107 protein-coding genes, 1 tRNA gene, 2 rRNA genes and 1 riboswitch (1 of these 111 running past the window's edge) are annotated in these 111,943 nt (G+C 72.3%); of the genes, 73 read left to right on the forward strand and 37 right to left on the reverse strand.

Features of this window, described 5'->3' with window-relative positions; all coding sequences use genetic code 11:
- The first annotated feature begins 263 nt into the window (after positions 1 to 263).
- The 3 genes from BJ993_RS21450 to BJ993_RS21460 all read left to right on the forward strand — a co-directional run bounded on the left by BJ993_RS21450 (position 264) and on the right by BJ993_RS21460 (position 4,171).
- Positions 264 to 3,386, forward strand: a 23S ribosomal RNA gene (locus BJ993_RS21450).
- Positions 3,387 to 3,528: 142 nt separating this feature from the next.
- Positions 3,529 to 3,645: ribosomal RNA gene (gene rrf / locus BJ993_RS21455) — 5S ribosomal RNA — on the forward strand.
- Between the two features lie 184 nt (positions 3,646 to 3,829).
- Positions 3,830 to 4,171 carry a single-stranded DNA-binding protein gene (locus BJ993_RS21460; protein WP_179652563.1) on the forward strand — a complete coding sequence of 114 codons (342 nt, stop codon included), beginning with the start codon at positions 3,830 to 3,832 and terminating at the stop codon, positions 4,169 to 4,171.
- Here the strand turns inward: BJ993_RS21460 and BJ993_RS21465 are convergent.
- Positions 4,131 to 5,282 (reverse strand): DUF1015 family protein, encoded by a 1,152-nt coding sequence (locus BJ993_RS21465; protein WP_179651122.1) that lies wholly within the window; start codon positions 5,280 to 5,282, stop codon positions 4,131 to 4,133. The genes BJ993_RS21460 and BJ993_RS21465 overlap by 41 nt on opposite strands.
- 50 nt (positions 5,283 to 5,332) lie before the next feature.
- Here BJ993_RS21465 and BJ993_RS21470 point away from each other — a divergent pair, with 50 nt between their 5' ends.
- The 25 genes from BJ993_RS21470 (at position 5,333) to BJ993_RS21590 (ending at position 29,708) form a co-directional block, all read left to right on the forward strand.
- Positions 5,333 to 6,355, forward strand: coding sequence for an HAD-IIA family hydrolase (locus tag BJ993_RS21470; RefSeq protein WP_308645665.1), 1,023 nt, complete (start codon positions 5,333 to 5,335; stop codon positions 6,353 to 6,355).
- 9 nt (positions 6,356 to 6,364) lie between these two features.
- A complete protein-coding gene (locus tag BJ993_RS21475; RefSeq protein WP_179651124.1) occupies positions 6,365 to 6,538 on the forward strand; it encodes a hypothetical protein in 174 nt (57 codons plus the stop codon).
- Positions 6,538 to 7,371: a TlyA family RNA methyltransferase gene (locus BJ993_RS21480; RefSeq protein WP_179651126.1), complete on the forward strand. Its 834-nt coding sequence runs from the start codon at positions 6,538 to 6,540 to the stop codon at positions 7,369 to 7,371. The genes BJ993_RS21475 and BJ993_RS21480 overlap by 1 nt, the downstream gene beginning before the upstream one ends.
- Positions 7,368 to 8,336 carry an NAD kinase gene (locus tag BJ993_RS21485; RefSeq protein WP_179651128.1) on the forward strand — a complete coding sequence of 323 codons (969 nt, stop codon included), beginning with the start codon at positions 7,368 to 7,370 and terminating at the stop codon, positions 8,334 to 8,336. Before BJ993_RS21480 ends, BJ993_RS21485 begins: the two co-directional genes overlap by 4 nt.
- Positions 8,333 to 10,081: a DNA repair protein RecN gene (gene recN, locus BJ993_RS21490; protein ID WP_179651130.1), complete on the forward strand. Its 1,749-nt coding sequence runs from the start codon at positions 8,333 to 8,335 to the stop codon at positions 10,079 to 10,081. The genes BJ993_RS21485 and recN overlap by 4 nt, the downstream gene beginning before the upstream one ends.
- 34 nt (positions 10,082 to 10,115) lie before the next feature.
- Complete coding sequence (gene pyrG / locus BJ993_RS21495) at positions 10,116 to 11,828, forward strand: CTP synthase (protein WP_036546109.1); 1,713 nt, start codon at positions 10,116 to 10,118, stop codon at positions 11,826 to 11,828.
- A gap of 4 nt (positions 11,829 to 11,832) precedes the next feature.
- Positions 11,833 to 12,423 (forward strand): NUDIX domain-containing protein, encoded by a 591-nt coding sequence (locus tag BJ993_RS21500; protein WP_179651132.1) that lies wholly within the window; start codon positions 11,833 to 11,835, stop codon positions 12,421 to 12,423.
- Positions 12,420 to 12,908 carry an Lrp/AsnC family transcriptional regulator gene (locus tag BJ993_RS21505; RefSeq protein WP_179651134.1) on the forward strand — a complete coding sequence of 163 codons (489 nt, stop codon included), beginning with the start codon at positions 12,420 to 12,422 and terminating at the stop codon, positions 12,906 to 12,908. The genes BJ993_RS21500 and BJ993_RS21505 overlap by 4 nt, the downstream gene beginning before the upstream one ends.
- Positions 12,909 to 13,048: 140 nt before the next feature.
- A complete protein-coding gene (ald, locus tag BJ993_RS21510) occupies positions 13,049 to 14,173 on the forward strand; it encodes an alanine dehydrogenase (protein WP_179651136.1) in 1,125 nt (374 codons plus the stop codon).
- A 45-nt stretch (positions 14,174 to 14,218) separates the two neighbouring features.
- Positions 14,219 to 15,166 (forward strand): site-specific tyrosine recombinase XerD, encoded by a 948-nt coding sequence (locus tag BJ993_RS21515; protein ID WP_036545485.1) that lies wholly within the window; start codon positions 14,219 to 14,221, stop codon positions 15,164 to 15,166.
- Positions 15,159 to 17,711, forward strand: a complete 2,553-nt coding sequence (locus BJ993_RS21520; RefSeq protein WP_179651138.1) for a DEAD/DEAH box helicase — start codon at positions 15,159 to 15,161, stop codon at positions 17,709 to 17,711. Before BJ993_RS21515 ends, BJ993_RS21520 begins: the two co-directional genes overlap by 8 nt.
- A gap of 125 nt (positions 17,712 to 17,836) precedes the next feature.
- Positions 17,837 to 18,850, forward strand: coding sequence for a ParA family protein (locus BJ993_RS21525; RefSeq protein ID WP_179651140.1), 1,014 nt, complete (start codon positions 17,837 to 17,839; stop codon positions 18,848 to 18,850).
- On the forward strand, positions 18,835 to 19,161 hold the full coding sequence (locus BJ993_RS21530; RefSeq protein ID WP_036545494.1) for a hypothetical protein: 327 nt from the start codon (positions 18,835 to 18,837) through the stop codon (positions 19,159 to 19,161). The genes BJ993_RS21525 and BJ993_RS21530 overlap by 16 nt, the downstream gene beginning before the upstream one ends.
- Complete coding sequence (locus tag BJ993_RS21535) at positions 19,154 to 20,026, forward strand: segregation and condensation protein A (protein ID WP_036545496.1); 873 nt, start codon at positions 19,154 to 19,156, stop codon at positions 20,024 to 20,026. Before BJ993_RS21530 ends, BJ993_RS21535 begins: the two co-directional genes overlap by 8 nt.
- Positions 20,019 to 20,660, forward strand: coding sequence for an SMC-Scp complex subunit ScpB (gene scpB, locus BJ993_RS21540; protein WP_179651142.1), 642 nt, complete (start codon positions 20,019 to 20,021; stop codon positions 20,658 to 20,660). The genes BJ993_RS21535 and scpB overlap by 8 nt, the downstream gene beginning before the upstream one ends.
- Complete coding sequence (locus BJ993_RS21545) at positions 20,650 to 21,402, forward strand: pseudouridine synthase (RefSeq protein ID WP_036545499.1); 753 nt, start codon at positions 20,650 to 20,652, stop codon at positions 21,400 to 21,402. Before scpB ends, BJ993_RS21545 begins: the two co-directional genes overlap by 11 nt.
- A 25-nt stretch (positions 21,403 to 21,427) precedes the next feature.
- Positions 21,428 to 22,255, forward strand: a complete 828-nt coding sequence (locus tag BJ993_RS21550; RefSeq protein WP_308645666.1) for a helix-turn-helix domain-containing protein — start codon at positions 21,428 to 21,430, stop codon at positions 22,253 to 22,255.
- Positions 22,245 to 22,655, forward strand: a complete 411-nt coding sequence (locus BJ993_RS21555; RefSeq protein ID WP_036545501.1) for a VOC family protein — start codon at positions 22,245 to 22,247, stop codon at positions 22,653 to 22,655. Before BJ993_RS21550 ends, BJ993_RS21555 begins: the two co-directional genes overlap by 11 nt.
- A gap of 17 nt (positions 22,656 to 22,672) precedes the next feature.
- Entirely contained in the window at positions 22,673 to 23,758 is a 1,086-nt protein-coding gene (locus BJ993_RS21560) for a prephenate dehydrogenase (RefSeq protein ID WP_308645667.1), read from the forward strand.
- Positions 23,759 to 23,782: 24 nt separating this feature from the next.
- Positions 23,783 to 24,448 carry a (d)CMP kinase gene (gene cmk, locus BJ993_RS21565; RefSeq protein ID WP_207010705.1) on the forward strand — a complete coding sequence of 222 codons (666 nt, stop codon included), beginning with the start codon at positions 23,783 to 23,785 and terminating at the stop codon, positions 24,446 to 24,448.
- Entirely contained in the window at positions 24,445 to 25,164 is a 720-nt protein-coding gene (locus BJ993_RS21570; RefSeq protein WP_179651144.1) for a lysophospholipid acyltransferase family protein, read from the forward strand. Before cmk ends, BJ993_RS21570 begins: the two co-directional genes overlap by 4 nt.
- Complete coding sequence (gene der, locus BJ993_RS21575) at positions 25,157 to 26,497, forward strand: ribosome biogenesis GTPase Der (protein WP_179651146.1); 1,341 nt, start codon at positions 25,157 to 25,159, stop codon at positions 26,495 to 26,497. Before BJ993_RS21570 ends, der begins: the two co-directional genes overlap by 8 nt.
- Before the next feature lie 135 nt (positions 26,498 to 26,632).
- Positions 26,633 to 27,334: a DnaE2-dependent mutagenesis accessory factor ImuA' gene (gene imuA' / locus BJ993_RS21580; protein WP_179651148.1), complete on the forward strand. Its 702-nt coding sequence runs from the start codon at positions 26,633 to 26,635 to the stop codon at positions 27,332 to 27,334.
- 99 nt (positions 27,335 to 27,433) lie between these two features.
- A complete protein-coding gene (locus BJ993_RS21585; protein WP_257027652.1) occupies positions 27,434 to 29,044 on the forward strand; it encodes a DNA polymerase Y family protein in 1,611 nt (536 codons plus the stop codon).
- A 94-nt stretch (positions 29,045 to 29,138) separates the two neighbouring features.
- On the forward strand, positions 29,139 to 29,708 hold the full coding sequence (locus tag BJ993_RS21590; protein WP_179651150.1) for a hypothetical protein: 570 nt from the start codon (positions 29,139 to 29,141) through the stop codon (positions 29,706 to 29,708).
- Positions 29,709 to 29,764: 56 nt separating this feature from the next.
- Here BJ993_RS21590 and BJ993_RS21595 read toward each other — a convergent pair whose 3' ends face one another.
- From BJ993_RS21595 to serA, 5 genes are all read right to left on the reverse strand, one after another.
- Positions 29,765 to 29,971 (reverse strand): hypothetical protein, encoded by a 207-nt coding sequence (locus BJ993_RS21595; protein WP_179651151.1) that lies wholly within the window; start codon positions 29,969 to 29,971, stop codon positions 29,765 to 29,767.
- A gap of 81 nt (positions 29,972 to 30,052) precedes the next feature.
- On the reverse strand, positions 30,053 to 30,862 hold the full coding sequence (locus BJ993_RS21600; protein ID WP_308645668.1) for a 2-phosphosulfolactate phosphatase: 810 nt from the start codon (positions 30,860 to 30,862) through the stop codon (positions 30,053 to 30,055).
- A 10-nt stretch (positions 30,863 to 30,872) separates the two neighbouring features.
- Positions 30,873 to 32,165 carry an AAA family ATPase gene (locus tag BJ993_RS21605; RefSeq protein ID WP_179651152.1) on the reverse strand — a complete coding sequence of 431 codons (1,293 nt, stop codon included), beginning with the start codon at positions 32,163 to 32,165 and terminating at the stop codon, positions 30,873 to 30,875.
- 130 nt (positions 32,166 to 32,295) lie between these two features.
- Positions 32,296 to 32,481: a hypothetical protein gene (locus BJ993_RS21610; protein WP_179651153.1), complete on the reverse strand. Its 186-nt coding sequence runs from the start codon at positions 32,479 to 32,481 to the stop codon at positions 32,296 to 32,298.
- An 80-nt stretch (positions 32,482 to 32,561) separates the two neighbouring features.
- Complete coding sequence (gene serA, locus BJ993_RS21615) at positions 32,562 to 33,755, reverse strand: phosphoglycerate dehydrogenase (RefSeq protein ID WP_179651154.1); 1,194 nt, start codon at positions 33,753 to 33,755, stop codon at positions 32,562 to 32,564.
- Positions 33,756 to 33,891: 136 nt separating this feature from the next.
- Here serA and BJ993_RS21620 point away from each other — a divergent pair, with 136 nt between their 5' ends.
- The 3 genes from BJ993_RS21620 (at position 33,892) to BJ993_RS21630 (ending at position 37,968) form a co-directional block, all read left to right on the forward strand.
- On the forward strand, positions 33,892 to 34,458 hold the full coding sequence (locus BJ993_RS21620) for a VOC family protein (protein ID WP_179651155.1): 567 nt from the start codon (positions 33,892 to 33,894) through the stop codon (positions 34,456 to 34,458).
- 36 nt (positions 34,459 to 34,494) lie between these two features.
- Positions 34,495 to 37,800, forward strand: a complete 3,306-nt coding sequence (locus BJ993_RS21625; RefSeq protein ID WP_179651157.1) for an error-prone DNA polymerase — start codon at positions 34,495 to 34,497, stop codon at positions 37,798 to 37,800.
- Between the two features lie 94 nt (positions 37,801 to 37,894).
- A tRNA-Pro gene (locus tag BJ993_RS21630) sits at positions 37,895 to 37,968 on the forward strand.
- 40 nt (positions 37,969 to 38,008) lie between these two features.
- Here BJ993_RS21630 and BJ993_RS21635 read toward each other — a convergent pair.
- On the reverse strand, positions 38,009 to 38,452 hold the full coding sequence (locus tag BJ993_RS21635) for an Lrp/AsnC family transcriptional regulator (protein WP_036545574.1): 444 nt from the start codon (positions 38,450 to 38,452) through the stop codon (positions 38,009 to 38,011).
- A gap of 132 nt (positions 38,453 to 38,584) precedes the next feature.
- Here BJ993_RS21635 and ddaH point away from each other — a divergent pair, with 132 nt between their 5' ends.
- The 3 genes from ddaH to ctlX are packed head-to-tail and all read left to right on the forward strand — an operon-like array spanning position 38,585 to position 41,411.
- On the forward strand, positions 38,585 to 39,400 hold the full coding sequence (gene ddaH / locus BJ993_RS21640; protein WP_179651159.1) for a dimethylargininase: 816 nt from the start codon (positions 38,585 to 38,587) through the stop codon (positions 39,398 to 39,400).
- Positions 39,397 to 40,431 (forward strand): ornithine cyclodeaminase, encoded by a 1,035-nt coding sequence (ocd, locus tag BJ993_RS21645; protein ID WP_179651161.1) that lies wholly within the window; start codon positions 39,397 to 39,399, stop codon positions 40,429 to 40,431. Before ddaH ends, ocd begins: the two co-directional genes overlap by 4 nt.
- Complete coding sequence (ctlX, locus tag BJ993_RS21650) at positions 40,428 to 41,411, forward strand: citrulline utilization hydrolase CtlX (protein ID WP_179651163.1); 984 nt, start codon at positions 40,428 to 40,430, stop codon at positions 41,409 to 41,411. The genes ocd and ctlX overlap by 4 nt, the downstream gene beginning before the upstream one ends.
- Here ctlX and BJ993_RS21655 read toward each other — a convergent pair.
- Genes BJ993_RS21655 through tdh form a run of 3 tightly spaced genes read right to left on the reverse strand, consistent with a single transcriptional unit; the run spans position 41,399 to position 44,234 of the window.
- Positions 41,399 to 41,947, reverse strand: coding sequence for a HutD/Ves family protein (locus tag BJ993_RS21655; RefSeq protein WP_179651165.1), 549 nt, complete (start codon positions 41,945 to 41,947; stop codon positions 41,399 to 41,401). The genes ctlX and BJ993_RS21655 overlap by 13 nt on opposite strands.
- Positions 41,948 to 41,991: 44 nt before the next feature.
- Positions 41,992 to 43,200: a glycine C-acetyltransferase gene (locus BJ993_RS21660; protein WP_179651167.1), complete on the reverse strand. Its 1,209-nt coding sequence runs from the start codon at positions 43,198 to 43,200 to the stop codon at positions 41,992 to 41,994.
- A complete protein-coding gene (tdh, locus tag BJ993_RS21665) occupies positions 43,200 to 44,234 on the reverse strand; it encodes an L-threonine 3-dehydrogenase (RefSeq protein ID WP_179651169.1) in 1,035 nt (344 codons plus the stop codon). The genes BJ993_RS21660 and tdh overlap by 1 nt, the downstream gene beginning before the upstream one ends.
- Positions 44,235 to 44,391: 157 nt before the next feature.
- Here tdh and BJ993_RS21670 point away from each other — a divergent pair, with 157 nt between their 5' ends.
- The 7 genes from BJ993_RS21670 (at position 44,392) to BJ993_RS21700 (ending at position 55,691) form a co-directional block, all read left to right on the forward strand.
- Positions 44,392 to 45,768 carry a serine hydrolase domain-containing protein gene (locus BJ993_RS21670; RefSeq protein WP_179651171.1) on the forward strand — a complete coding sequence of 459 codons (1,377 nt, stop codon included), beginning with the start codon at positions 44,392 to 44,394 and terminating at the stop codon, positions 45,766 to 45,768.
- Positions 45,752 to 46,789 carry a dipeptidase gene (locus BJ993_RS21675; protein WP_179651172.1) on the forward strand — a complete coding sequence of 346 codons (1,038 nt, stop codon included), beginning with the start codon at positions 45,752 to 45,754 and terminating at the stop codon, positions 46,787 to 46,789. The genes BJ993_RS21670 and BJ993_RS21675 overlap by 17 nt, the downstream gene beginning before the upstream one ends.
- 88 nt (positions 46,790 to 46,877) lie before the next feature.
- Positions 46,878 to 48,926, forward strand: coding sequence for a dipeptide ABC transporter ATP-binding protein (locus BJ993_RS26400; protein ID WP_308645669.1), 2,049 nt, complete (start codon positions 46,878 to 46,880; stop codon positions 48,924 to 48,926).
- A 1-nt stretch (position 48,927) separates the two neighbouring features.
- A complete protein-coding gene (locus BJ993_RS21685; protein ID WP_179651173.1) occupies positions 48,928 to 49,878 on the forward strand; it encodes an ABC transporter permease in 951 nt (316 codons plus the stop codon).
- On the forward strand, positions 49,875 to 50,735 hold the full coding sequence (locus BJ993_RS21690; protein WP_179651174.1) for an ABC transporter permease: 861 nt from the start codon (positions 49,875 to 49,877) through the stop codon (positions 50,733 to 50,735). Before BJ993_RS21685 ends, BJ993_RS21690 begins: the two co-directional genes overlap by 4 nt.
- Before the next feature lie 121 nt (positions 50,736 to 50,856).
- Positions 50,857 to 52,719 carry an ABC transporter substrate-binding protein gene (locus BJ993_RS21695; RefSeq protein WP_179651175.1) on the forward strand — a complete coding sequence of 621 codons (1,863 nt, stop codon included), beginning with the start codon at positions 50,857 to 50,859 and terminating at the stop codon, positions 52,717 to 52,719.
- Positions 52,719 to 55,691 (forward strand): prolyl oligopeptidase family serine peptidase, encoded by a 2,973-nt coding sequence (locus BJ993_RS21700; protein ID WP_179651176.1) that lies wholly within the window; start codon positions 52,719 to 52,721, stop codon positions 55,689 to 55,691. The genes BJ993_RS21695 and BJ993_RS21700 overlap by 1 nt, the downstream gene beginning before the upstream one ends.
- Here BJ993_RS21700 and BJ993_RS21705 read toward each other — a convergent pair.
- The 5 genes from BJ993_RS21705 to BJ993_RS21725 all read right to left on the reverse strand — a co-directional run bounded on the left by BJ993_RS21705 (position 55,669) and on the right by BJ993_RS21725 (position 62,458).
- Positions 55,669 to 57,366 carry a PucR family transcriptional regulator gene (locus tag BJ993_RS21705; protein WP_179651177.1) on the reverse strand — a complete coding sequence of 566 codons (1,698 nt, stop codon included), beginning with the start codon at positions 57,364 to 57,366 and terminating at the stop codon, positions 55,669 to 55,671. The two genes, BJ993_RS21700 and BJ993_RS21705, sit on opposite strands and share 23 nt — an antisense overlap.
- Positions 57,367 to 57,470: 104 nt before the next feature.
- Positions 57,471 to 58,580 carry an o-succinylbenzoate synthase gene (gene menC, locus BJ993_RS21710; protein WP_179651178.1) on the reverse strand — a complete coding sequence of 370 codons (1,110 nt, stop codon included), beginning with the start codon at positions 58,578 to 58,580 and terminating at the stop codon, positions 57,471 to 57,473.
- A complete protein-coding gene (locus tag BJ993_RS21715) occupies positions 58,577 to 59,449 on the reverse strand; it encodes a GNAT family N-acetyltransferase (protein ID WP_179651179.1) in 873 nt (290 codons plus the stop codon). The genes menC and BJ993_RS21715 overlap by 4 nt, the downstream gene beginning before the upstream one ends.
- Positions 59,443 to 60,561, reverse strand: coding sequence for a M20 family metallopeptidase (locus tag BJ993_RS21720; protein WP_308645670.1), 1,119 nt, complete (start codon positions 60,559 to 60,561; stop codon positions 59,443 to 59,445). Before BJ993_RS21720 ends, BJ993_RS21715 begins: the two co-directional genes overlap by 7 nt.
- A gap of 94 nt (positions 60,562 to 60,655) precedes the next feature.
- Positions 60,656 to 62,458 (reverse strand): hypothetical protein, encoded by a 1,803-nt coding sequence (locus BJ993_RS21725; RefSeq protein WP_179651180.1) that lies wholly within the window; start codon positions 62,456 to 62,458, stop codon positions 60,656 to 60,658.
- A gap of 131 nt (positions 62,459 to 62,589) precedes the next feature.
- Between BJ993_RS21725 and BJ993_RS21730 the strand changes: the two genes are divergently transcribed.
- Positions 62,590 to 63,558: an AurF N-oxygenase family protein gene (locus BJ993_RS21730; protein ID WP_179651181.1), complete on the forward strand. Its 969-nt coding sequence runs from the start codon at positions 62,590 to 62,592 to the stop codon at positions 63,556 to 63,558.
- 10 nt (positions 63,559 to 63,568) lie between these two features.
- On the opposite strand, the gene BJ993_RS21735 is transcribed toward BJ993_RS21730, so the two are convergent.
- Both BJ993_RS21735 and BJ993_RS21740 read right to left on the reverse strand, forming a co-directional pair.
- A complete protein-coding gene (locus BJ993_RS21735) occupies positions 63,569 to 64,546 on the reverse strand; it encodes a cation diffusion facilitator family transporter (RefSeq protein ID WP_036545591.1) in 978 nt (325 codons plus the stop codon).
- A 9-nt stretch (positions 64,547 to 64,555) separates the two neighbouring features.
- The gene (locus tag BJ993_RS21740; protein WP_051932262.1) at positions 64,556 to 65,284 is read right to left on the reverse strand and encodes a PaaX family transcriptional regulator C-terminal domain-containing protein; all 729 of its coding nucleotides are present in this window, start codon (positions 65,282 to 65,284) and stop codon (positions 64,556 to 64,558) included.
- Positions 65,285 to 65,385: 101 nt separating this feature from the next.
- On the opposite strand from BJ993_RS21740, the gene BJ993_RS21745 reads away from it, so the two are divergent.
- Positions 65,386 to 66,231, forward strand: a complete 846-nt coding sequence (locus BJ993_RS21745) for an SDR family oxidoreductase (RefSeq protein WP_179651182.1) — start codon at positions 65,386 to 65,388, stop codon at positions 66,229 to 66,231.
- Entirely contained in the window at positions 66,228 to 66,611 is a 384-nt protein-coding gene (locus BJ993_RS21750; RefSeq protein WP_179651183.1) for a hotdog fold thioesterase, read from the forward strand. The genes BJ993_RS21745 and BJ993_RS21750 overlap by 4 nt, the downstream gene beginning before the upstream one ends.
- Here BJ993_RS21750 and BJ993_RS21755 read toward each other — a convergent pair.
- Entirely contained in the window at positions 66,608 to 67,810 is a 1,203-nt protein-coding gene (locus tag BJ993_RS21755) for a cytochrome P450 (protein ID WP_179651184.1), read from the reverse strand. The genes BJ993_RS21750 and BJ993_RS21755 overlap by 4 nt on opposite strands.
- 131 nt (positions 67,811 to 67,941) lie before the next feature.
- On the opposite strand from BJ993_RS21755, the gene BJ993_RS21760 reads away from it, so the two are divergent.
- Positions 67,942 to 68,487 carry a TetR/AcrR family transcriptional regulator gene (locus BJ993_RS21760; RefSeq protein WP_051932263.1) on the forward strand — a complete coding sequence of 182 codons (546 nt, stop codon included), beginning with the start codon at positions 67,942 to 67,944 and terminating at the stop codon, positions 68,485 to 68,487.
- Here BJ993_RS21760 and BJ993_RS21765 read toward each other — a convergent pair.
- Positions 68,477 to 69,814, reverse strand: coding sequence for a TIGR04338 family metallohydrolase (locus tag BJ993_RS21765; protein WP_179651185.1), 1,338 nt, complete (start codon positions 69,812 to 69,814; stop codon positions 68,477 to 68,479). The two genes, BJ993_RS21760 and BJ993_RS21765, sit on opposite strands and share 11 nt — an antisense overlap.
- A gap of 162 nt (positions 69,815 to 69,976) precedes the next feature.
- Between BJ993_RS21765 and BJ993_RS21770 the strand changes: the two genes are divergently transcribed.
- Positions 69,977 to 70,675 (forward strand): hypothetical protein, encoded by a 699-nt coding sequence (locus BJ993_RS21770; protein WP_179651187.1) that lies wholly within the window; start codon positions 69,977 to 69,979, stop codon positions 70,673 to 70,675.
- 25 nt (positions 70,676 to 70,700) lie between these two features.
- Here the strand turns inward: BJ993_RS21770 and BJ993_RS26160 are convergent, their stop codons facing one another.
- Positions 70,701 to 71,852, reverse strand: coding sequence for a CDP-glycerol glycerophosphotransferase family protein (locus BJ993_RS26160; protein ID WP_179651189.1), 1,152 nt, complete (start codon positions 71,850 to 71,852; stop codon positions 70,701 to 70,703).
- 80 nt (positions 71,853 to 71,932) lie between these two features.
- Between BJ993_RS26160 and BJ993_RS26405 the strand changes: the two genes are divergently transcribed.
- The 14 genes from BJ993_RS26405 (at position 71,933) to BJ993_RS21845 (ending at position 85,034) form a co-directional block, all read left to right on the forward strand.
- Positions 71,933 to 72,601, forward strand: a complete 669-nt coding sequence (locus tag BJ993_RS26405) for an acyltransferase (protein WP_277987703.1) — start codon at positions 71,933 to 71,935, stop codon at positions 72,599 to 72,601.
- A 63-nt stretch (positions 72,602 to 72,664) separates the two neighbouring features.
- The gene (locus BJ993_RS21785; RefSeq protein ID WP_179651190.1) at positions 72,665 to 74,011 is read left to right on the forward strand and encodes a hemolysin family protein; all 1,347 of its coding nucleotides are present in this window, start codon (positions 72,665 to 72,667) and stop codon (positions 74,009 to 74,011) included.
- A complete protein-coding gene (locus BJ993_RS21790; protein ID WP_179651191.1) occupies positions 74,004 to 75,071 on the forward strand; it encodes a hemolysin family protein in 1,068 nt (355 codons plus the stop codon). Before BJ993_RS21785 ends, BJ993_RS21790 begins: the two co-directional genes overlap by 8 nt.
- Before the next feature lie 19 nt (positions 75,072 to 75,090).
- Complete coding sequence (gene clsA / locus BJ993_RS21795; RefSeq protein WP_179651192.1) at positions 75,091 to 75,705, forward strand: cardiolipin synthase ClsA; 615 nt, start codon at positions 75,091 to 75,093, stop codon at positions 75,703 to 75,705.
- Positions 75,702 to 76,565 (forward strand): DUF881 domain-containing protein, encoded by an 864-nt coding sequence (locus BJ993_RS21800; RefSeq protein WP_036545612.1) that lies wholly within the window; start codon positions 75,702 to 75,704, stop codon positions 76,563 to 76,565. The genes clsA and BJ993_RS21800 overlap by 4 nt, the downstream gene beginning before the upstream one ends.
- Positions 76,562 to 76,894: a small basic family protein gene (locus tag BJ993_RS21805; protein WP_036545614.1), complete on the forward strand. Its 333-nt coding sequence runs from the start codon at positions 76,562 to 76,564 to the stop codon at positions 76,892 to 76,894. The genes BJ993_RS21800 and BJ993_RS21805 overlap by 4 nt, the downstream gene beginning before the upstream one ends.
- Positions 76,887 to 77,612, forward strand: coding sequence for a DUF881 domain-containing protein (locus BJ993_RS21810; RefSeq protein WP_036545617.1), 726 nt, complete (start codon positions 76,887 to 76,889; stop codon positions 77,610 to 77,612). Before BJ993_RS21805 ends, BJ993_RS21810 begins: the two co-directional genes overlap by 8 nt.
- A gap of 10 nt (positions 77,613 to 77,622) precedes the next feature.
- Complete coding sequence (gcvH, locus tag BJ993_RS21815) at positions 77,623 to 78,012, forward strand: glycine cleavage system protein GcvH (RefSeq protein ID WP_179651193.1); 390 nt, start codon at positions 77,623 to 77,625, stop codon at positions 78,010 to 78,012.
- 45 nt (positions 78,013 to 78,057) lie between these two features.
- Complete coding sequence (locus tag BJ993_RS21820; RefSeq protein ID WP_036545621.1) at positions 78,058 to 78,573, forward strand: FHA domain-containing protein; 516 nt, start codon at positions 78,058 to 78,060, stop codon at positions 78,571 to 78,573.
- A gap of 2 nt (positions 78,574 to 78,575) precedes the next feature.
- Positions 78,576 to 79,307 carry a transcriptional regulator FtsR gene (gene ftsR, locus BJ993_RS21825; RefSeq protein ID WP_051932266.1) on the forward strand — a complete coding sequence of 244 codons (732 nt, stop codon included), beginning with the start codon at positions 78,576 to 78,578 and terminating at the stop codon, positions 79,305 to 79,307.
- A 158-nt stretch (positions 79,308 to 79,465) separates the two neighbouring features.
- Positions 79,466 to 79,936: a bifunctional nuclease family protein gene (locus tag BJ993_RS21830; protein WP_036545624.1), complete on the forward strand. Its 471-nt coding sequence runs from the start codon at positions 79,466 to 79,468 to the stop codon at positions 79,934 to 79,936.
- 173 nt (positions 79,937 to 80,109) lie between these two features.
- Entirely contained in the window at positions 80,110 to 80,709 is a 600-nt protein-coding gene (locus BJ993_RS21835) for a MerR family transcriptional regulator (protein WP_036545626.1), read from the forward strand.
- Positions 80,710 to 80,732: 23 nt separating this feature from the next.
- Positions 80,733 to 80,834, forward strand: a riboswitch (glycine riboswitch).
- 79 nt (positions 80,835 to 80,913) lie between these two features.
- Positions 80,914 to 83,742, forward strand: a complete 2,829-nt coding sequence (gene gcvP / locus BJ993_RS21840) for an aminomethyl-transferring glycine dehydrogenase (protein WP_179651195.1) — start codon at positions 80,914 to 80,916, stop codon at positions 83,740 to 83,742.
- Complete coding sequence (locus BJ993_RS21845; protein WP_179651197.1) at positions 83,739 to 85,034, forward strand: serine hydrolase domain-containing protein; 1,296 nt, start codon at positions 83,739 to 83,741, stop codon at positions 85,032 to 85,034. Before gcvP ends, BJ993_RS21845 begins: the two co-directional genes overlap by 4 nt.
- On the opposite strand, the gene BJ993_RS21850 is transcribed toward BJ993_RS21845, so the two are convergent.
- On the reverse strand, positions 85,000 to 85,389 hold the full coding sequence (locus BJ993_RS21850) for a hypothetical protein (protein ID WP_179651199.1): 390 nt from the start codon (positions 85,387 to 85,389) through the stop codon (positions 85,000 to 85,002). The genes BJ993_RS21845 and BJ993_RS21850 overlap by 35 nt on opposite strands.
- Positions 85,359 to 85,787, reverse strand: a complete 429-nt coding sequence (locus BJ993_RS21855) for a hypothetical protein (RefSeq protein WP_179651201.1) — start codon at positions 85,785 to 85,787, stop codon at positions 85,359 to 85,361. Before BJ993_RS21855 ends, BJ993_RS21850 begins: the two co-directional genes overlap by 31 nt.
- A 62-nt stretch (positions 85,788 to 85,849) precedes the next feature.
- Here BJ993_RS21855 and BJ993_RS21860 point away from each other — a divergent pair, with 62 nt between their 5' ends.
- Entirely contained in the window at positions 85,850 to 86,770 is a 921-nt protein-coding gene (locus BJ993_RS21860) for an acyl-CoA thioesterase domain-containing protein (protein ID WP_179651203.1), read from the forward strand.
- A gap of 15 nt (positions 86,771 to 86,785) precedes the next feature.
- On the opposite strand, the gene BJ993_RS21865 is transcribed toward BJ993_RS21860, so the two are convergent.
- The 3 genes from BJ993_RS21865 to pepN form a co-directional block, all read right to left on the reverse strand.
- Positions 86,786 to 87,352 carry a hypothetical protein gene (locus tag BJ993_RS21865; RefSeq protein WP_179651205.1) on the reverse strand — a complete coding sequence of 189 codons (567 nt, stop codon included), beginning with the start codon at positions 87,350 to 87,352 and terminating at the stop codon, positions 86,786 to 86,788.
- 93 nt (positions 87,353 to 87,445) lie between these two features.
- The gene (locus tag BJ993_RS21870) at positions 87,446 to 88,897 is read right to left on the reverse strand and encodes a DNA recombination protein RmuC (RefSeq protein WP_179651207.1); all 1,452 of its coding nucleotides are present in this window, start codon (positions 88,895 to 88,897) and stop codon (positions 87,446 to 87,448) included.
- Positions 88,898 to 88,952: 55 nt separating this feature from the next.
- Complete coding sequence (gene pepN / locus BJ993_RS21875) at positions 88,953 to 91,406, reverse strand: aminopeptidase N (RefSeq protein ID WP_179651209.1); 2,454 nt, start codon at positions 91,404 to 91,406, stop codon at positions 88,953 to 88,955.
- A 28-nt stretch (positions 91,407 to 91,434) separates the two neighbouring features.
- Between pepN and BJ993_RS21880 the strand changes: the two genes are divergently transcribed.
- Positions 91,435 to 92,337, forward strand: a complete 903-nt coding sequence (locus BJ993_RS21880) for an oxidoreductase (RefSeq protein ID WP_179651211.1) — start codon at positions 91,435 to 91,437, stop codon at positions 92,335 to 92,337.
- Here BJ993_RS21880 and BJ993_RS21885 read toward each other — a convergent pair.
- Complete coding sequence (locus BJ993_RS21885; protein WP_179651213.1) at positions 92,324 to 93,058, reverse strand: peptidylprolyl isomerase; 735 nt, start codon at positions 93,056 to 93,058, stop codon at positions 92,324 to 92,326. The genes BJ993_RS21880 and BJ993_RS21885 overlap by 14 nt on opposite strands.
- A 51-nt stretch (positions 93,059 to 93,109) precedes the next feature.
- Here BJ993_RS21885 and BJ993_RS21890 point away from each other — a divergent pair, with 51 nt between their 5' ends.
- The gene (locus tag BJ993_RS21890; protein WP_179651215.1) at positions 93,110 to 93,979 is read left to right on the forward strand and encodes an LLM class F420-dependent oxidoreductase; all 870 of its coding nucleotides are present in this window, start codon (positions 93,110 to 93,112) and stop codon (positions 93,977 to 93,979) included.
- Positions 93,979 to 95,619, forward strand: coding sequence for an ABC-F family ATP-binding cassette domain-containing protein (locus tag BJ993_RS21895; RefSeq protein ID WP_179651217.1), 1,641 nt, complete (start codon positions 93,979 to 93,981; stop codon positions 95,617 to 95,619). Before BJ993_RS21890 ends, BJ993_RS21895 begins: the two co-directional genes overlap by 1 nt.
- Before the next feature lie 30 nt (positions 95,620 to 95,649).
- Here BJ993_RS21895 and BJ993_RS21900 read toward each other — a convergent pair whose 3' ends face one another.
- Positions 95,650 to 96,342, reverse strand: a complete 693-nt coding sequence (locus BJ993_RS21900; protein WP_179651219.1) for an alpha/beta hydrolase — start codon at positions 96,340 to 96,342, stop codon at positions 95,650 to 95,652.
- A 60-nt stretch (positions 96,343 to 96,402) separates the two neighbouring features.
- Between BJ993_RS21900 and BJ993_RS21905 the strand changes: the two genes are divergently transcribed.
- On the forward strand, positions 96,403 to 97,290 hold the full coding sequence (locus BJ993_RS21905) for an AraC family transcriptional regulator (protein ID WP_179651221.1): 888 nt from the start codon (positions 96,403 to 96,405) through the stop codon (positions 97,288 to 97,290).
- A 17-nt stretch (positions 97,291 to 97,307) separates the two neighbouring features.
- Here BJ993_RS21905 and BJ993_RS21910 read toward each other — a convergent pair whose 3' ends face one another.
- The 6 genes from BJ993_RS21910 to BJ993_RS21935 form a co-directional block, all read right to left on the reverse strand.
- On the reverse strand, positions 97,308 to 97,634 hold the full coding sequence (locus BJ993_RS21910; protein ID WP_257026954.1) for a VOC family protein: 327 nt from the start codon (positions 97,632 to 97,634) through the stop codon (positions 97,308 to 97,310).
- Between the two features lie 184 nt (positions 97,635 to 97,818).
- Positions 97,819 to 98,139 (reverse strand): hypothetical protein, encoded by a 321-nt coding sequence (locus tag BJ993_RS21915; RefSeq protein ID WP_179651223.1) that lies wholly within the window; start codon positions 98,137 to 98,139, stop codon positions 97,819 to 97,821.
- Positions 98,132 to 99,154, reverse strand: a complete 1,023-nt coding sequence (locus BJ993_RS21920) for a hypothetical protein (RefSeq protein ID WP_179651225.1) — start codon at positions 99,152 to 99,154, stop codon at positions 98,132 to 98,134. Before BJ993_RS21920 ends, BJ993_RS21915 begins: the two co-directional genes overlap by 8 nt.
- 40 nt (positions 99,155 to 99,194) lie before the next feature.
- Positions 99,195 to 99,662: a GNAT family N-acetyltransferase gene (locus BJ993_RS21925; protein WP_308645671.1), complete on the reverse strand. Its 468-nt coding sequence runs from the start codon at positions 99,660 to 99,662 to the stop codon at positions 99,195 to 99,197.
- A 39-nt stretch (positions 99,663 to 99,701) separates the two neighbouring features.
- Positions 99,702 to 100,190, reverse strand: coding sequence for a GNAT family N-acetyltransferase (locus tag BJ993_RS21930; protein WP_179651227.1), 489 nt, complete (start codon positions 100,188 to 100,190; stop codon positions 99,702 to 99,704).
- A 49-nt stretch (positions 100,191 to 100,239) separates the two neighbouring features.
- The gene (locus BJ993_RS21935) at positions 100,240 to 100,701 is read right to left on the reverse strand and encodes a pyridoxamine 5'-phosphate oxidase family protein (RefSeq protein WP_179651229.1); all 462 of its coding nucleotides are present in this window, start codon (positions 100,699 to 100,701) and stop codon (positions 100,240 to 100,242) included.
- A gap of 55 nt (positions 100,702 to 100,756) precedes the next feature.
- Here BJ993_RS21935 and BJ993_RS21940 point away from each other — a divergent pair, with 55 nt between their 5' ends.
- The 3 genes from BJ993_RS21940 to BJ993_RS21950 all read left to right on the forward strand — a co-directional run bounded on the left by BJ993_RS21940 (position 100,757) and on the right by BJ993_RS21950 (position 102,684).
- A complete protein-coding gene (locus tag BJ993_RS21940) occupies positions 100,757 to 101,572 on the forward strand; it encodes an HAD-IIB family hydrolase (RefSeq protein ID WP_308645672.1) in 816 nt (271 codons plus the stop codon).
- 96 nt (positions 101,573 to 101,668) lie between these two features.
- Complete coding sequence (locus BJ993_RS21945; RefSeq protein WP_036545659.1) at positions 101,669 to 102,013, forward strand: YciI family protein; 345 nt, start codon at positions 101,669 to 101,671, stop codon at positions 102,011 to 102,013.
- Between the two features lie 29 nt (positions 102,014 to 102,042).
- Positions 102,043 to 102,684 (forward strand): HD domain-containing protein, encoded by a 642-nt coding sequence (locus tag BJ993_RS21950; protein WP_207010793.1) that lies wholly within the window; start codon positions 102,043 to 102,045, stop codon positions 102,682 to 102,684.
- Positions 102,685 to 102,687: 3 nt separating this feature from the next.
- Here BJ993_RS21950 and BJ993_RS21955 read toward each other — a convergent pair whose 3' ends face one another.
- Both BJ993_RS21955 and BJ993_RS21960 read right to left on the reverse strand, forming a co-directional pair.
- Positions 102,688 to 102,960: a hypothetical protein gene (locus tag BJ993_RS21955; RefSeq protein ID WP_179651232.1), complete on the reverse strand. Its 273-nt coding sequence runs from the start codon at positions 102,958 to 102,960 to the stop codon at positions 102,688 to 102,690.
- A 38-nt stretch (positions 102,961 to 102,998) separates the two neighbouring features.
- Complete coding sequence (locus BJ993_RS21960) at positions 102,999 to 103,277, reverse strand: hypothetical protein (protein WP_218864770.1); 279 nt, start codon at positions 103,275 to 103,277, stop codon at positions 102,999 to 103,001.
- 89 nt (positions 103,278 to 103,366) lie between these two features.
- On the opposite strand from BJ993_RS21960, the gene helR reads away from it, so the two are divergent.
- Positions 103,367 to 105,541 carry an RNA polymerase recycling motor ATPase HelR gene (gene helR / locus BJ993_RS21965; RefSeq protein WP_179651233.1) on the forward strand — a complete coding sequence of 725 codons (2,175 nt, stop codon included), beginning with the start codon at positions 103,367 to 103,369 and terminating at the stop codon, positions 105,539 to 105,541.
- Positions 105,542 to 105,568: 27 nt separating this feature from the next.
- On the forward strand, positions 105,569 to 107,233 hold the full coding sequence (locus BJ993_RS21970) for an AMP-dependent synthetase/ligase (RefSeq protein WP_179651234.1): 1,665 nt from the start codon (positions 105,569 to 105,571) through the stop codon (positions 107,231 to 107,233).
- A gap of 130 nt (positions 107,234 to 107,363) precedes the next feature.
- Here BJ993_RS21970 and BJ993_RS21975 read toward each other — a convergent pair whose 3' ends face one another.
- Positions 107,364 to 107,825 carry a VOC family protein gene (locus BJ993_RS21975; protein WP_179651235.1) on the reverse strand — a complete coding sequence of 154 codons (462 nt, stop codon included), beginning with the start codon at positions 107,823 to 107,825 and terminating at the stop codon, positions 107,364 to 107,366.
- 177 nt (positions 107,826 to 108,002) lie between these two features.
- Here BJ993_RS21975 and BJ993_RS21980 point away from each other — a divergent pair, with 177 nt between their 5' ends.
- The 3 genes from BJ993_RS21980 to BJ993_RS21990 all read left to right on the forward strand — a co-directional run bounded on the left by BJ993_RS21980 (position 108,003) and on the right by BJ993_RS21990 (position 110,301).
- A complete protein-coding gene (locus tag BJ993_RS21980) occupies positions 108,003 to 108,383 on the forward strand; it encodes a VOC family protein (protein ID WP_179651236.1) in 381 nt (126 codons plus the stop codon).
- Positions 108,384 to 108,470: 87 nt separating this feature from the next.
- Positions 108,471 to 109,721 (forward strand): NADH:flavin oxidoreductase/NADH oxidase family protein, encoded by a 1,251-nt coding sequence (locus BJ993_RS21985; RefSeq protein ID WP_179651237.1) that lies wholly within the window; start codon positions 108,471 to 108,473, stop codon positions 109,719 to 109,721.
- Position 109,722: 1 nt separating this feature from the next.
- A complete protein-coding gene (locus BJ993_RS21990) occupies positions 109,723 to 110,301 on the forward strand; it encodes a TetR/AcrR family transcriptional regulator (RefSeq protein ID WP_179651238.1) in 579 nt (192 codons plus the stop codon).
- Here BJ993_RS21990 and BJ993_RS21995 read toward each other — a convergent pair.
- Positions 110,294 to 111,943 carry the 3' portion of an ATP-binding cassette domain-containing protein gene (locus BJ993_RS21995; protein ID WP_179651239.1) on the reverse strand. Its footprint extends 699 nt past the window's final position, so the window shows 1,650 of its 2,349 coding nt (coding positions 700-2,349); its start codon lies off the right edge, out of view; its stop codon occupies positions 110,294 to 110,296. The two genes, BJ993_RS21990 and BJ993_RS21995, sit on opposite strands and share 8 nt — an antisense overlap.

A 111,943-nucleotide genomic window follows, 5' to 3' on the forward strand; every position in this document is an offset into this window, starting at 1 on the left:
GGCGGGAGTGTTGGTGCTGGTTGGCTTCTGGTTGTTTGACTTCTTGATAGTGGACGCGAGCATTGCACCCGCGTGGATCTGGCCCCGTTGTGGGTTGGGTTTGGTGGGTGTTGTGTTGTTTCGTATCGAATTGATTGTTTTGTGTGTTCTCTTAATCGGTTTGTACTGCAAGAGGCCGCTGACAGAGCTCGAGCGATTGCCTGTTCTGGGGGTTTGTTCCTTTGGGGTGGGTGGTTTGTTTGTGTGTGTTGGTGGTTTGTTGTGGGCAAGTTGTTAAGGGCACATGGTGGATGCCTTGGCATCGAGAGCCGATGAAGGACGTGGGAGCCTGCGAAATGCCCTGGGGAGTTGGCAACCGAGCGTTGATCCGGGGATGTCCGAATGGGGAAACCCAGCACGAGTCATGTCGTGTTACCTGCACCTGAATGAAATAGGGTGTGTGGAGGGAACGCGGGGAAGTGAAACATCTCAGTACCCGCAGGAAGAGAAAACAAAAGTGATTCCGAGAGTAGTGGCGAGCGAAATCGGATGAGGCCAAACCTCGATTGTGTGATAGCCGGCAGGCGTTGCAGTCGGGGGGTTGTGGGAGTGTTGTTGCCGTCTCTGCCGGGGTGGCGCGCAGTCAGAAACCTGAGACGAGGTCGAAGACCGTTGGAAAGCGGTGCCGTAGCGGGTGATAGCCCCGTAGACGATAGTGTCAGGCTGTGTTCAGCATTTCCCAAGTAACACGCCACTCCTGGAATGGTGTGTGAATCTGGCGGGACCACCCGTTAAGCCTAAATACTTCTCGATGACCGATAGCGGACCAGTACCGTGAGGGAAAGGTGAAAAGTACCCCTGGCGGGGAGTGAAATAGTACCTGAAACCATGTGCCTACAATCCGTCAAAGCCTGTCATAGGGTGATGGCGTGCCTTTTGAAGAATGAGCCTGCGAGTTAGCGATACGTGGCGAGGTTAACCCGTGTGGGGAAGCCGTAGCGAAAGCGAGTCCGAATAGGGCGTTTGAGTCGCGTGTTCTAGACCCGAAGCGGAGTGATCTATCCATGGGCAGGTTGAAGCGCCGGTAAGACGGCGTGGAGGACCGAACCCACTTCAGTTGAAAATGGAGGGGATGACCTGTGGATAGGGGTGAAAGGCCAATCAAACTCCGTGATAGCTGGTTCTCCCCGAAATGCATTTAGGTGCAGCGTTGCGTGTTTCTTGCCGGAGGTAGAGCACTGGATAGCCGATGGGCCCTACCAGGTTACTGACGTTAGCCAAACTCCGAATGCCGGTAAGTGAGAGCGTGGCAGTGAGACTGCGGGGGATAAGCTTCGTAGTCGAGAGGGAAACAGCCCAGACCATCGGCTAAGGCCCCTAAGAGGCGGCTAAGTGGAAAAGGATGTGGAGTCGCAGTGACAACCAGGAGGTTGGCTTGGAAGCAGCCACCCTTGAAAGAGTGCGTAATAGCTCACTGGTCAAGTGATTCCGCGCCGACAATGTAGCGGGGCTCAAGCCGTCCGCCGAAGCCATGGCACTAGTACGTAACCCAAGCCGGACTTGATCTTGGTTCAGGGGTACTGGTGGGTAGGGGAGCGTCGTGTCACGGGTGAAGGTCCGGAGTGATCCAGGGCTGGATGTGACACGAGTGAGAATGCAGGCATGAGTAGCGAATCACGGGTGAGAAACCCGTGCGCCGATTGATCAAGGGTTCCAGGGTCAAGCTAATCTGCCCTGGGTAAGTCGGGACCTAAGGCGAGGCCGACAGGCGTAGTCGATGGACAACGGGTTGATATTCCCGTACCGGCGAAGTGGCGCCCATGCTGAACCCGGTGATGCTAACCACCCGAAGCACCTCGTATCGATCCCTTCGGGGTGAGAGCTTGGTGTGGAGCGTGGGATCCGACCCGGTAGTAGGCAAGCGATGGGGTGACGCAGGAAGGTAGCCCAACCGCCGCGATGGTAGACGGCGGGTAAGCATGTAGGGGACGTGGTAGGCAAATCCGCCACGTAGCCGTTTGGTCGGTGACCCTGAGATGTGATGCCGACCCCGTAGGGGGGAAGTGGGTGATCCTATGCTGCCGAGAAAAACCTCTAGCGAGCCACGAGCCGCCCGTACCCGAAACCGACTCAGGTGATCAGGTAGAGAATACCGAGGCGATCGAGACAACCATGGTTAAGGAACTCGGCAAAATGCCCCCGTAACTTCGGGAGAAGGGGGGCCCGGATCGTGACCCCACTTGCTGGGTGAGCGTGAAGGGCCGCAGAGACCAGGGGAAAGCGACTGTTTACTAAAAACACAGGTCCGTGCGAAGTTGTAAGACGATGTATACGGACTGACTCCTGCCCGGTGCTGGAAGGTTAAGAGGACGGGTTAGACGCAAGTCGAAGCTCAGAATTTAAGCCCCAGTAAACGGCGGTGGTAACTATAACCATCCTAAGGTAGCGAAATTCCTTGTCGGGTAAGTTCCGACCTGCACGAATGGAGTAACGACTTTCCTACTGTCTCAACCATGGACTCGGCGAAATTGCACTACGAGTAAAGATGCTCGTTACGCGCGGCAGGACGGAAAGACCCCGGGACCTTTACTATAGTTTGGCATTGGTGTTTGGTTCGGCTTGTGTAGGATAGGTGGGAGACTGTGAAGCCTCGACGCCAGTTGGGGTGGAGTCATCGTTGAAATACCACTCTGGTCGTACTAGATGTCTAACCTAGGGCCATGATCTGGTTCAGGGACAGTGCCTGATGGGTAGTTTAACTGGGGCGGTTGCCTCCCAAAATGTAACGGAGGCGCTCAAAGGTTCCCTCAGCCTGGTTGGCAATCAGGTTTCGAGTGTAAGTGCACAAGGGAGCTTGACTGTGAGACAGACATGTCGAGCAGGGACGAAAGTCGGAACTAGTGATCCGGCGACTCCGAGTGGAAGGGTCGTCGCTCAACGGATAAAAGGTACCCCGGGGATAACAGGCTGATCTTCCCCAAGAGTCCATATCGACGGGATGGTTTGGCACCTCGATGTCGGCTCGTCGCATCCTGGGGCTGGAGTAGGTCCCAAGGGTTGGGCTGTTCGCCCATTAAAGCGGCACGCGAGCTGGGTTTAGAACGTCGTGAGACAGTTCGGTCCCTATCCGCCGCGCGCGTAGGAAACTTGAGAAAGGCTGTCCCTAGTACGAGAGGACCGGGATGGACGAACCTCTGGTGTGCCAGTTGTACCGCCAGGTGCAGGGCTGGTTGGCTACGTTCGGAAGTGATAACCGCTGAACGCATCTAAGCGGGAAGCACGTTTCAAGATGAGGTTTCCCACCCCTTGTGGGTTAAGGCCCCCAGCAGAACACTGGGTTGATAGGCCGGAGGTGTACAGCAGCAATGCCCAGCCGACCGGTACTAATAGGCCGAAGACTTGCCACAACAAACCCCCAACACACATCAACAAATCAAGTGTTACGGGAACAACACCACCCCATCAATCGGGGTGCGCGCGTCCACTACAAGAGACCAACCCCAGGTCCGACCACCCCTTACACGGGGTACACCTGGCGGTTCATAGAGTTACGGCGGCCATAGCGGCAGGGAAACACCCGGTCCCATCCCGAACCCGGAAGTTAAGCCTGCCTGCGCCGATGGTACTGCAACCGAGAGGATGTGGGAGAGTAGGACGCCGCCGGACATTCTTTCGCCGAAGGGCCAGCAGAAATGCTGGCCCTTCGGTGTTTTTGCGTCCCTTTCCGGTCCGCTTTCCCTCCACAAGCGGCCGGTGGCGAGGCGTTCTCCACAGCCGCGCTCACGGCGGTCGTGCTGCGTCGGTGCGACGGCGCACGCTGGTCGCACCCAGTGATCAGGAGGAACGCAGGATGGAACACAACATCGTGAGGCTGGCCGGCCGACTGGCCGGCGAGCCGGAGCTGCGCACACTACCCAGCGGCGACGAGCTGTGCGTGTGCCGGATATCGGTCGCACGGGACAAGGTGCGGGTGCTTCCCTCGGGACGGCGATCGTCGTCGGTGGACGTCGTCGACCTGGCGGCATGGTCTGCGCGGTCGCGACGAGCGATGGCAGGCTGGCGCACCGGGGACGAGGTGGAGGTCGAGGGAGCGCTGCGGCGTCGGTTCTACCGTGCGGGTGAGCGGACGCTCTCCCGGGTGGAGGTCGAGGTCAGCACGTGCCGGATGGTTCGTCGCGCAGCGACCGGATGAGTACCCCGAGACTCGGCTTGGGCTGGAAGGACGTCGCCTTCTCGGGGAGCAGGCGATCGGCGGCCGCGATCTCGAGCACGAGGTCGACCGAGGGCGCGGGCATGAGGACGGCGACGCTGTCCGGTCGGGCCGCGCCGAGCGCGTCGTCGACGCTGTGGTGGTAGGCGACGGACGACGGGCCATGGGGAAGCGCGGGCACGATCCGACGGTGCAGGGTCTCGACGGCAGCCTCACGGACGGACGCATCGAGGTCGATGACGGCCCAGCGCTCGCCGTCGGTGGCGGCGAGGCGCGTCGCGGAGAGAGCAGCGACGGCCTCGGACTGGGAGTGCTCGGCGTAGCCGAGGCCGACGCTCTGGGTGGCGTCGCGCAGGTCGTCGAGGGAGGTCCCGTGGAGGGTGCGGTGGATCGGGCCGAGGAAGAGGGGCGTGGTGCCCTGGTCGACCAGCATGGCGAGGCCGAAGTCGGTCGCCGCAGGCTCGTCCGTGGAGGTGGCCTGACGACGCTGCAGGCGCAGGTAGGCGGCGTACCGGTGATGGCCGTCGGCGATGAGGGCCCGGCTGTCGGCGAGCTCGGCGGCGATCGCGGCCAGCGTGGCCTCGTCGCGGATGGCCCAGATCCGGTGCTGCTGCTCACCACGGTCGGTGAAGGTGTGCTGCGGCTCCCCGCGGATGACCTCGGCGAGCACGGAGCGGAGCTGGTCCGTGCCACGGTGGACCAGGAGGATGGGCGCGGGGTTGAGCTCCATCTCCGCCATCCGGTCGGCCAGATCGTCGGCCTGGGCGGGGTGGATGCCCTCGTGGGGCAGCACCGCCCGGTCCTCGGCGCGCGTGGCCCGCCGGGAGACGTCGAGGGCGCCCACCAGACCGCGCACCGTCATCCCCGCCGAGGTGTACTCGTGCAGGTAGAGCGCCGGTACGGCGTCCTGGCGGACGTAGCCGCGGGCCTGCCAGCGCAGGAGGCGCGCCGAGACGTCCTTGTAGGGGCGGGCGAAGGCGCGACCCGTGGTGGGGTTGCCGACGCGTGCGGGGCTGAGCATCAGCCCGCGGAACGGGACGAGGCGCAACGGACCCGCGACGTACGGGGGAGTCACCAGTGCTGCTGCGTCCACCCGGGAATCCTACGGAGCCGGGTGAGGAACCGGCTGGCATGGTGGTACCCGTGTTGCTCACATCCCCCGCGCCGCTGACCGCCGCCTACGACCTGGCGATGCTCGACCTCGACGGCGTCGTCTACATCGGCGCCGAGGCGGTGCCGGGCGCAGCGCAGGCGATCGGTGAGGCGCGCGGCGCGGGCATGCGGGTCGCGTTCATCACCAACAACGCATCGCGGCCACCCGCAGTGGTGGCCGAGCACCTCGTGGAGCTGGGCGTCGAGGCCGCTGTGGACGACGTGGTCACCAGCGCCCAGGCGGCCGCGCGGCTGGCCAGGGATTCCTGGGGTGAGGGCGCCCGGGTCGTGTGCCTCGGTGCTGCCGGGCTGGAGACGGCGCTCCTCGAGGCCGGGGTGGTCCCGGTCCGTGCCAACGAGGACGCGGCGGGCGTGGTCACCGGCTACGGCCCCGACGTGCCGTGGCGGTCGATCATGCGGGTCGCGGTGCGGGTGCGGGACGGCCTGCCTTGGATCGCGAGCAACACCGACCTGACCATTCCGACGGCGTTCGGCACCGCGCCCGGCCACGGGGTGCTGGTGGAGATGCTGTCGCGGTTCAGCGGCGTCACGCCCGTGGTGGCCGGCAAGCCCGCCCGGCCGCTGCTCGACGAGACGGTACGACGCGTCGGCGGCGAGCGGCCGTTGATGGTCGGCGACCGGCTCGACACCGACATCGAGGGTGCCCGGAACGCGGGCCTGGACTCGCTGCTCGTGCTCACCGGCGTGACCGGGCTCCCGGAGCTGCTGGCCGCGCCGCCGCAGCTGCGGCCGTCGTACCTCTCCGGCGACCTGGCCGGATTGGCGCGGCGCCACGAGGCGCCGACGCGCGACGGGGAGCACTGGGTCCTGGGCGAGTGGCGGGCGCGGGTGGCGGCGGGTCTCCTGGAGGTCTCGTCGTCCGGCGCGGCCGCTGCCCCCGACGACGCCTGGCGGGTCGCGGCGGCTGCGGCGTGGGCGCACCTGGACGCCTCGGGGACGGTGGCCGACATCACCGCGGCAGGGCTCCCCGCTCCGGGGCGCGCGGCGCGGTAGCCTCGCGCCATGACCGAGGTACCCGTTCCGGCGCCCATGCCGACCGGCATCGATGCCGTCGACCGTGTGCTCGACCTGGTCGCGGGGCTGGACAGCCGGCCCCTCGAGGAGCACGCAGCGGTCTTCGAGGAAGCGCACGCCGGCCTCCGGCACACGCTCGACAACCCTCCGACGTCCCAGTAGTGCCTCCTCGCAGACTGCGCCTGGACGCCGAGCTGGTGCGGCGCGGCCTCGCGCCGTCCCGTGAGCGCGCCGCCCAGCTGATCGCCGACGGCCGGGTCAAGGTGTCCGGTGCGCTCGCGTCGAAGGCGGCCACCGGCGTGACGACGGACGTCGCGATCGTCGTGCTGGAGGGCGAGAACGGCCCCGACTACGTCTCGCGGGGCGCGCACAAGCTGGCCGGTGCCCTCGCTGCCTTCGAGCCGCTGGGCCTGTCCGTCGAGGGACGGCGCTGCCTGGACGCGGGAGCGTCGACGGGCGGCTTCACGGACGTCCTCCTCCGGGCGGGCGCGGCCGAGGTGGTCGCCGTCGACGTGGGCTACGGACAGCTGCACTGGTCGCTGCAGCAGGACGAGCGGGTGCAGGTCCACGACCGGACCAACGTGCGCACGCTCGAGGCCGCCGCGATCGGCGGCCCGGTCGACGTCGTGGTCGGCGACCTGTCGTTCATCTCGCTGACCCTCGTGCTCGACGCGCTGCTCGGCGTCACCCGCGAGGACGGCGACCTGGCGCTCATGGTCAAGCCGCAGTTCGAGGTCGGCAAGGACCGGCTCGGCAAGGGTGGGGTCGTCCGCGACCCCGAGCTCTGGGTCGAGACGGTGCTCGGCGTGGCCCATGCGGCGGGGGAGCGCGGATGGGGCGCGCAGGCGGTGACGGTGAGCCCGCTGCCCGGGCCGTCCGGGAACGTCGAGTTCTTCCTGTGGCTGCGCCACGGCCCGCAGGCGGTGGACGACGAGTCCATCGCGGCGATCGTGCGGCGCGGGACGTCGGGCCCGGATGAGAGGGTGGCCCCATGACGATCCCCGCGACCACGGACACGCCGCGCCGGGTCCTCGTGCTCGCCCACACGCGGCGCCCCGAGGCCCGCGACGTCGCGCGCTCGTTCGTCAAGGAGCTCACCGGCCACGGGATCGTCGTACGTCTCCTGCTGGACGAGGCCGAGGACCTCGGGCTCGACCCGGACGGCTACGACCCGGCCGTGGAGCTGACCGACTCCGAGACCGACGCCAGCCGCGGGTGCGAGCTGACCGTCGTCATCGGTGGCGACGGCAGCATCCTGCGCGCCGCCGAGGTGACGCACTCCCGACTCACGCCGGTGCTCGGCGTCAACCTCGGCCACGTCGGGTTCCTCGCCGAGGCCGAGCACGAGGACGTCGCGGCGACGATCGACGCGATCGTGCACCAGCGGTACACGACCGAGGACCGCCTGACCCTCGACGTCCGGGCGTTCGTCGGTGGCGAGCTGGTCTACGCGACCTTCGCGGTCAACGAGGCCAGCGTCGAGAAGGCCGCGCGCGAGCGGATGCTCGAGGTCGTCGTCGAGATCGACAACCGGCCGCTGTCGCGATGGGGCTGCGACGGCGTCGTCTGCGCGACGCCGACCGGCTCGACGGCGTACAACTTCAGCGCCGGTGGCCCGGTCGTGTGGCCGCAGGTCGAGGCGCTGTGCATCGTCCCGCTGAGTGCCCACGCGCTGTTCGCCCGGCCGATGGTGGTCGCGCCGTCGTCCGTCATCGCGATCGAGGTGCTCGAGGGCAACGAGAGCTCGGGCGTCCTGTGGTGCGACGGCCGCCGCAGCGTCGACCTCCCGCCCGGCGCCCGGATCGAGGTGAGTCGCGGGCTGCGGCCGGTGCGCCTGGTCCGGCTGCACGAGGCCCCGTTCACCGACCGGCTGGTCGCCAAGTTCGGGCTGTCCGTCGAGGGGTGGCGGGGTGCCGCCGAGCTGCGCCGCCAGGCGCGCGCCCAGGAGGAGACGTCGTGATCGAGGAGCTGCGCATCACCTCGCTCGGTGTGATCGACTCGTCCGTGCTCGAGCTCGGACCGGGACTGACGGTGATCACGGGTGAGACCGGCGCCGGCAAGACCATGGTCGTGACCGCGCTGGGCCTGCTGCTCGGCGGGCGGGCCGACAGCGGAGCCGTCCGGGCCGGGGCGCGACAGGCGCGGGTCGAGGGACTCATCGCCGCCGACGCCCTGCCCGCGCTCGCGGCGGCCGTCGAGGACGCCGGGGGCGAGGTCGAGGACGACGGGATCGTGCTCGCGCGCAACGTGAGCGCCGAGGGGCGCTCGCGGGCCTTCGCCGGAGGCGCCGCCGTCCCGGTGTCGACGCTGGCAGCGATCGCCGAGCCGCTCGTCGCCGTCCACGGCCAGTCCGACCAGCACCGGCTGTTGAAGCCGCAGACCCAGCGCCAGGCCCTGGACCGCTTCGGCGCGCTCGACTCCCTGCAGGCGTCCTACGCCGCGGTCCACGACGACCTGGTGGCGACCGAGCGGGAGCTCGCCGAGGTCACGGCCTCCGCTCGCGAGCGGGCGCGGGAGGCCGACGTGCTGCGCTTCGGCGTCGACGAGGTCGCCGCCGTCGCGCCGCAGCCGGGCGAGGACGCCGAGCTGGCTGCCGAGGAGGCCCGCCTCGGGCACGCCGACACCCTCCGCGGCGCCGCCGAGCAGGCCCGTGAGGCGTTGTCGAGCGAGCACGGCTCCCCGGACGCACTGGGTGCCGTTGCGGCCGCCCGCGGCCTGCTGGAGGGCGTCCGTGACCACGACGCCGAGGCGGGTGCGCTCGCCGACCGGGTGGCGGAGGTGAGCTATCTCCTCTCCGACGTCGCGGCCGACGTGGCGTCGTACGCCTCGGGGGTGGACACCGATCCCGCTCGACTGGCGGCGGTGTCCGAGCGGCGGGCCGCGCTGATCGGACTGACCCGCAAGTACGGCGAGAGCGTCGACGAGGTGCTCGCCTGGGCGGAGACCGCGTCGAAGCGTCTGCTCGACCTGGACTCGACCGACGAGCGGATCCAGGAGCTCACGGCCCGTGCGGGCCGGCTGCGCGAGGAGCTCGCGACGGCGGGCGCCGCGCTGAGCCAGGCTCGCGTCGCCGCGGCGGCGAAGCTGTCCACCGCGGTCAGCGACGAGCTCACCCTGCTCGCGATGCCGCACGCCCGCGTGACGATCCGGGTCGCGCCGCGCACCGTCGACGCCCCCGCCGACCCGGAGCACCCGCCGGCGGACGTGGTCCGGGTGGGGGAGCGCTGGGTGCGCTTCGGCCGCAGCGGCCTGGACGAGGTGGAGTTCCTGCTGGCCGCCAACTCCGGCTCCGAGCCGCGCCCGCTGCACAAGGGCGCCTCCGGCGGTGAGCTGTCGCGAGTCATGCTGGCCGTCGAGGTCTGCCTGGCCGGCACCAGCCCAGTGCCCACGTTCGTCTTCGACGAGGTCGACTCCGGCGTCGGCGGTGCCGCCGCCGTCGAGATCGGCCGCCGCCTCGCGACCCTGGCCGACGACGCCCAGGTGCTGGTCGTGACCCACCTCCCGCAGGTCGCGGCGTTCGCGGACCGCCATGTGCTGGTGGAGAAGTCCAGCGACGGCACCATCACCAGCTCAGGCCTGGTCACCCTCGACGACGAGGGTCGCGAGCGCGAGCTCTCCCGCATGCTCGCGGGCCTCGCGGAGTCCGACACCGCACTCGCGCACGCGCGCGAACTGCTCGACCTGGCGCGCCGACGTACGGCTTGAGCACGATCTCGTAGTAGGATGGAATCCCGTGAACATGGCTTCCGGTAGCGGCACGAATCGACAGGCAAAGCACCTCTTCGTGACCGGAGGCGTCGCCTCCTCGCTCGGCAAGGGCCTCACGGCGTCCAGCCTGGGCCGACTGCTCCGTTCGCGGGGCCTCCGGGTGACCATGCAGAAGCTGGACCCCTACCTCAACGTCGACCCCGGGACGATGAACCCGTTCCAGCACGGTGAGGTCTTCGTCACCAACGACGGCGCCGAGACCGACCTCGACATCGGGCACTACGAGCGCTTCCTCGACACCGACCTCAACCAGATCGCCAACGTGACGACCGGGCAGGTCTACTCCTCGGTGATCGCCAAGGAGCGCAAGGGCGAGTACCTCGGCGACACGGTCCAGGTGATCCCGCACATCACCAACGAGATCAAGGACCGGATCCTCGCGATGGGTCGCGGCTCGGAGCCGGTCGACGTGGTGATCACCGAGATCGGCGGCACCGTCGGCGACATCGAGTCGCTGCCCTTCCTCGAGGCGGCGCGGCAGGTCCGCCACGACATCGGCCGTGACAACGTCTTCTTCCTGCACGTCTCGCTGGTGCCGTACATCGGTCCGTCGGGCGAGCTGAAGACCAAGCCGACCCAGCACTCCGTCGCCGCGCTGCGCCAGGTCGGCATCCAGCCCGACGCCGTGGTGTGCCGCGCCGACCGCGAGCTGCCGGAGAGCATCAAGCGGAAGATCTCGCTGATGTGCGACGTCGACAGCGACGCCGTCGTCACCGCCGCGGACGCCCCGTCGATCTACGACATCCCCAAGGTCCTGCACCGGCAGGGCCTCGACGCCTACGTCGTACGACGCCTCAACCTGCCCTTCCGCGACGTCGACTGGACGCTGTGGGACGACCTGCTCCGCCGGGTGCACCACCCGAAGGAGGAGGTGACCGTCGCGCTGGTCGGCAAGTACATCGACCTGCACGACGCCTACCTGTCGGTGACCGAGGCGCTGCGCGCCGGCGGCTTCGCCCACGAGGCGAAGGTCAACATCCGCTGGGTCGTCTCCGACGAGTGCGAGACACCGGCGGGCGCCACCCGGCACCTCTCCGACGTCGACGCGATCTGCGTGCCCGGCGGCTTCGGCATCCGCGGCCTCGAGGGCAAGCTCGGCGCGCTGACCTATGCCCGCGCCCACGGCATCCCGACCCTCGGCCTGTGCCTGGGCCTGCAGTCGATGGTGATCGAGTACGCCCGGACCGAGCTCGGCCTGACCAAGGCCGGCTCGACCGAGTTCGACCCGGATACCCCGGAGCCGGTCATCGCCACGATGGAGGAGCAGAAGTCCATCGTCGAGGGCGCCGGAGACCTGGGCGGCACGATGCGCCTCGGGCTCTACCCCGCCACCCTCACGCCGGGATCGATCGCGGCCGAGGTCTACGGCGCGGAGTCGATCGAGGAGCGCCACCGCCACCGCTACGAGGTCAACAACGCCTACCGGGCGCAGCTCGAGGAGGCCGGCCTGGTCTTCTCCGGCATCAACCCGGACCTCGACCTCGTGGAGTTCGTCGAGCTCCCGCGCGACGTGCACCCCTACTACATCGGTACGCAGGCGCACCCCGAGCTGCGCTCGCGCCCGACCCGCCCGCACCCGCTGTTCGCCGGCCTGGTCGGCGCGGCGATCGCCCGCCAGCGCGAGACCCGCCTCGAGATCGACGAGTCCGGGCTGCACCCCGAGCCCGTCGACGACGACGAGTGACGCGGTGAGCGACGTCAGGGACGTCCCGGAGTCCTGGCCGGTCGAGAGCTCGGCGGACCTGCACCGCGACGGGTGGGTGCTCGCCCTCCGCTCCGACCGTGTACGACGCCCGGGGGACCACGACGAGGCCGCGTTCCGGCGCCTCGTGGTCGAGCATCCCGGCGCTGCCGTCGTCCTCGCCGTCGACGAGCAGGACCGCGTGCTGTGCATCCGCCAGTACCGCCATCCCGCCCAGGCACGGCTGGTCGAGCTGCCGGCCGGTGTGATCGACCACCCGGGTGAGGACCCGGAGCAGGTCGCGCGCCGCGAGCTGCGCGAGGAGGCCGCGCTGCAGGCCGAGCGCTGGACGCACCTGCTCTCGACCTGGAGCTCGCCCGGCTACTCCGCGGAGAAGATCCACTACTACCTTGCCGAGGGGCTCGCGACGGCCGACCGGGGCGACTTCGTGCTGCAGCACGAGGAGGCCGACCTCGAGGAGGTCTGGGTGCCGTTCGAGGAGCTCGTCGACGCCGTACTCGCGGGGGCCGTGGCCGACGGTCCGGTGGTGCAGGCGGTGCTGGCCCTCCAGGTCCGCCGGGACCGGGCCGGCCGATGACCGAGCTCGACGCGATCGACGCCGCCATCGTCCGCGAGCTGCAGGACGATGCGCGGCTGGCGAACAACGTGCTGGCCGCGCGGGTCGGCATCGCCCCGTCGACCTGCCACGGCCGGGTCCGCTCGCTCTTCGAGCGGGGCGTGATCCGCGGCGCGCACGCCGAGATCGACCAGGCGGCGATCGGCCGGCCGCTGCAGGCGATGATCTCGGTCCGGCTCCGCCCGCACGCCCGGGGCGAGCTGGCGGCCTTCGCCCAGGCCATGGCGCAGCTGCCCGAGGTGCTCAACGTCTACTTCCTCGCCGGCGCCGACGACTTCCTCGTGCACGTGGCGACCGCCGGCTCGGAGGAGCTGCGCGAGTTCGTGGTCAACCACCTCAGCGGCACCAAGGACGTCGCGATGACGGAGACCAGCCTGATCTTCGAGCACCTGCGCGGCCGGCCGGCGGCCGAACCACGTTCGGTGCGACCTGCGCCACACGCCTGATCGCCGACGATCCGATCCGGATTCGCGCGGCGGCAGCGAATAATCGCTGCGGCCACTAGCGGTGCGCTCGACTGATCTTCACAATTTCTGCTCACCGGGGAATCCGCATCGGAACGCCCGTGACCAGGAGGATGCAGTCCATGCGCGTCGGTGTGCCGAAGGAAGTCAAGAACCACGAGTACCGCGTCGCGATCACCCCGATCGGCGTGCACGAGCTGGTCGCGCACGGCCACGAGGTCCTCGTCCAGGCCGGCGCGGGTGTCGGGTCGTCCATCGAGGACGCCGACTACGTCGCCGCGGGCGCCACGATCGTCGCCACCGCCGAGGAGGCGTGGGGCACCGACGGCGGGGTCGACCTGGTCCTGAAGGTCAAGGAGCCGGTCGCGGAGGAGTACCACCGCATCCGCGAGGGCCAGACGCTCTTCACCTACCTGCACCTGGCCGCGGACAAGCCGCTCACCGAGGAGCTGCTGGCCCGCAAGGTCACCGGCATCGCCTACGAGACCGTGCAGCTGCCGAGCGGCGCGCTGCCGCTGCTGTACCCGATGTCCGAGGTCGCCGGCTGCCTCGCGCCCCAGGTCGGCGCCCACGCGCTGATGAAGGCCCAGGGCGGCCGGGGCGTCCTGATGGGCGGCGTCGGTGGCGTCGCGAACGCCAAGGTGGTCATCATCGGTGCCGGTGTCTCGGGACAGAACGCCGCCAACATCGCGCTCGGCATGGGCGCCGACGTCACCCTGCTCGACACCGACCTCGACAAGCTGCGGATGTCCTTCTGGCGCTACAACAACCGCGTCCACGGGCTCGCCTCGTCGAAGCTGACCCTCGAGCAGCAGGTCATGGAGGCCGACCTGGTCATCGGCGCCGTGCTGATCCCCGGTGCCGCCGCGCCGAAGCTGGTCTCCAACGAGCTGGTGTCGCGGATGAAGCCCGGCTCGGTGCTCGTCGACATCGCCGTCGACCAGGGTGGCTGCTTCGAGGACACCCGGCCCACGACGCACGCCGACCCGACGTACCAGGTCCACGGCTCGACGTTCTACTGCGTGGCCAACATGCCCGGCGCCGTCCCGAACACGTCGACCTACGCGCTGACCAACGCCACGCTGCCGTACGTCGTCGCGCTGGCCGACAAGGGCTGGCAGGCCGCGTGCCGCGACGACCACAGCCTCGCGCTCGGGCTCAACACCCACGCCGGGCAGCTCACCAACGCGCCCGTCGGCGAGGCCGTGGGCATCGCGTCGATGCCGCTCGCGGAGGCGCTGGCCTGACCGGCCATCCGCCGGGGACCGACAGGCATGCCCTAGCCTGACCGGGTGAGTGGCGCAGGGGCGGTGGACCGGGCGGTCCGGACCTACCTGGACCACCTGACGGTCGAGAAGGGGCTCGCCGCCAACACGCTGAGCTCCTACCGTCGCGACCTGCGCCGCTACCGCGAGCACCTGGCGGCCGCCGGCATCGACCACCTCGACGGGGTGAGCGAGGCGACGGTCACCGAGTTCCTGATGCGGCTGCGCGAGGGCGACGCCGACCACCCGCCGCTGAGCGCGTCCTCAGCGGCGCGGACGGTGGTGGCCGTCCGCGGCTTCCACAAGTTCGCCGTCGCCGACGGGCTGGCGCAGCTGGACCCGGCCGCGGCGGTCAAGCCGCCGTCGCCGGCCAAGCGGCTGCCGAAGGCGCTGCCGCTCTCGGACGTGGAGGCGATCCTCGAGGCCGCGGGCGCTCCCGGGACGCCGCTCGCGCTGCGCGACCGGGCGTTGCTGGAGGTGCTCTACGGGACGGGCGCCCGGATCTCCGAGGCCGTCGGGCTCGACGTCGACGACGTGTCCGCTCTCGACCTGCGCGACGACGACGACAACACGATCCTGCTGAGCGGCAAGGGCGGCAAGGAGCGGCTGGTGCCGGTCGGCTCGTTCGCCCGGGCGGCGCTGTCGGCCTACCTGGTGCGGGGGCGTCCGGCGTTGGTCGCCAAGGCCACGCCGGCTCTCTTCCTCAACTCACGAGGAGGCCGGCTCTCCCGCCAGTCCGCCTGGGCGGTGCTGGTCAAGGCGGCCGAGCGGGCCGGCGTCACCCGCGACGTCTCGCCGCACACGCTGCGCCACTCGTTCGCGACCCACCTGCTCGACGGCGGCGCCGACGTGCGGGTCGTGCAGGAGCTGCTCGGCCACGCGTCGGTGACGACGACGCAGGTCTACACGCTGGTGACGGTCGACAACCTGCGCGAGGTCTTCGCGACCGCACACCCGAGGGCCCGCGATGCCTGAGCCCGTGTCGTCCGGTGCGCAGGACGCGGCGTACGACCGCATCATCGAGTACGCCGACGGGCGCGGCCTCGAGCTCTACCCGCACCAGGAGGAGGCGATTCTCTCCCTGCTGGCGGGCGACAACGTCGTGCTGGCCACGCCGACCGGGTCCGGGAAGTCGCTGGTCGCGATGGCCGCCGCGATGGCCGCGCTCGCCGACGACCGGGTGACCTTCTACACCGCGCCGATCAAGGCGCTGGTGAGTGAGAAGTTCTTCGACCTCGTCGAGGTCTTCGGCGCCGCCGACGTGGGCATGCTGACCGGTGACGTGGCCGTTAACGCCGACGCCCCGGTGATCTGCTGCACGGCCGAGGTGCTCGCCAACATCGCGCTGCGGGAGGGCTCCGCCGCCGATGTCGGCATGGTGGTGATGGACGAGTTCCACTTCTACGGCGAGCCCGGGCGCGGCTGGGCCTGGCAGGTGCCGCTCATCGAGCTGCCGCAGGCGCAGTTCCTGCTGATGTCGGCGACCCTCGGCGACACGACCGAGCTGGCCGCGGACCTGACCCGGCGCAACGGTCGCGACACCACGACCGTCGACCAGGCCGAGCGCCCGGTCCCGCTGGACTTCTCGTGGTCGCTGGAGCCGATGGGCGACAAGCTCGCCGAGCTGGTCAGCACCGGCCAGGGGCCGGTCTACGTCGTGCACTTCACCCAAGCGGCCGCCGTCGAGCACGCCGTGTCGCTGCTGAGCGGTCCCGGCCGGCTCGACACGGTGCTGCCGAAGGAGCGCAAGGAGCAGATCGCCGAGCGGCTGGCGCCGGTGCGCTTCGCGGCCGGGTTCGGCAAGACCCTGAGCAAGCTGCTGCGCCAGGGGATCGGCGTCCACCACGCGGGGATGCTCCCTCGCTACCGCCGCCTCGTCGAGCAGCTCGCCCAGGCCGGCCTGCTGACCGTCATCTGCGGCACCGACACCCTCGGTGTCGGCATCAACGTGCCGATCCGCACGGTGCTCTTCACCGGCCTCGCCAAGTACGACGGGTCGCGGCAGCGGGTGCTGCGCACGCGTGAGTTCCTGCAGATCGCCGGCCGCGCGGGGCGTGCGGGCTTCGACACGGCGGGCTATGTCGTCGTCCAGGCGCCGGAGCACGTGATCGAGAACGAGAAGGCCAAGGCGAAGGCCGCCGCGAAGAACGCCGCCATGAGCGCGGAGAAGCAGGCCAAGCGGGGGTCGAAGGCGCAGCTGAAGAAGCCGCCGGCCGGCACCGTGGTGTGGACCGAGCAGACCTTCGACAAGCTCGTCGAGGGCCGGCCCGAGCCGCTGAAGTCGCAGATGAAGGTCGACAACGCGATGCTGGTCAACGTCCTCTCCCGCGAGGAGGACGCGTTCCCGGTGATGCGCCGGCTGCTGATGGACAACCACGAGGACCGGCGCAGCCAGCTGCGGCTCGCCAAGCGGGCGGTCCGGCTGGCGCGGAGCCTGGTGACCTCCGAGGTGCTGACCCGGCTCGACGAGCCCGACGGGTTCGGCCGCCGCTACGTCCTCACCGAGGCGCTGCCGGAGGACTTCGCGCTCAACCAGCCGCTGTCGCACTTCGCACTGGCCGTCCTCGACGTGCTCGACCCGGACAGCCCCGACTTCGTACTCGACGTCGTCTCCGTGGTCGAGGCCACCCTGGAGGCCCCGCGGCCGCTCCTGCTCGCCCAGCGCCATGCCGCCCGCGGCGAGGCGATCGCCGCGCTCAAGGCCGACGGCGTCGAGTACGACGAGCGGATGGCCCTGATCGAGGACGTCACCTGGCCCGAGCCGCTCAGCGACCTGCTCGAGCCCCTGTTCGAGACCTACCGCGAGCGGCACCCGTGGCTGGCGCCCGACGCGCTGGCGCCCAAGTCGGTCGTGCGCGAGATGTGGGAGCAGGGGATGGGCTTCACCGACCTGGTCGCCCGCTATCAGGTGGCCCGCTCCGAGGGGCTGGTGCTGCGCTACCTCACCGACGCCTACCGCGCGCTGCGGCAGACCGTCCCGGCGTCGTACCGGACCGGGGAGCTGGAGCTGCTGGTCGAGTGGCTGGGCGAGACCGTCCGCCAGGTCGACTCCTCGCTGCTCGACGAGTGGGAGGCGCTGGCCGACCCGGAGCACGCGAGCACGCAGGTGAGCCACCACGAGCCGCCGCCTCCGCCGCGGCCGCTCAGCCAGCAGGGCCGGGTCTTCGACGTGATGGTCCGCAACGCGATGTGGCGCCGGGTCGAGCTCGTCGCCCGCGACGACGTGCCCGCGCTCGCCTCCCTGGAGCCGGACGGCTCCGACTGGGGGGAGGGCGACTGGGACCGGGCGATCGAGGACTACTACGCCGAGCACGACCGGCTGCTGACCGACGCCGATGCCCGCGGCCCGGCGCTGCTGTCCGTCGAGAAGGCGCCGGACCGGTGGGTGGCCACGCAGACCCTGCACGACCCGGACGGCAACCACGACTGGGTGGTCCGCGCGGAGGTCGACCTCGCGGCCAGCGACGAGGCCGGCGAGGCCGTCGTCCGCACGCTGGCGATGGAGAGCCTCACCGGCTGACGCGCTGCTGACGTCGTAGCGCGCGGCGCGCCTCCCGAATGTCGTCGTGTCGACATTGTTGGATGGAGAGGTCCCGGGCTCTGGGGAAGGAGCCCGCAACCACTCCACGACAAAAGGTGAGGGCGATGGTCGGTACCTACGGAGGATCCAGTGCACCCGACATGCCGCCGCGGATGCCGATCCCGGCTCCCGCGCGCGAGACGGGCAGCGAGGTCCCGCTCGGCACGGAGGACGCGATGACGCTGCAGTTCCCGACCCCGGAGACCCCCACGGTGCGGGTCCCGATCGAGCCGTCGGGCGACATCGGTCCGACCGGACGGCCGATGCCGTTCCTGCCGGACCCGCGACCGGTCACGGCCCACGGCCAGGCGCGGGTCATCGCGATGTGCAACCAGAAGGGCGGCGTCGGCAAGACCACGACGACCATCAACCTGGGCGCCGCGCTGGCCGAGTACGGCCGCAAGGTGCTGCTGGTCGACTTCGACCCGCAGGGCTCGCTCTCCGTCGGGCTCGGGCTCAACCCGCACGACATGGAGACGACGGTCTACAACCTGCTGATGGACCCGGAGACGACGCTCGACGAGGTCGTCGTGCCCTCCGGCGTGCCCGGCATGGACCTGCTGCCGTCCAACATCGACCTGTCGGCCGCCGAGGTCCAGCTCGTGCACGAGGTCGCCCGCGAGCAGACCCTGCAGCGCGTCCTGGCGCCGGCGATCGCCGAGTACGACGTCATCCTCATCGACTGCCAGCCCTCGCTCGGCCTGCTGACCGTCAACGCGCTCACCGCCTCGCACGGCGTGATCGTGCCGCTGGAGTGCGAGTACTTCGCGCTGCGCGGCGTCGCGCTCCTCAAGGCCACCATCGACAAGGTGAAGCAGCGCCTCAACCCCGGCCTGGAGGTCGACGGCGTCCTCGGCACCATGTACGACGGCCGCACGCTCCACGGCCGCGAGGTGCTCGAGCGCCTCGTGCAGGCCTGGGGCGACAAGGTCTTCCACACGGTCATCCGGCGCACGGTGAAGTTCTCCGACTCGACCGTGGCGGGCGAGCCGATCACGTCGTACGCCTCGGGCTCCAGTGGCGCCGAGGCCTACCGGCAGCTGGCGAAGGAGGTGGCGGTTCGGTGTCTCGACGTGTGAGCCTGCCGGCCGCCGACGACCTCTTCCGTCCCACCTCCGAGCCCGCCGTCCGGGCCGTCCCGGACCCGCCGGCCGAGCAGCCGGAGCAGCAGAAGGGGCCCAGCGGGCGGATCCGGCACGACGAGAAGATCACGGTCTACATCACCTCGCAGGAGCTGATGGACCTCGAGCGTGCCCGGCTGACCCTGCGCGGCGAGCACGGCCTCGCCGTCGACCGCGGCCGCCTGGTGCGCGAGGCGCTGCACCTGGTGCTCGCCGACCTCGAGACGGCCGGAGAGGACTCGCCCCTCGTCAGGCGCCTGCGTGAGTGAGGAGGTCGGGGCGGTCGCGGAGCCCGAGTCATCGGAGCCCAAGGGCGGCTTCGCCGTCCGCCTCGACAACTTCGAGGGTCCGTTCGACCTGCTGCTCAGCCTGATCTCGAAGCACAAGCTCGACGTCACCGAGATCGCGCTGTCGAAGGTCACCGACGAGTTCATCGCGCACGTCAAGGCCCTGCCCCAGACGGGCCTGGCGTCCGACGACCTCGAGGAGACGACCAGCTTCCTGCTCGTCGCGGCGACCCTGCTCGACCTCAAGGCGGCGCGGCTGCTGCCCCAGGGCGACGTGGAGGACGAGGAGGACCTCGCCCTGCTCGAGGCGCGCGACCTGCTGTTCGCGCGGCTGCTGCAGTACAAGGCCTACAAGCAGGTCGCAGCAGTCCTCGACACCCGCCTGCAGGCCGAGTCGCGGCGCTTCCCGCGCGCCGTCGGGCTCGAGGAGCGCTTCGCCGGGCTGCTGCCGGAGGTGCTCATCGGCATCGGCCTCGACCAGTTCGCCGCGCTCGCGGCGAAGGCGATGGAACCCAAGCCGGAGCTCGAGCTCACCCTCCACCACATCCACGCCCCGACGGTCAGCGTGCGCGAGCAGGCGATGGTCGTGGTCGACCGGCTGCGCCGGAGTGGGACGATGACCTTCCGGGCCCTGTGCGGTGACTCGCCCGACACGCTGACCACGGTCGCGCGCTTCCTCTCCCTGCTCGAGCTGTTCCGCGAGGGAGCGGTGGCCTTCGACCAGGTCACGCCGCTCGGCGAGCTGACCGTGCGCTGGACCGGCGACGAGGCGGTCGACGTGGACGACCTGATCACCGACGAGTTCGACGGGGGACCCCCGCCGGCTGAGGAGAAGAACGATGACTGAGCCGACCGACGAGGTCGCGACCGAGGAGGCGCTGGCCGTCCCGCTCGCCCCGCTGCGCCCCGCCCTGGAGGCGGTGCTGATGGTTGCCGACCAGCCGCTCGACCAGATCGCCCTCGCCACCGCCGTCGGGTATCCCGCGCAGGAGGTGGCCGAGGCGCTGGCCGCCCTGGCCGCCGAGTACGACGAGCAGGGCCGCGGCTTCGAGCTGCGCAATGTCGCCGGCGGCTGGCGCTTCTACACCCGCGAGGAGTACGCCGCGGTCGTCGAGGGCTTCGTCCTCGAGGGCCAGCAGGCGCGACTCACCCAGGCCGCGCTGGAGACCCTCGCGGTCGTCGCCTACCAGCAGCCGGTCTCCCGGGCCCGGGTCTCCGCCGTGCGCGGCGTCAACGTCGACGGCGTCATGCGCACGCTGCTCAACCGCGGGCTGGTCGAGGAGGCCGGCCAGGACGGCGAGCACGGCGCGACGCTCTACCGCACGACGTCGTACTTCCTGGAGCGGATCGGGATCGTCTCCCTCGACGAGCTGCCGGACCTGGCCCCGCACCTGCCCGACCTCGCCGAGATGGAGGAGGAGCTCGCCGCCTCCTCTCCCGAGCCCGAGCCCGTCGCCGAGGAGTCCTCCGATGGCGCGTGAGATCGCGGTCGACGAGGACGGCCTGATCCGGCTGCAGAAGCTGCTCGCCCAGTCCGGCGTCGCCTCGCGGCGCCGCTGCGAGGAGCTGATGCTCGACGGCGAGGTCGAGGTCGACGGCGAGGTCGTCACCCGCCTCGGCACGAAGGTCGACCCGCGCACGGCCGTCATCAAGGTCTCCGGCAAGCGCCTGCCGCCGGTCTCCGCCCACGTCTACCTCGTCCTCAACAAGCCACGCGGCGTGGTGTCCACCATGTCCGACCCGGAGGGGCGTCGTACCCTCAGCGACTTCGTCGGCGACCGGCCCGAGCGGCTCTTCCACGTCGGCCGGCTCGACACCGACACCTCCGGGCTGCTGCTGCTCACCAACGACGGCGACTTCGCGCACCGGATGGCGCACCCGTCCTTCGAGGTCGAGAAGACCTATGTCGCCGAGGTGGCCGGCCGGCTGACCAAGGCCACCGTCGCCGACCTCCTCGCCGGGGTGACCCTCGAGGACGGTCCGGTCGACGTGCGCCGGGCCCGGATCATCGCGACCGCCAACGAGAAGTCGATCATCGAGCTGGTCATCCACGAGGGCCGCAACCGGATCGTGCGGCGCCTGCTCGACCACGTCGGCCACCCGGTCCGCCAGCTCAGCCGCACCCGCTTCGGCCCGATCGAGCTCGGCACCCTCGGCAGCGGGACACTGCGCGAGCTCAGCGACGACGAGCTCGGCCAGCTGCTGGAGCTGGTCGGCCTGTAGGAGCCATCTGGCCTACGGTGGACGGGTGATCCCGGTCCCGCCGGTCCCCGTCGCGCTGCGCAGGCATGTCGCCGCGCGGATCCCGTACGACGTCGACTTCGGCGCACCCGGCGTCCACCGTGGCCTGCCGTCCACCACGATCACGCTCGTCCTGCCGCTCGACGACCCGCTGCGCGTCTCGTGGGCGGGACGCCCGGGCACCCTGCACGCCGCGTTCTCGTCGCTGTCGGGGCTGCACGCCGCGCCGGCGGCGATCCACCACGACGGCACCCAGCGCGGCGTCCAGCTCGCGCTGACCCTCGAGGGTGCGCGGGTGCTGCTGGGGCGACCTGCCGCGGACCTGTCGGGGGAGCTGACCGACCTGGAGGAGGCCGTCGTACCCACGGCCCTGCGGGAGCTGCCCGAGCGGCTGCACGCGCTCGCGACCTGGCCGGCCCGGGTGGCGCTCGTCGACCGCACCCTCGCCGCACTCGCCGCTCGCGGGGGAGACGCCGCCCCGCGGGCGGAGGTGGCCCGGGCGCTCGCGCTGCTGACGGCCGGGCGGCGCGTGGCCGAGGTGGCCCACGACGTGGGCTACAGCCGCCGGCGGCTCGGGACGCTGGTCCGCGCCGAGTGCGGGCTGGCGCCGAAGGAGCTCCAGCGGATCGCGCGCCTCGAGGTCGCCCGCCGCCTGCTCGGGCGCCGGCCGCTGGCCGAGGTCGCCGCGGTCTGCGGGTACGCCGACCAGGCGCACCTGGCGCGGGAGTGGCGGGCGCTCGCGGGCTGCACGCCCACGGCCTGGCTGCGTGAGGAGTTCCCGTTCGTCCAAGACCACGGGGCGGACGGGGGAGCAGGCTCGGACCGTGAGCACTGACGAGTTGGCCGCCACCGTGCGGCTCTGGCCCGCCCTGCAGTTCCGTGACGTCGACGCGATGACCACCTGGCTGGGGGCCATCGGCTTCGTCGAGCACGCCACCCACCGCGACGGGACCGGGACGGTGGTCCACGCCGAGTGGCTCTGGCCGGGCGGAGGAGGAGTGATGTTCGGTGCCGTCCGCGACGAGAGCCCGCTGCAGCCGGCCGGGTCGGGAGCGGTCTACCTCGTGACGGACGACCCGGACGCGGCGTTCGAGGCCGCCGTGGCCGCCGGCGCCACCGTGGAGCGGGCGATGGTGGACCAGGACTACGGCGGGCGGGGCGGCAGCGTGCGGGACCCGGAGGGCAACCACTGGTCGTTCGGGTCCTACCAGCCCGGCGCTGGGGCGGGGGCGTGATCCCCTAACCTTGCGGGGTGCCTGAGACCAGCGAAGCCGGCATCCTCACCGGGCCCGTCGAGATCGTCGGCACCGGCCTGATCGGCACGTCGATCGCGCTGGCCTGCCGCCGCGCCGGCCTCGAGGTGCTGCTCACCGACACCGCGCCCGACCACCTCCGGACCGCGACCGGGCTGGGCGCCGGACGGGCACGCACGCCGGCCGACGTCCCGCAGCTGGTCGTGGTCGCCGTACCCCCGGACGCGCTGGGGCCCGCTGTCGTGGCCGCGCTCGATGCCGCCGGCCCGGACACGGTCGTGACCGACGTGGGCAGCGTGAAGGCACCGCCGCTGGATGCCGTCGGGGCGCACCCGTCCCGCAGCCGGTACGTCGGCAGCCACCCGATGGCCGGCACCGAGTACAGCGGTCCGCTGACCGCCAGCGCCTCGCTCTTCGACGGCCGCCCGTGGGCGGTCACGCCGGGACCCGACGCCACGCCCGCCGCCACTCGCACGGTCGAGGCCCTGGTCCGGCTCTGCGGCGCCGTGACCGTCCGGCTGAGCCCGGTCGAGCACGACCGCGCCGTGGCCCGGACCTCCCACGTGCCGCACCTGATGGCCTCCCTCGTGGCCGGCACCCTCGCGGCGGCACCGCCCGAGCACCTCGCACTCTCCGGCACCGGCGTGCGCGACGTCACCCGCGTCGCCGGCGGCGACCCGCGGCTCTACAGCCAGATCATCGCGGGCAACGCCGCCGAGGTGGCCGCGCTGCTCACCGAGGTGCGGGCGCGGCTGGACCTCGTCCTGGAGGCGGTCACCGACGACGACCGGGTCGGGCTCGAGTCGCTGCTCGGCTACGGCCAGGCCGGGACCCGCGCCATCCCGGGCAAGCACGGAACGGCTCCGCAGGCGATGGAGGCGGTCCGGGTCGCCGTACCCGACCACCCGGGGGAGCTGGCGCGCCTGTTCGCCGACGCCGGGGACAGCGGGGTCAACATCGAGGACGTCCGGATCGACCACGACCCCGGTCGCCCGGTCGGCCTCGTCGAGCTCGACGTGGTGGCCGAGCGCGCCGAGGACCTGCGGGTGGCGCTGGAGTCGAAGGGCTGGGCCACGCAGATCTGACGACTCACCGGTAGTCTGCGGGCCGTGAATGCACCGCTGAACGTCGTTGTGGCCGTGGACGGAACGTCCGGTTCGGGCAAGTCGAGCACCTGTCGCGCTGTCGCCGACCGGCTCGGCCTGCGCTACCTCGACACGGGCGCGCAGTACCGCGCGATGACGTGGTGGATGCTGAGCAACGGCATCGACGTGCACGACCCGGCGGCCGTCGCCGCGCGGGCGCAGGACCCGCAGATCGTGTCCGGCACCGACCCGCTCGCGCCGACGATCACCGTCGACGGCACCGACGTGTCGGTCGAGATCCGCAGCGACGAGGTCAACGGCGCGGTCTCGCCCGTCAGCGCCGTGCCCGAGGTGCGCGCCCGGCTGGTCGACCTGCAGCGTTCGATCGTGGGCGACGGGGGAATCGTCGTCGAGGGCCGTGACATCGCCTCCGTCGTGTGCCCCGACGCCGACGTGAAGGTCTACCTGACCGCCGACCCGGCCGCCCGCGCCGCCCGCCGCGCCCTCGAGAACGGTGGCGCCGACGTCGCCGCCACCGAGGCGTCGCTGCTCGCTCGCGACAAGATCGACTCGGGGCGTGCCGTGGCCCCGCTGACCCAGGTCGACGGTGCCGTCCACATCGACTCGACCGACCGGACCCTCGACGAGGTCATCGAGCTGGTGGTGGGCCTGGTGATGGAGCGCGTGTGAACGCAGCCCACCAGGAGGCGCCGCGCTCCGACGGGGTCGAGACCCCGGCCCGCTGGCTGCTCGTGCGCGGCCGGCCGGCCTCGCGCTGGCTGATCCGGCGCCGGTACGACGTCCGGGTGCACCACCCCGAGCGCTTCCCCGCGCACGGGCCGGCCGTCGTGGCCGGCAACCACGTGGGTTTCGTCGACGGGCCGCTGATGGCGATCTTCGCCCCCCGGCCGGTGCACGCGCTGACCAAGGAGGAGATGTTCAGCGGGCCGCTCGGGTGGTTCCTGCGCCGGGCCGGGCAGGTGCCCCTGGACCGCTTCCACACCGACCCGAGGGCGGTCCGCACGGCGCTGCGGGTGCTGCGCGACGGGCACGCGGTCGGGGTGTTCCCGGAGGGCACGCGGGGCCCGGGCGACCTGACCACGTTCCACACGGGCGCGGCGTACCTGGCGCTGGTGACCGGCGCGCCCGTCGTACCCATGACCTTCCTGGGGACCCGCCTGCCGGGCGGGCGGAGCAGTTCGCTGCCCCCCAAGCGGGCGCAGATCGACATCGTGGTCGGCGAGCCGATGGCCGTCGATGCGGTGTCCTGGCCCCGGACGAGGGATCATGTACGTCTGACGTCGGCCGCCCTGCGCGCGCACATGCGCAGCGGGCTCGCCGACGCGCTCGAGGAGACGGGGCGGAGCCTGCCGGGTCCGCTCCCGCAAGGAGATCGTGATGAGTGAAGCTGCCCCCGCCGGGGTGGTCCCGGTGCTGGCCGTCGTCGGCCGGCCCAACGTCGGCAAGTCGACCCTGGTCAACCGCATCCTGGGCCGCCGCGAGGCGGTCGTCGAGGACATCCCCGGGGTGACCCGCGACCGCGTCTCGTACGACGCCGAGTGGAACGGCCGGGCGTTCACGGTGGTCGACACCGGTGGCTGGGACCCGGACGCCCGCGGCATGGCCGCGATGATCAAGGCGCAGGCCGAGATCGCCGTCGGCCTCGCCGACGCGGTTCTCTTCGTCGTCGACTCGACGGTCGGCATCACCGACGCCGACGAGGCGGTCGTGCGGGTGCTGCGCAAGTCCGGCAAGCCCGTCGTACTGGCCGCCAACAAGGTCGACGACGAGCGAGCCGAGGCCGAGGCCTACGGCCTGTGGAACCTCGGCCTGGGCGAGCCGTTCAGCGTCTCCGCGCTGCACGGGCGCGGCTCCGGCGACCTGCTCGACGCCGTGCTGTCGGTCCTGCCCGAGGCGCCCGAGCACGGCTACGAGGAGCTCGGCGGCCCCCGCCGGATCGCCATCGTCGGCCGTCCCAACGTCGGCAAGTCCTCGCTGCTCAACAAGCTGGCCGGCGAGGAGCGGGTCGTCGTCGACAACGTCGCCGGCACCACCGTCGACCCGGTCGACGAGCTGGTCGAGCTGGGCGGCCAGACTTGGCGCTTCATCGACACCGCGGGCATCCGCAAGCGGGTCAAGGAGGCCTCGGGCCACGAGTACTACGCCTGGCTGCGGACCTCCACCGCCATCGAGCGGGCCGAGGTGTGCGTGCTGGTCCTCGCCGGCGACGAGTCGATCGCCGAGCAGGACATGCGGATCCTGCAGGAGGTGCGCGAGGCCGGCAAGGCGCTCGTCATCGCCTTCAACAAGTGGGACCTCGTCGACGCCGAGCGCCGCTACTACCTCGACCGCGAGATCGAGCGCGACCTGGTGCAGGTGCAGTGGGCGCCGCGGATCAACATCACCGCCAAGACCGGCTGGCACATCGACCGGCTCGTGCCGGCGCTGACCCGCGCGATCGAGGGCTGGGAGACGCGGGTGTCGACCGGCGCCCTCAACTCGTTCCTCGGCCGGATCGTCGCCGAGCACCCGCACCCGGTGCGCGGTGGCAAGCAGCCGCGGATCCTCTTCGGCAGCCAGGTCTCGACGGCGCCGCCGGTGTTCAAGCTGTTCACCACCGGCAAGCTCGACCAGGGCTACGAGCGGTTCATCGAGCGCCGCCTGCGCGAGGAGTTCGGGTTCGTCGGCACGCCGATCGAGATCAAGGTGCAGCCGCGGGAGAAGCGCGGGCGGAGGTAGGTTCGCGGGTCGGCGTGAGTGTTGCGGTTTGGTCCCAAACCGCAACAATTCACGCCCCCCGGGATGCAGTTCGTGCCCGATCGACGAGGGTGATCAGCACTTGCGTCGTTCGAACAAATGTTCGAACATGGACGGGTGAGCATCCGCGCCGTCGAGACCCCTGAGCTGGTCGACCCACGCGCGGTCGTCGACCAGCTCCGCGGCCGGATCCAGGCCCTCCAGGGTGGCCCGACCCGGCTGAGCGTGCCGACCCTGCCCGTCTTCGACGGCCTGGTGCAGCTGCGCACCGGGGGTGTGTACGGCGTCGACTCGGCCAGCCTCGGCATGGCGCTCGCCGCGGGGGCGTCGCAGGCCGGGGAGTGGGTCGGCTTCGCCGGGTGGGACGACTTCGGCGTCGAGGCGGCCCACCAGTGGGGGATCGACCTCTCCCGCACCGTGCTCGTCCCGTCGCCGGGGGAGCACTGGCTCGAGGTCACCGCGGCGCTGGTCGACGTGCTCAAGGTGGTGGTGCTGCGGCCGCCCGGTCAGGTCGACGCGAAGTCGGCGAGCATCATCGACGCCCGGCTCCGGGCGCGCTCGGGTGTGCTGGTCGTGCAGGGCGACTGGCCGCGCTGCGAGGTGCGGCTGGCGGCCGAGCGGAGCGCCTGGCTGGGCATCGGCGCCGGGCGCGGGCGACTGCGCGAGCGCCGGGTGGAGCTGGTCGCCCGCGGTGGTGGGCGGATGCCGACGCGGTCCGAGGTGGCGCTCGCGGGAGGCGCGGCCCAAGGCCATGCCTCCCCATCCCTGGCGGCGCCCGCGCCGCCCATCACGCACGCTGGCCGCGTTGCCGATGCTTGAAAGACGCCCAGTCTGCCCGCGCATCGGCGCCTTGCCAGCGCACGTGCTGGACGACGTGGGCATCCACCGAGGATGGGGAGGCGCGGCCTAGTGCGCACCATGGTCGTCTGGTGCCCCGACTGGTCGGTGACGGCGGGGCTGCTCGAGCTCGCCGACGGCAGGGGCGAGGACGATCCCGTGCTCGACGTCGGCGCGCCGGCCGTCGTACTCGCGAACAACCGGGTGGTCGTCTGCAATGCCACCGCCCGGGCGGAGGGGGTGCGTCGCGGCCAGCGCCGGCGTGACGCCCAGGCGCGCTGTCCCGAGGTGGTGCTGCTGAGCGCCAACCCCGACCGGGACGCGCGCTGGTTCGAGCCGGTGCTCACGACCGTGGAGGAGGTCCGGCCCGGGGTCGCCCCGCTGCGGCCGGGCCTGCTCGCGCTGCCGGCTCCCGGACGCTACTTCGCGCGGGGCGGTGAGGGTGGCATCGGTGGCGAGGAGGCAGCGGCGGCGCTGCTGGCCGAGCACCTCGTCGGTGCCGGGGTGTGGGACTGCCGGTTCGGTGCGGCCGACGACCTGTACGCCGCCGAGCGGGCCGCTCGCCAGGCCACGCCCCAGGGCTGCCTGGTCGTGCCCGCCGGTGGGTCGGCGGAGTTCCTGCGCAGCCTGCCGGTGACCGCGCTCGCCGACGACGGGCCGGAGGGGGCGGAGCTCGCCGACCTGCTGCGCCGGCTCGGGCTGGTGCTGCTCGGTGACTTCGCCGCGCTCTCGGGGGCCTCGGTGAGCAACCGGTTCGGTGCCTACGGCGTCGAGGTGTGGCGCCGGGTGCAGGGCGAGGAGGTCGTCCGGCTGGCCTCGCGCACACCCCCGCCCGAGCTGGCCTGCGAGATCTCCTTCGAGCCGCCGCTCGACTCCGCCGAGGCGGTCACCTTCAGCGTGCGCACCACGGCCGAGAGGTTCGTCGCCGGGCTCTCCGAGCGACAGCTCGTCGCGACCGGGGTGCGGATCGAGGCGGAGTTCGAGGACGGCGTCTCGGCCCGGACCTGGCTGCACCCGCGCTGCTTCACCTCCCGCGACCTCGTCGACCGGGTGCACTGGCAGCTGCAGGCCGGCATGGCCGGCTCGGGACTGCGCAGCCGCAAGTCGACGGGGGAGTCGATCACCTCCCCGGTCACCCTCGTCCGCTTCCTCCCCGACACCGTCGAGCCCGCCGGCGCCCACGTCGACGGGCTCTGGGGTGGCGGTGCTGACGACCAGGTCGTGCGGGGCGTGGCGCGGGTCCAGGCCATGGTCGGGTACGACGCCGTCCGGGTCCCGGTCCGCCAGGGCGGCCGGAGCGCGGCCGACCGCCAGGCGCTGGTCCCGTGGGGGGAGCGGCCGGTCGGCCTGCGTCCCGTCGACCGGCCGTGGCCGGGCCGGATCCCCGGGCCGGCGCCGAGCAGGGTGTTCGCCGAGGCGCTGGAGGCCGAGGTCGTCGACGAGGCGGGTGTCGACGTCGCCGTCACCAGCCGGGGGCAGGTGACCGGACCGCCGTGGCGGTTCCGGATCGGCCGGCGCTGGCACCCGGTCGCCTCGTGGGCCGGGCCGTGGCCGGTCGACGAGTCCTGGTGGCTGGGGGCGGGCAGCGGCGGCCGCGCCGCCCGCTTCCAGGTGGTCGGTGTCGACGGGCGGGCCTGGCTGCTGTGCTGGCGCAGCCCCGGCTCCTGGGAGGTGGAGGCGGCGTACGACTAGGTGCGACGAGGTGCGACGAGGTCGTGCCCGCCAGGGGATGGGAGACGCGACCCGGGAGGTCTACGCTGCAAGGGATGACACGTGGAGGCTCCCCATGGCACGCAACGGCAGCCCGGCGGACGTGATCCCCCGGAACCTCAGGGCGCTGCACGGCGCCCTCGAGCACAGCGTCACCATCCAGGCGACCAAGCTGCAGGAGCTGATGGACGACCTCGTCGTCCGAGGCTCGCTGACCCGCGCCGAGGCCGACAACCTCCTCGGCCAGCTGGTGAGCGCCAGCAAGGCCTACTCCCAGGCGCTGCTGCAGGTCCTCGACACCGTCACCGAGACCGCGACGGCGCCGGTGCGCGCGACGGCAGGACGCCTCGCCGGGACGGCCGGCGCGATGGCCGGGACCGTGGCGCAGTCGGTCAGGCAGGCGCCGCGCCTCGTGCCCGGACGGGGCAGGTCCACCACGAAGACGGCCTCGCGGTCGGCGAGCGCCGGGCCCGCCCCGGCGCCGGTGGTGGCCGTGCTGCCCGACCTGTCGACGCTGACCGTCCCGCAGGCGAAGTCCCGCCTCGCCGGACTGGACGCGTCCGCGCTGCGTCGGCTGCGCGAGCAGGAGGTCGCGGGCAAGAACCGCAAGGGCGTGCTGGACGAGATCGCCCGCCAGCTGGGCTGAGCAGACGTCCGCATCGCCACGGTCGTGACCCTCGCCCCGGGACTCGTCGCCGAGGGTCAGGGACTGCGCCGCCACTGACGGACGATCCACACCATGCAGACCAGCCAGGCGAGGACCACGGCCACGTCGTCGACGTGCACGCCGTGGGTCGGGCTGAACGTGATGATGACCGGACCGGAGAGCCGGGAGCTTCCCGCCAGCGCCTCGACGGTGATCCCGCTGACGAGGACGGCGCCGGCGGCCAGCTGGAGACGGGGCGACATGATCGCGTCATCGTAGTGGGGCGGATCGGCCCGTCGGACGTGACGTCCGAGCGCGCGCTTCGCGCGGCACCGGCCGGGCCCCTACTGCGGGGCAGGGCCGGACGGGTCCCCGCGGACGAACCCGTCGCTCGTGAGCACCGGGACCACGTCGTCCACGTCGACCTCTGCTGCCGTCGCGACGTCCGCGCCGAACCCGGCGTCGACCAGCTCGCGGCCGCTCGCACAGGCGCGCAGCTCGTCGCCGATCCGGTCGGCGACGGCCCGCCAGGCAGCCAGCGCGACCTGCGCCTCGGCGCTGGTCGGCACCTCGACGTGGGCCCGCAGCGCGTCGAGGACCGCGCCCGCGCCCCACAGGTCCTCCACGGCCGGGCGCAGGGTGTCGTCGGGCCAGCGCTCGCCGGACGCGACGAGCGCCACCGTCGCGCCCGCGGCCACCCGGGGGAGGAGCCACCGGGCCACTGCCGTCCGGTTGCGCAGGGACGCGGCGACCACGGTCGCTCCCGAGCCCGCGTCGCGGACGGCCGCGCAGATGGTGGAGCCGTTGGGCGAGGGCAGGACCAGCCGGTCGACGTACCTGCAGGTGAGGAGCTGGGCAGGGGACAGGCTCGGGGGCGGGTCGTCGAGCTGCCGCGCCTCGAACCGGCCGACGGCCAGCGTGGCGCCCGCCGCCTCGGCGTAGGCCGCGGCCCGGTCGTCCTTCCACGGGAACGGCAGCACGCGCATGCCGCGGAGAGTGGCGATGGAGAGGGTCGTCGTGAACGACAGGACGTCGACCACGACCACGACGTCGGCGTCGGAGGTCAGGGCGGCTGCTCCGGTCGGTCCCCACTCGAGCCGGAGCCTGCTGCCGGGCTGCGTGTGCGCGAGGTCCGGCTCCATGGGATGCGACACCGGGCGTGTCCTAGAGGTACTGGCCCGCGGCCGGCTTGGGCTCCCGCCAGCCGCCGGCGCGGGCCTGGGCCAGCAGCGCGGCGGTGGTCACCGCGTCGGAGGTCTCCAGGACGGTGGCCCGCACGAGCTCCTTGAGGTCCGCCCCGGTGGCGCCGTCGGTGGCGCGGGCGACGGCCGGCAGGTCGAGGTCGGCGTCGCTCCAGGCGAGATAGCGCTGAAGGATCGCCAGGCGGCCCTCGACGCCGGGGGCCTCCATCTTGATGACGGTGTCGAACCGCGACGAGCGCCGCGCGGCCTTGTCGATCTTGCGGTGGTCGTTGGTCGACGCGATCACGACGACACCGCTGCGGTCGGCGAGGCCTCCGTCCATCACGTTGAGGAACTCGCGCAGCCGGTGGGGGTTGGTCTCGCCCCGCTCGCCCACGATCAGGTCGAGGTCGTCCATCAGGACCAGGCTCGGCGACAGGTCGGACGCCAGCTCGAACAGGTCGGTGAGCGAGTGCTCGGTCACCGTGGTGTCCGGCACGAGCACGGTGGCCCGGCCGGCCAGCTCGTGGGCGACGACGGTGCCCAGCTGGGTCTTGCCCGTCCCCGGAGGTCCGACCAGGAGCAGGCCGGTGCTGGTCCCGAGGCCGCGCGCGGCGAGGTCGTCGGCGAGGTCGATCACGCGGTGCACCCGGCGATCGACCGTGTGCCAGACCGAGGGGTCGAGCTTGAGGTGGTCACGGGTCGCGGCCCGGCCGGTCCACCGCTGGAGCAGCAGGCCGGCATCGCTGACCACGACGCGGTAGGCGCCGCGGCGGTAGGGCGACTCCGCGCGGCAGGTGCGCAGGAAGGACTCGAACAGCTCCGGGAGGACGGCGTTGTCGGCGGCGCGACCGATGAGCTGGACGTCCGGCCCGAAGCGGTGCGGCGCGATGCGGGCAACGACGGGGACGGCGCCCAGCGTGCCCGCCGGCAGCAGGACGCTGACGGCGGCGTAGCCCCGGACGTCGCCAGCGGCGCCCGGGATCGACTGGGTCATGGCGGGCCCCGCGGGCACCGAGCCGACGGGGTCGAGGCCCCAGCGCGCCTGCGCCTCGTGGAGCCAGTGCCCGACGGCGTGGGTGACGGCGAGCTCCGGGCACTCCTCCAGCACGACCAGGTCGGTGGGGTCGACGCCCAGCTGCGCGGCGGCGTACTCGAACGGGGTGCTGTCGGCCGGCTGGCGACGCACGAACTCGCGGTCGATGGCCTCGGCCAGCAGCCGGAGGGCAGGCAGCGGCGCCTCCACGAGGAGGTCCGTCACGTCGATGTCGGTCATGTTCACCACCTTCTGGGTACGTCGGGCCGGTCGGGCACAGCTGGACAGTGTGCGCCGACCGGTCCGGCCGGCGCCAATGGTTATCCAGGGGTCCGGCACAACTCCGGCGTCGGTGGTGACGGGCGACCGGTCAGTCCGGGCCCGGCGTCTGGCTGCTCTCGCGGCGGGTCCCCTCGGGGTCGTCGACCCGCTCGTCGGAGTCGTCGAGGATGGCCTCGGCCTGTGCCCGGGGATCCTCGCTGCCGGCCTCGACCTCCTCGGGAAGGAGCTCGGCCCGTTCGGAGATCCGCTCGTCGTCGGCTGGTTCGCGTCCCATGTCGCAGCGCTACCCGTTGGCGGTGCGGGCATGCGACGCCGGACGGCGCCGCTCGCCGGCAGCGCTCAGCGGGAGTGCTCCTAGAAGGTGCGCACCCAGACGCAGTGCTCGGAACCGCGCAGGGTCTCCACGGCCTCGGCCGAGAGCGGCTCGGAGGCGTCCACGACGACGTACCCGAGGCTGTTGCGGGTCGACAGGTGCTGGCCGACCACGTTGTCGCCGGCGTCGGAGAAGGCCGCGTTGAGGCCGGTCAGCACGCCGGGGACGTTGTGGTGGAGGAAGCCGATCCGGTGGCCGGGGGTGAACTCGCCCGGCAGGACGTCGGGCAGGTTGACCGACAGCGCGGTGCTGCCCTCCAGGGCGAAGCGGGCGAGCTTCTCGGCGACGAAGCCACCGATCTCCTCCTGCGCCTCCTGCGTCGAGCCGCCGATGTGGGGCGTGAGGATGACGTTGTCGAGGCCGCGCAGCACGGAGGTGAACGGGTCGCCCTGCGCCTTGGGCTCGGCCGGGAAGACGTCCACGGCGGCGCCGGCGATGTGGCCCGACAGCAGGTTCTCGCGCAGGGCGTCGTAGTCGACGACCATGCCGCGCGAGGCGTTGATGAACATCGCACGACGCTTCATCTGCGCGAACTCGCCGGCGCCGAAGAAGCCGGCGTTGCCGGGACGGCCGTCGACGTGGAGGCTGACGACGTCGGACACGGCGAGCAGCTCGGGCAGCGTGCGGACGCGGCGGGCGTTGCCGTGGGCCGGACGGTCGGCGGTGTCGTAGAAGACGACGCTCATGCCGAGGGCCTCGGCGACGGTCGAGAGCTGCGTGCCGATGTTGCCGTAGCCGACGATGCCGAGGGTGCGGCCACGGACCTCGTGGCTGCCCTTGGCCGACTTGTCCCAGATCCCGTCGTGCATCCGCTGGGTCTTCTCCGGCAGGCGGCGGGCGAGGCTGATGATCTCGGCGATGACGAGCTCGACGACGCTGCGCGTGTTGGAGTACGGCGCGTTGAACACCCCGATGCCGCGCTCGGCGGCGGCGGCCAGGTCGACCTGGTTGGTGCCGATGCAGAAGCAGCCGACGGCGAGCAGCCCGGGGGCGGCGTCGAGGACGCGGGCGGTGACATTGGTGTTGGAGCGGATGCCGAGCAGGTCGACCCCGTCGAGGGAGGCGATCAGCTCGTCCTCGGACAACGACCCCGCGCGGAGCTCCACGTCGTACCCGCGGCCCTCCAGGTACTCGACGGCGGCGGGGTGGATGTTCTCGAGCAGCAGAGCCTTCACGGGACAACGGTAGGGGAGCGCGGGCGCAGGTCCGAACAGCGGCCCCCGCCGTGATACCGCTCGTGCAGCGCCCGGGCTCCTCGTGCACCGGAGATCGGCTCGACACCCGGTCGGTGCACCCGCCTAGGGTGGGCGCGTGTTCCTCGAGAATGTCGTCTTCGACGCCACCGATCCACGCTCCCTGGGCCGCTCCTGGGAGTCCCGGCTCGGCACCACGACCCTGACCGACGTGCCCGAGGGCTTCGAGACGCGGCTCGAGCTCCCGGGCTGGCCCTATCTCGACCTGTGCTTCCAGCGGGTGCCCGAGCCACCCACCGGCCCGGAGCGGCTGCGCCTCGACGTCGACGGCGACACCGGCGCCCTCGCGGCGCTGGTCCTCGAGTCGGCGGACCCGGAGCGGGACCGTGCGTTCTGGGCCTGGCTGACCGGCTGGGTGCCGGTGGAGGGGAGGGGGGCGGTGCTGCGGCACCCGTCCTCGAACGGGCCGGTGCTCGAGCTGGCGCCCGAGCGGGCGCCGAAGGTCGACGGGAAGAACCGGATCCACCTCGACATCCGGCTCGAGGAGGAGGACCCGGACGAGGTGGCCCGGGCGATCGCCGACCACGGCGGACGGGAGCTCGACCTCGGCTACGGCGAGCTGCCGTGGCGCCACTACGCCGACCCCTCGGGCAACGAGCTCTGCGTGCTGGTGGCCCACCACTGACTTCCTGTCGAACACATGTTTGACTAGAGTCGGTCCATGGGATGGAACAACCCACCCGTCCCGTGGCGGGAGCTCGAGCGACGCCTCTCCGGGCGTGCGCCGTCGATGGAGGCGCCCGTCTCCCGGCGCAAGCGCCCGCGCGCCGAGCCGGAGGAGATCGTCCGCCCGGTCGGTACGACGCCCTACGCGGAGCTGCACTGCCACAGCCACTTCAGCTTCCTCGACGGGGCGAGCAGCCCCGGTGACCTGGTCCGTGAGGCCACCCGGCTCGGCCTCGACGCGCTCGCGCTGACCGACCACGACGGGTTCGCCGGGGCGCCGCTGTTCGCCGAGGCCGGCAAGGACTACGCCCTGCCGACCGTCTACGGCGCCGAGCTCTCCCTCGGGCTGACCCGGACCCAGAACGGCATCCCCGACCCCGAGGGCAGCCACCTGCTCGTCCTGGCCCGCGGCGTGGAGGGCTACCACCGGTTGTCCGGGGCGATCACCGAGGCCGGGCTCCGGGCGCCCGAGAAGGGCAGCCCCGTCCACGACCTCGACGAGCTCGCCGAGCGCGGCCACGGCCACTGGGTCGTCCTCACCGGCTGCAGGAAGGGCCTCGTGCGGCAGGCGCTCGCCACGCACGGTCCCCGCGCCGCGGCGGAGGCGCTCGACCTGCTCGTCGACCGGTTCGGCCGGGAGCACGTCGTCGCCGAGCTGATCGCGAGCGACCAGCCGGGCGCCGACGAGACCAACGAGCTGCTCGCCCGGATCGCCGACGACCGCCGGGTCCCGGTCGTGGCGACCGGCAACGTGCACCATGCCGCCCCCGAGGGGCGCCGGCTGGCGGCGGCGATGGCGGCGGTGCGCGCCCGGCGCAGCATCGCCGAGCTGGAGGGGTGGCTGGACCTGTCCGGTGGTGCGCACCTGCGCAGCGGCGAGGAGATGATGCAGCGCTTCGGGCACCGCCCGGACGTGGTGGGGCGGACCGTCGTACTCGCGAAGGAGCTGGCGTTCGACCTCCGCAAGGCATCGCCGAGGCTGCCGAAGCAGGGCATCCCCGAAGGCCGGACGGCTGCCGAGCACCTGCGCGTCCTGGTGGAGCAGGGCTTCGCCCGCCGCTACGCCGGCCGCGACCTCGAGGCGAAGGCGCGCGACCGCGTCGAGGCGGAGATGCAGGTGATCCTGCAGAAGGACTTCGCCGGCTACTTCATCATCGTCCACGACATCGTCGCCTTCGCCCGCAGCAAGCAGATCCTCTGCCAGGGGCGGGGATCCGCGGCCAGCTCGGCGGTCTGCTTCGCCCTCGGGATCACCGCGATCGACTCGGTCTACTTCGACCTGCCCTTCGAGCGGTTCATCTCCCAGCACCGCGAGGAGGAGCCCGACATCGACGTCGACTTCGACTCCGACCGCCGCGAGGAGGTCATCCAGTGGGTCTACGACACCTACGGCCGCCGCAACGCCGCCCAGGTGTGCAACGTGGTCAGCTATCGCCCGCGGATGGCGGTGCGCGACGCCGCCAAGGCGCTGGGCTTCTCGACCGGCCAGCAGGACGCGTGGTCGAAGTCGATCGACGGCTGGGGGAGCTCGGTCGAGGAGGACCAGGGCATCCCTCCCCAGGTCGTCGGACTCGCCGAGGAGCTGATGGGTGCCCCGCGCCACCTCGGCATCCACTCCGGCGGCATGGTGCTCACCGAGCGTCCGATCGGCGAGGTCTGCCCGATCGAGAAGGCCCGGATGCCCAACCGCACCGTCCTGCAGTGGGACAAGGACGGCTGCGAGTCGATGGGGCTGGTGAAGTTCGACCTGCTCGGCCTCGGGATGCTCGGCGCTCTCGACCACATGATGCGGCTGGTCGAGGAGCACACCGGGAAGCGCTGGACGCTCGAGAGCCTGCCGAAGGAGGAGCCCGAGGTCTACGACATGCTCTGCCGGGCCGACTCGATCGGGGTCTTCCAGGTGGAGTCCCGTGCCCAGATCGGGACCCTGCCGCGGCTCAAGCCGCGCTGCTTCTACGACCTGGCCATCGAGATCGCGCTGATCCGCCCGGGGCCGATCCAGGGCGGTGCCGTCCACCCCTACATTCGGCGGGCGATGGGCCGCGAGCCCGTGGTCTACGACCACCCGCTGCTCGAGCCGATCCTCGGGCGGACCCTCGGCGTCCCCCTCTTCCAGGAGCAGCTCATGGCGATGGCCGTGGCGCTGGGCAACTGCACCGCCGACGACGCCGACCTGCTGCGCCGCGCGATGGGCTCCAAGCGCGGCGTCGAGCGGATCGAGAAGGTCAAGGGCAAGCTCTACGAGGGGATGGCCCAGAAGGGCATCACCGGCGACCGGGCCGACGCGATCTACGTCAAGATCCTCTCCTTCGCCGGCTTCGGCTTCGCCGAGTCGCACGCGCTCAGTTTCGCGCTGCTCGTCTACGCGTCGTCCTGGTTCAAGCTGCGCTACCCGGCGGCCTTCCTGGCCGGCCTGCTGCGCAACCAGCCGATGGGCTTCTACTCACCGCAGTCGCTCGTCGCCGACGCCCGCCGCCACGGCGTCGCCGTGCTGCCGCCCGACCTCGCGCGCTCCGGTGCGCAGGCCGGTCTCGAGCCGTGCCCGCCGTACGGCCGGGACCGGCACCGGTACGACGACGGGCTGGCCGTCCGGCTCGGGCTCGACGAGGTCAAGGGGATCGGCAAGGAGGTCGCCGAGCGGATCGTGGCCGAGCGTGCGGTGGCGCCGTACCAGGACCTGCCGGACCTCTCCCGCCGCGCCGGGCTCACCACCGCCCAGCTCGAGGCGCTCGCGACGGCCGGCGCCTTCGCCTCGCTCGGCCTGGACCGGCGCCAGGCGATCTGGATGGCCGGCTACGCCGAGCACGACGGCCAGCTGCCCGGCAGCACGCCCGCCCCGGCGCCCCCGACGCTGCCCGGGATGAGCCCGATGGAGGTGACCCTGGCCGACCTGTGGGCGACCCGGATCTCCACCGACGTACACCCCGTCGAGCACTTCCGCGACCAGCTGGTCGCCGCCGGCATCCGCGCGGTGGGGGACCTGCGCACCGCCGAGCCGGGCCGCCGGGTCCACGTGGCCGGCCTGATCACCCACCGCCAGCGCCCCGGGACGGCCAGCGGGATCACCTTCCTCAACCTCGAGGACGAGACCGGGATGCTCAACGTCGTCTGCTCGCCGGGCGTGATGAAGGCCCACCGGCAGGCGGCGCGCAACAAGGTGGCGGTGGTGATCCGGGGGATCGTGGAGCGCCAGGACGGCGTCACCAACCTGGTCGCCGACCGGGTCGAGACCCTCGACACCGTCCTCCCCGGCACCGGCGAGGCGCTCCAGGTGCGCCAGTCGTCGCGTGACTTCCGGTGATCGCGGGAGGCGGGCCGGGAGGCCGATTCGGGCGAGGCGAACCTGCTGCGGTAGTGTTCCGTTCGCTTCGAACGGCGATCCCGGACGAAGTGTTCGGGCTGTAGCGCAGCTTGGTAGCGCACCTGACTGGGGGTCAGGGGGTCGCAGGTTCAAATCCTGTCAGCCCGACCGAACCGAACGGCTCCGACCTGCGCGTCGGGGCCGTTCGTCATTTCCCGTGCAGTGGCCGCTCGAAGAGCCGCGACATCACCACGACCGTCCGTGACCGGTCGACCTGCTCGACGGCGCGGATGCCCTCGATGACCCGCTCGAGGTCGGCCATCGAGGCGGCCACGACGTGGACCAGCGCGTCGGCGTCGCCGGTGATGGTCCACGCCCCGATGACCTCCGGGAAGGCCTCGAGGTCGCGCTTGAGCCGGTCGGCGGAGACATTGCCCTGGTAGGACAGCTCGACGTAGGCCGAGGTGTCCCAGCCGAGGGCGGCGGGGTCGATCAGGGCGGTGAACCCGGCGATCTCGCCCCGTTCGCGCATCCGGTCGACCCGGCGCTTGGTGGCCGGCGCCGACAGGCCGACCGCCTTCCCGATCTCCTGGAAGGTGGCCCGGCCGTCGCGCAGCAGGTGGTCGACGATCTGGCGGTCCAGCGCGTCCATCGCGGTCTCCTTCGGATCTTGCGTGAACGGCTGATCCACGCAACGAACTGGGGTCTGACGCGCAACGGATGGCGATTGATTGCGCCCGCTGCCGACTCTAGCGTTGCCACGCCCACCGATGAGAGGACCCTGATGCTCACTGCCGCGCCGCCACGACACCTCGACATCCTGATGTGCCCGCCGACCCACTTCGCGGTCGAGTACGCCATCAACCCGTGGATGGACACCGCCGTGCCCGTGGACGTGGCCAGGGCCGAGCAGCAGTGGGAGGAGCTCCGGGCGACGTACCAGCGTCTGGGCCACGACGTGCGCGTCGTCGAGCCCGTGCCCGGCCTGCCCGACATGGTCTTCGCCGCCAACGCCGGTGTCGTGTACGACGGCCGGGTGCTCGTGTCGCGGTTCACCCACGCCGAGCGCCAGGGCGAGTCGGCGGCCTACGCCGCCTGGTTCGAGGCCGCCGGCTACCGGGAGGTCCGCACCGCCACCGTCCGCAACGAGGGCGAGGGCGACGTGCTGACCGTCGGCCGCGTCATGCTGGCGGCCGCAGGGACCCGCACCACCCGCGAGGCGCACGCCGAGCTGGCCGCGTTCTTCGGCGTCCCGGTCATCGGGCTCGAGCTGGTGGACCCGCGCTTCTACCACCTCGACACCGCGCTGATGGTGCTCGACGAGCAGACCGTCGCCTACTACCCGGGCGCCTTCTCGGCCGCGAGCAGGGCGGCCATCGAGCAGCTCTTCCCCGGCGCGATCCACGCCACCGAGGAGGACGCCTGCGGCTTCGGCCTCAACGCGATGAGCGACGGCGTCCACGTGGTGATGTCCGACCGCGCCCCGCGACTGGCGGAGCGGCTGCGGGAGCGTGGCTACGAGCCGATCGGCGTCGACATGAGCGAGCTGGTCAAGGCCGGCGGCAGCGCGAAGTGCTGCACCCTGGAGCTGCGCGCATGACCATCAGCCTCCTCGACGTGCCCGGCATGGTCCGGTGGGTCTCCGAGCGCGGTGTCGAGACCATCCTGCGCGAGCTCACCGAGGTCATCGACGCCGACTTCGCCCGCTGGCAGGAGTTCGACAAGACCCCGCGGGTGGCCAGCCACTCGACGGAGGGCGTCGTCGAGCTGATGCCCACCAGCGACGGCGTCACCTACGGGTTCAAGTACGTCAACGGCCACCCGAAGAACCCCGAGCGCGGCTTCCAGACCGTCACCGCCTTCGGCGTGCTCGCGGACGTGGGCAACGGCTACCCGTTGTTCCTCAGCGAGATGACGATCCTGACGGCGCTGCGCACCGCGGCGACCTCGGCGATGGCCGCCCGTCGCCTGGCGCGGCCGGACTCGACCACGATGGCGATGATCGGCTGCGGGGCCCAGGCGGAGTTCCAGGCGCTCGCCTTCCGCACCGTGCTCGGCATCGACCGGCTGCGGATCTGGGACACCGACCCGGCCGCGATGGACAAGCTCGAGCGCAACGCGACCCGCGCGGGCTTCGACGTCCACCGCGCCACCGACGCCCGTGACGCGTGCCTCGGCGCCGACATCGTCACCACCTGCACGGCCGACAAGGCCAACGCGATCGTGCTGCCGCACGACGCCGTGGTGCCGGGCATGCACCTCAACGGCATCGGCGGCGACTGCCCCGGCAAGACCGAGCTGGACCCGCGGACCGTCGCGGCGGCGCGGGTGTTCGTGGAGTACACCCCGCAGACCCGCATCGAGGGTGAGATCCAGCGCCAGGCGGCCGACTTCCCGGTCACCGAGCTGTGGGAGGTCGTCCAGGGCCGTCGTACCGGACGGGAGAGCGCGACCGACGTGACGCTCTTCGACTCCGTGGGCTTCGCGATCGAGGACTTCAGCGCGCTGCGCTACGTGTACGACGCCATCCGGGCCGCCGGGGAGTCGCCGACGGTCGACCTGGTCGCCGAGCCCGCCGACCCGAAGGACCTGTTCGCTTACGCGACCGCGGCCATCCCCGTCGGCGTATGAGCGCCTTCGCCAGCGCCCAGGCGCCGCGGGACGTGGTGATGGTCCGCCCGCACCGCTTCGCGCCCAACCCGGAGACGATCGCCGACAACCTCTTCCAGCCGCGCACGCCGGTGACGCCGACGGCCGCGCTGGCGGAGGCGGCGTACCGGGAGGTGACCGCGATGGTCGACACCCTCACCGGGGCGGGGATCCGCGTGCACCTCTTCGAGGACGAGGAGGCCGGCCGGCCGGACAGCGTGTTCCCGAACAACTGGTTCACCACGCACCCCGACGGCCGGGTCGCGCTCTACCCGATGTACTCGCCCAACCGGCGCACCGAGCGCCGCCGGGACGTGATCGACGCGCTCCGCAGCACCTTCCGGATCACCGGCGTGCACGACTACTCCGTGCTCGAGGACGAGGAGCTCTACCTCGAGGGCACGGGGTCGATGGTCCTCGACCACGACCACCGGGTGGCGTACGTCGCCCGCTCGTTCCGCTCCCACGACCGGGCCGTCGCGATGGTCTGCCAGGACCTCGGCTACCGCCCGGTCGTCTTCACGACCGTCGACGGGCGCGGCGCACCGATCTACCACACCAACGTGATGATGGCGGTCGGGCCGAAGGTCGCCCTGGTGGCGCTCGACTCCATCCCGGACGCGGGGGAGCGGCACGCCGTCGCCGCCAGCCTCGCCACCACGGGCCACACCGTCGTCGAGCTCGCCAGCGGCCAGCTCGACGAGTTCGCGGGCAACACCATCGAGCTCACCGGTGCCGACGGTCCGGTGCTGGTGCTGTCGTCGCGTGCGCTCGCCAGCCTGACCGAGCAGCAGGTCGAGGTGATCACCGCCCACACGCGGCTGCTGCCCATCGACGTACCGACGATCGAGCTGGCCGGGGGCTCGGTCCGCTGCATGATCGCGGGCATCCACCTGGCGCCGCGGCAGGCCCCGCCCGGGGCCCCGCGGCAGGCAGCGCGACCGGTTCCTCAGCCCGCCTGAGCGATCCGGACCAGCGCCACCCGGCCGGCACCGTCGAGCCTGGTGGCGTCCGCGCCGGTCACGACCGCGACGTCGCCGGTCCCCAGGCGCTCGCCGCCGACGGAGCAGGAGCCGTCGAGCACCACGACGACCACGCTCTCCGTCCCCGGTACGACGTCCGCCGTTCCGTCGAGGTGGAGCACCTCGATCGTTCCGGTCGTCGTACCGCGGCGGGTCATCAGGTTGAGGTCGCGCGTGGGCCGCTCGACCGTGCACGACACCACCAGCCCTCCGTCGAACGCGAAGGGCACGTCGCGCTCCAGCGGGTGGACGCCGTCGGGCAGGTGGAGCGCCATGCCCTCGCCCTCGACCAGCACGATCGTCCGGTCGACGCCTGGGAATAGCGAGAAGGCGCCGCTCTGCGTCACGTCGGCGAGGCTCACCCGCCACGCGAAGTCGTCGGACGAGCCGCTCATGGCGAGCTCGGTGGTCAGTCCCTGGCCGTTGCGCCAGGGGATGCGGGGCAGGTCCGCGGCGCGGGTGATCGTGGTGGTCATCGTCGTCCAGTCCACCGGATGCGAGCCAGGTGCGGAAGGCTGCCTCAGCTGTCGGTATCCCGGATCCCAGACTCGGCCCGGGCCGCCACGAACGCCGCGACGCAGCGCCGGACGTCGTCCTGGTCGTGGGCGGCGGAGAGCTGGACACGGATCCGGGCCTTCCCGAGGGGGACCACCGGGTAGGAGAACGCGACGACGTGGACACCGTGGTCCACCATCCGCTCGGCGACCTCGCCGGCGAGGCGGGCGTCCCCGAACATGACCGGGACGATCGGGTGCTCGCCGGGCAGCAGGTCGAAGCCTGCCTCGGTCATCAGCTCGCGGAACAGCGCACTGCTCCGGCGCAGGCGATCCCGTGCCCCGGCCCCGGCGGCGACCAGGTCGAGTGCGGCGAGCGAGCCGGCCACGACCGGCGGGGCGACCGCGTTCGAGAACAGGTAGGGACGTGAGCGCTGGCGCAGGAGGTCGATGATCTCGCGATGGGCGGCGACGTAACCGCCCGAGGCGCCGCCGAGGGCCTTCCCGAGGGTGCCGGTGACGATGTCGACGCGGTGCTGGACGCCCATCAGCTCGGGCGTCCCGCCACCGGTCGCGCCGATGAAGCCCACGGCGTGCGAGTCGTCGACGACCACCAGTGCGTCGTGGCGCTCGGCCAGCTCGCAGATCTCCGGCAGCGGCGCGAGGTAGCCGTCCATGGAGAAGACGCCGTCGGTGACGACCAGCCGGCGACGCGCGTCCGCGGTCGAGACCAGGCAGCGCTCGAGGTCGGCGAGGTCACGGTTGCGGTACCGGAGGCGGCGGGCCTTGGTGAGCCGGATCCCGTCGATGATCGAGGCGTGGTTGAGCTCGTCGGAGATGATCGCGTCGCGCTCGTCGACGAGCACCTCGAACAGGCCGCCGTTGGCGTCGAAGCACGAGGAGTAGAGGATCGCGGCCTCCGCGCCGAGGAGGCCGGCGATGCGGTCCTCCAGCTCGACGTGCTGCTCCTGGGTGCCGCAGATGAAGCGGACGCTCGACATGCCGAAGCCCCAGCGGTCGAGCGCCTCGCGAGCAGCGGCCACGACCGCCGGGTGGTCGGCGAGGCCGAGGTAGTTGTTGGAGCAGAAGTTCAGGACCTCGTCGCCGCCGATCTCGACCGTCGCGTGCTGCGGACCCGCGATCGCGCGCTCGACCTTGAGCAGTCCCGCGTCCCGGATCCCGTGCAGCTCCTCGCGGAGCTCGGCCCGTACCGCCTGGCGGTGGCTCGTGCCCATCACGCGACCGCCGTCCAGTCCATGACCACCTTGCCGCCGTGCCCGGTCGCGGCGGCGGCGAAGGCGGCCTCCCAGTCCGCGGCCGGGAAACGGTCGGTGATGACGGGCGTGATGTCCAGGCCGGAGCTCAGCAGCGAGCTCATCGCGTACCAGGTCTCGTACATCTCGCGACCGTAGATGCCGCGGATCGTGATCATGTGGCTGACCACGCGGGCCCAGTCGACCTGGACCGGCGCGCTCGGCAGCCCGAGCACCGCGATCCGTCCGCCGTGGTTGAGGTTGGCGATGATCTCGGGCAGGGCGCTCGGGGCGCCCGACATCTCGAGCGCCACGTCGAAGCCCTCGCTCATCCCCAGCAGTGCCTGGGCGTCCGCGACCGATCCGGTCGTCACGTCGACCGTGAGGTCGGCGCCGAGCGCACGGGCGAGCTCCAGCCGGTCCGGGCTGACGTCGGTGACCACGACGTGGCGCGCGCCGACCCTGCGGGCGACGGCCGCGGCCATCAGGCCGATCGGACCGGCGCCGGTGATCAGCACGTCCTCGCCGACGAGGGGGAAGGCCAGCGCCGTGTGGACGGCGTTCCCGAGCGGGTCGAAGACTGCGGCGACGTCCGGGTCCGCCTCGTCTCGGTGCACCCACACGTTCGCGGCGGGGAGGACGACGTACTCGGCGAAGGCGCCGTCGCGGTCGACGCCCAGGCTGGAGGTGCGGATGCAGAGGTGCCGGCGTCCCGCGCGACAGCTGCGGCACGAGCCGCACACGAGGTGACCCTCGCCGGAGACCAGGTCGTCCACACGCACGTCGGCGACGCCGGGGCCGACGTCGACGACGGTGCCGCAGAACTCGTGGCCGGGGATCAGCGGCGGCGCGATCGCGCCCCGCGCCCAGCCGTCCCACCGGTAGATGTGGAGGTCGGTGCCGCAGATGCCGGTCCGCAGCACCCGGATCTTGACCTCCCCGGGTCCGGCGACGGGCTCCGGGCGCTCGACCAGCTGGAAGCCGGGGCCGGTGCGGGACTTGAACAGGGCTCGCATGGGCCCAAGGCTCCAGCGACGGGGGCTCGGCCGGCTTGGCCGACTCCACGAAACCGGCGCGACGCAGTGGTGGAGATCGACGAAGGGACGACGGTCCGAGCGCACCTATGCTCGTCCGCACCCCGGCCGGCCGGCCGGGGCCGAAGGGGAGGTGGGCGTGGCGTCACTCAACGCGATCGACGGCTGGCTGCGGGAGGAGCTGCCCGGCCTGCTGACCCGGTACGGCGTCGTGGGTGCCTCCGTCGCCGTGTCGCGGGGGGAGGAGGTCGCCGAGCAGGCGGCGGGTCTCCTGAGCACCGCGACCGGGGTGCCGGCGACCACCGACTCCGTCTTCCAGATCGGCTCCGTTACCAAGGTCCTCACCGCCACGCTCGTGCTCCAGCTGGTGGCGGAGGGTGCGGTGGACTTGGACCGGCCGGTGCGGACCTGGCTGCCCGAGCTGTCGCTCGGCGATGCGGAGGCAGCGGACCGGATCACCGTGCGCCAGCTGCTGAGCCACACCTCCGGCTTCGAGGGCGACGTCTTCACCGACACCGGCAAGGGCGACGACTGCATCGAGAAGTACGTCGGCGAGCTCGCCGAGGTGCCCCAGCTGTTCCCGCCGGGCGCGATGTTCTCCTACAACAACGCAGGCTTCTGCCTGCTCGGCCGGCTGGTCGAGGTGGTCCGTGACCGTCCCTACGACGACTGCCTGCGCGACCACCTGCTGAGGCCGCTCGGCGCCACCCACACGGCGTGCGATCCCTACGAGGCGGTGCTGCACCGGGTGGCGGTCGGCCACGTCGCCACCGACGCGGGCCTGGCTCCGACGACGACCTGGGCGCTGGCGCGGTCCAACGCGCCGGCGGGCTCGATGCTGGCCATGAGCGCAGGCGACCTCGACCGCTTCGCCCGGATGCACCTCGCCGGCGGTCGCGGCATCCTCGACACCGAGCAGGTGCGGTCGATGCAGGAGGCCCAGGTCGACCTGCCGGACATCGGCCAGGGCCGTGCGTGGGGCCTGGGGTGGGAGCTCTTCGACGTCCCCGGCGCCGTCGTCGTCGGCCACGACGGCAACACGATCGGCCAGTCGGCGTTCCTGCGCCTGCTGCCCGACCACGACCTCGCCGTCACGCTGCTCACCAACGGCGGGCCCGCCAAGCCGCTGTGGCGTGCGGTCGCCGGCCACGTGGTCCGGGAGCTGGCGGGCATCGAGCTGCCTGCCCCGCCGGCCCCGGCCGACCCGCCGGTCCCGCTCCCCGAGGCCAGCCGGTACGTCGGCCGCTACACCTCGATCGTCGGCGAGACCGTCGTGAGCGCGGACGCCGCGGGCCGGCTGTGGCTGGACCGGACGCCGCTCGGCGTGCTCGCGGAGATCGACGAGCCGTCGTACCGGACGGAGCTGGTGGGCTGGCGGGGTGACACGCTGTGGCCCGTCGAGCCGGAGGGCGGCACCCACCAGCCGGTGGCCTTCCTGGGCGACGACGGCGCCGGCCGGGCGGCGTACCTGCACACCGGACGAGCGGACCGGAGGGCCGATGACGGACGCAGCTGAGCTCCACCACCGCGCGGTGGTGGCCGACACCCACAACGACCTGCTGTGCGCGGTCGTGGCCCGGCCGGTGGACCGCTGGGCGTCGTACTTCCGGGAGAACTGGCTGCCGCAGCTGCGCGCCGGCGGCGTGGACATCCAGACGCTGCCGGTCTTCGTCGAGGACGCCTACCGCCCGGAGGGTGCGCTGCGTCGCACGCTGCGGATGGTGGAGGCCGCGCACCGCGTGGCCGAGGGGTGCCCAGCGGACACGCTGCTGTGCCGTGACGGCACCGACCTGGACGCCGCGCTCGAGTCCGGGCGGATCGCGCTGGTGCTGGCGCTCGAGAGCGCCCCCGGGGTGGGGGAGGACGTCGAGCTGCTGGGCACGCTGTTCCGGCTCGGCGTCCGCGTCGCGTCGTTGGCCCACTTCGGGCGCACGGCGCTCGCCGACGGGAGCGGGGAGGACGGGACCGGCAGCCGCCTGACCCGAGCCGGTGTCGCGGCGCTCGCGGAGATGGAGCGGCTCGGCATGCTGTTCGACATCAGCCACCTGGGCGCCACCGGCGTCGACCACGTCCTCGAGCTGGCGACCCGACCCGTGATCGCCACGCACTCCTCGGCGCGCGCGTTGCGCGACCACCACCGCAACCTCACCGACGAGCAGATCCGCGGGGTGGCCGCCGGCGGAGGCGTGGTGTGCGTCAACTTCTTCGCACCCTTCTTGCACCCCACCGACCACACCGTCGACCGACTGGTCGACCACATCGAGCACATCACCTCGGTGGCCGGGGTGGCCCACGTCGGACTGGGCCCGGACTTCCTCAAGGAGGTGCTGGCCGACACCACTCCGCCCTGCTGCGAGGGCGCCGTGGTGGAGGGCGTGCCCTCGGACGTCTACCTCCCCGGCCTCGAGGGACCCGCCGGACTGCCGCTCGTCACCTCGGCGCTGCTGCGCCGCGGGTGGGCGGAGGAGGACGTGCTGGCGGTGCTCGGCGGCAACGTCCGGCGCCTGTACGTCGAGCACCTGGGTCTCCCCGCATGAGCGGGTTCGTCGGAGCGGACGAAGGCACACCCTCACTTCGGGATCGCCGTACCAACATCCGGGGTGACCTGCATCGCACCATCGTCCTGTGGCAGTCGAGAGCACAGTCGTGAACGACCTCGTGCGAGGTCCCGGACCTGGTGCGGAGCGGGTCCTCAGCATCCGTGACCTGTCGGTCGAGATCCGGCGCGGCGAGCGCGTCGTCCGGCCGGTCACCGGGGTCAGCCTCGACCTGCACCGCGGCGAGACCCTGGGCATCGTCGGGGAGACCGGCTCCGGCAAGTCGATGACCGGGCTCGCGGTGATGGGCATGCTCCCGTCCGGTGGCCGAGTGACCGACGGCTCGATCATGCTCGGCGGCACCGAGCTCGTCGGGCTGGCCGCGCGGCAGTACCGCGGCCTGCGCGGCAACGAGGTCGCCATGGTCTTCCAGGACTCGCTGACCTCGCTGAACCCGACCCGGCGGATCGGCGACCAGGTCGCCGAGCCCGTCCGGCTGCACCGGGGGCTGTCCCGGCGCGCCGCGCGCGAGCGCGCTGCCGAGGTGCTCGCGATGGTCGGCCTGCCGCGCCCCCGCGAGCGCATGGAGGACCATCCCCACCAGCTCTCCGGCGGCCAGCGCCAGCGGGTGATGATCGCGATGGCGCTCGCGTGCGAGCCCAAGGTGGTGATCGCCGACGAGCCCACGACGGCCCTCGACGTGACCATCCAGGCCGAGATCCTCGACCTGCTCGACGACCTGCGCTCGCGCCTCGGGATGGCGATGGTCCTGATCACCCACGACATGGGCGTGATCGCCCGGCACGCGGACCGCGTCGGCGTCATGTACGCCGGCCGGCTGGCCGAGACCGGACCGACGCGTGCGCTCTTCGACCGCACCCGGCACCGCTACACCCAGGCACTGCTCGCCTCGATCCCGTCGCTGGACCACGACCGCGGCGAGGAGCTCTACAGCATCGGCGGTGCGCCGCCGGACCTGGCCGCGCCGCTGCCCGGCTGCGGGTTCGCGCCCCGGTGCGCTGCTGCCACGGACCGGTGCCGCACCGAGCAGCCGCCCCTGACCACGGAGCGGGCCCACGCCTTCGCGTGCTGGCACCCCGCCTCCGGACCGGTCGAGCGGACGCCCGTCCGGCTGGCCGAGCCCCCGACGTCTCCTGCGGTCACGGACAGCGGCCCCCGCCTGCAGGTCGTCGACCTGCACCGGGAGTACCGGGCCGCCAGCAGTGGCTGGTTCGGCGGGCGTCGTACGGTCAAGGCGGTCTCGGGCGTCAGCTTCGAGGTCGCCGCCGGCGAGACCCTCGGACTGGTCGGGGAGTCCGGCTGCGGCAAGTCGACCCTCGGGCGGATGCTGGTCGCGCTGGACAGCCCGACCTCGGGCGACGTCGTCTTCGAGGGGACGGCGGTCTCCGGCGGCCGGCTCGGCGATCGGCGCTCCCGGCTCCAGATGATGTTCCAGGACTCGAGCGCCGCCCTCGACCCGCGGATGAGGATCGGCGCGATCCTGCGCGAGCCCTTCGCGATCCACGGCATCGGCAGCCGCGCCGACCGCACCGCGCGGGCCCGGGACCTGCTCGCCGACGTCGGTCTGCCGGCCGCGGTCCTCGAGCGGTTCCCGCACGAGCTGTCCGGCGGCCAGCGCCAGCGGGTCGGCCTGGCGCGCGCGCTCGCGCTCGACCCGGAGGTCCTCGTCGCCGACGAGCCGGTCAGCGCACTCGACGTCTCCATCCGCTCCCAGGTGCTCAACCTGATGCGCCGGATCCAGCGCGAGCGCGGCCTGAGCAGCGTGGTCATCTCCCACGACCTCGCCGTCGTGCGCTATCTCGCCGACCGGGTCGGCGTGATGTACCTCGGCAAGCTCGTCGAGATCGGCTCCGCCGAGGAGGTGTACGCCGCACCACGGCATCCCTACACGGCAGGCCTCCTGGCCGCCGTACCGGGTGTGGGGGCGCGGCGCACCCGCATCCACGGTGAGCTGCCCAGCCCGATCGACCCGCCCAGCGGTTGCCGGTTCCGGACCCGCTGCCCGCTGGCCACCGAGAAGTGCGCCGAGCTGGAGCCGGCGCTCGAGGCGGTCGCGGCCACGCACCAGGTCGCCTGCCACCACCCGTTGCACGCCGACTCGGAAGGAGCCGCCTGACATGGCCTGGTACGTCGTCAAGAGGCTCGCCGTCTCCGCCGTGGTCCTGCTGGGGATCTCGGCCGTGGTCTTCTTCCTCCTCCACCTCGTCTCCGACAGCCCGGGCCGCGTGGTGCTCGGACAGCGCGCCAGCCCGGAGGCGGTGGCGGACTTCAACCACGAGCACGGCTTCGACCGGCCCGTTGTCGTGCAGTACGTCAGCTACCTCGGCCAGCTCCTGCACGGTGACCTCGGACGCTCGTACAAGCTGAACCAGGACGTGGGCACCCTGCTGCAGCAGAACGCCGGCCGCAGCGCGATGCTCTCGCTGGCCGGCCTCGTCGTCGCCCTGCTCGTCGCGATCCCGCTCGGGGTCCTCCAGGCCGTCCGGCGCAACAGCGTCGTCGACCGGTGGGCGACGAGCCTGGCCTACGTTCTCTACGCGACGCCGACCTTCCTCCTCGGCCTCGTCCTGATCGCCGTGTTCAGCCAGTCGCTCGAGCTCTTCCCGGCGGAGGCCTCGCAGTCGCACTCGCCCTGGGTCGTGTTCACCGACCCACGCTCGATGGCGCTCCCGGTCGCCACCATCGCGGTGACGAGCATCGCCGTCTTCAGCCAGTACCAGCGATCGTCGGCCCTCGACCAGCTCGGCCAGGACTACATCCGCGTCGCCCGCGCCAAGGGCCTGCCCGAGCGCCTGGTCGTCACCCGTCACCTGCTCCGCAACGCCTGCCTGCCGGTCATCACGCTGGTGGGCACGATGATCCCGATCCTGCTGGCCGGCAACCTGATCGTGGAGTCGTTGTTCAACTACCCGGGGCTGGGGCTGTTGTTCCTCAACAGCCTCCAGCGGGAGGACTACCCGGTGCTGCTGGCCTACACCCTGATCGGCGGCGTGCTGACCGTCGCCGGCAACTTCATCGCCGACATCGCGGTGGCGCTGGCCGACCGCAGGATCGAGCTCGCCGCATGACCGCGATCGAGATGCCCGCCACGACGCCCGAGCGCCGCCGACCGCGGCTGCGCGACCACCCGCTCGGTGTGGCCGGGCTGGGGCTGCTCCTCGTCGTCGTCGCCTTCTGCTACCTGGGCCCGCTGGTGTGGCAGACCAACCAGACCGACGTGAGCCTGCTCGACGCAGCGCTCCCGCCGGGGCCGGGCCACCCGCTCGGCACGGACACCAACGGCTTCGACGTCCTCGGGCGACTGATGGCCGGAGGCCGGGTGTCCCTGCAGATCGGGCTGCTCGCGGCGGTGTTCGCGACCACCCTCGGGACCGTGTACGGCGCCGTGGCCGGCCTCGCCGGGGGCGTCGTCGACGGCATCCTGATGCGCCTGGTCGACGTGCTGCTCTCGGTGCCCTTCCTCTTCTTCGTGCTCATCCTGTCGGCCCGCTTCCACGCGAACGCCTGGACGCTGGCGCTGGTGATCGGCGCGTTCTCGTGGCTCGTCTCGGCCCGGCTGGTGCGCGGCGAGGTGCTGACCCTCCGCGTCCGGGAGTACGTCCTCGCGGCCCGGGTGATGGGAGCCTCGCGTCGTCGCATCATCTTCACGCACCTGATCCCCAACGCGATGGGCGTGATCATCGTCAACATCACCTTCCAGGTGGCCGACGCGGTGCTCGTCGTGGCGGCGCTGGGCTTCCTCGGGTTCGGGCTCACCTACCCGACGACGGACTGGGGGAGCCAGCTCGCCAGCGGCGTCACCTACATCTCCTCGGACTACTGGTGGCTGATCTACCCCGTGGGTGGCTGCATCATCCTCACCGTGCTGGCCCTCAACCTGCTCGCCGACGCGCTGCGTGACGCGATCGGCCGCAAGGCCGACTGAGCCGACGACCCCTGTCCGCCCGTACCGACCGGCCGCCGGCGAATCGTCGTACCGGACGAACCGGCACCGGACCACCTGCTGGATCGTCGGAGCACCACCCACCACCTCACCAGGAGCCGTCATGACACACCTGCCCGGACCGCGACGCGCCCGCCTCGGCGTGGCCCTCGCCGCGGTGGTCGCCCTCCTCGTCTCGGGGTGCTCCGGCGATGCCGGATCGACCAAGGACATCGCGAGCAAGTACAAGGACATGCCCGCCGAGACCGGCAACCCCAAGGACGGCGGCACCATCACCGTCGCCCTCACGCCGGGTCTCAGCCCCAACTACATCTACCCGTACCCGCCGGCGTCGGTGAGCGGGACGGTCATCGCCCGCGGCCAGCTGTGGCGGGCCCTCTACCGGCCGAGCGGGTCCGGCGAGGGCGTCGTCAACGAGGAGCTGAGCATGGCGGAGATGCCGTCCTTCAGCGACGACCGCAAGACCGTCGAGATCTCGCTCAAGGACTACCAGTGGTCCAACGGTCGGCCGGTCGTCGCCGACGACGTGGTCTTCTCCCTCGACCTGCTCAAGGCGGGCATCGCCGAGAGCCCCGGTAACTGGAGCTTCTACACGCCCGGGCAGTTCCCGGACGGCGTGCGCGCCGAGGCGACGGACGACAAGACGGTCACCTTCCACCTCGACACGGCCTACAACGAGTCCTACCTGCTCTCGATGCTTGCCCTGCTCTACGTGATGCCGTCGCAGGAGTGGAACATCGCGGAGACCGGCGGCGAGCACCTCGACGCGACGGACCCGAAGAACGCCACGGCGATCTACAGGTACCTGACCAAACAGGCCGAGGACCAGGCCGGCTTCACGACGAACCCGCTGTGGAAGGTCGTGAACGGGCCGTTCCAGCTGAAGAGCTTCGACCCGACGACCGGTTCGTTCTCGCTGGTGCCCAACGAGGAGTACAGCGGGCCCGGCGACCAGCACCTCGACCAGGTCGACTTCAAGGCGTTCACCTCCGCCTCCGCGGTGCTCAACCAGTACAAGGCGGGCACGCTCACCGTCGGCACCCTGGACGCGAGCTTCGTCAACGAGATCGACGACCTCAAGAAGGACGGCTACCACGTGTACGGCGCGCCCGCGCCCGCCCGCTTCGACCCGCTGACCTTCAACTTCAAGAACACGGTCGACAACTTCGACAAGGTCGCGAGCCAGCTGTACGTGCGGCAAGCGCTGCAGCACCTGATCGACCAGGACGGCTACATCGCGAGCCGCGGTGTCTACAACGGCACGGCGTCGGAGAACTACAGCGTGGCCGGGGCGGAGTCGCCGTACCCGCCGGAGTTCGGTGACGAGCCGACGTACCCGTTCGACCCGGACGCGGCGGAGAAGCTGCTGACCGACCACGGCTGGAAGGTCGTGCCGGACGGCCGCACGACCTGCGCGAACCCCGGCACGGGCGCGGACCAGTGCGGGGCGGGCATCCCCGAGGGCCAGGCCATCAGCTTCACCCTCGCGTCGGCGAACACGCCGTCCTACGTCGGCGCACGTGACATCGCCTTCGCCTCGCAGGCGAAGAAGCTCGGCATCGAGGTCAAGGTCGTCACCAAGTCGCTCAACTACATGTACGCCAACTACGGCAACAGCTTCGCCCCGGCGAAGGCGAACGAGTGGGCGATGCAGGACTACGGCGCGATCTACCAGGCGGCGGGCTACCCGACCAGCAACACGCTGTTCAACACCACGGGCAGCTTCAACCTCGGCAGCTACGCCAACAAGAAGATCGACGAGCTGATCGACCAGTCGACCTTCGGCGCCGATCCGGCTGCGCTGTCGAAGGAGATCACCGCGATCTCCGAGGACCTGCCCGTGCTGCTGTTCCCGACACCGCACACGCTGGTCGTCTGGAAGGACACGCTGTCGGGGCCGCAGGACTCGTTCCACGCCCTGCTGAGCTTCCTGTACTCGCCGGAGCTGTGGTACTTCCACCAATGATGACCGCGGTCGACCTCGCCGGGCTGCGCCCGCTCGTGCGCGATGCACGGGTGGTGGCGCTCGGCGAGGCCGCTCACAACGTGACCGAGCTCCACGAGGTCCGGGACGAGCTGTTCCGGATGCTCGTGGACCTCGGCTTCACGGCGCTCGTGCTCGAGTCCGGGTTCGCCGAGGGCCTGGCGGTCGACGCCTGGGTGCGCGGCGGTCCCGGGGAGGTCGCCGCCGTCGCCGGCGAAGGCATCTCCTACGGCTTCGGGCACTCGCCGGCCGTCCACGCGCAGCTCGGCTGGATGCGTGAGCGCGGCGGCCTCCGCTTCTACGGCATGGACGTGGCCGGCGCCTCGACGTCGCCGGGACCGGCGGTGCGCGAGCTGCTGCTCCGGCTCGAGCCCGAGCCCGGGGACGACGCACTGCTCCGGCGCGCGGACCTCGGCGGGCGCGTGGAGGCGGCCGTGCGGTACGCCGGCCTGTCCGACGAGGACCGCGAGCGCCTGCACGCCGACCTCCGGATCCTCGCCGACCGTGGCAGTGCCGCCGCGGACCCGGTCGCGCAGCGGCTCGCCGCGTCGGTACGGGCCTTCGCCGATGGACAGGACCGTGACGTGTTCATGGCGGAGACGGTCCGTTGGGTCCTCGAACGGGAGGAGCGGGTGCTGGTCGGAGCGCACAACGGCCACGTCCAGCGCACGCCGTACGACGGCCGGCCGACGATGGGCTCGCTGCTCTCCGCGGCGCTCGGACCCGAGCTGGTGGTCGTCGGCACGACCTGGGCCTCGGGTCCGCGCGTCGAGATCACCGACCTCTCCGACCGGCCCTTCGACTGGGCGGTGTCCCTCGCCGGGAATGCCCCGGCCCCGGCGCTTCCCAGCGCAGGTGCCTTCGACCACGTGCTGGCGCTGGGGGAGGTGCACCGGGTGCCCGGCGCCTTCGAGCGGCTCCGGGCCGAGCTCGCCGCGCCGTACCCGCCGACCCGGACGGTCGACGTCGTCGCCACGCAGGCGGGCGTCTCGGTCCCGGACCCCTACCGCTGGCTCGAGGCCGAGGACGACGAGGTGCACGCCTGGCAGCGCCGGCAGGCCGAGGTGGCCACGGGCACCATCCTCGGCGGCCAGGACCGGGGCGCCCTGCGCGCGCTCGTCGAGCAGTACGACGCCGGCGCGCGGCCCGCCCTGCCGAGGCATGCCGCCGGCAGGTGGTTCCGGCCGGTGGGCGACGCCCTGGTCGCCTCGGACGAGCCGCTCGGGGACGGTTCGGTCGTGGCGCGCCTCGAGCCGGGGGAGGTGCTCTCGTGGTTCGCGCCGTCCCCGGACGGGCGGCTCCTCGCGTTCGGCGTGTGCGACGACGGCAGCGAGCACAACACGATCCGCCTGGTGGAGGTCGCGTCCGGTGAGCGCCGGCCGGCACCACCGCAGGTCCTGCACAGCGCCTGGGCCGGGGGCGTCTCCTGGCAACCCGACAGCGGCGGCTTCTGGTTCCTCGCCCTGAGCGGCACCCCGGAGGAGTTCGTCCAGGCGACCTTCCACCACGACCTCGCCTCGGGCGCGACCGTCGTCGAGGAGATCCCGCTGCCGGAGGGCTCGCGCGAGTACACCCTCGTGCAGCCCTCGCCGGACGGTCGCTGGCTGGTGGCAGCGCACCGGGTCGGGAGCCCCGTGCCGGTCGCCGTGCGCGACCTCCGCGAGCCCGCCGCCGGCTGGCGTCCCTTCGTCACCGGCTGCACGGGCACGGTCGCCGGCCACGTCGTCGGCGACCGGTACGTCGCGGTGACCGACATCGGCGCCGCGCGCGGCCGCGTGGTCGCGATCCCGCTCGACTCGCCGACGCCGGCCGACCCGGCGACGTGGGCCGAGCTCGTGCCGGAGGGACCCACGGTGCTGCGCGCGCTGACGCCGGTGGCGGAGCACCTCTACCTCGCCGAGCTCGACCGGACCTTCGCCCGGATCCGGGTCCTCGACGCCGCCGGCGTCCCGGTCGGCGAGGTGCCGATGCCGGCGGGCGGCACGATCGCGGCGCCCTTCTTCCCCCTCACCGGCCTCGCCGTCGGCGCCCCGGCCCCCGAGCTGGTCTTCGCGTTCTCCACGTTGACGCGCTCGTGGAGCGTGCACCGCCACCGTCCCGGTGGCGGTGTCGAGGAGCTGGCGCCCCCGAGGGTGGTCCTCGACGCGTCCGTCGAGGCGGGGAGCGCGCCCGCCGGTGACGGGACCGCGGTGCCCTTCCACGTCGTGCGCCCCGCCGGGGCCGATCACGGTGCGCCGGCGCCGGTGCTCGTCACGGCCTATGGCGCCGCCAACGTGGCCACGCTGCCGTCGTACCAGCCCGATCTCGCGGCGTTCGTCGCGGCAGGCGGCACGCTGGTGCAGGCCTACCTGCGCGGGGGAGGGGAGCTCGGGCGGGACTGGTACCTGGCGGCCCATCGCGAGACCAAGCACGTGCGCGACGACGACCTCGTCGCCGTCGCCGAGCACCTCGTCGCCTCGGGCGTCAGCACCACGGACCGGATGGCGCTGACCGGCGGGTCCGACGGCGGGCTGATGTGCGGCGTCGCGGTGACCACCCGGCCCGACCTGTGGCGCGCGGTGCTGCCCAGGGCGCCCCTGCTCGACCTGGTCGCGGGCATGCGCGACCCCTATCTCGACTTCGTCATCCGCAAGGCGTGGGGCGATCCCGACGACCCCGAGGACGTACGACGCATGATCGGTCGTTCGCCGTACGAGCTGGTCCGTCCGGGCGAGTTCCCGGCGGTCTACCTGCAGGCGGGCGCGAACGACCCGCGGTGCCGGCCGTGGCACGCCCGCAAGTTCGTCGCCCGGCTGCAGGCAGCCCAGCGCGGCACGGCACCGGTCCTCGTCCACGTCTTCGAGGGCGCCGGCCACGGCGCGGCCAGCGGACCCGAGGTGGTCCTGGCCCAGGACGTGGAGTGGCTCGGCTTCCTGGTCCGCGAGCTGGGGCTCAGGCCCCGCTCGTCCGGGTGAGGTCGAGCAGCCGCAGCTGGAGCATGACCGCGAGCCGCGCGTCGGGGTCGGCGAGGTCGACCTGGCCGACCTCGGTGGCCCGGCGCAGCCGGTAGCGGAAGGTGTTGGTGTGGACGTACATCGCCGCGGACGCGACGGCCACGTCGCCGAACGCGTCGAGCCACGCCCGCAGGGTCTCCATCAGGCTGCTCTGGTGGATCCGGTCGTAGGCCATGATGCGGGCGACCGGACCGCTCGGGAGGTCGCCCTTCGGGACGCGGTCGGCGAGCTCGAGGAGCAGCGCCTCCAGGTGCACGTCCTCCAGGCGGACCACCTGCTGCCCGCCGCGACGCGACCGCAGCACCCGCAGGGCCCGGTCGGCGCCGGTGCGTGAGCGCTGCAGGGCCGCACCGCCGGCCGCGATCGGACCGACGCCGACCAGCGGACGCAGCCGCGAGTCGACGCGGGAGAGGAAGTCCGACGCGATCACCACGGCGCGCTCCTCGCTGTCCTTGCGGCCGCGGGCCACGGGGAGGATGGCATAGGCGACGTCGCCGACCAGCCCCGCCGCGCTCCGCGGGTGCACCGCGGTGAGGTGGAGCGCGAAGGCGTCCGCGAGGCGCTTGCGCTCGACGGCGAGCTGCGCCGGCAGGGGAGGCTCGGCGTCGGCGCCGACCACGGTGAGCGCCAGCACCACGGCAGGCTCGTCCTTGAGGCCGAGCCGCTGCAGCGTCTCGACGGTCCGGGGTCCGCCCTCGAGCGCGGTGCTCAGCAGCTCGGCGCGCAGTCGACGCTCGACGTCGGCGTCGGCCCGCTGCCAGACCAGGTGCATCGCGACGATCTTCGCGCCGTCGTACAGGGCCTGGCTGCGTTGCTCGTCGAGCGGCTCCTCGGCCACGGCCCAGATGGTCCCGAGGATCTCGTCGCCGGCCCGGATCGCGATCGCCGCGCGGCCCTGGCCGCCGGGGGTGCTGTCGTCGATGGGCGGCACGAACACCGGCCGCGTGCTGCGGTAGATCTCCTGGAAGTCGCCGCGCTCCTCGAGGATGCGGGTGTAGTGCTCGGGCACCTGGCGGCGCAGGATCGTCTGCACCCGCCAGCTGTCGACCTCCTCCTGGCGGCTCGAGAAGGCCAGGAGCCGGGAGCTGCGGTCCTCGATCGTGACGGGCGCGTCGACCAGCGCCGCGATCGCGTTGGCGACGGCGAAGAGGTCGTCCAGGCCGGACTGGTAGCCCGTCACCTGGCGCAGGCCGGCGCCGGACCTGCCGAGCTGTCCGGTCGGGACGGCCGGGTCGGCGACCACCGCCGCGGGCTCGGCGGTGAGGGTCCGCAACATCCCGGCCAGCTCGTTCCACGACGCGCCGCGGGCCAGCGCGAGGACGACGACACCGGCTCCCCGGGCCGCCTCCTCCAGCACCTCGGTCGCCTCGACGGGGCCGCGGACGACGAGCGCGAGCGCGCCCCGGCCACCGCTCTCCCGCGCGACCCGGGCGATCGCTGCCGGATCCTGCAGCCCGACGCCGAGGACGACTGCGTTGTCGGGCAGCTCGGGCTCGTCGAGGGGGTCGTGGATGACGATCCCGCCGATCTCACCGGCCCGGACCTCGCCGCACACCACGTCCAGCAGGGTCGCCCCGACCTCCTCGAGCACGCGCGTCAGCCCGGCGCGGGGGAGATTGCTCACGGCTGCCGACACGCCGGTGACGCTAGCCCCGGTGCGGGGTGCGCCCGTTCGTCGATCACGACGAAATCATCGCACTCATTCGTCCGCGCCGACACACGCCGGAGACCTCACGGACCTCAGGGCGCGAGCGGGAGCCATTCCCGCGCCACGGTGACCTCGTCGAGCACGTCGGCGATCGGGCTCACCCCGATGCCCGCGCCGGTCGGGACCCGCAGCTGGCCGTCCTCGAGCACGAACGGCTCGGTGAGGTCGGTGCGGTAGTAGCGCTCGGACGCCGAGGTGTCGCCCGGCAAGGTGAAGCCGGGCAGCGCGGCCAGGGCCAGGTTGGCCGCGCGGCCCAGCCCGGTCTCGAGCATCCCCCCGCACCAGACGGGCACGCCGTGCGCCGCGCAGACGTCGTGGATCCGTCGCGCCTCGAGGTAGCCCCCGACGCGACCCGGCTTGATGTTGACGATCCGGCAGGCGCCGAGCGCGATCGCGTCGGCCGCCGCGGCTGCCGAGACGATCGACTCGTCCAGGCACAACGGGGTGCGGATCGCGCGGGCGAGCTCTGCGTGGCCGAGCAGGTCGTCCTCGGGCAGCGGCTGCTCGACGAGGAGCAGATCGAAGGCGTCGAGCTGGAGGAGGTGACGGAGGTCGCTGCGTCGGTAGGCGGTGTTCGCGTCGACCTGGAGCGGGATGTCGCCGAACCGCTCGCGCACGGCCCGGACGGGCTCGACGTCCCAACCGGGCTCGATCTTCAGCTTGATCCGTCGGTAGCCGGCCGCCAGGTACTCGTCGACGACGTCGAGCAGGGCAGGGACCGACCCCGTGATCCCGACCGACACCCCGCACGGCACATGGGTCCGCACCGCGCCGAGGGCGTGGGCGAAGGAGACGCCGCGGGCGCGGAGATCGGCGTCCAGCACCGCCGTCTCGAGGGCGGCCTTGGCCATCCGGTGGCCCTTGAACGGCGCCAACGCCGGGGCGACCCGGTGCGCGTCCAGGTCGGGAGCGGCCGCGACCGCGGGCACGAGGAAGCGGCGCAGCACGTCGGCGGCGGCGCCGGTGTACTCCGAGGAGTAGTGCGGTCCGGTGCCCGCACCGCACTCGCCCCAGCCCTCGGCCTCGTCGGTGACCACGCGGACCAGGACCGCCTCGCGCACGGTCTCCGTGCCGAACGAGGTCCGGAACGGCGCCACCAGCGGCACCTCCACGGTGCGGATCTCCACACCCTCGAGCTTCATCGTTCCCTGCTCCTTCCGTCGGTGGCGGGCTCGCGGTCGACGACGTACCAGCCGGCCCGGTCGAAGCCGCGCACCCGGGCGCCGTCCGCCAGGAGGCCGCCGAGGACCTCGCGCAGGGCGGTGCGCCACTGCGCCGCGGTGCGCGGGTCGTGCTCGCGCAGCCCCTCGATGTCATCGGGTACGCCGACCAGCACGGTCCTGCCCAGGACGGGCCGCTGCAGCGGGCCGCCCGCCGCCGAGGCCTCGAGCGCGACCTGGGCGCCGGCGTGCCGCTCGGCCCCGCCGTCGAGGGTCCGGGGGCTCCCGGCGCAGGCGGCACGAACCGCATCGGTCGTGAGCGACCATCGCACGAGGATCCGGTCGGTGTCGTCACTGCGGTTGACCTGGTCGTCGATCGGCCCGTAGAAGTTCGGCAGGTACTCGTCGGCGTCCGCGGCGAGCTTGCCCAGGTTGAACCACGCGTTGCGCCGGATCAGCGGGTCGTAGGTCCACGAGATCTCGGCGGTGTCGTGCGCGAGCGCCCACGCCCGCTGGTGGAGCTTCAGGGCATAGCCGACATGGCGTGCCCGGGAGCTGGTGAGCACGCCGGCGATGTGGCTGTGCAGGGCATGGCGTGCAGGCGCCGCGAAGAAGCCGAAGCAGGCGCCGACCAGCTCGTCGCCGGCGTACGCGCCGCTGACGTAGCTTCCCGCCTTGGCCATGGCCTTGAGCAGGTCGGCGGTCACGGGTGGGGCGGCGGCGCCGGTCCGCCAGATCCGCTCGTAGAGCCGGCGCACCGCTTCGAGGTCCGCGACCTCGTCGAGGGTGCGGATGACCACGCCCGACGTCGCGGCGGCCCGCGCGGCGTCCTCTTCGGCGTGGATCAGCATGCGCCGTCCTCCGCCAGCAGGTCGTGGAGGAGTCCGGCGAGCAGGCGCGTCCGGGGCAGCAGGTGCGCGACGAGGACGTGCTCGTCAGGGGCGTGGGCGCCGCCGCCCACCGCCCCGAGGCCGTCGAGGGTGGGGGTGCCGACGCCGGCGGTGAAGTTGCCGTCCGAGGCCCCGCCGACGGAGAGCGACGTCAACGGGTCCAGGCCCAGCTGCTCGGCGAGGGCGACGGCGCGGTCGTACAGCGCCGCCGTCGCGTCGGCCGTCAACGGCGGCCGGTTCGGTCCGCCGAGGACCCGCACCCGGGCATCCGGCAGGACCGCCTCGAGGTCGGTGATCGCGGCGTGGATCCGCTGCTGCTCGGCGTCGTCGCGGACCCGGACATCGACGCCGAAGCCGGCGGCGGCCGGGACGGTGTTGATCGTCGTACCGGCGTCCAGGCGGGTCGGCGTGACCGTCGTACCGGCATCAGGATCGCTCAGCGCCGCGACCGCGAGCACCTGGTGGGCCGCCTCCACGGTGGCGTTCACGCCGCGCTCGGGCTCGAGGCCCGCGTGCGCGGCGCGCCCCTCGACCAGCACGTCGTACCGGGACACGCCCTTGCGCTCGGTCTTGAGGGCTCCGCCCGGTCCCGCCGCCTCGAGCACCAGCGCGGCACGGCAGCCGCGGGCCTCGTCCTCGATGAGTCCTCGCGAGGACGGCGAGCCGATCTCCTCGTCCCCGGTGATCAGCAGGCACACGCCCGTCCGGTCGTCGAGCGCGGCGACGGCCCGCAGCGCCATGGCCACCCCGGCCTTCATGTCGAAGCAGCCCGGTCCTCGCAGCACGCCGTTGACGACGGCGCAGGGGTTGTCGGCCAGCGAGCCGATCGGCCACACGGTGTCGTGGTGCCCCAGCACGAGCACCCGGGCGGGTCCGAACCGCCACCGCAGGTGCGTCCAGCCGTCACGCACGATGCGCTCGGGCGCGACACCGAGGAGGCGCGTGCCCAGGTCCGCGACGACCTCGGCGCTGCGCGCGACGGCTGCCTTGTCCTCGGTCGGGGACTCGCAGCGCACCAGCGCGCCGATGTCGGCGACGAGGTCGGCTTCGGTCAGGGCATCCAGCAGGGGCACCGGTCCAGCATCCCGAGCGTCCCGACGGCGCCGTCTGTGGTGCCGGACAAGATTTCCCGTCCGCGTTCGGTCCGTTCGATGAAGCGGGGTCGCCCTAGTCGAACGCGAGCCGGAGCTGGACCCGGTAGCGGTCGCCCTCCTTCGAGACGGCGCCGCCCAGCGTGGCGAGCGAGTCGACGTCCTTCGCCGTCAGGTCGCCCTCGGACAACGTCTCCAGCCAGTGGCCGGCGCCGAGGTCGGTGTAGGCGAGGGCCACGGCGTCGTCGGCGTCCGGCAGGGCGTCCTCGAAGCGGCCCGAGTCGCCCAGCGTCTCGTCGGGGTCGACCAGCTCGGCGAGGTACGACGGGCTGGGGCCGATGACGAGGCCGTCGTCGGTGCGCTCCGAGCCCAGGAGCTCGGACAGCTCCTTCGTCCCGCGCAGCTTGGCGAGGGCCGCCTCGATCCTCTCCGGGTCGCCGGTGACCCGGACGGCGATGGGCAGGTCCTCGACGGACTCGTCGTCCACGAACCTCTCGAAGCCGTCCCCGGCCGCGAAGGCGATCGCGTCGCCGCCGAGGTCCTCGAGGTCGGCGGGGGAGAGACCCGTGGCCTTCTCGAAGGAGGCGATCAGCTCGTCCCCCTCCTGCTCGAGGAGGAGCTGGTTGCGGGTCAGCGCCCGCTCGGCCCAACCGTCGGCGAGGCCGCCGCCGAACGCCACGACCGTGTCGGCCGGCAGGCCTGCGATCGCGTCCCGCGCGCCGGCGTCGTCGTAGATGCCGTCGTACCCGGTCAGGAAGGGGTCGGCCACGACGTCGAGTTCGACGCCGCCGTCGTCGAAGCGGACGGTCCCGCCGAGCCCGGAGAAGTCCTCGAGGGCCTTGCGGGTCTCCGCCGGGATCTCGAAGAAGTCCTCCTCGTCGCCGTCCGAGCCCTCGCCGGACCCACCGTCCTCGAGGTCGCCGTACTGCCGCTCGTAATAGTCGGTGAGCTCCTTGTCGAACTCCTTCTGCTCGGCGCGGGTGAGCTCGTCGTACCTGTCCATCCGGTCCCAGAGCGCCTCCTCCTCCGGCGACATCTCCGGCGCGGCGTCTTGGCCGGCGAGGTCCTCCTCGATGACGGACGAGAAGTCCGAGACCACGGTGGCTGCGGTGACCATCGCGCTGACCGGGTCGAGCGAGCCCAGCGGGCCTGCGGCGAACAGGAAGAACGGGAACCCGTCGCTCACGTCCAGCAGGGCCTGGCCGGCCTCCGGCGCGGCGTACAGGGTCACCACCCCGGGATCGCCGGTGGCGCCGGTGAGCTCCTTGAAGTCCTGGTCCCCGGCCAGGTCGGCATCCTCCGCGTCGGCCCGGACCTGCTCCGCGATCTCGTCGCTCTCGGCCAGGATCGCCCAGCCGTCACCGACGGTGAAGCCGAACTCGTCGTCGCCGCAGCTGTCGGCGACCTTCGCGAGCCCCCTCCGCGCGCCGTCGGGGTCGGAGACCTGGAGCGCCACGACGAGCGCCGGCTCCTCCAGGGGTACGACGGCCAGCGCGCCGCGGTCGCCCGCCCAGTCCTCGACCTCGCGCCACGGCAGGTCGCAGCCGCCGTCCTCGGCGATGCTCTCGACGAGCGACTTGCGCAGGTCGTCCTGGCTCCCGATCCCGAGCTCCTTCGCGAGCGAGGGGATCCGCTTCAACGCCCGGTACGCCGCCACCTTCTGGCCACCCGGCGGGTCGAGGTCGACGGCGACGTAGGCCAGCGTGTCGGCGGGGAGTGCCTCGGCCGGCTGGGGTCCCTGCGCCGCCCACACCTGCCACGCCCACGCGCCGCCACCGACGACCGCGGCGACGCCGACGATCCCGGCGATGGCCGCTGCCCGACGGCGCGGCCGGCGGGGCTCGGTGGGCGGAAGGGGAACGGCGTCGGCGAGGGTCACCGCCACACCGTAGGTGTGATCCGAGGTGCGTGAGGGGCGAACGGGACAGGTCAGGGGTCCCGGATCTGCGTGTTACCCCCGGTTGCATCTACCCATTGTCCGCAACACGGACTTGCACTAACTTGGCGGGCATGGGATCGATCGGATCGAGCCAGCAGGAGTACCACGACCTCCTCCGGACGCTGTCCGAGGCGTCGGTCGAGCACCACTTCGACGCGTTCACCGATGTCGCCTGGGACGACCCGGAGAACGCGATCGACCCGCAGGACCCGCGCTGGATCCTGCCCTCGGTCGACGCGCTCGGCCGGACGGAGTGGTACCGCTCGCTCCCGCGGGAGCGCCAGATCGAGGTCGGCTTCTACCGCCAGACCAACGTGGTCAAGGTGGGCCTGCAGTTCGAGCAGGTGCTGATCGCCGGCCTGATGATGTACTGCCTCGACCTCCCCAACGGGCGCCCGGAGTTCCGCTACTCCACGCACGAGGCGACCGAGGAGTGCCACCACACGCAGATGTTCCAGGAGTTCGTGAACCGGACCGGCCTCGACGTCGCCGGGTCCCACACGCTCTTCCGGGCGCTGGGCCCGTTCCTGCCGCTCGCGGCCAAGCACCTGCCCTTCATCTTCTTCATCGGCGTGCTCGGCGGCGAGGAGCCGATCGACTACGTGCAGAAGGTGATGCTGCGCTCGGGCGAGGAGATGCACCCGCTGCTGCGCCGGATCAGCCAGATCCACGTCGCCGAGGAGGCGCGCCACATCGGCTTCGCGCACCAGTACCTCGAGCACCGCGCGCCTCGTCTCGGCCGCTTCCACCGGCTGTTCGCCTCCGTGCTGACCCCGGTCCTGATGCGCGTGCTGTGCGACGCGATCGTCGTTCCGGGACGCAAGGCGGTCAAGGACATGGGGATCCCGCCCGAGGTCGTGCGCGAGGTGTGGTGGGAGAGCCCGGAGTCGCGCGAGTTCCTGCGCGACATGTTCGGCGACGTGCGGATGCTGGCCGACGAGCTCGGCCTGATGAACCCGGTGTCCCGCCGCGTGTGGCGGGCGCTCGGCATCGCCGGCCGCTCCAACCGGTTCCGCAGCGAACCGGCCCGCGCGGCCTGACCGAGGGCCGTCAGTCCGCGAGGTACCAGTCGGGAAGCCGGCCCGGCTGCAGGTCGGTCGGGTCGCCCGGCCGGGTGAGGGTGAGCACGGCACGCACGATCTCCGGCCGGTCGTGGAGCGCGTCCTCGATCGCGCCGAGGCGACCGGCGACATCGGACTCGGGCGCGTCGCCGACGAGGTCGACCGCGGCGACCAGGAAGATCCGGTCCGCGCCGACCCACTCCATGTAGAGATAGCTGATCCGGGCGATCTCGGGGTGGTCGAGCAGCGCCCGCAGCGCGATGTCGCGGGTCAGCGGCGTCACGGTCTCCCCGGTGAGGAAGTCCATGTTGCGCCGGATGAGGAAGAGCGCGACGACGCCGAGCAGCAGGCCCACGACGATGGACCCGACCGCGTCCCAGACGGCCTCGCCGGTCACCTGGTGCAGCAGGATGCCGAGGAAGGCGATGACCAGGCCGATCAGGGCGGCGAAGTCCTCTGCGAAGACCGCGCGCAGGGTCGGGTTCGAGGTCAGCCGCAGGTAGCGCAGGGGCGAGACGCGGCGCCGTACCGCCGCCCGCTGGGCCTGGCGCAGGGCCTGGAGGAAGGACGTGCCCTCCAGCGCGAACGCGATGCCGAGCACGGCATAGGCCCAGGTGTACGACGGCACCTCCTCCTCGTGCCCCAGCGACTGCACCCCGTGCCAGACCGACACCGCAGCGCCGACGGTGAAGAGGCCGAACGCCGCGAACATCGACCAGATGTAGCCGACCCGTCCGTAGCCGAGGGTGTGCGTCGCGTCGGGGGGCCGCGCGGCGCGACGCTCGCCGACCAGGAGGAAGACCTCGTTGCCGGCGTCCGCCCAGGAGTGCGCGGCCTCGGCGACCATGGAGGCCGAGCCGGTGACGCCCGCCGCCACGGTCTTGGCGACCGCGATCAGGAGGTTGGCCCCGAAGGCGATGACGACGGTGAGCAGGCTCTCGTTCTGCGGCTCCTCGAGTTCCGGCACGGGCCGACGCTACCCCGCGTCGACGAGGGAGCGCCGCATGTCGTTGACCCACTGCTTGTAGGCGACGTGGCTGGCGCGCAGCTCCTCGCCGGGCCAGTCGCGGGGGAGCAGCTCGGCGGGGAGGACGGGGTCGGTCAGCAGGTGCCGGCCCGACGTGGCGCAGGCGGTGAACCGCAGCACCGGGTCGGTGGTGTCGGTCGCGGCGAGCAGCTCACGGGCCGTGCGGGCCCAGTCCCCGAGGTCCCACAGGCGGCCGGCGAGCTCTCGTGCGTCGGTGGCGGCCGCTCCGGTGAACCGGTCGCTCACCTCCTCGACCGCGGCCGGCCAGTCGATGGCCAGGTTCGCCGGCCGCGTCCAGACGCCCTCGCGCAGCTCGGCCAGCCGCAGCTCGCCCAGCGTCGTGCGCAGGTCGGCCCGGTCCGCGGCGGTCCTGCCGGCCGTCGTCACCGCGACGATCTCCCAGCTGCCGTCCCAGTCGTGGACCGCGGGCCGGGTGGCCCGGTCCTGGCGCCGCTGGCGCTCGAGGAGGCGGTCGGAGAGCCGGTGCCGTCCCTCGTCATCGCGTACGACGTCGCCGGCCGCCGCCATCCGCGAGAGCGCCACCCGCACGGCCGGCTCGGCGAAGCCGACGACCGACGCCGCAGCGACCAGCTCCCGGGTGGTCAGGCTCGGCAGCTCGGCTCCGAGCAGGAGCGTCAGCAGCGCCGAGCGGGTGGTGACGGGCTTGAGGGCAGGCATGATGGCGTGATGTTACGACAGCGCGACGGTCGTCGGGAATCTGTTGTGACCTTTGTCTAACACTCTAGGCACGACTGTCGGAACTGTGTAACGGTTCCGGCATGACGGAGAACACCACCAGCCAGCGCCTCGCCGGGCGGACCCTGATGATGTCCGGCGGCAGCCGGGGGATCGGCCTCGCGATCGGCATCGCCGCGGCCCGTGAGGGCGCCAACGTCGTGCTGCTCGCGAAGACCGACGTGCCCGACCCGCGCCTGCCCGGCACGGTCCACACCGCCGCCGCCGAGATCGAGGCTGCCGGCGGCCAGGCGCTCGCGGTCGTCGGCGACGTCCGTGACGAGGCGTCGGTCGACAACGCGGTCGCCCGGGCCGTCGAGCGCTTCGGTGGCATCGACATCTGCGTCAACAACGCCTCGGCCATCGCGCTGGACCCGACGGCCGACCTGCCGGTCAAGCGCTTCGACCTGATGACCCAGATCCAGCTGCGCGGCACCTACCTGCTCACGCGGGCCTGCCTGCCGCACCTCCGGGTCGGCACCAACCCGCACATCCTGTCGCTGAGCCCGCCGCTCAACCTGTCGCCGGAGTGGCTGGGCAAGCACCCGGCGTACACGCTCGCGAAGTACGGCATGTCGCTGCTCACCCTCGGCTGGGCCGCCGAGTACGCCGAGGACGGCGTCGCCGCCAACTGCCTGTGGCCCGAGACGCTCATCGCCACCGCCGCGGTCCAGAACCTGCTCGGCGGCGACGACGCGATCGCGAAGGCGCGGACGCCGGAGATCGTGGCCGATGCCGCGATCGAGATCCTGACCCGGCCCTCGCGCGAGCAGACCGGTGAGGCGCTGCTCGACGTGGACGTGCTGCGCCAGGCGGGCGTGACCGACCTGTCGTCGTACGGCGGCACGGGCGAGCTGGAGTACGACATCTTCGTCGACGGACCCCGATGAGCGGCCCCCGCACCGACGCGTTCGCCGCCTTCCTCGGCGTCGACGTCACCGGGTACGGCGGCGGGCGGGCCGAGGCGCGGGTGCGCGTGTCCCAGGACCACCTCAACCCGCACGGCACCGCCCACGGCTCGTTCCTCTTCTCCCTGGCCGGGATCGCGCTCGCCGCCGCGGCCAACGACGACGAGCACTCCGGCGTGGTGAGCGCGGTGCACATCGACTACGTCCGGCCCGCGCGTCCGGGCGACGACCTGGTCGCGACCGCCGAGCTCGCCGAGCGCCTGGCCAAGGAGGACCTGTTCGTCGTCCGGGTGGTGCACGGCGACGAGCTGGTCGCCCGCGCGAGCGGCCGCGCGAACCGACGGGTCCGGCAGGCGTCCTAGCGGTCCAGCGCCAGCCGCAGCCGGGCGTGGCGCCGGACGAAGATGCTCGGCACCCACGTCGCTGCGTCGTCGCCGTCGAGGCTGAACGACGTCGTCCGCGCGAGCAGCGCCCGCAGGGCGGTCGACGCCTCCATCCGGGCGAGCGCGGAGCCGACGCAGAAGTGCGCGCCGCGGCCGAACGCCAGGTGCTGGCGGATGCCGGGCCGGTCGAGGTCGAGCTCGTCGGGGCGGTCGAAGCGCGCCGGGTCCCGGTTGGCTGCTCCCCAGAGCAGCAGCAGGTTGCTGCCGGCGGGCACCTCGACCCCGCCCAGCCGGGTGTCGGCACGGGCGTGCCGGTAGTGCCCGCGGAAGGGCGACTCGAGGCGGAGGCACTCGTCGAGGAAGGGGTCGAGCAGCTCGGGAGACGTCCGCAGCCGGTCCTGGAGCGCCGGATCGGTCGCGAGCAGCCGGGCCGCCGTCCCCATCAATCCCGCCGTGGACTCGCCGCCCGCGCCGACCAGCTGGAGCAGGACCAGCACCGCGGTCGCCGGATCGAGGACGCCGTCGTGGCACGCCCGGGCCAGCTCGCCCATCAGGTCGTCACGGGGTGCCGCGAGGGCGGTCGTGAACCGGGCCCCGAGGTGGGCGTGCAGCTCGAGCGACGCCGTGACGGTGGCGGTCAGGCGCTCGGCGTCGACCCAGCCGCCGAGCATCTCGGTGCTGTCGTAGGCCCAGCGGAGCAGGTCCGGCACGTCGCCGGGCGGGAGCCCGATCAGCTCCGCGACCAGGACCAGCGGGAGCCGGTCGGCCATGTCCCGCGCCCACTCGGCCGTGCCGCCGGCGAACCAGCGGTTCCAGAGCAGGTCGGCCTGGCGCTCCACGGACGACTCGAGGGCGCGGATCCGGCGTCCGATCGTGCCGAGGACCGCCGAGCGGTGCGGCTTGTGCACCGGGTCGTCCGCCGTGGCGAGCACCTGCTCGACGGTGCCGCCGCCGTCCATCGGCAGCGCCGTCGGCGTACCGCCGGGGGAGCGGAGCAGCACCGCCCGCAGGTTCGAGGAGTACGACGCCGGGTCGGCCAGCACCTCGTGCACCAGGTCCCACGACGAGACCAGGAAGAAGTCGGTCCCCGCGATCCGGTGCACCGGCTCGGTGGCGCGCAGCCGGGCCAGGGCGGGGTAGGGGTCGTCGATGAGGTCGGGGTCGAACACGTCGAACATGGTTGGAGCGTCGGCGGCCGTACCGTCCGTCGTCAACGGGACCGGACAGGCCGTCGCCGTCCGCATCGACCGGTGTCTCATTCCGCGCTCACCTGTGGCGCACAGGTGTCTCATCGCGAGACCCTGTGGGGGTGAGCGACTGGCTGGTCGGCGGGCCTCGCAAGGATGCCGCCGTACGACGGGTCCACCGGGCCGCACGGGACCTCTTCCTCGAGCGCGGCATCGAGCAGACCACCGCCGACGCGATCGCGCGCCGGGCCGGCTGCTCGCGGGCCACGCTCTACCGGCTCGTCGGCAGCCGCGCCGCGCTCGTCGACGACCTCCTCACGTCAGGTGCGGCGGGCGTGGTCGCGCAGGTGGAGCAGGCGATCGCGGGGCTCGGCGGCGCGGAGCGGGCCACGGCCGCGATCGTCACGGCCGCCGCGGCGATCCGCGCGGACCCCGTCGTGTCGACCTGGCTGCGCGGGCAGGACTCCCTCGACGACGTCCTCGGCGGACCCGACGGCGTCACCGCGCTGGCTCGTGCCCTGACCGGCGCCGTCCGGCCCGGGTCCCGGGACGCCGAGTGGATCGTCCGGTCGGTGCTCGCCCTGGTGGCGATGCCGGGGCGGGACGCCGAGGCGGAGCGCGAGCTCGTGTCGTCGTACGTCGTGCCGGCGCTCGGCCTCAGGAGCTGATCGCGCGCTCGGTGCCGAGCCGGGCCCGAGCCGCGGCCCGCACCCCGGCCTCGTGGGAGCCGGGAGCGGCATGGCCCGCCGACGCCGTGCCCTTCCACGTGCCGCGGATGCCGTGCTCGCGCTGCATCGTGCGGAAGTAGTCCACGACCTCGACCTCCTTGGCGCGGATCGCGAGCTCGGTGGAGGTGGGGCGGTCGTCGACCGGTGGCTCGGCGGCGATCGCGGCGGCGCGGGCCTCGTCGCGTGCCCGGGCGAGCCGGTCGCCCACGTGGTCGGCCCAGGCCTCGTAGAAGGCGGCCCGCGCGGTCGACCCGTGCACCGGCCGGTCCTCCCAACGGCGGCTGCGGGCGTTCCAGACCTGGCGGGTGTCGGACTTGTGCGCGCCCGAGCGCAGGTGGGCGTCGCCGTCGGCGACCATCTGGGTGACCAGCGAGGCGTAGAGCGCCTTGACGACGGCGATGTCGGACGGGAAGCCGTAGAGGGTCACCCGGGTGTTGCTCGTGTAGATGGCGACGCGCACGTCGTTGGCGCGGGCGATCTCGAGCACGAGGCGGACGTAGCGCGCGAGCGACCTCTTGCCGGACTCGCCGATGAGCACGGTCTCCCAGGCCGGGTCCTGGCGCTGCTCCTCGGTCTGCGCGGTGGCCCGCGCGACGGCGAGCGCGATCTGGTGCCGCGTGGCGAGGGTCTGCGCCTTGGCGAAGAAGGCGTCGCGCTCCGCGGTGTTGCTCGTCCGCTCCGCCTGCCGCAGCAGGCGACCGATCCGCAGCAGCGTGCGGTCCTCGCCGTCGATGCCGGTGTCGAGGCCGGAGAGCCGGTAGGCGGTGTGCAGCAGCTCGGCGAGCACCGGCATCCCGACGTCCTCGAGCAGCCGGAGGAAGGTGCTGCGGAAGGCGGCGCCGTGCCCGTCGACCCCGGCCAAGTGGTGGGCCACCTCGTGGAGCACGACCGCCGCCCGCAGCGACCACGCCCCGCCGATCTCGCGCGGCGGGATCGCCATCACGCCCCGCAGCGGCAGCTCGCCGCGCTCGTAGTGGGCCTGCCGGTCCCCGCGGCGGGGGCGCACCACGACCGGCACCGTCGCCAGGTCGAGGCCGCTCCCGTCGTCGTACCGGCTGTCGGTCGCGACGAGGTGGGCGAGCACGCGGTCGACGTAGTCCTGGACGTGGGCGGGGTCGGTGAAGCGGGGCTCCGTCTCCGGCTCGAGCTCGAGGACCTCGCGCCCGGCCGTGATCCGCAGTGGGCTGCCCGGGCGTCGGCGCGCCTCGTCGAGCCAGCCGGCGAGAAGGTCCTCGGCGGCGTACACGGAGCGGGTGTCGTCGGGCATGGGAACAGCCTCTCAGGTGGTCCCGACACCGGATGTGATCCCTCCACAGGGGGTTCTGGTGTGGCCGGGCCGTGCGGTGGATAGCCTCCCCCTGCGGCAACCGCCGCAGAACCTTCACCAAAACTGACATCCCGGGGGCAACAAACCATGCATGTGAAGTCCTTGCGACGCATCGTCCTGATGGTCGTCGCGATGGTGGCGAGCTCGCTGTCGCTCGTCGCCGTCTCCACCGCGCCGGCGAACGCTGCGGCCTACAGCAGCTTCGCGGAGCTCGAGAACAACTACAGCTCCGTCCGGTACGGCGTCGCGGTCACCCTCACCGGTCGCGTCGGCTACGACACCGCGGCGCCGAAGTACGTCAACGCCGGAACGGCGACGCTCCAGCGCCTGCCCTACGGAGCGAGCAGCTGGGCCAACGTCAGCTCCAAGACCTACACCGACACCACGACCGACCTGGTCTGGTCGCTCAAGCCCAGCAACACCACCCAGTACCGCATCGTCTACTCGGGTGGCACCTACGGCGCCGACACCTACGGCACGTCGGTCTCCAACGTGGTCAAGGTCGGCGTCAAGCGCAACCTCGGCGACAACTTCAACCGCTCGACCCGCGTCTTCTACGGCAAGGTGACCCCGAGCTACGCCCGCCGCACGGTGTACATCCAGAAGTCGACCTGCGCCAGCCCGACCAGCTCGTCGTGCACCTGGAGCCTCTACAAGACGCTCACGACCTCGTCGACCGGCGCCTGGTCGACCAAGCTGCCCGCCTACTCGCGCAAGACGCACTTCCGCGGCCTGGTGAAGGCGAGCAACGGCTACATCGGCGGCTACTCGAACTACTACGTGACCACGTACTCGTACTGACCGGTCGGACCTGGCCTCCCGAGGGTCAGGCCGACTCCTCGAAGCCGGCTGCGGGGCTCGTGCCCTGCAGCCGGTTTCGCGTCTCCACGAGCTCGCTGACCGCCTCGACGAAGCGCACGGTGCTGTCGCCGACACCGTTGTCGTCGAAGTAGTGGTGGCGCATCGCGGCCCGCGCGATCCGGTGCTCGTCGTGCTCGAGCCGGTCGGCGAGCAGGTCGCTCAGGCTGGCGATGTCGTCGGCGTCGATGACGTCGGCGCAGCGGCTGACCGGCACCTCCTGGCGCAACCGCTCGGCGTCGGCGTGCCGGTCGGTGATCAGGATCGGCTTGTCGGTCTGGAGGTAGAGCCAGTCGAGGCCGACCGAGGAGACGTCGGTGATCATCGCGTCGCAGCCGGGGAAGACGGCGAGGATGTCGCCCTGCCAGACGGCGGCGTGGCCCGCCTCGGGGTCGGCCTCGGCGGCGCGCTCGATGAGGTCGAGGATCGCCTGGTGGCCCTCGCGGATCGCGGCGATCTGGCTCGTCGTCACCTTGGGGTGCGGCTTGTAGACCAGGCGGACGTCCGGCACCGCGAGGACGGCGCGCACGATGTCCGGACCGAAGACGTCGACCGACGTGTAGCAGTTGTAGGCGGCGTCGCCCTCCCACGTCGGGGCGTAGAGGACGGTACGCCGCTCGCTCGGCGGCAGCAGGGGAGCGGGGCGCAGGTCGAGCTGCGGCCGGCCGATCCGGACCAGCCGCCACTCGTCGAGCTCCATCAGCGCGGCGCGGTGCCGCTGCACGGCGGCCTCGCCGGCCACGAACACGCGGTCGTAGGCCTTGGCGTTGTTGCTGACCATCGAGTGCTTGTCGCTCTCGCCGTGGTTGATGTGCACGTGCATCATCCGGCCGTCGAGCAGCGAGTTGAAGTTGGTCATCGAGTTGTTGCAGTACAGGACGACCGCGGCGTCGAGCTCGTCGTACAGCTGGGCGAGGTCGTTGAAGCCGGGGGCGAACAGCACGGGGAGCGTGGTCCGCTCGGTGACGATGTCGCGCGTGGCGGCGTCGCGGGTGAGGATCCCGACCGGGTGCGTCGCGTCGAGCCGTTCGAGCACCGGGAGCCACTGCAACAGCTGGTAGACCCGCGTCGGGTCGTCAGCGAAGTAGGCGATCACCTGGGGGTCACGGGGCTTCTGCACTCCCGGATGTTAGGGGTCGCGGTGTCACACCAACGAACTGGGAACGTCCGCTGAATGTTGCGTTTCGGTAACCTCGCCCGGTGCCCGCCGTACGCCGCCTGCTCAACCGCTCCGTCCACGCCGCCTGGCAGTGGCTCGAGCGGGTGGGCGACGTCTCACCGGGCACCGACCTCGGCGACCGTTTCGGGTCCTTCGGGCAGGGCGCGTGCCTGGCCTTCCCGATGGCGACGGTGGTCAACCCAGAGGCGATCCACGTCGGGCGCGACACCCTGATCGGCAAGTACTCGACGCTCTCGGTCGGCTACGGCCCGACCCAGGCGGTACTGCCGGAGAGGGGACTGGTGATCGGCGAGCGGTGCGTGATCGGCGCCCGCGCCTGCATCACCGCGCACGAGTCGATCACGATCGGCGACGACGTGTGGTTCGGCCAGGACGTGTTCGTCTCCGACGCCAGCCACGGCTACCAGGACCCCGACGTCCCGGTCGGCCTGCAGTTCGGCGCCCACCAGCCCGTCGTGATCGGCGCCGGCTCGTGGATCGGCCACGGCGCGATGATCCTGCCCGGTACGACGATCGGGCGGAACGTCGTGGTCGCCGCCGGCTCGGTCGTGCGCGGGGTCGTCGAGGACCACGCCGTCGTGGGCGGCGTACCGGCCCGCACCATCCGGCGCCTCGAGCCCGGACGCGGCTGGGTGTCGGCCTCCGGTGAGGGCGACGTGCGCGCGATCGCCGGGGCGCCGTCGGTCTGACCGGCGGGGTTTGGGGTGGTTGCCCTAAGGTGGTGGCTCCCGTTCCCCTCCTGAAGGACCTCGATGACCGCCTGGCTCTTGCTGGGACTCGCCATCCTCCTCGTCCTCGCGTGCGGGCTCTTCGTCGCCGCCGAGTTCGCGTTCGTCACCGTGGACCGCGGTCAGGTCGACCGCGCGGCCGCCGACGGTGACGCCTCCGCGATCGGCCTGCAGAAGGCGCTGCGCAGCCTCTCGACCCAGCTCTCCGGGGCCCAGGTCGGCATCACGATCACCAACCTCGCGATCGGCTTCCTCGCCGAACCGGCGATCGCGGAGCTCCTCCGCGGGCCGCTGGAGGACGCCGGCGTCGCCGAGGGCGCGGTCGGACCGGTGGCCGTCGCGACGGGCCTCGTGCTCAGCACGCTGCTCACCATGCTGGTCGGCGAGCTGGTGCCCAAGAACGTCGCGATCTCGCTGCCCTACGTCACCGCGCGGCTCACCCAGGCGCCGATGCGCGCCTTCACGGCCGCCGCGAAGGGCCCGATCAACGTCCTCAACGGCAGCGCCAACGCGATCGTGCGCCGCCTCGGCATCGAGCCCCAGGAGGAGCTGCGCTCGGCGCGCAGCGTCACCGAGCTCGCCTCGCTCATCCAGCGCTCCGCCGACGAGGGGACCCTCGACGCCGACACGGCCGAGCTGATGGAGCGCTCGGTGGAGTTCGGCACCCGGACGGCGGGGGAGATCATGACGCCCCGCGTCCGGACCCGCAGCCTCGACATCAACGACCGGGCGAGCGCGGTCATCGCGCTGGCGCGTGAGTCGGGCAACTCGCGCTTCCCGGTGCTCGACGAGACCGACGCGGTCGTCGGCACCGTGCACGTCAAGAACGCCGTCGCGCTGCCGCTGCACGAGCGCGCGACCACGAAGGTCAAGCACCTGATGGCGAAGCCGATCGTGGTGCCCGACTCGCTGCGGCTCGACCCGCTGCTGGCGCTGCTGCGGGCCGACGGCTTCCAGATGGCCATCGTGCTCGACGAGTACGGCGACCATGCCGGCATCGTGACCCTGGAGGACGTGATCGAGGAGATCGTCGGCGACATCGCCGACGAGCACGACCGGCTCGGCAGCCGCGGCCGCCTGCGCCGTGACGGCACGTGGTCGCTGTCCGGCCTGCTCCGCCCCGACGAGGTCGAGGACCTCACCGGCGTGGAGCTGCCCGAGGGCGAGGACTACGACACGGTGGCGGGGCTGGTGCTGAAGCTGCTCGGCCGCATCCCGGTGACGGGGGAGCAGGCCGTCGTACCGCTCACGGAGCCGGGGGACGACGAGGACGCCCCGGTACGACGTGCGGTGCTGACCGTCGACCACATGGACGGGCTGCGGATCGACCGCCTGTCGCTGCGGGTGGAGGAGGAGCCGGCCGATGGGTGACTTCTCCGGCGTGCTGCTCGCCGTGGTCCTGCTGGCAGCGAACGCCTTCTTCGTGGGCGCGGAGTTCGCGCTGATCTCCGCGCGCCGCTCGCAGATCGAGCCGCGCGCCCAGGCCGGCTCGCGGATGGCCGCCATCACGCTCACCGCGATGGAGCAGGTCTCCCAGATGATGGCGGGCGCCCAACTCGGCATCACTGTCTGCTCGCTCGGCCTCGGTGCGGTGGGCGAGCCGGCGCTGGCCCACCTGATCGAGCCCGTCTTCCACGAGCTCCACGTCCCGGACGACTGGCTGCACCCGGTCGCCTTCGTGATCGCGATGACGGTCGTGGTCTACCTGCACGTCGTGTTGGGCGAGATGGTGCCGAAGAACATCGCGATCGCCGGGCCCGACCGTGCCGCACTGATCCTCGGCCCGCCGATGTACGGCATCGTCCTGGTGCTGCGTCCGCTGATCGTGTCCATCAACGCGATCGCCAACGCCATCCTGCGCCTGGTCCGGATCGAGCCCAAGGACGAGCTCGGCAGCACCTACACCCGCGAGGAGGTCGCCGCGCTCGTCGAGGAGTCGCACGGCGAGGGCCTGCTCGCCGAGGACGAGTACGACCGGCTGTCCGGCGCGCTCGGGTTCACCGAGAAGACCGTTGCCGAGGTGATGATGGCGCCCGACTCGCTCGCCACGGTGGTGCGCGGCTCGACCGGTGCCGACGTCGAGGCGCTGTGCGCGGCGACCGGCTTCAGCCGCTTCCCGGTGGTCTCCGACGACCCCGCCGGCCCGCCGGAGCTGCTCGGGTACCTCCACATCAAGGACGTCCTCGAGCCCGACGAGGAGCGCCGTGAGCGCCCCGTCGCCGACCGGTGGATCCGCCCGTTCGCGACCGTCACCGCCGACACGCTGCTGCACGACGCCCTCGAGGTGCTGCAGCGTCGCGGGGCCCACATGGCGCGCGTCGTGGCGCCGGACGGCACCACGCTCGGCGTCGCCGCCCTGGAGGACGTCATCGAGGAGCTCGTCGGGGAGATCCGCGACGCGGCGCACTCCGACGACGTCTCGGCGGGATGAGACCACTAGGGTGTCGATCGTGGGTGAAGCGGTGACGCGGGACGAGCGCGCGTCCGGTCGGGTGTGGACACTGCCCAACCTGATCAGCGCGTCGCGGCTGCTCGGCGTCCCGCTCTTCCTGTGGCTCGTCCTCGGGCCCGAGGAGGACGTCTGGGCGCTCGTCGTCCTGATGGTCTCGGGTGTCAGCGACTTCCTCGACGGCTGGCTGGCGCGCAAGCTGAACCAGACCTCCGAGCTGGGCCGGCTCCTGGACCCCGTCGCGGATCGCCTCTACATCCTCGCCGTCGTCGTGGGGCTCGCCCTGCGCGACGTCATCCCGTGGTGGCTGGCGCTCTCGCTGCCCCTGCGCGACCTGCTCCTGTGGGGGCTCGTGCCGCTGCTGCGGACCCGCGGCTACAGCGCGCTGCCCGTCCACTTCCTCGGCAAGGCCGCGACGTTCAACCTGCTCTACGCCTTCCCGCTGCTCCTCCTCGGCGACGGCGAGGGCACGGTCGCCACCCTCGCCCGGGTCTTCGGGTGGTCGCTCGCCCTGTGGGGCGTCGGCCTGTACTGGTGGGCGGGGATCCTCTACGCCTGGCAGGTGCGCAAGCTGCTGGCGACGACCGAGCCACGATCGCGCACGGGCGAGGGATGACCACCGAGCCCGCCGCGCCGGCCGCGCCCGCCGACCGGGCACGGACGCCGCTCCTGGCGCTCATCACCCAGGAGGCGATGGACCGCGACTACCAGGTCGCGGCGTCGCGGCGCGGGCCGGAGGCCCATGCACGACCGGCGCTGCGGGCCGGCGTCGTCGGCGTGGTGGCCGCGTTCGCGCTGCTGGTGACCGTCGCCGCCGTACAGACCTCGGCGAACGCGGACGTCGACCAGGAGAGCCGCAGCGCGCTGATCGGCCGGATCGAGGCCCGCCGGGCGTCGCTCGCCGACCTGCGCGACTCCGCGGCGGCGCTGCGCGAGGAGAACCTCGCCGCCGAGGACGCGCTGCGCTCGCTCGGCTCCCGGTACGCCGACGTGCAGGCCGACCACGCGAACCTCGGCGCGGTCACGGGCTTCGAGGCCGTGCGCGGCGACGGCGTGCGGCTCACCGTGGACAACTCGCCCTACGCCGCCGAGAACGAGCTGGTCCGCAGCACCGACCTGGCGACGATCGCCAACGCGCTGTGGTCCGCCGGCGCCGAGGCGATCTCCATCAACGGGCAGCGGCTGACGGGCACGGGCGCGATCAGCACCTCCGGCGACGCGATCGAGGTCAACCTCGTCGGTGTCGCGCCGCCGTACACGATCCTCGCGATCGGCGACCAGGGCTCCCTCGCGTCGCGCTTCGTCGACACGCCGAGCGGCCTGCAGTTCGTGGCGGTTGCCAACCAGTTCGGCTTCTCGTGGAAGATGGACAAGGAGGACGACCTGCGGCTGCCCGCCGCACCGGCCTCCATGCGGAAGCTCCGGTTCGTGGAGCAGAAGAAGAACCCCAAGGTCGAGGGAGGTGGCCCGCCGTGATCGCGGTGCTCGGACTGTTGGTCGGTGTGGTGCTCGGCCTGGTGTTCCAGCCCGACGTCCCGGCCGGTCTGGAGGTCTACCTGCCGATCGCGGTGGTGGCGGCGCTCGACGCCGTCTTCGGCGCCCTGCGCGCCTACCTCGACGGGATCTTCGACGACAAGGTCTTCGTCGTCTCGTTCCTCAGCAACGTGGTGATCGCCGCAGGCATCGTCTACCTCGGCGACCGGCTCGGCGTCGGCGGCCAGCTCTCGACGGGCGTGATCGTCGTGCTCGGGATCCGCATCTTCACCAACGTCGCCGCCATCCGGAGGCACGTCTTCCATGCCTGACGAGCCGCTCGACCGACTCCGGCGGGCGCTGCTGCGTCCCTCGCGCCGGCAGCTGGTCGCGGGCGTGCTCATGGCCCTGGTGGGCTTCGCCGGCGTCACCCAGATCAGGGTCACCGACACGGACGCGACGTACTCCGGCCTGCGCCAGCAGGAGCTGATCGACCTCCTCGACGGTCTCGGCGGTGCCCGCCAGCGTGCCGAGGCCGAGATCGACCGCCTGGAGGGAGTCGCCTCCGACCTGCGCGACGACACGACCAAGCGGCAGACCGCGCTCGACCAGGCCAAGGCCGAGGCTGACACGCTCAGCATCATCGCGGGCCTCGTGCCCGTGACCGGGCCCGGCGTGCGGATCACGATCACCGAGGACGAGGGCCGGGTGCGCCTGGGCTCCCTCCTCGACACCATCCAGGCGCTGCGGACCGTCGGCGCCGAGGCGATCGCCATCAACGGCACCATCCGGGTCGTGGCGCAGACCTCGCTCGAGGAGACCGAGGGCGGGTTCACCGTCGACGGCGAGCGGATCGAGGCGCCGTACGTCATCGACGCCATCGGCGAGCCCGGCGTCCTCGCCGACTCGCTGACCTTCGCCCTCGGGCCGAAGAAGCAGATCGAGAACGACGGCGGCACGATGGAGGTCAGCGAGCTCAAGGCGGTCGACATCGAAGCGGTCGCGACTCGCGCAGAGCCTCGCTACGCCCTGCCGGAGCAGGGGCAGTAGCCTTCTCGCCATGACGAACCCCGCTGACCTGAAGTACACCGTCGAGCACGAGTGGCTGCGCCAGCCCGGCGAGGCGGCGGGCTCGGTCCGCGTGGGGATCACCGACTACGCCCAGGACGCCCTCGGCGACATCGTGTACGTGTCGCTGCCCGAGGTCGGCGCGACCGTGGCTGCCGGCGACGCGTGCGGCGAGCTCGAGTCGACGAAGTCGGTCAGCGACGTCTACGCCCCGGTCTCCGGCGAGATCGTCGCCGTCAACGAGGCCCTCGACGCCACGCCCGAGCTGGTGAACAACGACCCGTACGGCGCCGGCTGGCTCTTCGAGGTCGCGCCCGCTACGCCCGACGAGCTCGACGGACTTCTCGACGCGGCCGGATACGAGGCCCAGCTCGACGGCTGATCCGGTACGTTCGTAGTACCCGTTCCGGACCCAAGGAGTTTCCAGATGCCGTTCTGCACCGCCTGTGGCCGGCAGAACCCTGACGACGCCCGCTTCTGCTCGCAGTGCGGCACCCGTCTCGTCGAGGCGGACGCGACCGCGCCGGTCGCGACGGACTCGACCGCGACGATCCAGGCCGTCTTCCCCGCCGACCGCGTGGAGACCTCGGACCGGGCGCTCAGCGCCGTCGACGCGGCCGCCGTGGACGCCCTTCCCGTCGGGCACGCGCTGCTCGTCGTACAGAAGGGTCCGGGTGCCGGCAGCAGGTTCCTGCTCGACGCCGACGAGGTGAGCGCGGGCCGCCACCCCGAGAGCGGCATCTTCCTCGACGACGTGACCGTCTCGCGCCGCCACGCGGTCTTCCGCCGGTCGGGCGACTCGTTCACCGTCGAGGACGCGGGCAGCCTCAACGGCACCTACGTCAACCGCGACCGCATCGAGAAGGCGCAGCTCAAGGACAGTGACGAGGTCCAGGTGGGCAAGTACCGCCTGGTCTTCTTCGCGGGCCACGAGAGCCACTGACCGTGGTCGCTGCCGTCGCCCGCGGCGAGCGCGAGCCCCTGCTCAACATCGGGCAGGTGCTCGACCGACTGCGCACGGACTTCGAGGACATCAGCATCCCGAAGATCCGCTTCCTCGAGTCCGAGGGGCTGATCAAGCCGGAGCGCACCCCCGCGGGCTACCGCAAGTTCTCCGAGGCCGACATCGCGCGGCTGCGCTACATCCTGCGGATGCAGCGCGACCACTACCTGCCGCTCAAGGTCATCGGCGAGCACCTCGACGCGATGGACCGCGGCCTCGAGCCGCCCGCGCCGGAGCCGGTCGTCCCGACCGTGCCGACCGTCGCCATCGGCTCCGACGGCATGCCGGCACCGGAGTCCTTCCGTCGCAGCGACAAGCTGCGGCTATCGCGCAAGGAGCTCATCAAGGTGGCCGAGATCGACGAGGCCCTCCTCGCACAGCTGGAGGAGTTCGCCCTCATCACGCCGTCGGCGACCGGGCACTACGACACCGACGCGCTGGTGATTGCGCAGACCGCCAGCGAGCTGGCGGACTTCGGCATCGAGCCCCGCCACCTGCGCGGCTTCCGGGCGGCCGCCGACCGCGAGGTCGGGCTCATCCAGCAGGTCGTCGCCCCCCGCCGCGGCCGCGACGCCGGCGCCGCCGCGCGTGCCGAGGAGGCCGTGAGCGAGATCGCCGCCCTGTCCGTGCGGCTGCACGCCACCCTGGTCAAGGCGGGCCTGCGCCGGATCTGAGGGCCGGCGGGTCGCGGGGATCCGGCGAGGCCGCGGATTGGGCAGGAACTGCAGCTCCGGGCGTTGGATTGTTGCGGTTTGGTCCCAAACCGCAACACCTGCGCGACCCCCACGCAGCCACCACTCCCACCTCATCCCACCCCGAGTAGTGTTGAGGCATGCGCGAGGTGGATGTCCTGGGAGTCCGGGTGGAGATGCCGTCCAACCAGCCCATCGTGCTGCTGCGCGAGACCGTCGGGGACCGCTACGTGCCGATCTGGATCGGCGCCGTGGAGGCCACCGCGATCGCGTTCGCCCAGCAGGGCGTCGTCCCCCCTCGACCGCTGACGCACGACCTCATGAGGGACCTGCTCGCGGCGACCGGGGGAGAGCTGTCGGAGGTGCGGATCACCGACGTGAAGGACGGCGTCTTCTTCGCGACGCTGGTCCTGGCGTCGGGTGCCGAGGTGAGCGCGCGCCCGTCGGACTCGATCGCCCTCGCCCTTCGCACCGGTACGACGATCTACTGCTCGGAGGAGGTCCTGGCCGAGGCGGGGATCTCGGCGCCGGCCGAGGAGGAGGACGAGGTCGAGGCGTTCCGGGAGTTCCTGGACCACGTCTCGCCCGAGGACTTCGAAGCAGGACAGTGACGGGAGTTCCCTCAGCCTCAAGTTGAGGCTGAGGGTTTTTGACGACACGCCCGGCGACGTCTTTGACCGGCCCGTCATCGGCGCCGTACCTTGAAGAGTCGAATGACAGCCGTGCAATGCCTGCGCGACCACCCCTTGATCACCCACCTGATCGAACCCCTGCGGAGGACCCCGTGAACGAGCAGCAGCCCGAGAAGGTCGGTCAGGACACGGCCGCGGCGACCGCTGCCGCCGAGGAGCAGGGGCTGCTCTTCACCGACGACGTCTCCCCGCTGCCGAGCGACCTGGGCTACCGCGGTCCGACCGCGTGCAACGCGGCCGGCATCACCTACCGCCAGCTCGACTACTGGGCGCGCACCGGCCTGATCGAGCCGAGCGTGCGCGGTGCCAAGGGGTCCGGCTCGCAGCGCCTCTACAGCTTCCGCGACATCCTGATCCTCAAGATCATCAAGCGCCTGCTGGACGCCGGCATCTCGCTGCAGCAGATCCGTACGGCGGTCGGGCACCTGCGTGAGCGTGGCACCGACGACCTGACCCAGGTCACGCTCATGAGCGACGGCGCCTCGGTCTACGAGTGCACCAGCAACGACGAGGTCATCGACCTCCTGCAGGGCGGCCAGGGCGTGTTCGGCATCGCCATCGGCGGTGTCTGGCGCGAGATCGAGGGCACCCTCGCCCAGCTGCCGAGCGAGAGCGCCAGCGACACCGAGCAGGCCGAGGACGTGGCCGGCGACGAGCTCGCCGCGCGTCGCGCTGCGAGGAACGCCGGCTAGGCGTTGTAACCTGTAGCTGCTGTTCATCCCGCACGGGAGAGTCAGGACACGTCGCTGACGTGGGCCTGCGCCGAAGGGGCAATTCCTCCCCGGAACCTCTCAGGCGCCCGGACCGTGCGGAGCAGGCAACTCTGGAGGCGCAGCGACGCGCCGACAGAGGGGGAGGGCTCGATCCTTTTCGATCCCGAGGAAGCCTGCCTGCTGATGAGTGCCCCCTTCGTCAACCGCCACATCGGTCCCGACAACGACCAGGTCGCGACCATGCTCGACCGTCTCGGCTACGCGTCGATCGACGCGCTCATGGACGCGGCCGTGCCGAAGTCCATCCGGTCCGGCGAGGAGCTCGACCTGCCGGCGGCCGCCGACGAGGAGACCGCCGCCGCCGAGCTGCGCGCCCTGGCCGCGGCCAACGTCCCCGGTGAGCCGATGATCGGCCTGGGCTACCACGCGACCGTGACGCCCGCCGTGATCCGCCGCAACGTGCTCGAGGACCCGAGCTGGTACACCGCCTACACGCCGTACCAGCCGGAGATCTCGCAGGGCCGCCTTGAGGCGCTCATCAACTTCCAGACGATGGTCTCCGACCTGACCGGGCTGACCACCGCCGGCTCGTCCCTGCTGGACGAGGGTACGGCGGCTGCCGAGGCCGTCGCGCTGGCGTTCCGCGCGAACCGCAAGGCCTCGGGCCCGTTCGTCGTCGACGCGGACGCGCTGCCGCAGACCATCGACGTCGTGCGCACCCGCGCCGAGGGCATCGGGATCGAGATCGTGGTCGCCGACCTCACCGAGGGCCTGCCCGAGGGCGATGTCTCCGGCGTGCTGATCCAGTACCCCGGCGCCTCCGGCCGGATCGCCGACATCAAGCCGGTCATCGACGCGGTCCACGAGCGGGGCGGCCTCGCGGTCGTCGCCGCCGACCTGCTCGCGCTGACCCTGCTCGAGGCGCCCGGCACGCTCGGCGCCGACGTCGTGGTCGGCTCGGCCCAGCGCTTCGGCGTCCCGCTGTTCTACGGCGGCCCGCACGCCGGCTTCATCAGCGTCCGCGAGGGCCTCGAGCGCCAGCTGCCCGGGCGCCTGGTCGGCGTCTCGGTCGACGCCGAGGGACGCCCGGCGTACCGGCTCGCCCTGCAGACCCGCGAGCAGCACATCCGCCGCGACAAGGCGACGTCCAACATCTGCACCGCCCAGGTGCTGCTCGCCGTGACCGCCGGCATGTACGCCGTCTACCACGGTCCGCAGGGCCTGAAGGAGATTGCGGCCGACATCCACGGCCTCGCCCGCCGGGCCGCCGCGTCCCTCGAGGCCGCCGGCATCGAGGTCGTCAACGACACCTTCTTCGACACCCTCAACGTCCGCGTCCCCGGTCGTTCCGGTGCGGTCGTCACGGCCGCCCGTGAGGCCGGCATCCACCTGCGGCCGGTCGACGGCGACACCGTCGGCATCTCGTTCGGCGAGTCCGCCGGCGAGGCCACGCTCGCCGCCGTCCTCGGTGCCTTCGGGGTGACGGAGGTGTCGGCCGAGGGCGACGCCGGGCTGCCCGAGGACCTCGAGCGGACCACGGAGTTCCTGACCCACCCGGTCTTCAACACCCATCACAACGAGACCTCGATGCTGCGCTACCTCGCGCGGCTCTCGAACCGCGACTACGCGCTCGACCGCGGCATGATCCCGCTCGGCTCCTGCACGATGAAGCTCAACGCGACCACCGAGATGGAGCCCATCTCGCTCGCCGGCTTCGCCAACCTCCACCCGTTCGTCCCGGCCGCGGACGCCGACGGCTACCGCCAGCTGATCGAGCAGCTCGAGGGCTGGCTGGCCGAGGCCACCGGCTACGACCGCGTCTCCATCCAGCCGAACGCCGGCGCGCAGGGCGAGTTCGCGGGCATGCTCGCGATCCGCAACTACCACCGCGCCAACGGCCAGGGCCAGCGCGACGTCTGCCTTATCCCGTCGTCCGCCCACGGCACCAACCCCGCCTCGGCCGTCATGGTCGGGATGAAGGTCGTCGTCGTGAAGGCGACCGACGACGGCACCGTCGACCTCGAGGACCTGCGGGCCAAGTGCGAGCAGTACTCCGAGACGCTCGCCGCGATCATGGTGACCTACCCGTCGACGCACGGCGTCTACGAGGAGACCATCACCGAGCTGTGCGACATCGTCCACGAGCACGGCGGCCAGGTGTACGTCGACGGCGCGAACTTCAACGCGCTGCTCGGCTACGCGCAGCCCGGCAAGTTCGGCGGCGACGTCTCGCACCTCAACCTGCACAAGACGTTCTGCATCCCGCACGGTGGCGGCGGCCCGGGCGTGGGCCCGGTCGCGGTGCGCGCGCACCTGGCGCCGTACCTCCCGACGCACCCGCTGCACCCCGACGCCGACCGGCGCGAGGGCACCGGTGCGATCAGCGCCGCGCCGTTCGGCTCCGCCGGCATCCTGCCGATCTCGTGGGCCTACATCCGGATGATGGGCGCTGAGGGCCTCACCCGTGCGACCGCGGTCGCGGTTCTGTCCGCCAACTACGTCGCGGCCCGACTGGGCGAGCACTTCCCGGTGCTCTACCGAGGCGAGTCCGGGCTGGTCGCCCACGAGTGCATCCTCGACCTGCGCGGCATCACCGCAGCGACGGGCGTCTCGGTCGACGACGTCGCCAAGCGGCTCATCGACTACGGCTTCCACGCCCCGACGATGTCGTTCCCGGTCGCGGGCACGCTGATGGTCGAGCCGACGGAGTCCGAGGACCTCACCGAGCTCGACCGGTTCTGCGACGCGATGATCGCGATCAAGGGCGAGATCGACCGGGTCGCCGCGGGGGAGTGGGACGTCGACGCGTCGCCGCTGCACCACGCCCCGCACACCGCCCGCGCGCTGGTCGGCGAGTGGGACCGTGCCTACTCCCGCGAGGTCGGCGTCTTCCCGGCGGGCCTCGCCGGCGCGGCCGACAAGTACTGGCCGCCGGTCGCCCGGATCGACCAGGCCTACGGCGACCGCAACCTGGTGTGCGCGTGCCCGCCGATGGACGCCTACGCCGAATGACCGTGTACGACGACCGGCTGGCCGCGCTCCAGGGCGCGGGCCGGCTGCCTTCGGTCGTGGCGGGCGTGGCGCGCGGGGGCGAGCCGGTCTGGTCCGGCTGCTCCTCGGCGCTGCCCGGGGTCGGCGTCGACTCCGCCTACCGGATCGGCTCGATCACCAAGACCCTGACGGCGGTCCTCGTCCTGCAGCTGCGGGACGAGGGCCTGCTCGACCTCGCCGACCCGGTGGGGCGATTCCTGCCCGAGTGCGGGTACCCCGACGCCACGCTGCGCGAGCTCCTCGCGCACACGGGCGGGCTGCAGAGCGAGCCGGTCGGACCGTGGTGGGAGCGCGTGGACGGCGGCGGTGTCGCCGAGCTGCTCGCCGCCAACGACGGATCCGGGCGGGTGGCTGCGGCGGGGGAGTACTACCACTACTCGAACCTCGGCTTCGCGCTGCTGGGCGAGGTCGTGGCCCGGCTGCGCGGCGCACCCTGGTGGGAGGTCGTCCAGCAGCGGCTGCTCGTCCCGCTCGGGATGGGCGCGACGTCGTACCACCCTCCTGCGGAGCACGCGCCCGGCCGCAGCGTCGACCACTTCGCCCACACCCTGAGCGCCGAGCCGCACACCGACACGGGCGCCATGGCGCCCGCCGGACAGCTGTGGAGCACGGTCGCGGACCTGCTGCGGTGGGCCGACTTCCTGGCCTCCGGCCATCGCGACGTGCTCTCCGCGTCCACGCTGGCGGAGATGGCGGCGCCGGTCGCTCCGGCCGACGCCTACGGGCTCGGCCTCCGCGTGCTCCACGTCGGCGGACGGACGATGGTCGGCCACACCGGCTCGATGCCGGGCTTCCAGGCCTCGCTCTTCGTCGACCGGGACACCCGTGACGCCGTCGTCGCGCTCGCCAACGCGACGACCGGCCTGCGGCCCGAGCAGGTGCCGGCGACGCTGCTCGGTGACGTCGCGGCGCCGGTGGCGCAGCCGTGGTTCCCCTCGCTGCCGCCCCTGCCGGGCGAGGTGGCCGAGCTGCTCGGGCTGTGGTTCTGGGGCAACACGGGCTTCGCCTTCGAGTGGACCGGCGGTGAGCTGGTGGCCCGCGACCTGCGCACGGCCGAGCTCCACGAGCGCTTCGTCGACGTCGACGGCGCCTTCGTCGGGGCCGAGGGCTACCACCGCGGCGAACGGCTGCTGGTCCGGCGCGATGCCGACACGGGCGCGGTTCGCAGCCTGGAGTGCGCGACGTTCGTCTACACCCGCACGCCGTACGACCCGGCGGTCACGATCCCCGGGGGCCATCCGGGAAGGCCGTGACCACGGACGCGAGCCCGACCGCCACGCTGAGCGCGACCACGGCCCACGCCCAGCCGGGCAGCAGGTGCGGGAAGCGGGCGAGCAGCACGACCGGCACGACGAGGTGGACCGTCACCGTGCCGATCCACGGCCACGGCGAGCGCCGCGCCACCAGCGCCGCCGCCCCCAGCGGCAACGGCGCGAGGACCACCCAGCCGAGCGCGACCGCGAGGACCAGCCCGCCGTGGGCCGCGAGCCAGGTCGCGAGCGACCAGGGGTCGACGCCTGCGCCCGCCCACGCCGCGGCCGAGGTCGCGACGGCGACGACGATGACGGCGGAGCGGGTCAGCTGATCGGGTCGAAGCCGGAGATGCACGAGCGTCCGTCCCGCTCCTCGACGTGCACGACCGCGGCGATCTCGGCGTCGGTGTAGGGCTCCTCGTCGCTGGTCACCCGGACCGTGAACGATCCCTCGGTGTCGCCCTCGACGTCGGAGATCTCGTAGGTCGCGTCGGGGTCGTCCTCGCCGGTCTCGTCACGCACCGTCTCGATCAGCTTCTCGAGGTCGGCGCGGTCCTTCCCGGACGGCGCCTCGCAGAGCAGGTCGATCCCGTCGTCCACCTCGAGGTCCTCCGCGGCGTCGACCGCGGCGTCGGCGACCTCCTCGACGCTGGTCGGGTCACCGCCGGAGGCGACGACGAGCGCGGTCACGCTGCCGGCGAGGAGCAGCACGAGGGCGACGGCTCCGGCGACGATCCATCCCAGTCTGGTCATGCGGGCACCCTGCCCCGGGAGCCCGCTGCTCACACCCAGGGGCCAGCGGGCATGATGGGGCCATGAACGAGAACACGTTCTATGAACCGGGGACGAGCGCGTCTCCGCCGCAGGCCGGGCAGCAAGCTGCCGGAGACGGCTCTCGCCGCGCTGCCGTCCAGTTCGCCTGGTTCCGCGACGAGGGTGACGCGCTGGTCCCGCTGCCGCTGGCGCAGAGCCTCTGGCGCTCGGACCAGATGCACGGGGTCGCCGTCAGCGGCCTGCTGGCGCGTGCCCTCGAGAAGGCCGTGGACGACGCCGGGCGCAGCGAGCTCGTCCCGGCTCGCTACCACGTCGACCTCTTCCGCCCGGCCCGGATGATCCCGACGACGGCACGAGCGACGGTGGTCAGGGAAGGTCCCCGGCTGCTGCTGGCCGACGCCGTGGTCGAGCAGGAGGGCGAGGTCGTCGCCCGGGCGAGCGGCACCTTCCTCCAGCCGTCGTCCTCGCCCGACGGGGCGGTGTGGACCTCGCCGGAGGAGCGGCCGTCGCCGCCGCCGCTGGAGCTGGCTCCCCTCGACGTCGAGCACCACGTCCCGATCTTCGCGAGCGACGCCCCGTGGTCGGACAACTTCGGCGACCACCAGAACGGTGGCCGGCACCAGACCTGGCACATCGCCGTCCCGATCGTGGAGGGCGAGGAGTGCACCCCGTTCCAGGCCGTGGCCTCGGTCGCCGACGCCACCAGCATGGTCACCAACTGGGGTGCGGGCGGCGTGGAGTACATCAACACCGACATCGACCTGGCGCTCTCGCGCCGGCCCACCGGCATCTCGATCGGTCTGCGCGCCACCGACCACGTCGCCCACGCAGGCATCGCGGCCGGCACCGCCGAGGTCTTCGACCGCGAGGGCTCGCTCGGGACGGCGACGGTCACCTCGCTGGCCAACACCCGCCGGACGGTCGACCTGTCCGGCGGGGTCAGCCTCGAGGGCAGCGCCTGAGCGCTGTCGGGTCCGTCAGTCGGACGTCAGCACGATGTAGAAGCGCTTGCGGGCGCCCGGCTGGGTGACCGTTCCGTCGCTGTTGCGCGGGCTCACCACGAAGTGCCGGGTGTTGTTGGTGCCGGCCGGCGCGCAGGCGACGACACCGGCCAGGCCGCACACGGTCGCGGCGATCTCCCCGGAGAACTCCGGGTTGGCGTCGGGAGCCGCGGCGCGGCCGTTGGTGATCCCGTCGGCGTTCTGGTCGACCTGGTTCTGCAGGGCGATGGTGGCGACGAGGCCGTTGTCGCGCACGTCCTCGCCCGCGTCGATGTAGACGTTGCCGGCCGCCCGGAGCGAGTTGTCGCCGGTCGTCGAGGTGTTGGGCAGCGTCGGGTACGCCGCAGCGATCGTGAAGCCGCCCGACTGGGCCTCGATCTCGCCGTTGGCGTTGACGAGCAGCCAGCGCTCCTGGCCCGGGCGGCCGGACTCGGCCGGGTTCGACGGCCCCTGCTGGGCCATCGCCCAGGACGTGCCGCCGACGGACAGGGCCAGTGCCGCGGCCGCGACGACGAACGTGGGTGTGGACGAGATGACGCGCATGGGAACCTCCGGAGCGAGAGTGGGCTGTCACCCACGCTTCGGCGCCGGAGGTCGCACGGATGGCGACCGGCGGGTAAAGCTTCCCGGGCCCGCTCAGCCGGCCTGGGCGTCGTCGACGACCTCGCCGTCGGCGACGTCGAAGTCGAACGTCAGCTCCTCACGGTCGAGGTCGGCGATCGCGGCGAACTCGCCGCTGGTCAGCGCGCGCGGCACGTCCTCGACCTCCTTGGGGGCCGGGATCGTGGCGACCGGGTCGGCCGCGTTGAGCTTGCGCGCAGCCGGCAGCACCGAGCGCTCGAGGGAGCCGGTGAAGGCGTTGTAATCCTTCACGCTGCGCTGGAGCGAGCGACCGAGCTTGTCGACGTGCTCGGCGAGCTTGAGGATGCGGCGGTAGAGGACCTGGCCGAGCTCGAAGAGCACCTGCGCGTCCTCGGTGAGGGCCTCCTGCTTCCAGGTGAAGGCCACCGTCTTCAGCATGCTCCACAGGTTCGTCGGGGTGGCCAGCACGATGCCCTGGCCGAAGGCGTGCTCCATCAGCGACGGGTCGACGTCGAGCGCGGCGTTGAGCAGCTGCTCGTTGGGGATGAACGCGACCGTGAACTCCGGGCTGACCGGGAGGCCGGTCCAGTAGCCCTTCTGCGCGAGCACGTCGACGTGGCCGCGGACCTTGCGGGCGTGGTCCTCGAGCAGCCGCTGACGGGTCTCCGGCTCGAGGCCCTCCCGCTGGGCGTCCATGAACGAGTTGTAGGGGACCTTGGCGTCGATCGCCATCTGCTTGCCGCCGGGCAGGTTGATCACCATGTCGGGGCGGCGCGCACCCGAGTCGGCCTCGACGGAGTGCTGGACGTCGAAGTCGACCCGGTTGAGCAGGCCGGCCGTCTCGACGAGGGTGCGGAGCTGCGTCTCGCCCCAGGCGCCGCGGACGGCGTTGTTCTTCAGGACCGAGGCGAGGGTGTCCGCCGCCTTGCGGGACTCCTCGACGGAGCGCTGGGTGTGCTGGATCTGGGTGGCGAGCTCGGTGTGCTGGCGCACGCGGGCCTTCTCCAGCTCGTCGACCTTGGTCTGCATGGAGCGCAGGTGCTCGACCACGGGAGTCAGGGTCTTGAGCACCTGGGTCTGGCCGTTCTCGGCGCGCTCGCGCTCCTGCTGGGACTGGCGCTGCTGCTCCTGCAGGCTGCGCAGCTGCTGGCGGGCGGCGTCGAGCGCCTCGCGGAGCTGGTCGACCGTCGCCGACGCCGCGGTGAGGTCCGCCCGCACCTCGGCGCGTGCCTCGGCCTCGCCGGCCCGGACCTCCTCGAGGGCGGCGTGGTGCTGCAGGTGGGCGCGGTCGAGCTCGTGGCGCAGCTCCGCCATCGCCGTCTCGTGCCTCGTCACCGCGCGCTCCACCTCGAGGGCGTGGTCGCGGGTGAGCTGCTCCACCTCGGCGCGGTGGCGCGCCTCGACGACCTCGGCCGGCTCGCCGGCCTGTGTGGTCGCGGCGCGCAGCAGCCAGCCGACCCCCGCGCCGAGCAGGAGACCGAGGAGCAGAGCGAGCAGGACGACCATGGGAACAGTCAAACAGCGGGGCCCGACACAAACCCGCGGGGCGCGCCGTGGAGCCTCAACCCAGCACCGCGACCCGCCGCTCGAGCTCGTCGACGGCGTCCGCCAGCCGTCGTCGTACGGCGCCGGGCAGGTCCCGTCGCAGCGCGGCCTGCCCGGCCGCGACGGTCGCGGCGTCGAGGTGCGTGATCGGGAAGTAGGCCGTCACGACGGTGCCCTGGACCCACCCCTGGTGCGCGGCGACGATGGCGTCGAGGTCGGCGAAGTAGGCCTCGGCGTAGGGCTGCGTCAGGGCGCGTTGGTCGATGCGCCACATGGCCCGACCGGCCGCGTCGATCTCGTAGTTGGGCACGGACACCTCACCGGTGGCGCGGGCCCAGGCGAAGTCCTTGCCCTCGGTCGTCGGGAGCGAGGCGACGGCGGCGGCGTGGTTGACCGTGGCCGCGCTGCTGGGCTCGTCGGCCAGCGCGGCGTCGAGCGCCGCGCGGTCGGTCGCGCCGATCCCCGCGAGCCGGGTGAGCGCGCGCCAGCGCAGGTCGGTGTCGAGGGTGATGCCGTCCGGCAGGCCGTCGCCGGCCGCCCACCGGGCGAGGCGGTCGACGTCCTGCGACGACAGCAGCGCGTGGCGGAACGCCGAGAGCTGGAGCTCGGAGCCCGGGGTCGCGCGGCCGAGGGCGTCGAGCACAGCGGCGTGGTAGCGCTCGACGGTGCCGTCGGGCGCGAGCGGCAGCGCGGTCGAGCCGACCCACGAGAGCAGGCCACGCGCGCTGCTCGCCGTGTCCTCGACGGGCGGCGCCGCGACGAGCAGCTCGGCCACCTGCGTGGGGGTGAGCGCGCCGTCGAAGAGCGCGAGCCGGACGCTGTTCCACATCGTCGCCCGCAGCCGCGGGTCCTCCATCGTCGGCGCGAGCCGGGGGAGCGCGTCCATGGTGAGCGCGTCCGGCGGGCAGATCGCCCACGTGGTCTCGGTCGCGTCGAGCAGCACCGGCGCGTCACCGGCGTCGAACGGCGTGCTCGCCGCCTCGAGCCGGTGCGGAGCCACCTCCCACCGACCGTCGCGGTGGACGGCGATGTCGAGCAGGTGCGTCCGCTCCGCCGGGTACGACGCCGGCGAGGTCCGCAGCACGGCGCCCGCCGCACGGTCGACCCTCAGCTGGTCGGCGCCCGGGGTGAGCAACCAGTCCCGGACGAACCCGCCCAGGTCGGACCCGCCGGACGCGCGCTCCCAGCTGGCGAAGAGGTCGTGCATCGTCGCGTTGCCGAAACGGTGCAGCTCGAAGTGCTCCCGCACGCCGCCGAGGAAGGCGTCGTCGCCGAGCCGTGCGGCCAGCTGGCGCAGCACGTTGGAGCCGCGGGCATAGGAGATGCCGTCGAAGTTCTGCAGGGCCGACAGTGCGTCCTCGGCGGGGTTGCCGGCGACCGGGTGCGTCGTCGGCCGGGAGTCGGCGGTGATGCCCCAGCAGCGGCGTGCGTAGGAGTCGTGGAGCGGTCCGTCGGCGTACTCGGTGGCGTCGGTGATCACGCGCAGGCCCATGTACTCGGCGAACGACTCGTTGAGCCAGAGGTCGTCCCACCACTGCGGCGTCACGAGGTTGCCGAACCACTGGTGGGCCATCTCGTGGGCGATGATGTTGGCGCGGAAGCTGCGGTCGGCGCGGGTGCTCGCGCCCTCGAAGAGGAGCGGGTCGCGGATCGTCACGCAGCCGGGGTTCTCCATCGCGCCGGCGTTGAACTCCGGCACGAAGGCCTGGTGGTAGTCGCCGAACGGGTAGCGGATCCCGAACAGCCGGTGCAGCTCGTCGAAGGACTGCCGGGTCAGCGTGAACAGCTCGCCGGCCTCGCGGTCGAGCGTCGCGGCGAGGCTGCGGCGCGAGCTGAGGCCGAGGCCGATCCCGTCGTGGGCGTCCTCGAGGAGGTGGTACGGGCCGGCGACGACCGTGACGAAGTAGGTCGCCAGTGGGGGAGTGGGGCCCATCAGCCATTGGCGGGTGGTCCCGTCGGTGCCGACGTCGCGCGCCGGTGCGTTGCCGCGCACGAGCCAGTCGGCCGGGGCGGTCACCCGCATCGTGTACGGCGCCTTCAGGTCGGGCTGGTCGAAGCAGGCGAAGACCGTCGGGGCGGCGTCCATGAAGGACATGCCGTAGACGTAGGCGAGCCCGTCGGCCGGGTCGACCGACCGGTGCAGGCCCTCGCCGTCGTTGCGGAAGCCCATCGTCGCCTCCACGACGAGCTCGTGCTCACCCGCGGCGAGGTCCAGCGGCAGCCGGCCGCGCTCCAGGCTGTCGGGCGACAGCGCGGCACCGTCGAGCACGGCGGAGTGCAGCGCGGTGGGCTTGACCTCCACGAACGTCCGCAGGGACGAGCTGGCGAACCGGATGGTGGTGCGCGAGGAGAAGGTGTCGTCGGCCAGCGACAGGTCCAGCTCGACGTCGTACGACGTCACGGTGAGGCCGTTCGCGCGGTGCTCCGCCTCGGCGCGGGTGAGGCTGGCGGGTCCGTTCTCGCTGCTCATCCGGCCAGCGTATGGGAGCCTGTCCGCCATGCGTCCGTGGACCCAGGTGCCTCCCCAGCAGGGACGGCGGTTCGTCATCACCGGCTCCAACGGGGGCCTCGGCCTGGAGACCGCGCGGATCCTCGGCTCGCGGGGCGCCGAGGTCGTGATGGCGTGCCGCAGCGTCGAGAAGGCGGAGGCCGCCGCACGCACCGTGCCCGGGCACGACAAGGGGCGCGTGGAGGTGCGGCAGGTCGACGTCAGCGACCTGGCGTCGGTGCGTGCGTTCGTCGCCGGCATGGTCGACGACGGCCGGCCGGTCGACGTGCTCGTCAACAACGCGGGTGTGCTCGGGGTGCCGCACGCGCTGTCGGCGGAGGGCGTGGAGATGCACTTCGCGACCAACTACCTGGGCCACTTCGTGTTGACCCTCGGCCTGCTGCCGCTGCTGACCGACCTGGTGGTCGTGGTCAGCTCCCGCGAGCACCGCTCCGGCCGGATCGACCTCGACGACCTGGGCTGGCAGCGCCGGCCCTACCGCGCTTTCGCCGCCTACGGCGACTCGAAGCTCGCCGACCTGCTCTTCATGCGCGAGCTCGACCGCCGCCTGCGCGCGGCCGGCTCACCGCTGAGGGCCGTGGGCGCGCACCCGGGCGCCAGCGCCACCGGCATCACCAGCAGCACCGGCAATCCGGTCGTGACCGCGATCGGCCACTACGGTCACCTGCTCGTCGGCATGCCGGCGTGGCGCGGCGCGCTGTGCACCGTGTACGCCGCCACCACCGACGTCGCCGGCGGCACCTACATCGGCCCGCACGGGCGGACCGAGCTGTGGGGCTGGCCCGCGCCCGCGCGGATGTCGCGGAAGGTCGACGACGAGGTCCTCGCCCACCGGCTCTGGGAGAGGTCGGTGGACCTGACCGGCGTCGACCTCGCGGTCAGTCCTTCTTGACCGACTCGATGTCGACCGGCGTCACCGGCGCACCGTCCTCGGGGCCGTTGGCCGGCGTGACGCCCGCCGCGGCGGCCTTGTCGATCGCCTTCAGGCCGGCCTCGTCGACCGTCCCGAAGACGGTGTAGTCGGGCGTGAGGCCCGTGTCGCCGTACACGATGAAGAACTGGGAGCCGTTGGTGTCCGGGCCGGCGTTCGCCATCGCGAGGGTGCCCGCGCCGTAGGTCTCCTGGCCGGTGAGCTCGTCGGCGAAGGAGTAGCCCGGCCCGCCGGCGCCGGTGCCCGTCGGGTCCCCGCACTGCAGGACCTTGAAGCCCTCGGCCACGGTGAGGCGGTGGCACTTGGTGCCGTCGTAGTAGCCCTGCTCGGCGAGCGACAGGAACGAGTTGACCGTGCACGGCGCCGCGTCGGCGTCGAGGGTGAACCCCAGCTTCCCGATCGAGGTGGTGACCGTGGCGCCGACCTTGCCGGAGTAGGCCGCCTTCGCCGGCGGGGGCGTCGCGTCGCTGTCGGACCCGTCGGGCGTGTAGGTGCAGGAGGCACCGCCGGCAGGGGCGCCCTCGCTCGTCTCGGTGGCGACCGGGTCGCTCGGGCTGCCCGACTCGCTGGAGGACGTGTCCGACGAGCTGTCCGTCGCGGTCTCGTCACCGTCGTCGTTGCACGCGGTGAGGGTGGCGAGCAGGAGCAGGGCCGGGACACCGGCGAGCAGGCGAGTGCGCATGGCCCGCATCGTACGCAGGGAGCCTGAGTGCCTCCGGGCTAGGTTGATGCCATGGACCTCGGCCTGCACTACGCGACCTTCTCCCACCCCGACTGGCAGACGACGCTGGTCGACCGGCTGGACGCGTCGGTGCGCGTCGCCGACGAGGGCGGCGTCGCGCTGGTGACCTTGATGGACCACCACTTCCAGATGGTCGACTTCGGCGGGCCGTTCGAGCCGATGCTCGAGGGCTACACCGCACTCGGCTACCTCGCCGCCCGCACCGAGCGGGTCCACCTCGGGCTGCTCGTCACCGGGGTGACCTACCGCCACCCGGGCGTGCTCGCGAAGGTGGTGTCCTCGCTCGACGTGCTGTCGCGGGGGCGGGCGTGGCTGGGCCTCGGCGCCGCCTGGTACGAGCGCGAGCACCGCGGGCTCGGCGTCCCGTTCCCGCCGCTGGCCGAGCGGTTCGAGCGCCTGGAGGAGACGATCCGCGTCGCCGAGCAGATGTGGAGCGACGACGACGGGCCCTTCGAGGGCGAGCACTTCCACCTCGCCGAGACGATCTGCCTCCCGCGGCCGGTGCGGGGGCGGGTCCCCCTCATGATCGGCGGACAGGGGGAGCGCAAGACCCTGCGGATGGTCGCCCAGTACGCCGACGCCTGCAACCTCTTCACCGGCGAGGGCGTGCCGGGCGTCGCCCACAAGCTGGAGGTCCTGCGCCGCCACTGCGACGACCTCGGCCGTGACTACGACGCCATCCGCAAGACGATCCTCTGGATGGGCGACCCGGTCGGCGAGGCCGACCGGTTCGCCCGCGAGATGGAGGAGTACGCCGCCCTGGGCGTCACCCTCGCGACCGCGATGCCGGCGTCCGACGACCCGGAGGCGTGGACCACCGAGCTGGTGACGTCCGTCCTGCCGCGGGTCGCCGGGCTCTGATGGCAGCGACCGTCAAGGTCGCCGGCCTCTCGGCGGGCCACGGCGCGACCGCCCTGTTCAGCGGCCTCGACCTGGTCGTCGCGCCCCGCGACGTCATCGGCCTCGTCGGACCCAACGGTGCCGGCAAGTCGACCCTGCTGCGCACCCTCGCGGGAGAGCTGGCGCCGGAGAGCGGCACGATCACGCTCGCGCCGGCGTCCGCCACGATCGGCTACCTGCCGCAGGAGACCGAGCGGCGCGCCGGCGAGACCGTGCGGGCCTTCCTCGCCCGGCGCACCGGCGTGGCGGCGGCGCAGGCCGACTTCGACCTCGCGACGAGCAGGCTGGAGGCGGGGGAGCCGGGCGCCGACGACGCCTACGCCGAGGCTCTCGAGCGCTGGCTGGCGCTGGGCGCGCCCGACCTCGACGAGCGCACCGACGCGGTCCTGGCGGATGTCGGACTCGCCGTCGACCTCGACCAGTCGATGGCCTCGCTCTCCGGCGGCCAGGCCGCACGGGCCGGCCTGGCCAGCCTGCTGCTCTCGCGCTACGACGTCTTCCTGCTCGACGAGCCCACCAACGACCTCGACCTGCAGGGCCTCGAGCGGCTGGAGCGGTTCGTGGCCGGCCTCGGCGTCGCGGCGGTGATCGTCAGCCACGACCGCGAGTTCCTCGCCCGCACGGTCAACCGGATCGTCGAGCTCGACCTGCACCAGCGCGCGATCAACGTGTACGGCGGCGGCTACGAGTCGTGGCTGCAGGAGCGCGAGATCGCCCGGCGCCACGCCCGCGAGGCCTACGAGGAGTACGCCGGCACGGTCGCCCAGCTCCAGGCGCGGGCCACGATGCAGCGCAGCTGGGCGGCACAGGGCGTGCGCAACGCCCGGCGCAGCATCGACAAGGAGCCCGACAAGTCGGTGCGCCGGTTCCGTGCCGAGTCCAGTGAGAAGCAGGCGGCGAAGGTGCGGCAGTCGGAGCGGGCGCTCGAACGGCTCGAGGAGGTCGAGGAGCCCCGCAAGGAGTGGGAGCTGCGCCTGGAGATCGCGGTGGCGCCACGCTCCGGTGCGGTCACCGCGGCGCTGCGGCAGGCCGTCGTACACCGGGGGGACTTCACGCTCGGCCCGGTCGACCTCGAGATCGGTTGGGCGGAGAAGGTCGCCATCACCGGCGCGAACGGCGCCGGCAAGTCGACCCTGCTGGCCGCCCTGCTCGGCCGGCTGGCGCTGTCGTCGGGGGAGTCCTTCCTCGGCCCCGGCGTCGTGGTCGGCGAGGTGGACCAGGCGCGGCGGCTGTTCGAGGCCGAGGACAGCCTCGTCGATGCCTTCCAGGCGCAGGTGCCGGACATGGCGCCGGAGCCGGTCCGGACGCTGCTGGCGAAGTTCGGGCTGAAGTCCGACCACGTCGTGCGACCGGCGTCGACGCTGTCGCCGGGGGAGCGGACCCGTGCTTCCCTCGCGCTGCTGCAGGCCAGGGGAGTGAACCTGCTCGTCCTCGACGAGCCGACCAACCACCTCGACCTTCCCGCGATCGAGCAGCTCGAGTCGGCTCTCGCCGACTACCCGGGCACGCTGCTCCTCGTCACGCACGACCGGCGGATGCTGTCGGCGGTCGCGACCTCCCGGGAGCTCGTCGTCGCGGACGGTCGGGTCACCGAGCGCTGACCCGACCGTCCTGCGGGTGCTCCGCCGGGTTCAGGCGGTTGCCGCGCGGAGTGCCTCCTCGATCAGGTCGGCCACCGCTGCCGGCTGCGACGCCAGCGAGGCGTGGCTGGCCGCCAGCTCGATCGTGCGCTGGGGCTGCATGCGCGCGGCCATCCGGCGCTGGTTGTCCGGGTGGATCATCCGGTCCTCGGTGGAGACCTGGTACCACGTCGGCTTGTGCCGCCAGGCGGGGTCGGTCACGGTGTCGCCGAACGTGCTGCCGAGCGGTGCCTTCTGGGTGACGGCCATGACGAGGGCCTCGTCGGCGGAGAGGTCCTGGGCGAAGCTCTCCCGGAACCTGTCCGGCTGCACCCACAGGCGCCCGTCGGAGTCGGGTGCGATGCTGGCGACCGCCGCCGGCGGGTGCTCCTCGGTGATCTGGCCGGGGCTCTCGCCGGCGTCCGGGGCGAAGGCCGCGACGTACACGAGGCCGGTCACGTTCGGCAGGTTGCCGGCCTCGGAGATCACCGCACCGCCGTACGAGTGGCCGACGAGAACGACGGGGCCGTCGACCTGGCGGACCATCTCCCGGGTGCGGGTCGCGTCGTCGGCCAGCGAGGTGAGCGGGATCTCCACGGCGCGGATGCCGGTGTGGCCGCGACGGTCCAGCTCGACGATGACATTCGCCCAGTGGGCGGCGCCGCCCCAGAATCCGTGGACGAGGACGACGGTCGGTTCGGTCATGGCAGGTGCTCCTTGTTGATAGGGTGCATCCACCGTATTGAGACGCGGGAGCAAGTAGCCATGCCAGAATCGCTCGAAAACTTTGCAGTTCCGCTCGACACCTCGGCCGATGCCCTGTCCGACGTCCTGGAGATGATCCACCTGCGCGGCGACCGGGTGACCCGCGTGGCGGCAGGTCGCGGGCACGAGGAGCGGCACCGGGCCGGGGGCCGGTTGCTCCACGTCGTGGAGAGCGGCTCCGTCGCGCTGCGCTACGACGTCCCGGACGGCGGGGGAGAGCGGGTGGTGCTGGGCACGGGTGATCTCGCCCTGCTCGCCCGAGGCGTCGCCCACCGCCTGCGGCCGATGGAGGACGCGGTGTGGATGAGCGGCTCCTTCGTGGTCGAGGAGCGTGCCGGCGTACCCCTGCTCGAGGCGCTGCCGCCGGCGATCGTGATCCGCGCGGAGGGACGCGAGTGGCTCCCGCTGAGCGCGCAGCTCCTCGGCCGTGAGGTCACCGACCCGAGTGCGGGCTCGAAGGTGATGGCCTCGCGGATCCTCGACCTGCTGTTCATCCAGGCCCTGCGGGCGTGGGCAGCGACCGACGGGGCGAGCGGTCCGGGCGGCCCCGGTTGGCTGACCGCAGCCCTGGACCGTCCACTCGGGCCCGCACTGCGCGCGATGCACCGCCAGCCCGAGCAGCCGTGGACGGTGGAGTCGCTGGCGGAGCTCTCGGCGCTGTCGCGGGCGGCGTTCTCGGCGCGGTTCACACGACTGGTGGGGGAGTCGCCGGGGCGCTACCTCCAACGGCTGCGCCTGGCGCAGGCCGCCGACCTGCTGACCTCGACCCCGGACTCGGCAGCGGCGATCAGCCGAGCGGTCGGGTATGCCTCGGAGGCGGCGTTCTCGCGTGCCTTCGCCAAGGAGTACGGCGTCGGGCCGCGTGCGTGGCGCTCCGCCGGTCGCTGAGTGGCGGCGACGTTATGTCAGGTCGAGCGGGGCTGGAACAGCTCGACCAGGTTCCCGGAGGGATCCTCCAGGAGGATCTGGCTGCCGCCCGGCCCCGAGACGAGGTCGCTGGCGAAGGACAGACCGGCTGCGGCCAATCGCTCGACCTCGGCCTCGATGTCGTCCACGGGCAGGTTGATCCGGTTGCGTCCGAGCGATCCTGAGCGATCCGGGGGCGTTGCGCGGGCGCCGGAGCTGGCCGATCCGCTCAGGAGCAGCCTGAGCGAACCGCGGACGACATCGGCGAGAGCCGGTGCGACGTTCGTGTGCACGGTGAAGCCGAGATGTGTCGTGTAGAACGCCAAGCCTCGTCGACGACGTCGACGAGGTAGCGCACGCCCACGAGCTCGCTGGGGGAAGCCATGAAACCACGGTGGACCGGGGCAGGACTCCAGGCCAGCGTCCGCGGTCCGGGGAGGGGGCCGATTCCCGTAATCTGACATAATGTTCGTTATCGGCGATATGGCAAAGGAGGGATCTGTGCCTCGATCAGTCGATGCGTCCCCGCGTCCGGAGCTCGTACACCGCCTGCTTGAGCTGGTCCAGACGCGCCACCAGCCGGGGCTGGTCCATCTCCATCTGCATCCGGGTGTCGCTGCGCGGATGCAGCCGGCCCGGCGGTGTCTCGTTGGCGCGGCTGAACTCCTTGAGATCCACGTCGGAGAACCCGTGCACGCGGAACCGTTGGCAGGTGGCGATGAGCTCGTCGAAGGCGTCGGTCCGGTGGCTCTTCTTGATCCATCGGGCATGCCGGAGGACCTCGCCGAGCTGCCTCCTGCGGTCCTCAGGAGTCCAGGCGTGGTCAGCCATGGCCGCGCACCGTCGTCAGGTGCTCGGCGACCTCGGCCTCGCTCAGCGTGCGTTCGAGGGTCAGGTGCGCACGCATCCCGGGGAAGAGCCGGCCGGCGGTCCAGGTGCGCTGGTACGGCGGCGGGTCGAGCAGGAGCAGACGGACACCCTCGGTGACCGGGATGTCGCTCGGCGTGCCCTCGTTCCAGATCCACGTGCCGTCCGGAGCGACGAGGTTGAAGACCCCGGCGCCGGCGTACTCGGTGGACGCCTGCGGATCGGCGCCGGTGCAGGCGGCAATGGCGGCCGCGTCGGGCCGGGCGCCCGGCAGGTGGTCCGGGACGAGCGCCGCAGCGAGCAGGGTGTGCAGCTGGAAGTTGTCGCCGATGCCGCCCATGGTCATCTCGAAGCCCTTGCCGCTCGGACGGTGGACGACGACGAGTCGCTCCTCGTCGAGCACCTTCAGCGCCGAGAGCAGCCACTGGCCCGCGCCGGAGGCTGCGTGCACCTCCGCCAGGACGTCGGTCAGCACCGGTCGCGGAAGCTCGGCCCGGCGTACCTCCTCGTGGCTCAGCACCGCCCCGGCGGCCCGCTCCCAGAGCGGGAGGGCCCACCAGCCCAGCGCAGCACCGCGCGCGACCGGGTCGTCGGCTCCCCCGACGGCGGCGACGACGGCAGCGGGCGGGTCGGCGAGGGTCGGCTTGGGGAGGTCCTGCTCCCCCGGCCACCGCCGGCAGAACTCGGCCGCCGCCGCGACGGCCGTCTCGGCCTTGTCGAGAACCGCCGGCGCGCAGGCGACGGGATCCGCGCCGCGTTCGACGCAGGCACCGACGAGGATGCCGAGCAGGCCGGCCGGCCCGGCGGGCACGGCCGGAAGGGCGGCTGCCAGCCGGGGGCCGGCAAGGGCGGCCTCCGCATCCGTGGCGTCGCCGAACACCTCGCGGAAGCGGTCGAGGGCCGACAGCGCAGCCTCTCCGTCGCCCCTGTCGACGGCCGCCTCGAACGCGGCCACGGTGCTGAGGAAGTCACTCGTCACGCGACGAAACCTAGCCCGGACTCCTGGGTGACGCCGATACTCACCGACCGAGGTCGATGCCGAAGACCAGCGCGGGCCCGCCGTTCTTGTGGACCTCACGCTCGAGGGTCATGCCGACCCGCGTCGCCACGCCCTGGGATGCGACGTTGTCGGGGCGGATGATCGCGACCACGTGGTCGACGGCTTCGCCACGAGCGGCGTCCAGGACTCCGGTGGCCGCCTCGGCGGCGTACCCCTGCCGGCGCAGCGACGAGCGCACGTGCCAACCCGCCTCGACCAGCCACTCCCCCTCGACCTCCTGCATCGTCAGGCCGCAGTCGCCGACGAACTCCCCCTGGTGGGTCTCGACGACCCAGAGCCCGAACCCGTGCTCGTCGTAGTTGCGCAGGTTCCACTCGATCCACCCGGCGGGGCCGCGGGAGCCGCCGAGCTCCAGGGTGCTGATGTCCGCCAAGTCGTCCCGGCCCATGGGCCGGAACCGGAGCCGGGCGGTCGGGTCGGGAAGCACGCAGACACGGTACGACGGCCGGTGCACCCCGAGCCGTCGTCAGCCGTCGAGGCGCTTCGCCAGCACGAGCTCCCGGCCGTCACCGAGACGGTCGTCTCCCCCGGGCGGCGGGGCGAAGCCGTGGCGCTCGTACAAGGTGGTCGCGATCGGGTTGTCGCGCATCACCGCGAGCCGCAGGGTGGTGGCGCCCTCGTCCCGGGCCCACTGCTCGACGGCCGCGACGAGCAGGTCCCCCACTCCCCTGCCGCGGGCCGCGGCCGTCACCCACATCGAGATCAGCTCGACCACACCGGCGTCCTCGCCCGGCACCCCACTGACCATGCCGGCGGGGGTACCGTCGAGGAGGACGACGTGGTCGCGTGCCCCGGGGATCGACAGGCGGGCCCGCCAGCGCTCCTCCTGGTCGCCCGGGCCGGACCACTCGGCGAGCGTCGCGCCGAACGCCTCGGGAGCCTCGGCCAGCGCCGCGAGGCGCAGCTCGCGCCACAGCGGCCAGTCGTCCGGGGTCAGCGTGCGCAGCTCGAGCATGCGGCGACTCTGCCCTGCTCCCCGTCCGGCGGCAACGGAGTTGTGCGCCTCACCGCGGTACGACGGCCCGCTGGTCGACATCGGCGTCCTGGTCGAGCACCCACACGTCGACCAGGTCGGCGGCGTACAGCCGCAGCCGTGCCGGCGGCGAGACCTGCGCGGCGGTGAAGGCAGGCAGGCCCTGGGCCACCGAACGCTCGTTGAGGACCGACAGGTTGTGGTCGAGCAGGTCGTCCGGGCACAGGGCGGCCCGTGCCGTCGCGTAGAGCGCCGCAGCGTTGCCCGGCACGACCGTCGAGTCGAAGACGGTCAGCGCGATCTCCGGCCGGCTCGCGATCAGCTGCGAGTGGCGCGACCCCGGCCAGGAGAGCCAGAGGATCCGGTCGAGCCCGTCGGGGGCGAACCAGACCGGGGTGGCCCACGGGCTCCCCTGCTCGTCCGCGGTCGCGATCGTGACGTAGCGGTTGGCGTCCAGCAGCTGGCGTGCGTGTGCGTGGTTGTCGGTGCCCATGCAGGGATCGACCGGACCAGCGGCCCGGACTCACCGCCGCACTAGGGTGGTGCGGGTGCTGATCGCGACCGACCTCGACGGGACGCTCGTGCCGGACGGGGCCACGACGGTGCCGTCGTACACGGCGCAGGTGCTGCGCCGCGCCGACGACGCCGGCGTCCCGGTGGTGTTCGTGACGGCCCGGCCACTGCGGTGGATGGACCCGTTGTGGCCCCACGTGGGCCGGCACGGGCGGGCGATCGTGTCCAACGGTGCGGTGACCTACGACGCCGGCGCGCGCGAGGTCGTGCACCTCGCGGGCATCGACGCGGGGACCGGGCTCGCCATCGCCGCCGCGGTGACCGAGGCCGTGCCGAGCGCCAGCTTCGCGCTGGAGTGCCTGGACGGGATGCGGCTGGACCCGACCTTCGACGAGCCCGACCCCACTCCCCCGGGCACCCCACGCGGCCCGCTCGACGAGGTCTGGGACGCCACCGCCCTCAAGGTCCTCGTCCGGTACGACGACCGGTCGCCCTCTGGGGGCGATCACACCGCCTTCCACGACGCGGTCGAGGAGGCCGTCGGCGACCGCGCGACGGTCACGTGGTCGGTCGCCGGCCTGGCCGAGATCAGCGCCGTGGGGGTCACGAAGGCCAGCGCACTCACGCGCCTGTGTGAGCGCATGGGCGTCGTCCCCGCTGACGTCGTGGCCTTCGGCGACATGCCGAACGACCTCGCGATGCTCAGCTGGGCCGGGACGTCGTATGCGATGGCCGACGCGCACCCCAGCGTGGTCGAGGTCGCCGACCACCTCGCGCCACCGTGTGCCGACGAGGGGGTTGCCCGGGTGCTCGCAGGCCTCCTGGACCAGGTGTCCGGCGAGGTCCGATGAGAAATCCGCTGCCGGCCTGTCGTACCCGGTGGCGGCCGTTCGTGGACAGGACAGGGGCGGCGGGTCGACGCTACCCATGACGAGGAGGCAAGACAGATGACGCGTTACCTGATCTCGTTCGACGACGGCTGGATGGACTTCCCGGACTCCGAGCTGCCCGCGGTCACCCGCGACTCGATGGCCGTGGTCGAGGAGGCGCGCGCCGCGGGCGTGTGGGTCTTCGGTGCGGGGCTGGAGAGCCAGCAGGCGAGCATCGTCGGCACCGACGGCGTGGTGACCGACGGGCCCTACCCGGAGACCAAGGAGGTCATCGGTGGCTTCGCCGTCCTGGAGGTGGCGACCCGGGAGGAGGCGCTTGCGTGGGCGGCGAAGATCGCTGCCGCCTGCCGGTGCTCCCAGGAGGTGCGGGAGGTCCTGCCGGAGCCCGACCTCCAGGACTGAGGCTCGCCGCGTCCTGAGAGGGTGGCGGGGTGGACGACGACCTGATCATGGACCGGAGCCCCCTGCCACCCGGCATCGACGAGCGCCTCGCAGCGCAGCTGGGGTTCATCGCCGAGGTCGACAAGCTGAAGACGATCCTGCGCGCCTCGCCCCTCGCCGCCGCGGACCGCCGCGAGAACGACGCCGAGCACTCCTGGCACCTCGCGCTCATGGTCATGCTCCTCGCGGAGTACGCGAACGAGCCGATCGACGTCGGCCACGCGATGCGGCTCGTCGTGATCCACGACCTCGTCGAGATCTACGCCGGCGACAGCCCCGTCTTCGACCCGGCAGCGGTCGTCGGCCAGCAGGAGCGGGAGGAGGCCGCGGCCGACCGGCTGTTCACGCTGCTCCCGGACGACCAGGCGAGGTGGATCCGGGCCCTGTGGGACGAGTTCGAGGCCGGCCAGACGCCGGAGGCGCGCTTCTGCAAGGCGATGGACCGGCTCGAGCCGATGCTGCTCAACTGGGTCAACCGGGGCGGCACCTGGCAGATGCCCGGGGCCAACGAGACGACCGTCCGGGCCCGCGAGGCCGGTGTCGTCGCGGGATCGACGGTGCTCGGCGGCGCGACCGACGCGCTCGTCACGCACGGGCTCGCCAACGGCTGGATCAGGCCCGCGCCCGAGTAGCGGTCAGCCGCGGGTCGCCTCGAGCGCGGCCACCAGCTCGTCGAGCGTGCCCTTCGCGGTCTCCGGGACGGAGATCGACATGAACGACGCAAGGACCACCATGACGTCGTACCGGCCCTCCTTGCCGCGCTTGCCCGGCTTGTGCTTGACCTGGACCTCGCGGAAGGTCGACACCGGGTTCCGGGCGGCCTCGTCGAGGCCGTTGTGGCGGAACTTCGCGACGGTCGCGCCGTCGTAGACGACGGACTCCCCGTTGAGGCCCTTGAGCTCGATCACGCCCCGACCCTAGGGGCGCGTCGGAGACTCCGCAGGCGTTATGACGAACGGGCCGCGCGGCGGGCCCCCAGCGCCGCGGTGTACGACGCGTCCCTCCCGGCGCCCAGCACGTCGACGAGGTCGGCGACGTCGTCGGCGGTGAGCTGGAAGGTGCCGGTGCACACGTTGTCGCGCCACAGCGACAGCACGACGACGTCGCGCTCGGTGTGCCAGGCGACTCGCAGCCGGCGGCCCTCACCGCGGAGGTCGGCGTACGTCTCGCCAGCCCGCGGGAGCGGCATGACGCGCCGTCCGCGGCTCGGCAAGGCCTCTTCCATTTTCAAGGTATAGCCGAGAGGGGGCCTTGCCGCAAGGCCCCCTGCGTGCTCCAGAATCACCGGTCCGACCCGACCAACGGAGCTGACACGTGACCCTTGCGCCGACGGCGTTCTCCCTTCCCGACCATCTCTCCGCCAAGGCGGACCCCGCGCTCGTCGCCGACGACGAGCGCCACTTCGCGGCCATGGCCGCGAGCCTCGAGACCACCATCGACGACCTCACCGCCCGGCTCGACGAGGAGCGCCAGCGCAGCGGTGGCCACGGGCAGGCGGCGATGGACCGCGACCTCGAGGTCCACCGGCTGACCGCGCGGCTGCGCACGCTGCGCAGGTTCACCCTGGACCTGTGCCTGGGCCGCTTCGTCCGCGAGGATGACCCCGAGCCCGTGTACGTCGGCCGGCTCGGCCTGACCGACGCCGACGGCACCCGCCTGCTGGTCGACTGGCGCTCGCCGGCCGCGGAGCCGTTCTTCGCCGCGACCCATGCACGGCCGATGGGCCTGGTGAGCCGGCGCCGCTACCGCTGGACGCTCGGCCGGATCAGCGACTACTGGGACGAGGTGTTCACGGCCGACGGCCTCGAGGGCAACGCCGCCCTGGACGACCAGTCGGCGTTCATCGCCAGCCTCGGCGCGAGCCGGTCGCCGCGGATGCGCGACGTGCTGAGCACGATCCAGTCCGACCAGGACGCCATCATCCGCGCCTCGTCGCGCGGCGCGCTCGTCGTCGACGGCGGACCCGGGACGGGCAAGACGGTGGTCGCCCTGCACCGGGCGGCGTACCTGCTCTACGAGGACCCGCGGCTGGGCTCGGGGCGGGGTGGGGTGCTCTTCGTCGGGCCGCACCAGCCCTATCTCGACTACGTCGCCGATGTGCTCCCGAGCCTCGGCGAGGACGGCGTCCGCACCTGCACCCTCCGCGACCTCGTGCCCGGTGGTCGCGACCTCGTGCCCGAGGAGTCCCCGGCCGTCGCGGCCCTCAAGGCGGACGCCCGGATGGTTGCGGCGATCGAGCCCGCGGTCGCGCTCTACGAGGAGCCGCCCACCGAGGGCGTCGACGTGGAGACCGACGCCGGGGACCTGTGGGTCGGGCGTGCGGAGTGGGCCGAGGCGTTCGGCGCCGTCGAGCCCGGCACGCCGCACAACGAGGGCCGCGACCAGGTGGTCGAGGCGCTCGTCGAGATCCTCGTCGACAAGTACGACGACGAGGAGGCCCTCTCCCCCGCGGTCGTCCGGCGTGCCGTGCTCCGTTCCCGCGCCCTCCACGACGTGCTCGGCCGGGCCTGGCCGCTCCTCGACCCATCCGACCTGGTGGGCGACCTGTGGGAGGTCCCGGCCTACCTGCGCCGGTGTGCTCCCTGGCTCGACGAGGACGAGGTCCGCCTGCTGCGCCGACGCGGCCCTCAGCGCTGGACGGCCGCGGACCTGCCGTTGCTCGACGCGGCCCACCGGCGCCTCGGCGATCGCGAGGCGTCGCGTCGCCGGCGACGCCGGGCGGCGGAAGAGGCGGCCGCGAAGGAGGAGATGGACCACGTCGTCGACCACCTGATCGCGAACGACGACTCCGAGATGATGCTGATGTCGATGCTGCGCGGCGCGGACCTCCAGGGCGCCCTGGCCGCGCCCGGTGGTGCCCCCGCCGCCGACCCCGACGCCCTGGCCGGGCCGTTCGCCCACGTCGTGGTCGACGAGGCGCAGGAGCTGACCGACGCCGAGTGGCAGATGCTGATCGCCCGCTGCCCGTCGCGGAGCCTCACGATCGTCGGCGACCGCGCGCAGGCGCGACACGGCTTCACGGAGACCTGGGAGGACCGGCTGGCCCGTGCGGGGATCGACCGGGTGAGCATCGCCTCGCTCACCGTGAACTACCGGACGCCGGAGGAGGTCATGGCCGAGGCCGCCCCGGTGATCCGCGCCGCGCTGCCGGACGCGAACGTGCCGACGTCCGTGCGCAGCACCGGCATCCCGGTCCGGCGCCTGCCCCGCACCGACCGCGACGCCGTCGTCGCGCGGTGGCAGGAGCAGCACCCCGAGGGCGTCGCCTGCGTCATCGGCGACCGCACCTTCGTGGCCACCGACCGGGTCCGCTCCCTCGCGCCGGAGCTCACGAAGGGGCTCGAGTTCGACCTCGTCGTACTGGTCGAGCCGGACGCCTTCGGCGACGGGATCGAGGGCGCCGTCGACCGCTATGTCGCCATGACCCGCGCCACCCAGGAGCTCGTGATCCTCTCCGGGGCGAGCGGATCCGGCGAAGGCGTTGCGTGACCTGCGCCACACTGCCAGCATCGGCCCATGACCGACCGCCTTGATGTCGCCAGCCTCTGCGAGGCCTTCCAGAACTCCGTCGCGAGCGGTGCCGACCGCGTCGCGCTCCGCACTCCGGGCGGCGCCCAGGAGATCACCTGGACCGGGTACGGCGAACGCGTGCGCCGCATCGCGGAGGGTCTCGCCGCGCTGGGGGTCGGCCCGGAGGACACCGTCGGCATCATGCTGACCAACCGCCCGGAGTTCGCCCTCGTGGACACCGCGGCGCTGCACCTGGGGGCGGTGCCGTTCTCGATCTACAACACCTCCTCGCCGGAGCAGATCGCCTACCTGTTCGGCAACGCCGGCAACCGCGTGGTCGTCACCGAGCAGGCCTTCCTCCCGCAGGTGCTCGCGGCCGGCGCCGACCTGGAGACCATCGTCAGCGTCGACGGCGGCGACGGGGCGATCACGCTGGCCGAGCTCGAGGAGCGCACCGTCGACGGCTTCGACTTCGACGCGTCCTGGCGCGCGGTCGGGCCCGACCACGTGCTGACGCTCATCTACACCTCCGGCACGACCGGGCCGCCGAAGGGCGTCGAGCTGACCCACGGCAGCATGCTCGCCCAGCTCCGGGGGGTGCAGGCGGTGATCCCGGCCGAGGACGGCGAGCGCACGACGTCGTACCTCCCCTCGGCGCACGTCGCCGACCGTTGGGCGTCCCACTACACGCCGATGGCCTTCGCCGCGACGACCACCTACGTGGCCGACCCGAAGGCCGTGGTCGCCGCCCTGCCCGAGGTCCGGCCGACGGCCTGGGGCGGGGTGCCCCGGGTCTGGGAGAAGATCAAGGCTGCGCTCGAGGCCAAGGGGGTCACCGACCCGAGCGCACTGCCCGACGACCACAGGACCGCGGTGCGGCAGCTGCTCGGCCTCGACGACGTGCGGTTCACCGTCTCGGGAGCCGCGCCGATCGCGCCGGAGGTGCTGGAGTTCTTCGCCGCCCTGGGGGTGCCGATCTGCGAGCTGTGGGGCATGTCGGAGATCTCCTGCTGCGGCATCATCAACCCGCCCGAGGACATCCGGATCGGGACGGTCGGCAAGCCGATCCCCGGCCTGGAGGTCCGGCTCGCAGACGACGGCGAGCTGCTCGTACGCGGCCCGCAGCTGATGCGCGGCTACCGCAACCAGCCGGACAAGACCGCGGAGGCGATCGACGCCGACGGCTGGCTGCACACCGGTGACGTCGCGACCATCGACGATGACGGCTACGTCCGCATCGTCGACAGGAAGAAGGAGCTGATCATCAACGCGGCCGGCAAGAACATGTCGCCGGCCAACATCGAGCAGGTCCTCAAGGCGTCGCACCCGCTGGTCGGCCAGGCCGTCGTGGTGGGCGACCGCCGGCCCTACAACGTGGCCCTGCTCGTGCTCGACCCCGACGTCTGCGCGGCCTACGCCGAGCAGCAGGGCCTCCCGGACGGCTCGGCCGCCGCGCTCGCGACCGACCCGAAGGTCCAGGAGCAGGTCGCGACGGCCATCGAGGAGGCCAACGCCCGCCTCTCGCGCGTCGAGCAGGTCAAGAGCTACCGGATCCTGCCGACGGACTGGCTGCCCGGAGGTGACGAGCTCACCCCGACGATGAAGCTGAAGCGTCGGCCCATCGCCGAGAAGTACGCCGACGTGATCGAGGAGCTGTACGCCGCCGACTGAGCCGCGCCCGGTGGTCGAGGAGCTGGACGCCGCCGACTGAGCCGCGCCCGGTGGTCGAGGAGCTGGACGCCGCCGACTGAGCCGCGCCCGGTGGTCGAGGAGGTCGCGCAGCGACCGTCACGAGACCCGGTCAGTCCAGGCAGAACTCGTTGCCCTCGGGGTCGGCCATCACGAGGTGGCCGGCCTCCAGCGGAGGCGCCGGCTCGTGGCGCGCCAGCCGGGTGGCGCCGAGGGCGACGAGTCGTGCGCCCTCGGTCTCGAGCGCGGCCATCCGCTCCTCCCCCGCCAGCCCGGGCGCGGCACGCACGTCGAGGTGCAGCCGGTTCTTGACGACCTTGTCCTCGGGGACCTGCTGGAAGAACACCCGCGGGCCCACCCCGTCGGGGTCCTCGACGGCGGAGCGGCTGTTGCGCTGGTCGGCGGGCACACCGATCCGCTCGAGGAAGCCGTCCCACGCGGCCAGCGGGTCGGCACCGTCCGCCAGCTCGACCCCGGGTGGGCCGGGGATGAGGTAGCCGAGCACCTCGGCCCAGAACCTCGACTGGGCGCGCGGGTCGTGGGCGTCGTAGGTGATCTGGACCTGTCTGCTCATGCAGCCCGTTCTACCGGCGGCCACCGACAGCCGCCGACAGCCGCCCGACAGCCGCCCGACAGCCGCCCGACAGCCGACGGCGGGCGCTCCTCCCCCGCTTCCGAGCATGGTGGCGGCGCCCGCTTCGGCGTACCTTGCGAAGTGGCGGCGAGTGCCGGCCGGAACGGAGGATCAACCATGCTGCAGGACAGCCAGGTCACCGCGAACATCCCGGCCGCCGATCTCGGGCGGGCGCGCCGGTTCTACGAGGACAAGCTGGGCCTGGTCCCGGCCGACGAGAACCCGGGCGGGCTGGTCTACCGCGCCGGCGGCACCGCCTTCTTCCTCTATGAGACCGACCAGGCGGGGAAGGCGGGCCACACGATCGCCCAGTTCCACGTCGGTGACGTCGCTTCCGAGGTCGTCGACCTCGAGGCGAGGGGCGTGGTCTTCGAGCACTACGACATGCCCGGCATCACGTGGGACGGGCCGGTCGCGAGCATGGAGGGGATGGGCCACGCCGCCTGGTTCAAGGACAGCGAGGACAACATCCTCTGCCTCGACGACGCGGCGATCTAGAGCGCTGGGCTCCGGGCGCCGCGGGCGTGACGCAGGTCTCTGCGCGGCCCCTTCCCGATTTCTATGCAGGGCTGCATAGTTATCGCCATGTCAGAGACCCCGACGGCCGTCGCCGCCCTCCACCAGCCGTTCACCCTCCCCAACGGCTCGGTCCTCCCGAACCGGCTCGCCAAGGCCGCGCTCAGCGAGAGCCTCGCCCGGCGCGACCACACCCCCGGTGAGCGGATCAAGAACCTCTACCGGCGCTGGTCGGGCAACGGCGCGGGCCTGACGATCACCGGCAACGTGATGGTCGACCGCCGGGCGATCGGCGAGCCCGGCAATGTCGTCGTCGAGGACGACCGGTCCGCGCAGGACCTCGCCGAGTGGGCCGACATCATCAAGGCCGACGGTGCCGTCGCCTGGGCCCAGATCAACCACCCCGGCCGCCAGGCCCCGCGCACCCTCACCCCCCGGCCGGTGGCTCCCTCGGCGGTCGCGCTGCCGGAGAGCGGCGGCATGTTCGCCCAGCCGCGCGAGCTGACCAACGCGGAGATCGAGGACATCATCGCCCGCTTCGCCGCGACCGCCGGACACCTGGTCCGCGCCGGATTCGACGGCGTCCAGATCCACGGCGCCCACGGCTACCTCGTCAGCCAGTTCCTCTCCCCGCTCGCCAACCTGCGCACCGACGCCTGGGGCGGCACGCCCGAGAAGCGCCGCCGCTTCGTGCTCGAGGTCGCCCGTGCGATCCGCGCCGAGATCGGCAGCGACAAGGCGATGGCGATCAAGCTCAACTCCGCCGACTTCCAGCGCGGCGGGTTCAGCGAGGACGAGTCCATCGAGGTCGTCCACGCGCTCGCCGCCGAGGGCATCGACCTGCTCGAGGTCTCCGGCGGCACCTACTCCTCCGCTGCGATGCTCGGCGTCGACCCCACGCTGAAGGAGAGCACCCGCAAGCGCGAGGCCTACTTCCTCGACTACGCCCTCCGGGTGCGCGCCGAGCTCCCCGAGCTCCCGCTCATGCTCACCGGCGGCTTCCGCACGGTCGACGCGATGGAGGACGCCGTCGCCAGCGGTGCCATCGACGTCGTCGGCCTGGGTCGCCCGCTCACGGTCGACCCCGACGTCACCGCCGGCCTGCTGGACGGTACGACGACCGAGAGCATCGTCCGGCCCAAGCGCAGCGGCATCAAGCTCATCGACAGCCTGACCGAGCTGACGGCGTACACCGTGCAGATGTGGCGGATGGCCGACGGCAAGGAGCCCGCCCCGCGGCGCCACCCGGCCCTCAACGTCGCGCAGTACCTCGTCCGCAACGGACGCGACAGCGTCCGCGTCGGCCGCCGCGGGCTCTGAGATGGCCCGTCGCCCCGACCCGGCCAAGCGCGAGCGGATCGTCCACACGACCCGCGAGCTGATGCGTCGCCGCGGCGTCGCCGGCACCACGATGCTCGACGTGGTCGCGGAGGCGGGGGCCTCGCGCGGCTCGCTGTACCACTACTTCCCCGGCGGCCGGTCGGAGATGGTGGCGGACGCGGTCCGGGAGGCCGTCGAGGACTACTCGGCGGCGCTCCTCGCCCTCGTCGACCTCGAGCCGGCCGAGGCCATCCCGCTCATCGTCGAGGTGTGGCGGGCCGAGGCGGAGGCGAGCGACTACACGGCCGGCTGCCCGGTGGTCGCCGCCGCGCTCGGTGGCGAGAGCGAGCCGGTCGCCCGCGAGCTGGCCGGGCAGGCGTTCAGCGACTGGAGCGAGGCGGTGGCGGGCTGGCTGCTCCACGTCGGCGTGCCCTCGGAGCGCACGGCCAGCCTGGCGACGTTGATGCTCGCCGCGGTCGAGGGCGCCGTCGTCGTCGGCCTCGCGCAGCACTCGAGCGAGCCGATGCTGCGCGTGGCCGACGAGCTGGTCAGGATCGTCGAGGCCGAGCGCGTCAGCTGACGTAGTCCGCCAGGTGCTGGCCGGTGAGCGTGCCCGCCCCGGCCACCAGGTCGGCCGGCGTGCCCTCGAACACGATCCTGCCGCCATCGTGGCCGGCGCCAGGGCCGAGATCGATGATCCAGTCGGCGTGGGCCATGACGGCCTGGTGGTGCTCGATGACGATGACCGTCTTGCCCGCGTCGACCAGCCGGTCCAGCAGGCCGAGCAGGTTGTCGACGTCGGCGAGGTGGAGTCCGGTCGTCGGCTCGTCCAGGACGTAGATCCCGCCCTTCTCCTTCAGGTGCAGGGCCAGCTTGACCCGCTGCCGCTCCCCGCCGGAGAGCGTGTTGAGCGGCTGGCCGAGGGTCAGGTAGCCGAGCCCGACGTCCTGCAGCCGGGCCAGGATGTCCGCCGCGGCCGGGACCTTGGTCTCCGGCGCGGTGAAGAGCTCGAGGGCGCGCTCGACCGGCAGCTCGAGCACCTCGGCGATGTTCAGCCCGCCCAGTCGGTAGTCGAGCACCGCTGCCTGGAAGCGCTTGCCGCCGCAGTCCTCGCACGGCGTGGAGACGGTGTCCATGAAGCCGAGCTCGGTGACGATGACGCCGGAGCCCTTGCAGGTCGGGCAGGCGCCCTCCGAGTTGGCGCTGAACAGGGCCGGCTTCACGTCGTTGGCCTTCGCGAAGGCCTTCCGGATCGGCTCGAGGAGCCCGGTGTACGTCGCCGGGTTGGACCGTCGCGAGCCCTTGATCGCCGCCTGGTCGATCGCCACGACGCCCTCGCGGCCGACCACCGAGCCGTGCACGAGCGAGCTCTTGCCCGAGCCCGCGACGCCCGTGACGACGGTGAGGACGCCGAGCGGGATGTCGACGTCGACCTTCTGCAGGTTGTGCGCGTCGGCCCCGCGCACCTCGAGGACGCCGGTGCGCTCCCGCACCGACTCCTTCAGCGACGCGCGGTAGGCCAGGTGCTCGCCGGTGCGGGTGCCGGACGCCCGCAGGCCGTCGACGGTCCCCTGGAACACGACCTCGCCGCCGCCGCTGCCCGCGCCGGGACCCATGTCGACCACGTGGTCGGCGATCGCGATCGTCTCCGGCTTGTGCTCGACGACGAGGACCGTGTTGCCCTTGTCGCGCAGCTCGAGCAGGAGCTTGTTCATCCGCTCGATGTCGTGCGGGTGGAGACCGATGGTCGGCTCGTCGAAGACGTAGGTGACATCGGTCAGGGCCGAGCCGAGGTGGCGCACCATCTTGGTGCGTTGCGCCTCGCCGCCGGAGAGCGTGCCGGACGGCCGGTCCAGCGACAGGTAGCCGAGGCCGATGTCGATGAACGAGTCGAGCAGGTGGAGCAGCGTGGCGATGAGCGGGGCCACGCCCGGGTCGTCGATGGTGCGCAGCCACGCGGCCAGGTCGGTGACCTGCAGCGCCGCCACCTCGCCGATGTTGCGGCCCTTGATCGTCACCGACCGCGCCGACTCGTTGAGCCGCGTGCCGTCGCACGAGGGGCAGGTGCCGAAGACCGCCGCGCGCTCGACGAAGGCCCGGATGTGGGGCTGCAACGAGTCGATGTCCTTGGCGAACATCGACTTGCGGATCTTCGGGATCAGGCCCTCGTAGGTGATGTTGATCTTGTCGACCTTGATCTTGCGCGGCTCGGCGTACAGGAA

This window comes from Nocardioides aromaticivorans, from assembly GCF_013408525.1.
Taxonomy (GTDB): domain Bacteria; phylum Actinomycetota; class Actinomycetes; order Propionibacteriales; family Nocardioidaceae; genus Nocardioides; species Nocardioides aromaticivorans.

Excerpts from the sequence above, each read along its gene's own strand:
- menC (WP_179651178.1), bottom strand. The coding sequence starts at position 58,580 with ATGAAGCTCGAGGGTGTGGAGATCCGCACCGTGGAGGTGCCGCTGGTG.
- BJ993_RS21830 (WP_036545624.1), top strand. The coding sequence starts at position 79,466 with ATGCGCGAGGTGGATGTCCTGGGAGTCCGGGTGGAGATGCCGTCCAAC.
- BJ993_RS21520 (WP_179651138.1), top strand. The coding sequence starts at position 15,159 with ATGCCTGAGCCCGTGTCGTCCGGTGCGCAGGACGCGGCGTACGACCGC.
- BJ993_RS21895 (WP_179651217.1), top strand. The coding sequence starts at position 93,979 with ATGGCAGCGACCGTCAAGGTCGCCGGCCTCTCGGCGGGCCACGGCGCG.
- BJ993_RS21930 (WP_179651227.1), bottom strand. The coding sequence starts at position 100,190 with ATGCTCGAGCTGCGCACGCTGACCCCGGACGACTGGCCGCTGTGGCGC.
- BJ993_RS21685 (WP_179651173.1), top strand. The coding sequence starts at position 48,928 with ATGGCCTGGTACGTCGTCAAGAGGCTCGCCGTCTCCGCCGTGGTCCTG.
- ocd (WP_179651161.1), top strand. The coding sequence starts at position 39,397 with ATGACCATCAGCCTCCTCGACGTGCCCGGCATGGTCCGGTGGGTCTCC.
- gcvH (WP_179651193.1), top strand. The coding sequence starts at position 77,623 with ATGACGAACCCCGCTGACCTGAAGTACACCGTCGAGCACGAGTGGCTG.
- BJ993_RS21990 (WP_179651238.1), top strand. The coding sequence starts at position 109,723 with ATGGCCCGTCGCCCCGACCCGGCCAAGCGCGAGCGGATCGTCCACACG.
- BJ993_RS21590 (WP_179651150.1), top strand. The coding sequence starts at position 29,139 with ATGGCACGCAACGGCAGCCCGGCGGACGTGATCCCCCGGAACCTCAGG.
- BJ993_RS21765 (WP_179651185.1), bottom strand. The coding sequence starts at position 69,814 with ATGCCCGACGACACCCGCTCCGTGTACGCCGCCGAGGACCTTCTCGCC.
- BJ993_RS21585 (WP_257027652.1), top strand. The coding sequence starts at position 27,434 with ATGGTCGTCTGGTGCCCCGACTGGTCGGTGACGGCGGGGCTGCTCGAG.
- BJ993_RS21810 (WP_036545617.1), top strand. The coding sequence starts at position 76,887 with ATGCCTGACGAGCCGCTCGACCGACTCCGGCGGGCGCTGCTGCGTCCC.
- BJ993_RS21730 (WP_179651181.1), top strand. The coding sequence starts at position 62,590 with ATGGGATCGATCGGATCGAGCCAGCAGGAGTACCACGACCTCCTCCGG.
- BJ993_RS21740 (WP_051932262.1), bottom strand. The coding sequence starts at position 65,284 with ATGCCTGCCCTCAAGCCCGTCACCACCCGCTCGGCGCTGCTGACGCTC.
- BJ993_RS21960 (WP_218864770.1), bottom strand. The coding sequence starts at position 103,277 with ATGGAAGAGGCCTTGCCGAGCCGCGGACGGCGCGTCATGCCGCTCCCG.
- BJ993_RS21610 (WP_179651153.1), bottom strand. The coding sequence starts at position 32,481 with ATGGGACGCGAACCAGCCGACGACGAGCGGATCTCCGAACGGGCCGAG.
- BJ993_RS21605 (WP_179651152.1), bottom strand. The coding sequence starts at position 32,165 with ATGACCGACATCGACGTGACGGACCTCCTCGTGGAGGCGCCGCTGCCT.
- BJ993_RS21845 (WP_179651197.1), top strand. The coding sequence starts at position 83,739 with ATGACCGTGTACGACGACCGGCTGGCCGCGCTCCAGGGCGCGGGCCGG.
- BJ993_RS21625 (WP_179651157.1), top strand. The coding sequence starts at position 34,495 with ATGGGATGGAACAACCCACCCGTCCCGTGGCGGGAGCTCGAGCGACGC.
- BJ993_RS21790 (WP_179651191.1), top strand. The coding sequence starts at position 74,004 with ATGGGTGACTTCTCCGGCGTGCTGCTCGCCGTGGTCCTGCTGGCAGCG.
- BJ993_RS21750 (WP_179651183.1), top strand. The coding sequence starts at position 66,228 with ATGAGCGGCCCCCGCACCGACGCGTTCGCCGCCTTCCTCGGCGTCGAC.
- BJ993_RS21905 (WP_179651221.1), top strand. The coding sequence starts at position 96,403 with ATGCCAGAATCGCTCGAAAACTTTGCAGTTCCGCTCGACACCTCGGCC.
- BJ993_RS21915 (WP_179651223.1), bottom strand. The coding sequence starts at position 98,139 with ATGGCTGACCACGCCTGGACTCCTGAGGACCGCAGGAGGCAGCTCGGC.
- BJ993_RS21820 (WP_036545621.1), top strand. The coding sequence starts at position 78,058 with ATGCCGTTCTGCACCGCCTGTGGCCGGCAGAACCCTGACGACGCCCGC.
- BJ993_RS21900 (WP_179651219.1), bottom strand. The coding sequence starts at position 96,342 with ATGACCGAACCGACCGTCGTCCTCGTCCACGGATTCTGGGGCGGCGCC.
- BJ993_RS21525 (WP_179651140.1), top strand. The coding sequence starts at position 17,837 with ATGGTCGGTACCTACGGAGGATCCAGTGCACCCGACATGCCGCCGCGG.
- BJ993_RS21860 (WP_179651203.1), top strand. The coding sequence starts at position 85,850 with ATGAACGAGAACACGTTCTATGAACCGGGGACGAGCGCGTCTCCGCCG.
- BJ993_RS21865 (WP_179651205.1), bottom strand. The coding sequence starts at position 87,352 with ATGCGCGTCATCTCGTCCACACCCACGTTCGTCGTCGCGGCCGCGGCA.
- gcvP (WP_179651195.1), top strand. The coding sequence starts at position 80,914 with ATGAGTGCCCCCTTCGTCAACCGCCACATCGGTCCCGACAACGACCAG.
- tdh (WP_179651169.1), bottom strand. The coding sequence starts at position 44,234 with ATGCGAGCCCTGTTCAAGTCCCGCACCGGCCCCGGCTTCCAGCTGGTC.
- BJ993_RS21785 (WP_179651190.1), top strand. The coding sequence starts at position 72,665 with ATGACCGCCTGGCTCTTGCTGGGACTCGCCATCCTCCTCGTCCTCGCG.
- ald (WP_179651136.1), top strand. The coding sequence starts at position 13,049 with ATGCGCGTCGGTGTGCCGAAGGAAGTCAAGAACCACGAGTACCGCGTC.
- BJ993_RS21635 (WP_036545574.1), bottom strand. The coding sequence starts at position 38,452 with ATGGACGCGCTGGACCGCCAGATCGTCGACCACCTGCTGCGCGACGGC.
- ddaH (WP_179651159.1), top strand. The coding sequence starts at position 38,585 with ATGCTCACTGCCGCGCCGCCACGACACCTCGACATCCTGATGTGCCCG.
- BJ993_RS21890 (WP_179651215.1), top strand. The coding sequence starts at position 93,110 with ATGGACCTCGGCCTGCACTACGCGACCTTCTCCCACCCCGACTGGCAG.
- BJ993_RS21595 (WP_179651151.1), bottom strand. The coding sequence starts at position 29,971 with ATGTCGCCCCGTCTCCAGCTGGCCGCCGGCGCCGTCCTCGTCAGCGGG.
- BJ993_RS21855 (WP_179651201.1), bottom strand. The coding sequence starts at position 85,787 with ATGACCAGACTGGGATGGATCGTCGCCGGAGCCGTCGCCCTCGTGCTG.
- pyrG (WP_036546109.1), top strand. The coding sequence starts at position 10,116 with ATGGCTTCCGGTAGCGGCACGAATCGACAGGCAAAGCACCTCTTCGTG.
- BJ993_RS21545 (WP_036545499.1), top strand. The coding sequence starts at position 20,650 with ATGGCGCGTGAGATCGCGGTCGACGAGGACGGCCTGATCCGGCTGCAG.
- BJ993_RS21715 (WP_179651179.1), bottom strand. The coding sequence starts at position 59,449 with ATGCTGATCCACGCCGAAGAGGACGCCGCGCGGGCCGCCGCGACGTCG.
- BJ993_RS21970 (WP_179651234.1), top strand. The coding sequence starts at position 105,569 with ATGACCGACCGCCTTGATGTCGCCAGCCTCTGCGAGGCCTTCCAGAAC.
- BJ993_RS21475 (WP_179651124.1), top strand. The coding sequence starts at position 6,365 with ATGACCGAGGTACCCGTTCCGGCGCCCATGCCGACCGGCATCGATGCC.
- BJ993_RS21800 (WP_036545612.1), top strand. The coding sequence starts at position 75,702 with ATGACCACCGAGCCCGCCGCGCCGGCCGCGCCCGCCGACCGGGCACGG.
- BJ993_RS21975 (WP_179651235.1), bottom strand. The coding sequence starts at position 107,825 with ATGAGCAGACAGGTCCAGATCACCTACGACGCCCACGACCCGCGCGCC.
- scpB (WP_179651142.1), top strand. The coding sequence starts at position 20,019 with ATGACTGAGCCGACCGACGAGGTCGCGACCGAGGAGGCGCTGGCCGTC.
- BJ993_RS21695 (WP_179651175.1), top strand. The coding sequence starts at position 50,857 with ATGACACACCTGCCCGGACCGCGACGCGCCCGCCTCGGCGTGGCCCTC.
- BJ993_RS21935 (WP_179651229.1), bottom strand. The coding sequence starts at position 100,701 with ATGGGCACCGACAACCACGCACACGCACGCCAGCTGCTGGACGCCAAC.
- BJ993_RS21485 (WP_179651128.1), top strand. The coding sequence starts at position 7,368 with ATGACGATCCCCGCGACCACGGACACGCCGCGCCGGGTCCTCGTGCTC.
- BJ993_RS21660 (WP_179651167.1), bottom strand. The coding sequence starts at position 43,200 with ATGGGCACGAGCCACCGCCAGGCGGTACGGGCCGAGCTCCGCGAGGAG.
- BJ993_RS21945 (WP_036545659.1), top strand. The coding sequence starts at position 101,669 with ATGACGCGTTACCTGATCTCGTTCGACGACGGCTGGATGGACTTCCCG.
- ctlX (WP_179651163.1), top strand. The coding sequence starts at position 40,428 with ATGAGCGCCTTCGCCAGCGCCCAGGCGCCGCGGGACGTGGTGATGGTC.
- BJ993_RS21880 (WP_179651211.1), top strand. The coding sequence starts at position 91,435 with ATGCGTCCGTGGACCCAGGTGCCTCCCCAGCAGGGACGGCGGTTCGTC.
- BJ993_RS21980 (WP_179651236.1), top strand. The coding sequence starts at position 108,003 with ATGCTGCAGGACAGCCAGGTCACCGCGAACATCCCGGCCGCCGATCTC.
- BJ993_RS21505 (WP_179651134.1), top strand. The coding sequence starts at position 12,420 with ATGACCGAGCTCGACGCGATCGACGCCGCCATCGTCCGCGAGCTGCAG.
- BJ993_RS21690 (WP_179651174.1), top strand. The coding sequence starts at position 49,875 with ATGACCGCGATCGAGATGCCCGCCACGACGCCCGAGCGCCGCCGACCG.
- BJ993_RS21870 (WP_179651207.1), bottom strand. The coding sequence starts at position 88,897 with ATGGTCGTCCTGCTCGCTCTGCTCCTCGGTCTCCTGCTCGGCGCGGGG.
- BJ993_RS21755 (WP_179651184.1), bottom strand. The coding sequence starts at position 67,810 with ATGTTCGACGTGTTCGACCCCGACCTCATCGACGACCCCTACCCCGCC.
- BJ993_RS21700 (WP_179651176.1), top strand. The coding sequence starts at position 52,719 with ATGACCGCGGTCGACCTCGCCGGGCTGCGCCCGCTCGTGCGCGATGCA.
- BJ993_RS21985 (WP_179651237.1), top strand. The coding sequence starts at position 108,471 with ATGTCAGAGACCCCGACGGCCGTCGCCGCCCTCCACCAGCCGTTCACC.
- pepN (WP_179651209.1), bottom strand. The coding sequence starts at position 91,406 with ATGAGCAGCGAGAACGGACCCGCCAGCCTCACCCGCGCCGAGGCGGAG.
- BJ993_RS21460 (WP_179652563.1), top strand. The coding sequence starts at position 3,830 with ATGGAACACAACATCGTGAGGCTGGCCGGCCGACTGGCCGGCGAGCCG.
- BJ993_RS21745 (WP_179651182.1), top strand. The coding sequence starts at position 65,386 with ATGACGGAGAACACCACCAGCCAGCGCCTCGCCGGGCGGACCCTGATG.
- BJ993_RS21675 (WP_179651172.1), top strand. The coding sequence starts at position 45,752 with ATGACGGACGCAGCTGAGCTCCACCACCGCGCGGTGGTGGCCGACACC.
- BJ993_RS21655 (WP_179651165.1), bottom strand. The coding sequence starts at position 41,947 with ATGACCACCACGATCACCCGCGCCGCGGACCTGCCCCGCATCCCCTGG.
- der (WP_179651146.1), top strand. The coding sequence starts at position 25,157 with ATGAGTGAAGCTGCCCCCGCCGGGGTGGTCCCGGTGCTGGCCGTCGTC.
- BJ993_RS21885 (WP_179651213.1), bottom strand. The coding sequence starts at position 93,058 with ATGCGCACTCGCCTGCTCGCCGGTGTCCCGGCCCTGCTCCTGCTCGCC.